The sequence below is a fragment of the Pseudomonas sp. CFBP 13727 genome, from assembly GCF_014841915.1.
GTDB lineage: Bacteria > Pseudomonadota > Gammaproteobacteria > Pseudomonadales > Pseudomonadaceae > Aquipseudomonas > Aquipseudomonas baltica.
Genome location: NZ_JACYUT010000005.1, coordinates 338,560 through 453,902 on the forward strand (window position 1 = coordinate 338,560; position 115,343 = coordinate 453,902).

Here is a 115,343-nt window from a genome sequence, read left to right on the forward strand (position 1 = left end):
GTTCGGCCAGTTGCTCGGGCCAGCATTCGCCGTCGAGTTTCTTCAGGTCGAGCTTGGCCTTGGGCAGGGTCCAGTCGTACTCGTTGCGCTGCGACAGCCCGGCCACGCTGCTGCCACGGGTCTTGAGGGTCTGGATGACTTCTTCGCCATCGCGACGCAGGCGCAGGGCAACCTTGGCCGCCGCCAGTTCGCGCGCAGGCGTGTCGAAGTACTGGTTGAACAGCTCTCGGCGCTCCCAGCCACTTTTGTTGCGCTTCTTCAGCAAAGGGTGCTCACGCAAGGCAGCGAGCGTTTCGCGGCTGACGCGCAGTTTGATTTCGGTTTCTTTGTGCATGAGGGGGCAATCCAAGCGCTGGCGGACAACAACGCGCTGATGACTAGATAAGGCCGTGCAGTGTACAGCAGTCGCGCCACGGCGGTTTATTCTTGGCGCCCGATGGCTCTATGATGGGGCTCGCCCCGGGAGGTTCGCCATGCCATTGCCGTCCATGCAGGAACAGTTCGCCGCCCTCATCGCGGCGCCTTCGGTGAGTTGCACCCAGCCCAGCCTGGACCAGTCCAACCGCCAGGTGATCGATCTGCTGGCCGGCTGGCTGTCCGACCTGGGTTTTGCCTGCGATATCCAGCAGGTCGAGCCCGGCAAGTTCAACCTGATCGCCACGTTCGGCAGCGGCCCCGGCGGCCTGGTGCTGGCCGGGCACAGCGACACGGTGCCCTACGACGAGGCGCTGTGGACAACCGATCCGCTCAAGCTCACCGAAGTCGACGGACGCTGGGTCGGGCTGGGCAGTTGCGACATGAAGGGCTTCTTCGCGCTGGCGATCGAGGCGGTGCGTGGCCTGATCGACCAGCCGTTCAAGCAGCCGCTGATCATCCTCGCCACCTGTGACGAGGAAAGTTCGATGTCCGGCGCCAAGGCGCTGGCCGCGGCCGGTCGCCCGTTGGGCCGTGCCGCGGTCATCGGCGAGCCGACCGGGCTCAGGCCGATCCGCCTGCACAAGGGGGTGATGATGGAGCGCATCGACATCCTCGGTCGCAGTGGCCATTCCTCGGACCCAAGCCTGGGCCACAGCGCCCTGGAAGCGATGCACGGGGCCATCGGCGAGTTGCTGAGCCTGCGCCGGCAGTGGCAGCGCGAGTACAACAACGCGCAGTTCAGTGTGCCCCAGCCGACCTTGAACCTGGGTTGCATCCACGGCGGCGACAACCCCAACCGTATCTGCGGGCAATGCTCGCTGGAGTTCGACCTGCGGCCGTTGCCGGGCATGGACCCGCAGGTCCTGCGTGCCGCGATTCTCGGCAAGCTGGCACCGTTGGCCGAGCTGCACCAGGTGAAGATCGACTACGCCCCGTTGTTCGCCGAGGTACCGCCCTTCGAGCAGCGTGCCGACGCCGAGCTGGTCCGGGTCGCCGAGCGCCTGACCGGGCACACTGCAGCTGCCGTGGGCTTCGGCACCGAGGCGCCCTACCTGCAGAGCATGGGGTGCGAAACCCTGGTGCTGGGTCCGGGCAATATTGCCTGCGCACACCAGCCCGGCGAATACCTTGAAATGTCACGTTTGCAGCCTACCGTGCGTCTATTGCGTGAACTGATCGGACATTACTGCCTCGAATCGGTGATTGCCTGAATCTGACCGCCCCCGAGGCCGCCATCCAAGCAAGGAGTGCACGCGTGTTGCCTAGCCTGTCACGACGATAACCCTCATACCGCTGTGCGCCGAGTGATGCTTTTCGTCCCACTTTTCTACAGGCTTTTGCTGTCATGCCCGACTACGTGAATTGGCTTCGCCACGCTTCTCCCTACATCAATGCTCACCGTGACTGCACCTTTGTGGTGATGCTTCCCGGCGAAGGCGTTGCCCACCCCAACTTCGGCAATATCGTCCACGACCTGGTGCTGCTGCACAGCATGGGCGTGCGCCTGGTGCTGGTCCACGGGTCGCGCCCGCAGATCGAGAGCCGCCTGGCCGCGCGCGGTCTGAGCCCGCATTACCATCGCAACCTGCGGGTCACCGATGCGGCCACGCTCGAATGCGTGATCGATGCGGTGGGTCACCTGCGGATCGCCATCGAGGCACGCCTGTCCATGGACATGGCGTCCTCACCGATGCAGGGCTCGCGGTTGCGCGTGGCGGGCGGCAACCTGGTCACGGCGCGGCCGATCGGCGTGGTCGAGGGTGTCGATTACCACCATACCGGCGAAGTGCGCCGGGTCGATCGCAAGGGCATCAATCGCCTGCTCGACGAACGCTCGATCGTGCTGCTGTCACCACTGGGCTATTCGCCCACCGGCGAGATCTTCAACATTGCCTGCGAAGACGTGGCCACGCGGGCAGCCATCGACCTGGAAGCCGACAAGTTGCTGCTGTTCGGCGCCGAGCCGGGCTTGCTCGACGAAACCGGTCATCTGGTGCGCGAGCTGCGTCCGCAGCAGGTACCGGCGCACTTGCTGCGTCTGGGCAACGACTACCAGGGCGAGTTGCTCGATGCCGCCGCTCAGGCGTGCAAGGGTGGCGTCAGCCGCGCGCATATCGTCAGCTACGCCGAAGACGGTGCACTGCTGACCGAGCTGTTCACTCGCAATGGCGGCGGCACCCTGGTGGCGCAAGAGCAGTTCGAACAGGTGCGCGAAGCCAACATCGAAGACGTCGGTGGGTTGCTGGACTTGATCAGCCCGCTGGAAGAGCAGGGCATTCTGGTGCGCCGCTCGCGGGAAGTATTGGAGCGTGAGATCACCCAGTTCAGCGTGGTCGAGCGCGAAGGCATGATCATCGCCTGCGCGGCGTTGTACCCGATCGCCGATTCGCAGACCGGCGAGCTGGCCTGCCTGGCGGTGAATCCGGAATACCGCCACGGCGGGCGTGGCGACGAGCTGCTCGAGCGCATCGAGGAACGGGCGCGCGCGCTCGGGCTCAACACCCTGTTCGTGCTGACCACCCGTACGGCGCACTGGTTTCGCGAGCGTGGCTTCGTGCCCAGCGGTGTCGAACGCCTGCCCTCGGCGCGCGCCTCGCTGTACAACTACCAGCGCAATTCGAAGATCTTCGAAAAAGCGCTGTAGCGGGGCATCCGCTGGATCGGCGGCGCCTTTTTCGCGGCCGATGACCGCTCCTACGTGAGGTCGAGGCCATCCGTAGGAGCGGTCCGTGGCCGCGAAGGGCGCGCCGCGGTTTGTCTGATGCTACGCGGCGCCCTTTTCGCGGCCGATGACCGCTCCTACGTGAGGTCGAGGCCATCCGTAGGAGCGGTTTGTGGCCGCGAAGGGCGCGCTGCGGTTTGTCTGATGCTACGCGGCGCCCCTTTCGCGGCCGATGACCGCTCCTACGTGAGGTCGAGGCCATCCGTAGGAGCGGTCCGTGGCCGCGAAGCAGGCGCCGCGGTCTTTCGAGGATCGACCGCTTGGTCAGTTGCTGATGGCGAGGATGCTTGCCTGATAGGAGCCGACGAACAGATCGAAATCGCCAACTTCTTCGGCTTCCAGCGTCGCCTGGGCTACCAGCGAATCGCGGGCTTGCTGTTCGAAGCGCGCCTGGTCCTGGGGGCTCAATGGCTGTTCGCGGAAGTAGTCGGCGTGAGCCTGGCTCTGGCTGAAGGAAAACTCGGCAAAACTCTGCTTCTGCTCGGCCATCTTTGCCAGTACCTGCGCCGACGGCGTCAGCGACGCATCGCCAACCTTGGCACGCTGCGCCGCCATCGCCTGCACATGCTCATCGGTACCAGTGCTGCGATCGAGCAGGGCGGCGACGGCGTCGATACGCTCCAGCAGATCATTGGCCCAGTCCTTGAGCTCGACCGCTTCCCCATTGCGCTGCAGCTGCAGGCCAGGGCGGCGACCCTCCTTGACCACATTGAGGAAATTGTCGGTGCACGCCGAGCACTCGGCACTGTCGATCTGCGGGCTGCTTTCCAGCGCGCAGAACAGCAGGAACGCATCGAGAAAACGCGACTCGGGCAGGTCAACGCCGGTGGGCAGGAACGGGTTGATGTCCAGGCAGCGCACTTCGATGTACTGCACGCCGCGCGCCATCAAGGCCTGGATCGGCCGTTCGCCGCTGTAGGTCACTCGTTTCGGACGAATGTTGGAGTAGTACTCGTTTTCGATCTGCAGAATGTTGGTGTTCAACTGCACCCATTCGCCATCCTTGTGCGTACCGACCTGGACGTAAGGTGCGTAGGGCGTGGCAACCGCCTTGCGCAGGCTGTCGGTGTAGCTGGCCAGATCGTTGTAGCACGGCGTCAAGCCCGCCTGGGCATTGCTCTGGTAGCCCAGGTCGCTCATGCGCAGGCTGGTGGCATAGGGCAGGTACAGGGTCTGCGCATCCAGTTGCTCGAGTTGATGGGCACGTCCGCGCAGGAAGCCTGCATCCAGCGCCGGCGAGGCGCCGAACAGGTACATCAGCAACCAGCTGTAGCGGCGAAAATTGCGGATCAGCGCGATATAGGCTGCCGACTGATAATCGCGATCGGTGCCGACGTAACCCTCGGCCTGCTTGAGCACCGGCCACAGCTGCTCGGGCAGGGAGAAATTATAGTGAATGCCGGCGATGCACTGCATGGTGCGGCCATAGCGCAGGGACAGCCCCTGGCGATAGACATACTTGAGGCGCCCGATGTTCGAGGTGCCGTAGTAGGCCAGCGGGATGTCTTCCTCGGCTGGCAGCGGGCACGGCATGGAAGGGCTCCACAGGTACTCGCTGCCCAGCTTGCTGTACACGAAGCGGTGGATCTGCTCGAGGCTGTGCAGGGTCTGTGCAGGATCCTGGAGCGCGGGCGTGATGAATTCCAGCAGCGATTCGGAATAGTCCGTAGTGACCTGTTCATTGGTCAGCGCCGCGCCCAACGCCTCGGGGTGTGGCGTCTGTGCCAGGCGACCCTCGTGGTTGACGCGCAGGCACTCGCGCTCTATGCCATGCAGGCACTGCGCGAGCAGGGAAAGGGTGGCAGGCTCGCCGAGCAAAGTCAGGCGGCGGTTGAGAAATTCGCTCAAGTTGGATTCCTTCACGCGTCAGTCGCCCCGATATGGGGGTGGAGCGGACGGTCTGCAAGGGTGAAGACAAAAAGGAACCGGCGTTGTCGCCTGGTTTCGATCGGGCAGGGTGCAGGCCGTGCGGCGTCCGGCACCGCCTGCGCCGTGCCGAAATTACCGCATAACGGCCCCTTCGGGCTAGAGAACCACGAAGGTACCTTGTGCTTTTGCCATCAGTTTTTCGCCCTGGAGCACTTCGGCCTCGACCACCATCGTGCGCCGACCGGCGTGCAATACCTGGGCCTTGCAGATCACCTCACCTTCTGACACCGCGCGAAGGTAATTGATCTTGCATTCGAGCGTGACACTTCGATTATCGAAACCGTGCGCGGTGGAACATGCCAGGCCCATGGCAATGTCGACCAGGCTGAAGATGGCGCCACCGTGCATCACCTGCCCACGATTGCGCAGGTGCGCGGCCAGTGGCAGTGCCACCTCGGCCACGCCGGCGTCCAGGCGCCGCACCTCGCAGCCAAGGTTGCGAAAGTAGGCGCTCTGGGTCAACTCGTCGTCGACCTGCATCAGCGCTTCTTCAGCTGTTTGGCATTGGCGAACAACGACGCCATGGCACCACTGGCCGGTGCGGCGGCAGGTTCCTTGACGCGCGCCGGAGCGGCCTGCTGGCGCCCGGCGGCACCAGGGCGGCTGCCACGTGCGCCGTCGATCTTCTCGCCAGGCGTGTCGCCCATGCGCATCGACAACCCTACGCGTTTGCGCGGAATGTCCACTTCCATCACCCTGACCTTGACCACGTCGCCAGCCTTCACCGCTTCACGCGGGTCCTTGATGAATTTTTCCGACAGTGCCGAGATGTGCACCAGGCCGTCCTGGTGGACGCCGATATCGACGAACGCGCCGAAGTTGGTCACGTTGGTGACCACGCCTTCGAGCACCATGCCCAGTTGCAGGTCCTTGAGGTCTTCGACACCGTCCTGGAATTCGGCGGTCTTGAACCCGGGACGAGGGTCGCGGCCCGGTTTGTCCAACTCCTGCAGGATGTCGGTGACGGTGGGCAGGCCAAAGGTTTCGTCAGTGAATTTTTTCGGATCGAGGCGCTTGAGGAAGCCGCTGTCACCGATCAGCGAGCGAATGTCGCGATCGGTGCCCGCGGCAATGCGCTGCACCAGCAGGTATGCTTCGGGGTGCACGGCCGAGGCGTCCAGCGGGTTGTCGCCGTTCATGACGCGCAGAAAGCCCGCCGCCTGTTCGAAGGTTTTTTCGCCCAGGCGCGAGACTTTCTTCAGCGCCGCACGGGTTCTGAATGCACCATGCTCGTCGCGGTGGGCGACGATGTTCTGCGCCAGTGTGGCGTTGAGCCCGGAGATGCGCGCCAGCAGCGCCACGGAAGCGGTGTTGACGTCCACGCCCACGGCGTTCACGCAGTCCTCGACCACGGCATCCAGGCCCCGCGCCAGCTTGAGCTGCGAGACATCGTGCTGGTACTGGCCCACGCCGATGGATTTCGGATCGATCTTGACCAGTTCGGCCAGCGGATCCTGCAGGCGGCGGGCGATGGAGACCGCACCGCGGATAGACACGTCGAGATCGGGAAACTCGCGAGCAGCCAGCTCCGAGGCCGAATACACCGACGCACCGGCTTCGGACACCATGACCTTGGTCATTTTCAGGCCTGGGTATTTCTTGATCAGCTCGGCCGCCAGTTTGTCGGTTTCGCGACTGGCCGTGCCATTGCCGATGGCAATCAGGTCCACGGCATGCTTGGCGCACAGCGCGGCGAGCGTGGCGAGGGTCTGGTCCCACTTGTTGTGCGGCACGTGCGGATACACCGTGGCGTGATCGAGCAGCTTGCCGGTGGCGTCCACCACCGCCACCTTGCAACCGGTGCGCAGGCCCGGGTCCAGGCCCAGGGTGGCGCGTGGGCCGGCCGGGGCGGCCAGCAGCAGGTCATGCAGGTTGTGTGCGAAGACGTTGATGGCCTCGCTTTCGGCGTTCTCGCGCAGCTCGCTCAGCAGGTCGGTTTCCAGATGCGTGTAGAGCTTGACCTTCCAGGTCCAGCGCACCACTTCGCCGAGCCACTTGTCGGCGGCCCGCTGCTGGTTTTTCACGCCGAAACGCTCGGCGATCATCATCTCGCACGGGTGCAGGGTACCCGGCAGTTCCTCGCCGACCTTCAGCGAAGAACCGAGGATGCCCTCGTTGCGTCCGCGGAAGATCGCCAGGGCGCGGTGCGAAGGCATGCTCTTGAGCGGTTCGTCATGCTCGAAGTAGTCGCGGAACTTGGCGCCTTCCTCTTCCTTGCCGGCCAGCACCCGGGCGCTGAGCACGGCTTCCTGCTTGAGGAAACCGCGCAGCTTGGCCAGCAGCGTGGCGTCTTCGGCGAAACGTTCCATCAGGATGTACTTGGCGCCTTCAAGCGCGGCCTTGGTATCGAGGACGCCCTTGTCGCTGTCGACGAACCGTGCCGCCTCCGCTTCCGGGGTCAGCGCAGGGTCGCCGAACAGGCGGTCGGCCAGCTCGCCGAGGCCGGCTTCCAGGGCGATCTGGCCCTTGGTGCGGCGCTTCTGCTTGTACGGCAGGTAAAGGTCTTCCAGGCGGGTCTTGGTGTCGGCCTGGTTGATCTCGCGGGCCAGCTCGGGGGTCAGCTTGCCCTGCTCCTCGATGCTGGCGAGGATGCTTGCCCGGCGCTCGTCGAGTTCGCGCAGATAGCGCAGGCGCTCTTCGAGGTGACGCAGCTGGGTGTCGTCCAGGCTGCCGGTCACTTCCTTGCGGTAACGAGCGATGAAAGGCACGGTCGAACCTTCATCCAGCAGTGCGACGGCCGCTTCGACCTGTTGAGGGCGGACGCCGAGTTCCTCGGCGATGCGGCTGTTTATGCTGATCATGATAACCACCTGAAAAATGTTGGGTACAAGGTGCAATCCCCGCCGAGCCCGGCTGACGAGCCGTGCAGTATACCCAGCGACATCGTCGCGGCGCGAACCCGACGCCCGGGCGATCGAGGATTGTGACTAGCGGGCCAGGAAAAATCTGCTAACAATGCACACGGCACGAGCGTTGGCAGCTACGCCATAATGCGCGCCGAGATCAGAGGAGCAACCCATGAGCAGTACCGCACAAGCAGCCGAAGGTGAAAAGATCCTCATCGTTGACGACGATCCGGGACTGAGCAGCCTGCTGGAGCGATTCTTCACCAGCAAAGGCTACCGTGCGCGCGCCGTGCCCAATGTCGAGCAAATGGATCGCCTGCTCGCCCGTGAAGTGTTCCATCTGGTTGTCCTGGACTTGATGCTGCCCGGTGAAGACGGCCTGTCTGCCTGCCGCCGCCTGCGTGCCAGCAACAACCAGGTCCCGATCATCATGTTGACCGCCAAGGGTGACGAACTCAGCCGGATCAAGGGTCTGGAACTGGGCGCGGACGACTACCTGGCCAAGCCCTTCAACCCGGATGAACTGATGGCGCGCGTCAAGGCCGTGCTGCGTCGCCAGTCGGCGCCGGTTCCCGGCGCTCCGGGCAGCGAGGACGAATCGGTTTCCTTCGGCGACTACGAGCTTTCCCTGGCCACCCGCGAACTCAAGCGCGGCGACGAAGTGCACATGCTGACCACCGGTGAGTTCGCCGTGCTCAAGGCCCTGGTGATGAACGCGCGCCAGCCACTGACCCGCGACAAGCTGATGAACCTGGCTCGCGGACGTGAATGGGATGCCCTGGAGCGTTCCATCGACGTGCAGATCTCGCGGCTGCGCCGCATGATCGAGCCCGACCCCTCCAAGCCTCGCTACATTCAAACGGTCTGGGGTGTGGGTTACGTGTTCGTACCCGATGGCAACGCTGCCCGATAGACTGCCGGGGTTTTTGTAGGAGCGATATCCTGAATCACTCGTTGATTCGGGATGTTCGTCATCCACAATGTCTGCGAGCCTGCTCGCTCCTGCAACGTATGTGATCGCCACGCAATGAAAACCCCTGTCTGGTTTCCCCAAAGTTTTTTCGCCCGAACCCTCTGGCTGGTGTTGGTCGTCGTCCTGTTCTCGAAGGCCTTGACCCTGGTCTACCTGTTGATGAACGAAGACGTGCTGGTCGACCGCCAGTACAGTCACGGCGTGGCGCTGACGCTGCGTGCCTACTGGGCGGCGGACGAGAACAACCGTGACCAGATCGCCGATGCGGCGGGCCTGATCCGGGTGGTCGGCGGCGGCGTGCCGGAAGGCGAGCAGCACTGGCCGTACAGTGAAATCTACCAACGCCAGATGCAGGCCGAGCTGGGCGAAGACACCGAAGTGCGCCTGCGCGTCCACGCCCCGCCCGCGCTGTGGGTGCGTGCGCCGAGCCTGGGCGCGGGCTGGTTGAAAGTGCCTCTGTACCCGCACCCGTTGCGTGGGCAGAAGATCTGGAGCGTGCTGGGCTGGTTCCTTGCGATCGGCTTGCTGTCGACCGCTTCGGCCTGGATATTCGTGCGTCAGCTCAACCAGCCGCTCAAGCGTCTGGTGTTCGCCGCCCGGCAATTGGGGCAGGGCCGCAGCGTGCGCCTGCCGGTGAGCGACACGCCCAGCGAAATGACCGAGGTGTACCGAGCGTTCAACCAGATGGCCGAGGACGTCGAACAGGCCGGCCGCGAGCGCGAGCTGATGCTGGCCGGGGTGTCCCACGATCTGCGCACGCCATTGACCCGCTTGCGGCTGTCACTGGAACTGATGACCTCGGACAACGAGTTCACCCCCGACATGGTCCGCGACATCGAGGACATGGACGCGATCCTCGATCAGTTCCTGGCCTTCATTCGCGACGGCCGTGACGAAAGCGTCGAGGTCGTCGATCTGGGCCACCTGGTGCAGGAAGTGGTCGCGCCCTATAACCAGGCAGAAGAACAGGTACTGCTTCGCCTGGAACCGATCCCGCCGTTCCCGCTGCGCCGGGTGTCGATGAAGCGCCTGCTGAACAACCTGATCGGCAACGCCCTCTACCATGCCGGCAGCGGCGTGGAAGTGGCGGTCCATGTTTCGGGCGACGACAACGCGCCCTATGTGGTGCTCAGTGTGGTGGACCGGGGGGCAGGCATTGATCCGGGTGAACTGGCCGGCATCTTCGACCCGTTCATTCGCGGGGACCGTGCCCGCAGTGGCAAGGGCACCGGGTTGGGCCTGGCGATCGTCAAGCGCATCGCTGCCATGCATGGCGGCAACGTGGAGTTGCGCAATCGGTCGACGGGTGGGCTGGAGGCGCGTGTCAGGCTGCCGCTGGGCCTGATGCTGCCCAGGGACGCCGTTTAGGGCTGCCGCCACGCAGGGGATGCCGTTCGCCAACGCTGGCCGAACGGCATGTTGCGGTGTTTAGCCCTTGCCCTTGGTGCGGGTCATGTTAGGGCCGCTGTTCTTTTCGATGTGTTCGATGATCATCCCGGCCACGTCTTTGCCGGTGGTCACCTCGATCCCTTCCAGGCCGGGTGATGAATTCACCTCCATCACCAGCGGGCCGTGGTTGGAGCGCAGGATATCCACGCCGGCGACGCTGAGCCCCATCACCTTGGCGGCGCGGATCGCGGTCATGCGCTCTTCGGGTGTGATCTTGATCAGGCTGGCACAGCCGCCGCGGTGCAGGTTGGAGCGAAACTCACCGGGCCTGGCCTGGCGCTTCATCGCCGCGATCACCTTGTCACCCACCACGAAACAGCGGATGTCGGCACCGCCGGCCTCCTTGATGTACTCCTGAACCATGATGTTCTGCTTGAGGCCCATGAACGCTTCGATCACCGATTCGGCGGCGTTGGTGGTTTCACACAGGACCACACCGATGCCCTGGGTACCCTCGAGCACCTTGATCACCAGGGGTGCGCCGTTGACCATGCTGATCAGGTCGGGAATGTCGTCCGGCGAGTGGGCGAAGCCGGTGACGGGCAGGCCGATACCGCGTCGCGACAGCAGCTGCAGCGAGCGCAGCTTGTCCCGCGAGCGGGCGATGGCCACCGATTCGTTCAGCGGAAAGACGTCCATCATTTCGAACTGGCGCAGCACCGCGCAGCCATAGAACGTCACCGACGCGCCGATGCGCGGAATGACCGCATCGAAGCCCTGCAGCGGTTTGCCGCGGTAGTGGATCTGCGGTTTGTGACTGGCGATGTTCATATACGCGCGCAGCGTGTCGATCACCACCATTTCATGGCCACGGGCAGTACCGGCTTCGACCAGACGACGAGTGGAATACAGACGCGGATTGCGCGACAGCACAGCGATCTTCATGCAACACCTGTGGCAGAGGTAGTAGAGGCCGGGAACACCGGCTTGTCTTGAACGTAGGTGACGCCCGGGTTCACGACCAGTTGGCCATGGACCAGCGCCTTGGAGCCGAGCAACAGGCGGTAACGCATGGACTTGCGGCAGGCCAGGGTGAATTCCACCGTCCAGACCCGGTCGCCCAGGGCCAGGGTGGTCTTGATCACGTAGCGCGTCTGCGCATGGCCATTGGAGCTCTTGATGGTTTTCATCGCCACCAGCGGCGCTTCGCAGCGCCGGTGGCGCAGCTGTACCACGGTGCCCAGATGAGCGGTGAAACGCACCCATTTTTCACCGGCACGGGTGAACGGCTCGATGTCCGTGGCGTGCAGGCTGGAGGTGCTGGCGCCGGTATCGATCTTGGCGCGCAGGCCGGCGACACCCAGATCGGGCAGCGCCACCCACTCGCGCAGACCGATAACGGTCAGATGGTCAAATGTCTTCAAATCGGCAAACCGCAAGAGGTAGGGATGGACCCGTATACGCAAGCTTCAGACCGGCGCGGACCGGATCAATTCAACCCAGCCCGACGCCGCTTGGCAAGCATGCGTGCACTGTAATCGCAAAGACCGCCGCTTGCATCCGACAGGCACGGTAGTACAGTTTGATGACGGCATTTCGCGAGGTGAGCCTGTGGCACAGAAGCACAAGCAGGAAGAAGAGGAAAAGGTCCGTCTGGACAAATGGCTGTGGGCGGCGCGCTTCTACAAGACGCGTGCGCTGGCCAAGGAAGCCATCGAGAGCGGCAAGGTGCATTACCGCGGCGAGCGCTGCAAGCCTGGCAAGGAGCCACACGTGGGCGACGAGTTGCAGATACGCACCGGTTTCGATGAGCGCAGCGTGATCATCGAGGCGCTGTCAATCGTGCGGCGTGGGGCGCCGGAAGCGCAGACGCTCTACCGCGAGACCGAACAGAGCCAGGCCAGACGCGAGGCCGCGGCGGCCATGCGCAAGGCAGGTGCCCTGGGTGTTACCACCGATGGCAAGCCTTCGAAGAAGCAGCGCCGGCAGTTGTTCAGTTTTCGCTCAGTGGATTGATGCAGCGCAGTGCCGGCCTCTTCGCGGGCAGAGCCGCTCCCACAAGGAAAAAACTGTGGGAGCGTGGCGGGTGGGAGCGGGCTCTGCCCGCGAAGAGGCCGGCACGGACGACACATCAGCCCGCGACGATACTCAACCGTCCCAGCACCGGTAGCTTCGCCAGCAGCCTGAACAGTGGCTCGGTGGCACGTACGAGCCACTGTGAAGTGTGGGCCGCGAAAGGTGTGTAATACCCCCACCCCAGCGCCCAGACGGCCATCAACACGCCACCAATGTAGTCGTCCTGCCCCCAGTGGGCGCCAGCCACCAGGCGCGGCAGCATGAACACCACGGCCAGGGCCCAGATGCACAGCCACCGCCCAAGCCTGCGGGTACAGACACTCATGAACAGCGCCCAGATCAACAGCACCGAAGCGTGATCGCCGGGAAAACTCTGGCTGGATCGGTCCTTGAGCTCCCAGTGACGTTCCAGGTTCGGGTACCAGTCGCTGAGCAGTACCGGGTCGGCCAATACCATGCTCGGGCTGTCATGGTCCCAGCCCATTGCGTGTATCCACTTGGAAAACAGCGCGCGCACCACCACTAAGAGCAACAGCACAGCCATGAAGCCGAAGAAAGCCTGGCGAACCTGACGGGCCTTGAACACCCAATTGCCGCGGATCAGCAGCGCCAGCATGATCACGCCGACCACGATATCGAAAGGGCGCAGACTGCCCAGGGTCCAGGCGTAACGCCAGGCGGCGTTGCTGGCCAAGGGCGCGTTGAGCAGCCGAAACAGCCATTCGTCGAATGCTGTACACAAATGATGGCCAATAGGCCATAACCAGAAGCACAACAGCATGATCGGGATTGTATTGCACAGCAGCAAGCCGCTAACGTTCCACCTGGCTTGGAACAGCGGGGCTTTGTTCATAAGATACCTCTACATCTACAGGGCAGTGAGCGATCAAGCGAACGCTCTGAAGCGGGCTTTATAAAAGCCGCTACACATTTTGTCACCATTCTCAGATACTGGAATTATGCACGATCTTCCTGAAGCCGATTTCACCCAACGCTTTATTTTCGATGACGCCGATGTACGCGGTGAGGCGGTAGCATTGGAGCGCAGCTATGCCGAGGTTCTGGCCAAGCACGACTATCCGTTGCCGGTGCAGTTGCTGCTGGGCGAGTTCATGGCTGCTGCGGCCCTGCTGGTAGGTACGCTCAAGTTCGACGGTTTGCTGATCCTGCAGGCCCGTTCCGAAGGCCCCGTGCCACTGTTGATGATCGAGTGCTCCAGCGAACGCGAGATCCGCGGCCTGGCGCGTTTCCACGCCGAGCAGATCAACGACACCGATGGCCTGCCCGAATTGATGCCTGCCGGAACCCTGGCGATGACCATCGACCCTACCGAAGGCCAGCGCTACCAAGGCATCGTGGAGTTGGAAGGTGCCGACCTGTCGGCAAGTTTCTCGAATTATTTCGCCCTCTCCGAACAGCTCGGCACGCGCTTCTGGCTCAAGGCCGACGGCACCCGTGCCCGTGGCTTGCTGCTGCAGCAATTGCCTGCCGCCGTGATCAAGGACGAGGACGAGCGCGCCGAGAGCTGGACGGCCGCCATCACCCTGGCGGACACCCTCAAGGCCGAAGAACTGTTGGGCCTGGATAACGAAACCGTGCTGTACCGCCTGTATCACGAGCAGGCACTGCGGCTTTTCGATACCCAGCCGATACGGTTTCGCTGCAGCTGTTCCAGGGAGCGTTCGGCACGAGCGCTCGTCAGCCTGGGGCACGACGATGCACGCGAGTTGCTCAAGGAGCATGGCGGTACGGTGGAAATCGACTGCCAGTTCTGCAACCAGCGCTACTTGTTTGACGCCACCGACGTCGATCAACTCTTCAGTGGTGCTGGTGTCGACGCTCCGTCAGATACCCGTCACTGAAGCGATTTAGTCTCGCTAAATGAAGAAAAACACGCCGGAATAACGCCGTTACCGACCGGAGGACGCTATTCTTTTCGAGCGTTTCTGGCATAATCCGGCCCACTTTTTAGCTGTAGTGGTTGTTGTAAACTTACTACAAAATGTTTGGAACACTCGGCCCAGAGCCGACGGGGAACCTCATGACGCAAGCCAAGAACGCCGTGTACGCCGATCTGACTGTAGACGATCTGGTTAAAGAAGCCCTGAACCGTGGTGAAGGCGAGCTTGCCGATACCGGTGCTCTGGTAGTGCGTACCGGTCATCGCACCGGTCGTTCGCCAGTCGACCGCTTCATTGTCGAAGAGCCCACCACCCAGGACGCCATCGCCTGGGGCCCGATCAACCGCAAATTCCCGGCCGACAAGTTCGATGCCTTGTGGAATCGTGTCGAAGCCTACCTGGGCGAGCGCGAGCGGTTCGTTTCCCATGTTCATGTAGGGTCCGATCCGGCGCACTACCTGCCGGTCAAGATGACCACCCAGACCGCCTGGCACAACCTGTTCGGCCGTTGCCTGTTCATCAACCCCGAGCAGTACAACGGCGGTGGCAAGGACGAATGGCAGGTGCTCAATGCGCCTGAGTTCGAGTGCGTCCCAGAGCGCGACGGCACCAATTCCGACGGTACCGTGATCATCAATTTCGCGGCTCGCAAGGTGCTGATCGCGGGCATGCGCTATGCCGGCGAAATGAAGAAGGCCATGTTCTCGGTGCAGAACTTCCTGCTGCCGGCTGCCGACGTACTGCCGATGCACTGTGCCGCCAACATGGGCGAAGACGGCGACGTCACTCTGTTCTTCGGCCTGTCGGGCACTGGCAAGACCACGCTTTCGGCCGACGAAAGCCGTTACCTGATCGGCGACGACGAACATGGCTGGGGCGTGGGCGTGGTGTTCAACATCGAAGGCGGTTGCTATGCCAAGTGCATCGACCTGTCCGAGAAGAACGAGCCGGTCATCTGGAAAGCCATTCAACACGGCGCCGTGCTGGAAAACGTCGTGCTCGATGCCGACAAGAAGGCCGACTACGCCGATGACAGCCTGACCCAGAACAGCCGTGCCGCGTACCCTCGCGAGCTGATCGAGAAGCGCGCGCCGAAGAACCTGGGCGGTGAGCCCAATGCCGTGATCTTCCTGACCTGCGACCTGACCGGCGTGCTGCCGCCTGTGTCCATCCTCAGCGAAGAGCAGGCTGCCTATCACTTCCTGTCGGGCTACACCGCACTGGTAGGTTCGACCGAAATGGGCTCGGGCAGCGGCATCAAGTCGACCTTCTCGACCTGCTTCGGCGCACCGTTCTTCCCGCGTCCGGCGGGCGAGTACGCCGAGCTGCTGATCAAGCGTATCCGTGGCTTCGGTTCCAAGGTCTACCTGGTCAATACCGGCTGGACCGGTGGTGGCTACGGCGTTGGCAAGCGCTTCAACATCCCCACCACCCGTGGCGTGATTGCAGCGATCCAGAGCGGCGCCCTGATCGGCACCGAGACCGAGCACCTGGACATCGTCAACCTGGACGTGCCAAAGGTTGTACCGGGCGTCGATACCAACCTGCTCAACCCGCGCAACACCTGGGCCGACCCAGCTGCCTACGACGAAGCGGCCAAAGGCCTGGCTTCGCTGTTCATCGAGAACTTCAAGAAGTTCGAAGTGAGCGATTCGATCAAGGCTGCCGGTCCGCAGTTGTAAGCGTCTGCTGAAATAAAAAACCGCCCCTTGAGGGCGGTTTTTTTATGGCTCTGGGACAGGCGGACGGTTAAGGCTTGCAGCTGGAAGCCTTGCCGCCTGCCGCGTTTGCAGAAAGCCTGGCTCAGCGATCGCGCCAGTGCTTGTTGTGGCCGACGTGGCGGCCGCGGTCGCGATGTTTCGATTTGCCGCGATTGTCGTGGCCGCGATAGCGACGATCGTCACGGTCGTCACGGTCGTCGCGGTCGGCCGAGGTGCCCATGTAGTTGCCCAATGCGCCGCCTGCGCCGCCACCCGTCGCCGCGCCCACCAGCCCGCCGGTGCTGCCGCCCACGGTGCGGCCCACCACGTTGCCACCTGCAGCGCCCAGCGCGCCACCAATGGCGGCCTGGCCGCGATTGCGCTTGTCTGCGCCCACTGCACTGCCGGCGGCACCACCCAGGCCTGCGCCAATGGTCGAGCCGGTGCTGCCGCCCAGTTGCTGGCCTACCACCGCGCCCAGAACCCCACCCAATGCGCCCCCTACACCGGCTTCGGTGTTGCTGCCTGCAGAAGCAGCGCCTGTCACCAGGCCAAGGGTCAACAAAAGTATCGAGGGAAATTTCATCGATCAGATCTCAGAGGGATGACGGCGCGACTTTGCAATGCGATGGGTCAGCCGACAAGCACGATGTGATGGAAAGCACGATGGGTACGCAGTTCCGAGATTCGGAAGTTTCATGGGGAAACTTTGAGCAGGGAGGGTGGTCGCACGTACTTCCGGAGTGGCGTCTTTTTGTCGAGATCGAGATCACGATCAAAAGCGACGCGGCTGGCGTCGCTGCTACAGGGCGTACGATCTACCCTGTAGCAGCGGCGCAAGCCGCGTTGGCGGCCCATGCGCCCCGACACGGGGCTGCGCTCGACATCAGGCGATGCGGGCGCTCGGGGCGGGCTGCTCCAGGCGGATGGCAACGAACTTCGAAGTAGGCGTGCTGCTGCCTTCGCCCACGCTTTCCAGCGGCACCAGCGGATTGACCTCTGGGTAGTACGCTGCGGCCTGACCGGCCGGAATGTCGAACGCCAGCAGTGTGAAGCCCTTCACGCGCCGTTCGCGGCCGTCCTCCCAGATCGACACCAGATCGGCTTTCTGCCCTGGACGGAAGCCCAGGCGAATGATGTCGGCTTCATTGGCGAACAGGACGTCACGCTGGCCACGCACGCCGCGATAGCGGTCGTCCAGGCCGTAGATGGTGGTGTTGTACTGGTCGTGGGAGCGCATCGACTGCATGATCAGGTCCGGTATCTGGCCGGTGGCGCGTACGCGTTCATCGATCAGGTCCAGCGGCAGGCGGTTGGGCTTGAAATTGGCCCGTCCGCTGGGGGTGTTCCAGCGGCGGGCACCGGCGCTGTTGCCCAGGTAGAAGCCGCCCGGATGCTTGAGCCGTTGGTTGAAGTCCTTGAAGCCGGGCAGGGTATCGGCGATCAGGTCACGAATGCGATCGTAATCGCCGATCAGCCAGTTCCAGTCCACCGGCTGCGTACCGAGCGTGGCGGCGGCAATGCCGGCAACGATGGCCGGTTCCGAGCGCATGTGCTTCGACAGCGGCTGCAGTTGGCCATTGGAGGCGTGCACCATGCTGAACGAATCTTCCACAGTGACCGCTTGTGGGCCCTCGCTCTGTTGATCGATGTCGGTGCGACCCAGGCAGGGCAGAATCAGTGCCTGCTTGCCGTGCATCAGGTGGCTGCGGTTGAGCTTGGTGCTGATCTGCACCGTGAGCGCGCAGTTGCGCAGCGCCTGCGCCGTGCGCGGGCTGTCCGGCGTGGCCTGGGCGAAGTTGCCGCCCAGGGCGATGAAGACCTTGGCCCTGCCTTCGGCCATCGCATGGATGGCTTCCACCACGTTATGGCCGTTGGTGCGCGGCACATTGAAGCCGAAGCGTTTTTCCAGGGCGTCGAGAAGGAACGCCGGTGGGCGCTCGTTGATGCCCATGGTGCGGTCGCCCTGCACGTTGCTGTGACCCCGCACCGGACACAGGCCGGCACCGGGACGACCGATGTTGCCGCGCAGCAGCATCAGGTTGGAGATTTCCTGAATGGTCGGTACCGAGTGGCGATGCTGGGTGATGCCCATGGCCCAGCACATGATCACGTTCTTGCCCTTGAGGTACATGCGCGCGGCAAGTTCGATGTCCTCCAGCGGCAGGCCGGATTGCTCGACGATGTGCGCCCATGGCGTGTCGTCGATCGCGGCCAGGTATTCCAGCACGGTGGCGGTGTGCTCGTTGAGGAAGTCGTGGTCGAACACCGACGGCGCATTGTTGGCCTGGGCCTCGCGTTCCCATTGCAGCAGGAACTTGGCCATGCCGCGCATCATCGCCATGTCGCCGCCCAGTGCCGGACGGAAGTAGGCGGTGTTGGTCGGACGGTCACCGTTGGTGAGCATCTCGATCGGATGCTGGGGGTGCTGGAAGCGCTCCAGGCCGCGCTCCTTGAGCGGGTTGATGCAGACCACCTGGGCGCCGCGCTGGACAGCTTCGCGCAGGGGTTCGAGCATGCGCGGATGGTTGGTGCCAGGGTTCTGCCCCCAGACGAAGATGGCGTCGGCGTGTTCGAAGTCGTCGAACGTCACTGTGCCCTTGCCCACCCCGATGCTCTGCGACAATGCAACGCCGCTGGCTTCGTGGCACATGTTCGAACAATCGGGGAAGTTGTTGGTGCCGAACGCCCGCACGAACAGCTGATACAGGTAGGCCGCTTCGTTGCTGGCCCGGCCCGAGGTGTAGAACTCGGCCTGGTCGGGGCTTTCGAGGTTGAGCAGATGCTTGGCGACCAGCGCGTACGCATCGTCCCAGGCAATCGGCACGTAGCGGTCGCTGGCAGGGTCGTAGACCATCGGCTCGGTGAGACGGCCCTGGTACTCGAGCCAGTAGTCACTCTGCTCGAGCAGGGAAGTGACGCTGTGCTTGGCGAAGAAGGCCGGGTCGACACGCCGCTTGGTCGCCTCCCAGTTCACCGCCTTGGCGCCGTTTTCGCAGAACTTCACCATGCCGCTTTCCGGCGAATCGCCCCAGGCACAACCGGGGCAGTCGAAGCCGCCATTCTGGTTGGTCTTGAGCAGGGTGCGGATGTTCTTCAGCGCGTTGTCGCTGCTCAGCCAGAACTGCGTCACGCTGATCAGTGCGCCCCAGCCACCCGCTGCACCTTTGTAGGGCTTGTAGCGGGGAACAGGGGTCTTGTCGGCTTGATTGTGAATGCTCACGCTTGATTCTCCAACGCAGGGCTATAGACCCGCGGCGCGCTGTGCTGCGGCAGGTGAATGAGGTTCAGGTTGTGCCGGCGTGCCCATTGCAGGGCCAGGCCGGTGGGCGACGACAGGCTGACCAGGGTCTGGATGCCGGCGCGCAGTACTTTCTGGATGAGTTCGAGGCTGCAACGGCTGGTGACGATGGCCAGGCCGCCGGTGCTGTCGATGTTCTGCCGCACCAGGGCGCCGATCACCTTGTCGAGCGCGTTGTGCCGGCCTATGTCTTCACGGCCCAGCAGCAGGGTGCCTTGGGCGTCCATGAACAGCGCCGCATGCACCGCGCCGCTGCGTTGCCCCAGGGGCTGGAAGGCGCCGATGCGCTGGCGCAGGCCCTCGAGCCACTGCACCGGCGGCAAGTCGGCGCCGGCCAGCACGGCCAGTTCAGGCAGTGCCTGCTCCACGGCTTCGACCCCGCACAGCCCGCAACCGCTGCTGCCGGCCAATTGCCGACGCTGGGTCTTGAGGTTCCAGAAGGCGCGGTTGGCGATCTGTACCTCGGCGTGGCGTGCCGACCCAGTGCCGCTGAGCTTGATGTCGTAGATTTCATTGGCATCGGCCACGATGCCGCTGCCGATGCTGAAGCCGGTGACGAAGTCTTCGAGATCGGTGGGCGTGACCAGCATCACCGCCTGGCTGATGCCGTTGTAGGCGATCGCCAGCGCCACTTCTTCGGCCAGCGGCGTACTGCCGGGCTCGTCCAGGCTCAAGCTGCAATAACTGTAGGTCTGGCTGGCGATGGGGTTGGCGAGGGGTGCAACCGAGGAAGAAACGGGCACCGCGCTGGCCGGGTGCTTGGCGTTCATGGGAATGGACCGGCAGTGAATTCAGCCTTTAGCCTAGGCGCAGGACGAGCCAGCGTCTAATTGCTATTGCCGATGCGACGATAGACCGCATTGATCATGGCGCGTCATACAGCTTAAAGCAGGCTTCGGCCAGTGCCGAGCGCGGCGCGGCGCGGCGCATGATCAACCCCAGCGGCGCCAGCGTGTGGGCGTCGGCGATGGGTTGCAGGCGCAAGTGCTCGGTCAGCCCTTCCAGCCCGCCGGCCAGGGGCATGATGGCGCAGCACAAGCCACCGTGTACGGCCTGGATCAACTGGTGAACCGCGTCGGTCTGCAGCAAGGGCTGCGGCGCCAGCCCGCGGGAGTGGAAATTGTGGTCGATGGACTGGCGAAAGTGCATACCGGTGGTGAGCATGCCCAGCGGCAACTCGATGAGCGCCTCCCAACTTAAGGCCTGCTCGCCGAAATCATAGTGGCGTTGATCGAACAACAGGCCCATGCGGGTTTCTCCCAGCGCCCTCGATTCGAAGCGCTCCTGATCGAGCCGCTCCAGAAACGATACCCCCAGGTCGATGCGGTTACTCGCCAGTTGCTCGAGGATCTGTTCGGAACTCAGCGAGCTGAGCTCGAAGCGCAGGTTCGGATGCGCACCGTGCAGGGTGTGCAGCAGTGGCACCGGGTCGAAGCTGGACAGCGGCACCACCCCCAGGCGCAAGGTGCCTACCAGATGCCCGCGACAGGCCGCGGCTTCCGCCTGCAGGCCGTCGTAGGCGGCCAGCACGGTGCGCGCCCAGGCCAGCACGCGCTCGCCTGGAGCAGTGAAGCCTTCGAAGCGCTGGCCGCGCTTCACCAGGGGCAACTCGAGCTCTTCTTCAAGGTTGCGCAGGCGCATCGACAGGGTCGGCTGGGTGATGTGGCAACGCGCTGCGGCCTGGCCGAAATGACGGGTTTCATCCAACGCGATAAGGAATTTGAGTTGCTTGATGTCCATGCTCGCTCCTGGGTAGGCGATGCGCAGTATAGCGGCACGCGCTGGTGGTGGGGCGGTGGGCAGCAGGGTGGGTCACAGACCTGCGATGAGCTCGCGGTAATCACCCACCGCCTCGAATTCTTCGGTGTCCTTGGCGCCCTTGCGGCTGTCCGGCTCGCACACCGCGAGCAGATGCTTGACCCCGTAGGCCTGGGCGCTGCGCAGCACCGGCAGGGTATCGTCGATGAACAGGCTGCGCGCCGGGTCGAAGCCGATGTCGGCCTGCAGGGCGTCCCAGAACTGCGCGTTTTCCTTGGGGTAGCCGTAGTCGTGGGAACTGATCAGCCGTTCGAAATACGGCGCCAGCTCGATGCGCTCCAGCTTCAGCGACAGCGAGTCGCGGTGGGCGTTGGTGATCATGATCACCCGCTTGCCGGCGCGCTGAATCGCTGCCAGAAACGTGTCGGCGTCGGGGCGCAGGGCGATCAGATCGGCCGTCTCCAGTTTCAGCTCGCGTACCGGGATGTTCAGTTCGCGGGTCCAGAAATCCAGGCAGTACCAGTTCAGCTTGCCGGCGTTGTCGGTGAACAGCGGTTGCAGCTCCAGCTGTGCCATGGCCAGGCTCACCCCGTGCAGTTGGGCATAGCGATGCGGCAGATGTTCGAGCCAGAAATGGTTGTCGTAATGCAGGTCGAGCAAGGTGCCATCCATGTCCAGCAGGACGGTATCGATGGTGCTCCAGGCGAGGCGTGGCATAGCGAAGATTCTCGGGCAGTGGTGGATCAAGGGTGGCCTGCCGCAGGCCAAGCCACGGTATAGTAACCCGTTCACGTCCAGGAGCTGCCCGATGCGCCAGAAACCCGAAGTCCTTGCCCGCGAAATCGTCGCCAGTAGTCGCCTGTTCCGTGTCGAAGAAGTGCAATTGCGCTTCTCCAATGGTGTCGAGCGTACCTACGAACGTCTGGTGGGGCGCGGCAATGGCTATGGCGCGGTGATGATCGTGGCGATGGCCGATGCCGAGCATGCGCTGCTGGTCGAAGAGTATTGCGGGGGCACCGACGCCTATGAGCTGTCGCTGCCCAAGGGTTTGATCGAGCCGGGCGAAGACGTGCTGGCTGCAGCCGATCGTGAGCTCAAGGAAGAAGCCGGATTCGGCGCCCGGCAGCTCGAGCACCTGACCGAGCTGTCGTTGTCGCCCGGCTACATGAGCCAGAAAATCCAGGTGGTTCTTGCGCAAGGGCTGTACGAGGAGCAGCTCGAGGGCGACGAGCCGGAGCCGATGCGGGTCGAGCGGGTGAACCTGCGCGAGCTGGCCAGCCTGGCCCAGCACCCGCAGTTCTCCGAAGGCCGCGCACTGGCTGCCCTGTACCTGGCGCGCGACCTGCTGATCCAGCGTGGAGTGTTCAGCCTGTGAGCGATCTCGAACGTCTGTTGCCAGAAGTAGTGGCGCTGGCTCATCGGGCTGGCGCGGCGATTCTGCCGTTCTGGCGGGCCGATGTGCAGGTCATGGCCAAGGCCGACGAGTCGCCGGTCACTGCGGCCGACCTTGCCGCGCATCATGTCATCGTCGATGGATTGAAAGCGTTGGCACCGGATATCCCGATCCTGTCCGAAGAAGATGCGGACATCGCGCTGGACGTGCGCGAGCAATGGACCCGCTGGTGGCTGGTCGATCCACTGGACGGCACCAAGGAGTTCATCAATGGCAGCGAGGAGTTCACCGTCAACATTGCCTTGATCGAGCGTGGTCAGGTGCTGTTCGGCGTGGTCACCGTGCCAACCACGGGCAGTGCCTACTATGGCGGTGTGGGGCTCGGTGCCTGGCACGCCGTGGGCGAGCAGCTGGCGCAACCGATCAGCGTGCGCCGAACCCCGGCACCAGGCAGCGCGTTCAGGGTGGTCGCCAGTCGCCGCCATTCCAGCCCCGGGCAGGAGCGCCTGCTCGCCGGGTTGGGCGCCGTGGTGGGCCCCCTGGATCTGGTCAGTGTCGGCAGCTCGCTGAAGTTCTGCCTGTTGGCCGAAGGCGCCGCCGATTGCTATCCGCGCCTGGCGCCAACCTCGCAATGGGACACCGCTGCCGCCCAGGGTGTGCTCGAAGGTGCTGGCGGCGAAGTGCTGCAGATCGACGGGCAGCCGTTCGTCTATCCTGCCCGCCAGTCGTTGCTCAACCCGTCGTTCCTGGCGCTGCCCAGGGATGTGCCATGGCGTCAGTCGCTGGTGACGCTGGCGCAGGCCGCGAGCGAGCACTAGGCAGTCGCTGCAGAGCCCTGGATTCACTCGTGTTCGTCGCCCCCGCCAAAGCTCAGGCCATGCTTGCGCAGCTTGTCGTGCAAGGTCTTGCGTGGAATGCCCAAGGCCTCGGCCAGGCTGCGGACGGAGGTGTGCGAGCGGCTCATCTCGGCCGCGATCAAGGCGCGTTCGAAATGCTCGACCTGTTCGCTGAGCCCGCCGGCGACCGTCCGCGCCATGTCCACGGGGCCGGACTCGCCGTTGTCCAGGGCCAGTTCGAGGCCCAGGGCGAAGCGCTCGGCAGCGTTCTGCAGTTCGCGCACATTGCCCGGCCAGCTGTGCCGCAACAACAACGCACGCTGGGCCGCCGACAGTTCGTTGGCCAGTACCCCGTGGCGCTCGGCGGCAGCGTCGGCGTAGTACTGGAACAACGCCAGCACGTCTTCGCCACGCTCGCGCAACGGCGGAATGCGTAGCGAGGCGACATTGAGGCGGTAATACAGGTCGGCGCGGAAGCGTCCCTGGTCGGCGGCCTGACGCAGGTCTTCCTTGGTGGCGGCAATCACCCGGATGTCCAGGCGGATCTGCTGGTTGCCACCCAGGCGCTCGACCACGCGCTCCTGCAGCAGGCGCAGCAGCTTGACCTGTACGTCCAGGCTCATGCTTTCGATTTCGTCGAGAAACAAGGTGCCGCCGTTGGCGAACTCGAACTTGCCGATGCGGCGTTTCTGCGCGCCGGTGAAGGCGCCGGGCTCATGGCCGAACAGCTCGCTTTCCACCACCGATTCGGCGAGGGCACCGGCGTTGATCGCCACGAAGGGACCGGCGCGGCGGCTGGACAGGTCGTGCAGGGCGCGCGCCACCACTTCCTTGCCGGCGCCGGTTTCGCCCAGGATCAGCACGTCGGCCCTGGTTCCGGCCAGGGCGCCGATCTGTTCGCGCAAACGCGCCATCGGCGCCGACTGGCCCACCAGGCGCGTGCTCAGCTGCTGGCGATCGCTCAGGGCCATGCGCAGGCTGCGGTTGTCCAGCACCAGCCGGCGCACGGCCAGGCCGCGACGCACGCTGTCGAGCAGCGCATCGCTGGCGAATGGTTTTTCGAGGAAATCGTAGGCACCGGCGCGCATGGCCTGCACGGCCAATGGGACGTCGCCGTGCCCGGTGATCAGCAGAACCGGCAGTTCGGTGTCCCGCGCATGCAGTTGTTCGAGCAACTGCAGGCCGTCGATGCCCGGCATGCGGATGTCGCTGACCACGACACCCGGCCAGTCGCGCTCGATGCGCGCGGACAGGCCCTGGGCGTCGGCCAGGGCCAGCACTTTCAGCCCGGCCAGGTCCAGGGTCTGGCTCAAGGCCTGGCGCAGGTGGGGATCGTCGTCGATCAGCACGACCTGGATCTTGCTGTCGATGGCGCTGTCGCTGGTCATGCCGATGGGTCCTCTGGAGCTTGCAGGCTGACCCCGGGCTCTCCGGCGCGCAAGCGCAGGATCAGCAGGGCACCGCCTTGGGGATGATTGGACAGCAGCAGTTCGCCGCCCAGCGCGCGCATCAGCGTATCGCAGATCGCCAGGCCCAGGCCAAGTCCCTGCGTGCGTGTCTTGGTGGTGAAAAAGGGTTCGCGGGCGCGGGCCATGGCCTCGCTGGTGAAGCCTGGGCCGTTGTCGCGGATGCGCAGTTCGACGCCGTCGGCCGTTTGTTCGGCGCTCAGCCACAGGCAGCGAGGGTTGGCCTTTTCGGTCAAGGCATCCAGGGCATTGGCCAGCAGGTTGCCCAGCACCTGGCGCAGTCGGGTTTCACCGGCCTGCACCCAGAGCGGCGCATCGGGCAGGTCGCGGATGAGTTCGACGGCCATGGCCCGGCGGCGTTTGGCGAGCAGGGCCAGGGCATCGTCGAGGGCTGGTTGCAGGGCGACACTTTCCAGGGCGTGACGGTCGCGTCGGGCGAAGGCGCGCAGGTGGGCGATGATCGAGGCCATGCGCCCGGTCAGTTCGCTGATCAGCTTGAGGTTGCCTCGTGCATCCTCGATGCGCTCGTGGTCGAGCAGCACTTCGGTGTTCTCGGCGTAGCTGCGAATGGCCGCCAGGGGCTGATTGAGCTCGTGGCTGATGCTGGCCGACATGGTGCCCAGCGCCGACAGCTTGCCCGCCTGCACCAGTTCGTCCTGGGCACGCACCAGTTCCTGCTGGGCCTGCTCGCGTTCGAGCACTTCCTGGCGCAGCTTGCTGTTGAGCCCTTCGAGCGCACTGGTGCGTTCCACCACCCGGGTTTCCAGTTCGTGCCGGGTACGCCCTTCGAACTCGATGCGCTCGAGGTAGTGGCGGCGGCGCTGCATCATCAGGCCGAGCAGCAGCATCAATGCCAGGAGCAAGGCTCCGCCCACGGCGACGACGGTGCGCACCGGTCGATCGAGCAAGGTTTTGGGGGCGAGGATGCTGACGTTCCAGCCGGTTTCGGCGATGGTGCGCGTTTGCGTGAGCCAGGCGTCGGGGTCCAGGTTCAGCGGCTGTGGATCGCGGGTGGGGTAGGGCAGGATCGAGACGATGGCCTGGCGCTCGCTGTCGCTGAGCGGGCGCGTGGCACGGAAGCGCCATTCAGGGCGCGAGGTCAGGATGACCACGCCGTTGTGGTCGGTGAGCAGCAGCTGTTCAGGCGTCTTGCCCCACAGGGTTTCGGTGTGGTCGAGGTCGACCTTCACCACCAGAACGCCAATGACCTTGTCCTGGTCATGCACGGCGGCGGCAAAGAAGTAGCCGCGCTTGGCCGAGGTCGTGCCGAGCCCGAAGAAGCGCCCCAGGCGCCCGGCCACGGCATCGCTGTAATAGGGGCGGAAGGCGAAATTGCGGCCGACGAAACTGTCGCGCTGTTCCCAGTTGGAGGCGGCCAGGGTATTGCCGTCGGCGTCCAGCAGGTACATGACTTCGGCGCCGGTCTGTTCGCGGATGTCCTTGAGCAGGTGGTTGGCGTCGAGGATCGCCTGGGCATCGCGGGGAGCGGCCAGCAAGGCGCGCAGCGCCGGCAGGTCACCGAGGATCTGCGGCAGGGTTTCGTAGCGGTGCAGGGTGCCCAGCAGGTTGGCGACGTAGAGGTCCAGCGTCTGCCGATTCTGGCTGACCAGCTCGCTTTTGTAATAGCGCTCGGCCAGATGCTCCAGTGGCCACAACAGTGGCGCCAGGCACAGGGCCAGGATTGCCAGGCTGCGCCAGCGGGGTCTGCGAGTGATGAAAGGTCTGGAGGTCATAGGACAACACGCCGGAATTGACCGGCGTATTATGCGCCACGTAAACGCCGCGAAGCACGGTCGACATGCATCGCGACGTTACCGCAGGCCGATCACGGGAACACGTCGGCCTCTTCCAGGCGCTTGCCGGCCAGGTCCTTGGCCGACAGCGACGGGGCTGCGTCCAGCTGCCAGTCGATTGCCAACTGCTCGTCATCCCAGGCAATGCTGCGCTCGGACGACGGGTCGTAGTAATCGGTGGTCTTGTAGAGGAACTCGGCGTACTCGCTCTGCACCACGAAACCGTGGGCGAAGCCCGGCGGAATCCACAACTGACGGCTGTTCTGCGCGGACAGCTCGACCGCCACCCACTTGCCGAAGTTCGGCGAGCTGCGGCGGATGTCCACTGCCACGTCGAGCACTTGCCCGGTGACCACGCGAACCAGCTTGCCCTGGGCATGCTGCACCTGATAGTGCAGCCCGCGCAGCACGCCGCGGGCGGAGCGTGAATGGTTGTCCTGGACGAACGGCAGCGTCACGCCGGTGGCCTCCTGGAAGGCCTTGGCATTGAAGCTTTCGTAGAAGAAGCCGCGCTCGTCACCGAAAACCTTCGGCTCGATGATCAACACATCGGGCAGGTCGGTAGCGATCACTTTCATCGGGTTTCTCCGGCCAGCGAGTACAGGTACTGACCATAGCCGGTCTTGCCGAAGTACTTGGCGCGTACCAGCAGCTGTTCGCGGTCGATCCAGTGGTTCTGGTAGGCGATCTCTTCCAGGCAAGCCACTTTCAGGCCCTGACGGTGTTCGATGGTCTGCACGTATTGCGAAGCATCGAGCAGGCTGTCGTGGGTACCGGTGTCGAGCCAGGCAAAGCCGCGGCCGAAGCGTTCCACGCGCAGGTCGCCGCGTTCCAGGTAGGCATTGTTGACGTCGGTGATTTCCAGCTCGCCACGGGGCGAAGGCTGGACATCCTTGGCAATGCGCACCACGTCGTTGTCGTAGAAATACAGGCCGGTGACCGCATAGCTGGACTTGGGCTCGGTCGGCTTCTCTTCGATGGACAGTGCACGCCCGTCCTGGTCGAACTCGACCACGCCGAAACGCTCCGGATCCTTGACCCAGTAACCGAACACGGTGGCGCCGGTCGGGTGCGCCGAGGCACGCTTGAGCTGGTCGCTGAAGTGCTGGCCGTGGAAGATGTTGTCGCCCAGGATCAGGCACACCGGGTCTTCGCCGATGAATTCCTCACCGATCAGGAACGCCTGGGCCAGGCCGTCCGGTGCTGGCTGTTCGGCGAACTGGATGTTGATCCCGAACTGACTGCCGTCGCCGAGCAACTGGCGGTATTGCGGCAGGTCCTGAGGGGTGGAGATCAGCAGGATCTCGCGGATGCCGGCCAGCATCAGTACCGAGATCGGGTAGTAGATCATCGGCTTGTCGTAGATGGGCAGCAGTTGCTTGGAAACACCCAGGGTAATGGGGTGCAGGCGGGTGCCGGAGCCCCCGGCCAGAACGATACCTTTCATCATGCGATCAAATCCTTAGGTTCGGTGAAGCCCAGGCGTTCACCTTGATAACTGCCGTCCTGTACGCGACGGCACCATTGAAGATTGTCCAGATACCACTGCACGGTCTTGCGCAGGCCGGTCTGGAAGGTTTCCTGCGGCACCCAGCCCAGTTCGCGCTCGATCTTGCTGGCGTCGATGGCATAGCGCACATCGTGGCCCGGGCGGTCCTTGACGAAGGTGATCAGGTCGGCATAGTGCGCCACGCCGTCCGGACGCTGTGGCGCCAGTTCGTCGAGCAGGCCGCAGATGCTGCGCACCACGTCGATGTTCTTCTGCTCGTTGTGGCCGCCGATGTTGTAGGTCTCGCCGACCACGCCTTCGGTGACGACCTTGAACAGGGCGCGGGCATGGTCTTCGACGTACAGCCAGTCACGCACTTGCATGCCATTGCCGTACACGGGCAGTGGCTTGCCGGCCAGGGCATTGAGAATCACCAGCGGAATGAGTTTTTCCGGGAAGTGATACGGGCCGTAGTTGTTCGAGCAGTTGGTGATCAGCACCGGCAGCCCGTAGGTACGCTGCCAGGCACGCACCAGGTGGTCGGAGGCTGCCTTGCTGGCCGAGTACGGCGAGCTTGGCGCGTACGGCGTGGTTTCGGTGAACAGGTCGTCCACGCCGTGCAGGTCGCCGTAGACCTCGTCGGTGGAGATATGGTGGAAGCGAAAGGCTTCGCGTTCGGCCGCCGGCAGGTGCTGCCAGTAGCCACGGGTGGCTTCGAGCAAGGCGTAGGTGCCGACCACGTTGGTCTGGATGAACTCGCCCGGCCCGTCGATGGAGCGATCGACGTGGGATTCGGCCGCCAAGTGCATGATCGCGTGGGGCTGGAAGCGCGCCAGCACGGCGCTTACCGCGGCCTGGTCGGCAATGTCGGCCTGGACGAATTCGTAACGGCTGTCGCTGGCGATTTCAGCCAGTGATTCGAGGTTGCCGGCGTAGGTCAGCTTGTCGAGGTTGAGTACTTCGTGCTCGGTGTTGGCGATCAGGTGACGCACCAGTGCCGAGCCAATGAAACCGGCGCCGCCGGTGATGAGAATGCGCATGTCGAAAGCCTTCTTCCTGAGCTGACAATGATTCGTTGCAGCCTAGCTTGTGTGGATGGGCGCGGCGGTGCAAGCCCGGTTTGTCAAACGAATGTGCAACGGTGTTCCACCCCAGGCCTGTTCATGAGTGACACAGGCCTGGGGCGGCGTAGTTCAACGGCAGTCTGCCTGCGCGATCGAATCGCGAGCGGCAGGGTTGCCGGCGGTGGAAATCCTGCGCGGCGAACCGCTACAGTACTTGCAAACCAGACCATCGAGGTTTCATTCATGCCGCTCGACATGCTCGTGCATCGCGCCAGTCGTCCCAACCCCGTGGTGAGTATCGAACAGGCGCAGGCATTGTTGTTCGAGCATTATGGCCTGCAAGGTCAGCTGCACAGCCTGGGCAGCCAGCAAGACCTCAATTTTCGCGTGGAAAGCGCCCAGCATCGCTGGGTGCTGAAGTTCTGTCACGATGACGCCCCCCAGGCGCTCGCGGCCCAGCATGCCGCGATGCACCATCTGGCTGGCCACGGCCTTGCAGTACCACAGGCACTGGCTGGCCTCGACGGTCGCGACACCCTTGGCGTACACCTGGGCCAGCAGCGCCTGCAGATGCGCGTGTTGAGCTATCTGGACGGTCAGCCGTTGACACGCCTCAAGCATCTGGGGCCGGCTGCGATCGCGCGCATCGGTCAGTTGTGCGGCGAGGTAGACCGCGCCTTGCTCGACTTTCAACACCCTGGCCTTGCGCGCACGCTGCAATGGGACCCGCGACATGCGCATAAGTTGCTTGATCATCTGTTGCCAGCGCTCGACGATCCCGGGCAGCGCGGCCGTGTGGTCGAAATGGCGTTCCAGGCGCAGCGTCGAGTGGGTGCGGTCAGTGCCAATCTGCCGCTGCAGGCGGTGCATCTGGACATCACCGATGACAACAGTGTCTGGCAGCGTGATGCCGACCTGCGCTGGCAGCTTGCGGGCCTGATCGACTTCGGTGATCTGGTGCACACCTGGCGGGTGGCGGACCTGGCGGCGACCTGTGCTGCGCTGCTGCATCATGGCCATGGCGATCCGTTCGCGGTGTTGCCGGCAGTGGCAGCCTATCATCGGGTCAATCCGCTCGATGCAGCGGAGTTGCGTGCGTTGTGGCCATTGGTGGTGCTGCGGGCCGCGGTGCTGGTGTCGAGCAGCGCCCGGCAGTTGAGCGTGGCACCGGACAACGACTACATCCGGGCCAATGTCGAACATGAGTGGGAAATCTTCGACATAGCTACCGCAGAACCATTCGAATTGATGGAAGCGGCAATTTTCAGCAGTGTGGGCCAGAGCATACCTGAATCAGGCGGAGATGGCATATTGCCTTTGTTCGCCCACGTGACGCATTCGACAGTTTGTCGAGTGGACTTGAGCGTACTCAGCGAGCATTTCGCGGACGGCAATTGGGAGCAAGCGAATATCGACGAACGGCTGCTGAGCGATGCCGCAGCGGGCAGCGGCTGGGCCTGTACGAGGTATGGTGAGTATCGCCTATCGCGTACCCGCATCGATACCTGCGCGGCGTCGGCGACCTGCGCGCTGCACGTGCAGGTTCAGGCGCCGCCGGGCACCAACCTGCAGGCGCCCTGGGCTGGCACGCTGAAGCGGTTGGCAGATGCCAGCGTGGTGCTCGAAGGTCCTTCCGTGAGCCTGCACCTGTGGGGGCTCGACTGCCCAAGCCCGGCGGGGACCGTGCTGGCTGCGGGCGCACCGTTGGGCAAGGTCGACGGTTCGCTGCTGGTGCAGTTGTGCCGCAGCCCTGATGTGAGCCCGCCACTGTTCTGCACGCCGGCGCGGGCGGCGGCCTGGCAGTCCCTGTGCCCGTCGCCGGCAAGGGTGCTCGGCATGGATTGCGACGCGCCGCTACCGCCCGACGCAGGTCTGCTGCTGCAGCGGCGCGACGCCAGTTTCGCTCGCTCGCAGAAGCATTATTACCAGGCGCCGCCGCAGATCGAGCGCGGCTGGCGCAACCATCTGATCGACATGCATGGCCAGTCGTACCTGGACATGCTCAACAACGTCGCGGTGCTCGGCCATGGACACCCGCGCATGGCCCAGGTGGCGGCGCGGCAATGGTCACTGCTCAATACCAACTCACGCTTTCACTATGCAGCGATCGCCGAGTTTTCCGAGCGCCTGCTGGCGCTCGCGCCGCCAGGTTTCGATCGGGTGTTTCTGGTCAACAGCGGCACCGAGGCCAACGATCTGGCGATCCGCCTGGCCTGGGCAGCCAGCGGCGGGCGCGACATGCTCAGCATGCTCGAGGCCTACCATGGCTGGTCGGTGGCCACCGATGCCATTTCCACCTCCATCGCCGACAACCCGCAGGCGTTGAGCACGCGACCGGACTGGGTCCATCCGGTCATGGCGGCCAACAGCTACCGTGGCACTTTCCGTGGTCCCGATTGCACCGCAGGCTACGTCCGCAGTGTCGACGACACCTTGCGTCAGCTGGATGCGCAGGGCCGCCAGCTGGCCGGTTTCATCTGCGAGCCGGTGTACGGCAACGCCGGCGGCATAGCCTTGCCCGAGGGCTATCTGCAGCAGGTCTATGACCGCGTTCGCGCGCGGGGCGGGCTGTGCATCGCCGACGAAGTGCAAGTTGGCTATGGGCGCCTGGGCGAGTATTTCTGGGGGTTCGAACAGCAAGGCGTGGTGCCGGACATCATCACCATGGCCAAGGGCATGGGCAATGGTCACCCGCTGGGCGCGGTGATTACCCGCCGCGAGGTAGCCGAGGCACTGGAGGCCGAGGGGTATTTCTTCTCATCGTCCGGTGGCAGCCCGGTCAGTTGTCGCATTGGCCTGGCGGTGCTCGATGTGATGGCCGAAGAGGGGCTGTGGGAGAACGCGAAGGTGGTTGGCGGGCATTTCAAGGCACGCTTGCAAGGGTTGCTCGACCAGCATCCGCTGGTGGGCGCCGTGCACGGGTCCGGGTTCTATCTGGGCCTGGAACTGGTGCGCGATCGCCACAGCCTGGCGCCGGCGACGCAGGAGACGGCGCTGCTGTGCGAGCGGCTGCGCGAGCTGGGCATCTTCATGCAGCCTACCGGTGACCACCTGAACATCCTCAAGATCAAGCCGCCGATGGTGACTACCCGACAGAGCGTGGATTTCTTCGTCGATTGCGTGGCGCAGGTGCTGGACGAAATCCAGGGCTGAAAGACAGGCCCGGGCGCGTTTCACGATCCGCTCGACAACCTGTAGAGTGCGCCCATACCTTTTTCATGGACCACCGGAGCCCTGACCCATGACCACGCTCGACAGTACCCCTCGCGCCGACGGTTTCTACATGCCGGCCGAATGGGCGCCCCATACCCAGACCTGGATGCTGTGGCCCGAGCGCCCGGACAACTGGCGCCTGGGCGGCAAGCCGGTGCAGGCGGCGCATGTCGCCCTGGCCAAGGCCATCGCGCGTTTCGAGCCGGTCACGGTCGGGGTGTCTGCAGGGCAGTACGACAACGCGCGCGCGCGCCTGGACGTGCCGAACATTCGCGTGGTCGAAATGAGCAGCGACGATGCCTGGATGCGTGATACCGGGCCGACCTTCGTGATCGACGAAAGCGGCCAGGTGCGCGGTGTAGACTGGGCGTTCAATGCGTGGGGCGGCTTTGACGGTGGCCTCTATGCGCCCTGGAACCGCGACGAGCAGGTGGCAAGCAAGGTGCTGGGCATGGAGCGCTGCCAGGGTTACCACACGCAAGGTTTCGTGCTCGAAGGCGGCTCGATTCACGTGGACGGCGAAGGCACGCTGATCACCACCGAGGAATGCCTGCTCAACCGCAATCGCAACCCGCACCTGAACCGCGAGCAGATCGAGCGAATCCTGTCCGATCATCTGGCAGTGGACAAGGTCATCTGGCTGCCCGACGGCCTGTTCAACGACGAGACCGACGGACACGTCGACAACTTCTGCTGCTACGTGCGTCCCGGTGAAGTGCTGCTGGCCTGGACCGACGACGCCAGTGACCCGAACTATGCCCGTTGCCAGGCTGCCCTGCAGGTGCTGGAAAGCAGTGTCGATGCCAAGGGCCGGGCGCTGGTGGTGCACAAGATGCCGATCCCGGGGCCCCTGTATGCCACCCAGCAGGAGTGCGATGGCGTCGATCTGGTTGCCGGCAGCCAGGAGCGTCACCCGTCCGTGCGCCTGGCCGGATCCTACGTTAACTTTCTGATCGTCAACGGCGGCATCATCGCGCCCAGCTTCGACGACCCCCTCGACAGCCAGGCGCAGGCCCTGTTGCAGCAGCTGTTTCCGGAGCACGAAGTGGTGATGGTGCCGGGCCGTGAATTGCTGCTCGGTGGCGGCAACATCCATTGCCTGACCCAGCAGCAGCCGGCGCCCGTGCGCGGCTGAGGCGGGCTGACCAGCCTTTGAAGCCCGACCTGATGTCGGGCTTTTTTGTGGGCGTTATGCCGCAAAGCGACCTGCTTATAGCGATAAAGTTTCACGAAATTTTGACTTTCGCGTCCTCCCATCGCTAGGATCCGACCCCGCGCACTGGCCCGCATAGACCCTGCCCCGCCCCTCCGAATGCCTGTTGCAGAGCGTTGCGCTGGTAATGCGGACGGCGGGAAACGAGCGGGTGGCCGTGTCGCGTCCTCACTGGTGATTAGGGAAAACAAGATGTTGAACAAGAAACTGGCTGTCCTCGCGCTGGGCGTGATGGCGGCGACCCAGGCCATGGCCAGCGAACAGGCCGATAGCAAGGGCTTCGTCGAAGACAGCCACCTCGACGTACTGCTGCGCAATGCCTACATCAGTCGTGACTACAAGCATGGCGGGCAGGACAAGGCCGAGTGGGGCCAGGGTGTGATCGCCAAGTTCAATTCCGGTTTCACCCAGGGCACGGTCGGCGTCGGCGTCGATGCATTCGGCCTGTATGCGCTGCGCCTGGACGGCGGCACCGGTCGCGCCGGTGCCGGCGGCATCGACTTTTTCAAGCGTGGCGGTACTTCGGACGATCCGAGCAGTGCGCCCCACGATCTGGCCCGCGCCGGCGCAGCGGTGAAAGTGCGCATCTCCAATACCGTGATCAAGTACGGCGACCAGATGCCGGCGCTGCCGGTGCTCAATTTCGACGATTCGCGCCTGTTGCCGGAAAGCTTCACCGGCACCCTGATCACCTCCAAGGAAATCGATGGCCTGGTGCTCAACGCCGGCCGCTTCACCCAGGAAGCGCGCAAGAGCGCCGAAGCCCGCGACAGCGGTGGCCTGAAGAAAATCGACGTGTACGGCGGCAGCTATCAGTTCAGCGACAGCCTGACCGGTGCCTTGTATGCCTCGGATGTCGAAGACCGGCTGAAGAAGCAGTACGTCAACCTCAACTACGTGCTGGCCCTGCCGAGCGAACAGTCGCTGACGTTTGATTTCAACGGCTACCGCTCGCACCTGGACAAGGACTACGCCAGCACGCTGGGCACTGGCCAGGACAACAAGATCTGGAGCCTGGCCGCGACCTGGGCCTTCGGTCCGCACTCGCTGACCCTGGCACACCAGCGCAGCACGGCCGATACCGGCTACAACTACGGTTTCTATCAGAACGCCGGTGGCGTGGGCGACGGTGGCTCGACCATTTTCCTGGCCAACTCGTACTGGTCGGACTTCAACGCCGAAGACGAAGTCTCCTGGCAGTTGGGCTACGGCATCGACTTCCGCACGTTCGGCGTGCCCGGCCTGACCTACAAGGTGGCCTACGTGCGTGGCGACAACATCCGCACCCCGACGGGCGATGGCCAGGAACGCGAGATCTTCAATCAGGTCCAGTACGTGGTGCAGAACGGCCCGGCCAAGGACCTGACCCTGCGTCTGCGCGGCTCGTGGTTGCGCACCTCGGACAACGTCCGTGCTTCGGGCTATAACGACGACGGCAACGAAATACGCGCTTTCGTCGAGTACCCGATCAACATCTTCTGATGGCGACCTGGTTGTGATGTTGTAAATGAAAAACCCCGCGAGAGCGGGGTTTTTCGTATGCGAACGATGCCGATCAATGCTCGCGCACGGCCTGCGTATCCGGCTCGCGGGTGACGGCCTTGACCAGTTTGCCGATGCTCAGGCCCTGCAGCAGGATCGAGGACAGCACGACGATGTAGGTGATGCTCAGCAGCAGGTCGCGTTCCGGGCCGATCGGCAGGGCCAGGGCCAGGGCGACCGAGACGCCGCCGCGCAGGCCACCCCAGGTAAGCACGCGAATGGTGCCACGCGGGACGCTGCGAAAGCGTCGCAGCAGCAGAATCGCCGGGGCCACCGTGAGCAACCGCGAGAGCAGGATCGCCACGGCCAGCAGGGAGGCTGCGAACAGGTGCAGCCAGGAGAACGGCAGCAGCAACAGCTCCAGGCCAATCAAGGCGAACAGCAGCGCATTGAGGATGTCGTCGAGCAACTCCCAGAAGCCGTCCATATAGCGCCGGGTCATATCGTTCATTGCCAGGTTGCGCCCCAGGTTGCCGATGATCAGCCCGGCCACCACCATTGCGATCGGCGCCGACACATGCAGCTCGTAGGCCATGGCCGAGCCACCGATCACCAGCGCCAGGGTCAGCATGACCTCGACCTGGTACTGCTCGATGCTCTTGATCATGCGGTAGACGATGTAGCCGATCAGGCCGCCGAACAGTGCGCCCCCCACGGCTTCATGCAGGAACAGCATGGCCGTTGCGCCCGCCGTCGGTGTTTCGCCCAGTTGAGCGATACCCAGCAGCACGGTGAACACCACCACCGCCGTGCCGTCGTTGAACAGCGATTCGCCGACGATGGTGGTCTTGAGCGGTTTGGAAGCATTGGCCGTGCGCAACACGCCCAGCACCGCGATCGGGTCGGTAGGTGAAATCAGGGCGCCGAACAGCAAGCAGTACAGGAAGCTGACGTGCCAGCCGAACAGGCCGAAGATCCAGAAGGCCAGGGCGCCGATGACGAAGGTGGCGATCAGCACACCGAAAGTGGCCAGCAGACCGATCGGCCAGCGGTAGTTGCGCAGGTCGGCGAGGTTCACGTGCAGGGCGCCGGCGAACAGCAGGAAGGACAGCATCCAGTTCATCAGCAGATCGCCGAAGTCGATCTGGTTCATCAATGCTTCGACGCGTTCTTCCAGGCCCGGGTAGCCGATGAAACTCAAGCCTTGCAGGATCAGCGAGAACAGCAGAGCGGTCACCATCACACCGATGGTAGGGGGCAGGCCGATGAAGCGGAAATTCACATAGGTCAGCAGTGTGGTGAGGCAGATGAATGTGGCAACTAGCTCGAGCATCCGGGCTCCTTTGGTCAAATGATGAAGATTTCTCGATAGATGAGGTCTATCAAACGCTGCAGTGTTGTTGGATGTTGCCGTGCGCCCGAACGGCACACCCGTTCATCCCGCCGCGTTGAGTGCCGCGGTTGGCCTGCGCTGCCAATAGATGAACACCACGGCGAGTATCAGGGTGCCGATGCCGGTTATGGCGCCGGTCCATGGCAAATCCACCAATGGTGCACCACTGGCGACAACCAGGCCGCCGACCCAGGCGCCGGCGGCGTTGCCCAGGTTGAAGGCGCTCTGGTTGAGGGTCGAGCCCAGGTTCGGCGCCTCGTGTGCCTGGTCGATGATCAGCAGTTGCAGGATCGGGCACAGCGCGAAGGCGAACACGCCCCACGCCAGCAATGTCAGCGCGGCCGGGATCAATGAGCCGCTGGTCTGGGTGAACAGGGCCAGGATCAACACCACCGCAATGGCCATGCCCACCAGCGAGGGCAGCAGGCGCGAGTCGGCCAGACGGCCACCGAGCATGCTGCCGATGGTCAGGCCGACGCCGAACAGCAGCAGCATCACGGTGATGCCGTGGGCGCTGACGCCGGTAACGTCCTGCAGGATCGGTGCAATGTAGGTGAACACACTGAACAGGCTGCAGGAGGCCATCGCGCTCATGGCCAGGGGCAGCAACACGTTGGGCTTGCGCAGCACGCGGAACTCGCGGGCCAGGTTGCCGCGTTCCATGGGAATGGCCTTGGGCAGCCAGACGATCTGCGCCAGCAAGGCAATGATGCCGATCACCGAGACGGCCCAGAACGTGGAGCGCCAGCCGGCGAACTGGCCCAACGCCGTGCCCAGCGGTACCCCCAGCACGTTGGCCAGGGTCAGTCCGGTGAACATCAGGGCGATGGCCTGGGCGCGCTTGTTCGGCGCCACCAGGCCTGCGGCCACTACCGAGCCGATTCCGAAGAACGCTCCATGGCACAGGGCCGTGATGATTCGGGCGCCCATCAGCGTGGCGTAATTGGGCGCCAGCGCGCACAGCACGTTGCCGAGGATGAACATCAAGGTCATGCCCAGCAAGGTAGCCTTGCGCGGCAGGTTGGCGGTGAGCACCGCCAGCACCGGCGCGCCGAAGACCACGCCCAGGGCGTAGCCGGTGATCAGCAAGCCCGCATCCGGGATGCTGACGGACAGGTCCTGCGCCACATCGGTGAGCAGGCCCATGATGACGAATTCGGTGGTGCCGATGCCGAATGCGGCGACGGCCAATGCAAACAATGCAAGTGGCATGCGGATGTTCTCGAGTAGGAGGGTGAGTTGCCCGACAAAGGCATGCGCCAGCCTCCGCATGAACTGCAGAGAACACGATTTATTGGAATAGGAGCGCAAAAGGATGCAGCGATACAGCGGCGCGTATTATAGGGAGTGCCGCAAAGGCGGCCAAATTGATAATTGCAATGGAACTCTGCGCGGGCGAACCTTTCGCGGCGTGTGTCCTCTTAATATCTATCGAGCGTGCATGGGCACATCGGTGTGGAAGACTCGAACAAGGAACTCTGTATGACCGTCGCCTTCTGGTGTGTCTTGATCGCTTTGGTATTGCCCTACGCATGCGCCTATATCGCCAAGTTCACGGGCGGCCACTTCGGCTTGCGCCACAACCATGATCCGCGTGCCTACCTCGACTCGTTGGAGGGCTTGCCCAAGCGGGCCCACGCCGCGCAGTTGAACAGTTTCGAAATTCTTCCCGGCTTCATCGCCGCAGTGGTCATTTCCGATATCGTCGGCAATGCGCAACAGGTGACGCTCGACGTGCTGGCAGTGGTGTTCATCACTACACGTCTGCTGTACATCATCTGTTACCTGGCCGACTGGGCTGCCTTGCGGTCGTTGGTATGGTTCACCGGGTTCGCGATCATTGTCAGTTACTTCTTCGTCTCGATGTAGCGGTACTTTGCGTACAGGCGGCGGATCATCGAGATGACTCGCCGCGCAATGCCCATTACTTGTCCAGCTCATCCATTGCTTCTTGCAGTTCCTTGCGCGACTCGGCGAGTTTGTCCTTGCGCTTGTTGATCTTCTCCGAATCGCCTTTCTTCATGGCTTTGTCCAGGTCGCTTTGACGCTTGCTGACTTCGCGCTTGGCATCGAGCACTTTGCCTTCACGTTCCTTGCGCAGCGAATTGTCGGTGCAGTTGGTCTGGATCTCGCGCAGTGCGGTGTTCAGGCCATCGACCTGATTCTGGTTGCCGTTGGCCTTGGCGACGGCGATCTGTGCCTGCACGTTCTGCTGCTTGGCGGCGCAACCGGTGGCCACTGCCGCCACGGCGGGGGCAGGAGGGGCAGCCATCGCCGGGGCGACAAGCACACCGGTGACCAGCAAAGCGCACAGGGAGGAAAGCTTGTTCATGGTGACTCCGTGAATATGATTCTGAATAGTTGACGATGAATTGAAGTAAATGTCTGTAGGACGCGTCCTATTCGTGGCACCACGTATCGAGTTGCTGCAGTGGCCCACGACATGATCCTTCCATTGAAGGACCTTTTGCCGGCCAGGTCAAAGCCGTCTCGCCTCGAAGCAGGCCTGCGCCCTTTGCGACGACACAAAAAAGCCCCGGCCAGTCACCCGGCCGGGGCTTTTCGTATACTGCTGTCAGGCGCCTGGCTTACTTGAGGCCGGCGGCGTCGCGCAGGGCCGCGGCACGGTCGGTGCGCTCCCAGGTGAACGCGGTGAAGGTGTCGTCGCCTACGGTCATTTCCACCGGCGCCCGGCCGAAGTGGCCGTAGGCCGCGGTGGCCTGGTACATCGGGTGCAGCAGGTCGAGCATGGTGGTGATGGCATACGGACGCAGGTCGAAGTGCGCACGCACCAGCTTGACGATCTGGTCGTCGCTGATCTTGCCGGTGCCGAAGGTGTTGATCGAGATCGACGTGGGCTGGGCCACGCCGATGGCGTAGGACACCTGGATCTCGCAGCGCTCGGCCAGGCCGGCGGCGACGATGTTCTTGGCCACGTAGCGACCGGCGTAGGCCGCAGAGCGGTCGACCTTGGACGGATCCTTGCCGGAGAACGCACCGCCACCGTGGCGGGCCATGCCGCCGTAGCTGTCGACGATGATCTTGCGTCCGGTCAGGCCACAGTCACCCACCGGGCCACCGATGATGAAGTTGCCGGTCGGGTTGATGTGAAACTGGGTGTCCTTGTGCAGCAGTTCGGCCGGCAACACGTGCTTGACGATCAACTCCATCACGCCTTCGCGCAGGTCCTTGTAGGACACGTCCGGGTTGTGCTGGGTCGACAGCACCACTGCATCGATGCCCACGACCTTGCCGCCTTCGTACTGGCAGGTGACCTGCGACTTGGCATCGGGGCGCAGCCACGGCAGCAGGCCGGACTTGCGCGCTTCGGCCTGGCGCTCGACCAGGCGATGCGAGAAGCAGATCGGCGCGGGCATCAACACGTCGGTTTCGTTGCTGGCATAGCCGAACATCAGGCCCTGGTCGCCTGCGCCCTGATCTTCCGGCCTGCTGCGGTCCACGCCCTGGGCGATGTCCACCGACTGCTTGCCGATGATGTTCATGACCGCACAGGTGGCGCCGTCGAAGCCGACATCGGAGCTGTTGTAGCCGATGTCGACGATGACCTTGCGCACGATGTCTTCCAGGTCGACCCAGGCCGACGTGCTGACTTCGCCGGCGATGATCGCCACGCCGGTCTTGACCAGGGTTTCGCAAGCCACGCGGGCGAACTTGTCCTGGGTGATGATGGCGTCCAGCACCGCGTCGGAAATCTGGTCGGCGATCTTGTCCGGGTGTCCTTCAGAGACGGACTCGGAGGTGAAAAGGGAGTATTCGCTCATCTCGACGGTTTCCTAAATTGACCGATGGTGAGTGTCGCCAGCTGGCCGCGAGAAATGTCGGACCTGAATCTGGAAACCATTACGTAAGCCCACGTAGAGGCTCTCTCCGGGTACAAGCCCCGCAGCGGTGGCCCAACGGGCCAGATCTTCCTGTTCAAAACCCAACCAGAGATCACCGCAGGCCTCCTTGGCCCAACTCTGGTTGTGGCTGCACAATTCTGTGACCAAAAGACTGCCACCCGGTTGCACGCGCTGGGCCAGATGACCGAGGGCCTGCTGCGGGTCGCTGAAGTGGTGCAGGACCATGTTCAGCACCACGCAGTCGGCGCGCAGGCTGGTGGGTGCCAAGGCATCGACCAGCTCCAGGCGCACGTTGCCCAACCGCTCGCGCAGGCAGACCTGACGCGCCAGTTCGAGCATGGCCGGGCTGTTGTCCTGCGCCGTGACCTGAGCAAAGCGCCGCGCCAGCTCGGGCAAGAAGCCGCCGTCGCCAGGGCCCACTTCCAAGGCGCTGGCCTGGCTGGTAAAGCTGAGTTTGTCGAGCAGGACCAGCAGGCTTTCGCGGTACTGCGGCAAGCCGGCGATGAGGTCCTGCTGGGCGCGGAATTTTTCTTCCATGCGCGAGAAGAAATCTTCGCTGGCCGCCGCGCGCTGGCGCTGCACCACGGCCATGCGCACCTGGGCCTCGGCCGGCAGGCTCAACGCGTCGACCTCTTCGAGCAAGGCGCTGTGCAGGCGCCCGCCCAGCGCGCGAGCGTTGGGCAGGGCGCGGCGGTAGAAAATCGCGTTGCCCTCGCGGCGGGTAGCCACCAGGTCGGCCTGGGCGAGCACTTTGAGGTGATGGCTCATGCCCGACTGACCCACTGCGAAGATCTGCGCCAGCTCCAGCACGCCGAACGAATCGCTGGCCAGCGCGCGCAGCACGTTGAGGCGCAGTGGATCGCCGCCGGCCTTGCACAGGGCCGCCAGATCGTCACTTGCCTGATGGTCGAAAGCAGGGGCGCGCAGGTTCATAGGTTCGGCAGTCTAGTGAGCGATGCGCAGCCTCGCAAGACCAATATCAAAAAGTTTTGATATTGGTTCGCAGCTGGTGCGGCCGTGCATTTGCCCGCTGGGGCAAATGTCCGATTGCCCAACCCCCTGCCGGTGGGGGAAAATGTCGTTCTTTGTTGTATCCCTGCCTACACAGACCCCAGGAGACATGCGATGCCCAGCCGTCGTGAGCGCGCCAATGCCATTCGTGCACTGAGCATGGATGCCGTGCAAAAAGCCAACAGCGGCCACCCAGGTGCCCCCATGGGCATGGCGGATATCGCCGAAGTGCTGTGGCGTGACTTCCTCAAGCACAACCCGGCCAACCCGGCGTTCGCCAACCGCGACCGTTTCGTCATGTCCAACGGCCACGGCTCGATGCTGGTCTATTCGCTGCTGCACCTCACCGGCTACGACCTGGGCATCGAGGACCTGAAGAATTTCCGCCAGCTGCACAGCCGCACCCCGGGCCACCCCGAGTACGGCTACACCCCAGGCGTGGAAACCACCACCGGCCCACTGGGCCAGGGCCTGGCCAACGCCGTCGGTTTCGCCATTGCAGAAAAAGTGCTGGCGGCGCAGTTCAACCGCGACAGCCACAAGATCGTCGATCACAACACCTATGTGTTCCTCGGCGACGGCTGCATGATGGAAGGCATCTCCCACGAAGTGAGCGCGCTGGCCGGCACCCTGGGCCTGGGCAAGCTGATCGCTTTCTACGATGACAACGGCATCTCCATCGACGGCGAAGTCGAGGGCTGGTTCACCGACGACACGCCGAAACGCTTCGAAGCCTACGGCTGGCAAGTGATCCGCAACGTCGACGGCCACGATGCGGACGAAATCAAGACCGCCATCGAGACCGCGCGCAAGAGCGAGCAGCCCACCCTGATCTGCTGCAAGACCACCATCGGCTTTGGCTCGCCGAACAAGCAGGGCAAGGAAGACTGCCACGGCGCGCCACTGGGTGCCGAAGAGATCGCTTTGACCCGCGCCGCGCTGAAGTGGAACCACGGCCCGTTCGAAATCCCGGCCGACATCTACAAGGAGTGGGACGCCAAGGAAGCCGGCGTTGCCGTGGAAGCCGAGTGGAACCAGCGCTTCGCTGCCTATTCCGCCGCCTACCCCGAACTGGCCAATGAATTCGTGCGGCGCATGAGCGGTGAGCTGCCAGCCGATTTCTCCGAAAAGGCCAGCGCCTACATCGCCGAAGTGGCCGCCAAGGGCGAGACCATCGCCAGCCGCAAGGCCAGCCAGAACGCCTTGAACGCCTTTGGCCCATTGCTGCCGGAAATTCTTGGTGGCTCGGCCGACCTGGCCGGTTCCAACCTGACCCTGTGGAAAGGCTGCAAGGGTGTCGAAGCAGATGACGCCGCCGGCAACTACATCTATTATGGCGTACGCGAATTCGGCATGAGCGCGATCATGAACGGCATCGCCCTGCATGGCGGCTTCGTGCCGTACGGCGCGACCTTCCTGATCTTCATGGAATACGCACGCAACGCGGTACGCATGTCGGCGCTGATGAAGAAGCGCGTGATCTACGTATTCACCCACGACTCCATCGGTCTGGGTGAAGATGGCCCGACCCACCAGCCGATCGAACAGCTGGCCAGCCTGCGCTGCACCCCGAACCTCGATACCTGGCGTCCTGCCGATGCGGTCGAGTCGGCGGTAGCATGGAAATTCGCCCTGGAGCGCAACGATGGTCCATCGGCGCTGATCTTCTCGCGTCAGAACCTCGATCACCAGACTCGCGACCAGGCCCAACTGGCCGATATCACCCGTGGCGGCTATGTGCTCAAGGATTGTGCTGGCGAGCCTGAGTTGATCCTGATTGCCACCGGTTCCGAGGTCGGTCTGGCGGTGAAGGCCTTCGACAAACTGACCGAGCAGGGCCGCAACGTGCGCGTCGTGTCGATGCCGTGCACCAGCGTGTTCGACGCGCAGGACGCAGGCTACAAGCAGTCGGTGTTGCCGCTGCAGGTCAGCGCGCGCATCGCCATCGAGGCGGCGCATGCCGACTACTGGTACAAGTACGTGGGCCTGGAAGGCCGCGTGATCGGCATGACCAGCTTTGGCGAGTCGGCACCGGCGCCGGCCTTGTTCGAAGAGTTCGGTTTCACCCTGGAGAATATCCTGGCCACCGCCGAAGAATTGCTCGAAGACTGATCCACACCCGCGTAGGAGCGGTCATGGGCCGCGAAGGGCGTGCTGCGGTGTGTCAGGTGTACCGCGGCGAGGCTTTCGCGGCCACGGACCGCTCCTACGGGGATTGCGGACCTCCTGTAGGAGCGGTCATCGGCCGCGAAGGGCGTGCTGCGGTGTGTCAGGTGTACCGCGGCGAGGCTTTCGCGGCCACGGACCGCTCCTACGGGTGGTCCTCGGATGCTCATAATAATTCCAGGCGTACTTGCTCATGTCTTCTCCACGCCCCTACAGAGTCGCTCTCAACGGTTACGGCCGCATCGGTCGCTGCGTGCTGCGTGCGTTGTGCGAGCGCGGTGCGCAGGCCGAGTTCGAGGTGGTGGCGATCAACGACCTGGCCGACATGGCCAGCATCGAGTACCTCACGCGCTTCGATTCGACCCACGGCCGCTTTCCCGGTGAAGTCACGGTGGATGCCGACCACCTGTTGATCAACGGGCAACGCATACGCGTCACCCGCAGTGCCACGCCCGAAGCGATCGACTGGGCCGCGCTCGACATCGACCTGGTGCTCGAATGCTCCGGGGCCTACAACACCCGCGGCGACGGCCAGCGTTTCCTGGCCGCCGGCGCACCGGCCGTGCTGTTTTCCCAGCCCATGGCCAGCGAAGCCGACGTCGATGCCACCATCGTGTTCGGTATCAATCAGGATTGCCTCAGCGGACGCGAACGGCTGGTTTCCAACGCGTCCTGCACCACCAATTGCGGCGTGCCACTGTTGCGCCTGCTGGATCAGGCCATCGGCCTGGAATACGTGTCCATCACCACCATTCACTCGGCCATGAACGACCAGCCGGTGATCGACGCCTACCACCACGAAGACCTGCGTCGAACGCGCTCGGCATTCCAGTCGGTCATTCCGGTTTCCACCGGCCTGGCCCGTGGCATCGAACGGCTGCTGCCGGAACTTGCCGGTCGAATCCAGGCCAAAGCAGTGCGCGTGCCGACCGTCAACGTGTCATGCCTGGACATTACCCTGCAGATGGCGCGCGACACCTGTGCCGTGGAGGTCAACCGGATTCTCTACGAAGCAGCGTGCAGTGGTCCGTTGCAGGGGCTGCTGGCCTACACTGAGTTGCCGCACGCCAGTTGTGATTTCAACCACGACCCTCATTCGGCCATCGTCGATGCCAGCCAGACCCGCGTTTCCGGCCCGCGCCTGGTGAACCTGCTGGCCTGGTTCGACAACGAATGGGGTTTTGCCAATCGAATGCTCGACGTTGCGGGGCAATACCTGCGCGTCATGAACAATTCCAAACGAGCTTGAAAGGACTGAACGCAATGACCGTGTTGAAGATGACCGACCTCGACCTGCAAGGTAAGCGCGTACTGATTCGCGAAGACCTCAACGTACCCGTCAAGGATGGCAAGGTAACCAGCGACGCGCGCATCCTCGCCTCGTTGCCCACCATCAAGCTGGCCCTGGAGAAGGGCGCGGCGGTGATGGTCTGCTCGCACCTGGGCCGGCCCACCGAAGGCGAATTCTCTGCCGAGAACAGCCTCAAGCCGGTGGCCGAGTACCTGAGCAAGGCCTTGGGCCGCGACGTGCCGCTGGTCGCCGACTACCTGGACGGCGTCCAGGTCGAGGCGGGTGATGTGGTGCTGTTCGAGAACGTGCGCTTCAACAAGGGCGAGAAAAAGAACGCCGACGAGCTGGCTCAACGCTACGCGGCGCTGTGCGACGTGTTCGTGATGGACGCATTCGGCACTGCGCACCGCGCCGAAGGCTCCACCCACGGCGTGGCCAACTTCGCCAAGGTGGCCGCTGCGGGCCCGCTGCTGTCCGCGGAGCTTGAAGCGCTGGGCAAGGCACTGGGCGCCCCCGCCAAGCCGATGGCCGCCATCGTTGCCGGCTCCAAGGTCTCGACCAAGCTGGACGTGCTCAATAGCCTCAGCGGCATCTGCGACCAGCTGATCGTGGGCGGTGGCATTGCCAACACCTTCCTGGCCGCAGCCGGGCACAAGGTTGGCAAGTCGCTGTACGAGCCTGACCTGCTCGACACGGCGCGCGCCATCGCGGCCAAAGTCAGCGTGCCGTTGCCGGTCGACGTGGTGGTGGCCAAGGAGTTCGCCGAAAGCGCCGAAGCCACGGTCAAGCTCATTGCCGACGTAGCCGATGACGACATGATCCTCGACATCGGTCCACAGACCGCCGAGCACTTCGCCGAGCTGCTCAAGTCGTCCAAGACCATTCTGTGGAACGGCCCGGTAGGGGTGTTCGAGTTCGATCAGTTCAGCAACGGCACCCAGGTATTGGCCAAGGCGATCGCGCAGAGCCCGGCCTTTTCCATTGCCGGTGGCGGCGATACCCTGGCGGCCATCGACAAGTACGGCGTCGCTGGCGACATCTCCTACATCTCGACTGGCGGCGGTGCGTTCCTCGAGTTCGTCGAGGGCAAGGTGCTGCCGGCCGTGGAAATGCTGGAACAGCGGGCCAAGGCCTGACGTCCTTTGAGGCTCGAGGAGAAGCGGATGCTCAAGGCACCCATCCTGGCGTTGCTGATCGGCCTGCTGGCCGGCTGTTCCGGTGCGCCGGCAACATCGGTCGACGACGGTCCGGCGCCGATCCCGGGCGGCTGTTCGCAGTCGCAGTGGCAGGCCGAAAGCATCCCGGTGGTCGGCAAGCGCATGGGGCCTGAGGCTCTGGAGCGCTACGAGCCGGAACAACAGGCGCAGGCACCGGGTTGTCCGTGAGGGCAACCAATGGCGCTTGCCAGGGGTCTTCTGTGGTGAGTTTCACGATTATCACTGCCTTTGGCACCAAGATTATCTGTGCCTGCGGCACAAGGAGTTCACCATGAAGATCGGTTCCGCGACATTCGGTTTGGCCACCCTGCTGGCAGCGGCGCTGTCCAGCGGTTGCATGAGTTCAGGCGCCGGCAGCGCCTGTGAAGTGTTCAGCCCGGTGTCTGTGGTGACGCCCACGACTCAGGACGATCAGCGGGTGCAGACCAACGCCACTGGTGCGCCGGCCGGTGCCCGGAACACGGCACAGGATTGCGGCGCGTGAGCCAGTGCTCAGAGGTATATGAATGAAAGGCGGTTTGGCAATAATGGCAATGGCGCTGCTTTCTGGCTGCGCCTACCTGGATAAGCCGATGCCGGTGTCCCCCGACTGGACACGTTGGCAGTGCGACAGCCAGGTCGAGGTGCAATGGCGGTACAGTGTCGCCGACAAGAGCGCGATGCAGGTGCGCCTGGCCGGCAGCGACAAGCAGTACGCCTTGACGCCCCAGGCCGGGGCCGAGGGCGAGCTGTTCAGCGATGGTGTGCTGGCGTTTCACAAGAAAGGTGACGAAGGCCTGGTGTACTGGGTCGCCACCGACGATTTGATTGGCCGGGGCTGCAAGGCTCCGTGACGGCTGGGCCCATTGCGCCAGCCCGATGATAGGCATTACTTCAAGAGCGGCCGCCGATGCGGTGAGCTGCAACGATCAACGACCCTGAACCGGGAGACACAACTACAATGGCACTTATCAGCATGCGTCAGATGCTGGATCACGCCGCCGAATTCGGCTACGGCGTACCAGCTTTCAACGTCAACAACCTCGAGCAGATGCGCGCCATCATGGAAGCGGCCGACAAGACCGATTCCCCGGTCATCGTCCAGGCTTCGGCCGGCGCCCGCAAATACGCCGGTGCCCCGTTCCTGCGTCACTTGATCCTGGCGGCGATCGAAGAGTTCCCGCATATCCCGGTGTGCATGCACCAGGACCACGGCACCAGCCCCGACATCTGCCAGCGTTCGATCCAGCTGGGCTTCAGCTCGGTGATGATGGACGGCTCGCTGGGCGTCGACGGCAAGACCCCCACCGACTACGACTACAACGTGCGCGTGACTTCGCAGACCGTGTCCTTCGCCCACGCCTGCGGTGTGTCGGTAGAGGGCGAGCTGGGCTGCCTGGGTTCGCTGGAAACCGGTCAGGCCGGTGAAGAAGACGGCGTGGGCGCCGAAGGCATCCTGGATCACAGCCAGATGCTCACCGACCCGGAAGAGGCGGCCGATTTCGTCGCCAAGACCCAGGTCGACGCCCTGGCCATCGCCATCGGCACCAGCCACGGCGCCTACAAGTTCACCAAGCCGCCTACCGGCGACATCCTGGCGATCGACCGCATCAAGGCGATCCATGCGCGCATTCCCAACACTCACCTGGTGATGCACGGCTCCTCGTCGGTGCCGCAGGAATGGCTGGCGATCATCAACGAGTACGGCGGCGCCATCAAGGAAACCTACGGCGTGCCGGTCGAGGAAATCGTCGAAGGTATCAAGTACGGCGTGCGCAAGGTCAACATCGACACTGACCTGCGCCTGGCCTCCACCGGTGCGATCCGCCGTTTCATGGCGCAGAACCCGGCCGAGTTCGACCCGCGCAAATATTTCGCCGAAACCGTGAAAGCCATGCGTGACGTCTGCATCGCCCGCTACGAAGCATTCGGCACCGCCGGCAACGCCTCGAAGATCAAGCCGATCTCCCTGGAAGGCATGTTCCAGCGCTATGCCAGCGGCGAGTTGAACGCCAAGGTCAACTAAGCCTTACCGCTGTCGAAAAACCCGCCTGTTGGCGGGTTTTTTCGTTCTGGCGCGGTGTTCTGGGCAGGGTACTGCCTTTTGAGCAGGGCGCGCCGTCCATCGGCGAGTGCTCATTCGTGACGCAAACCGTGGGAAATTGTCCTACAGCTTTGTGCCGAGCCCGTCTAAAGTAACGCAAGAAGTTTCCGGGCGAATCCGGATTCAGCACGTCTGAACGAGTATTAGCATGGAATGCGCCCCTGATCCGTCCGTTGACGGTGGTTCCACGTTGTTGGTGGTCGACGATTATCCGGAAAACCTGCTGAGCATGAGAGCCCTGCTCGAGCGCCAGGACTGGCAGGTGGTGACCGCAGCTTCCGGTGTCGAAGCGCTGGGCAAACTGCTCGAGCATGAGGTCGATCTGGTGCTGCTCGACGTGCAGATGCCGGGTATGGACGGTTTCGAAGTGGCTCGTCTGATGCGCGGCAGCCAGCGCACGCGCTTGACCCCGATCATCTTCCTGACTGCCAACGAGCAGTCGCAGGCTTCCGTGCTCAAGGGCTACGCCACAGGGGCGGTGGACTATCTGTTCAAACCGTTCGACCCGCAGATCCTGCGGCCCAAGGTCCAGGCGTTGCTCGAACAGCAGCGCAACCGGCGTGACCTGCAGCGTTTGAGCCGTGACCTGGAAGCGGCCCGCGCCTTCAATGCCTCGGTGCTGGAAAATGCCGGTGAGGGCATTCTGGTGGTCAACGAGCACGGTCTGATCACCTTCGCCAATCCGGCCATCTCGCGCCTGCTGGGCGCCACGGTCGAGCAACTGCAGCGCGGCGTGCTGGCGGATTACCTGCACAAGCCGCAGATTCCCGAATGGTCCGAGTCCGACTTCTACCGCGCCTACAGCACGCGCAATACCTACCGGGTGCATGATGCGCTGCTGCGCACGGCCAACGGCCAGCAGTTGCCGGTGGCTCTGTCGTGCGCGCCGTTGCCCGGCGAGCAGCGCGCCATGGTGGTGACGATCCTCGACATGTCGGTGGTGCGCAGCCTGCACCAGCAGTTGGAATACCAGGCGGTGACCGACCCGCTGACCGGGCTGCTCAACCGCCGCGGTTTCTATCAGGCCGTGGAGAGCGCGCTGGTGCGCAACGAGCGTGCGGAAAAGGCTCAGGCGCTGCTGTATCTGGATCTGGACGGCTTCAAGCGTATCAACGACAGCCATGGTCACGACGCTGGGGACAGGGCCCTGCGCTGGGTGGCCGAACAGCTCAAAGCGGTGCTGCGGCCCTTCGACGTGGTGGCGCGCATGGGTGGCGACGAATTCACTGCGCTGCTGGACAACCTCGACTACCCCGAGCAGGCCGCCAAGGTGGCCGAAAAGCTCATGGAACGCATCGCCATCGAGCAGACCGTGGATGGAGTGGACATCAGCCTGGGCGTCAGCATCGGCATTGCCACCTACCCCGAATGTGGCACCAATCTGGACAGCCTGCTGCGCGCTGCCGATATCGCCATGTATGCCGCCAAGCAGGCCGGTCGCCAGCAATACCGCTATTACGATCAGGATTTGAACGGTCGCGCGCGCTCGCGCCTGCTGCTGGAAACCAGTGTCGGTGAAGCCATCGAGAACCGTGATTTCAGTTTGGTCTACCAGCCCCAGGTGTCCCTGCTCGATGGGCGTCTGCGCGGTTTCGAGGCGCTGTTGCGCTGGTGCCATCCCAGCGTCGGCGACGTACAGCCCGGGCTGTTCATTCCCTTGCTCGAACAGGCGCGACTGATCAGTCGCCTGGCGAGCTGGATCTACACCGAAGGCGCCGCCCAGCGCCGCGCCTGGTCCAGCCGTTTTCCCGCCGAACTGGTGCTCAGCATCAGCCTGAGCAATGCCCAGTTCGCCATGCCCAACCTGGTGGCCGAACTGCAACGCGCGATTGCCTTGCATGGGTTGCGCCCGCGTCAGCTCGAGGTGGAGGTAGTGGAGTGCTCGCTGATGCACAACCTGCCCCAGGCAACAGCGCAGTTGCAGCAGCTGCGCAACCTCGGTGTGCGTATCGCCCTGGATGATTTCGGTACCGGCCCGTGCTCGCTGAAATTGCTGCGCGACCTGCCCATCGACACGCTCAAGCTTGACCGTCACCTGATCGCTCGACTGCCCGACTCCAAGCCCGATGGCGTGTTCGCGCGCAGCGTGATCCAGGCCTGCAACGCGTTCGACATCACGGTAATCGCCGAGGGCGTGGAGACCGCCGAGCAATGTCAGTGGCTGCGCGCCGCCGGTTGCGAGTGGATCCAGGGCTTCGTGATCGCCCGGCCATTGACGGCGCAGGCCGCCAGCGACTTTCCTCTGGTCAGCGCGGGCGTGCAGCCGGCAGCGGTGTGACGCCAGCGCCGCGCAGGCGTTACACTGGACACCTTTCTCAAGTCGAAACAGGCACCATGACCGCGCTGAAGTACCTGCAAGCCTACCCACCCGCACTGCAGGAGCAGGTCCGGCAACTGATCGCGCGCGGACAGCTGGCGGACTACCTGAGCCAGCGCTATCCGGATCGCCACGCCGTGCAGAGCGACAAGGCGCTGTACAACTATGCCATGGCCCTGAAGCAGGAGTACCTGCGCAACGCGCCGGCCATCGACAAGGTGCTGTTCGACAACCGCCTGGACCTGACGCATCGCGCACTGGGCCTGCACACCGCGGTTTCGCGGGTTCAGGGCGGCAAGCTCAAGGCCAAGAAGGAAATCCGCATCGCTTCGCTGTTCAAGGACGCGGCGCCGCAGTTTCTGCAGATGATCGTGGTGCATGAGCTGGCGCATTTCCGCGAGAGCGACCACAACAAGGCGTTCTACCAGCTGTGCGAACACATGCTGCCCGGTTATCAACAGTTGGAATTCGACCTGCGTGTCTACCTGACCTACCGTGATCTGCCCCCGCCGCCGTGAAGGATATCCCCATGCAAGTCAGCAAGACCCGCAGCAGTTTCTATCGCCGGCTCTACGTGGCCTGGCTGATCGACAGTGGCCAGGCGGCCACCGTGCCGGCCCTCATCGAGGCCACCGGGATGCCCCGGCGCACGGCCCAGGACACCATTGCGGCGCTGGCCGACCTGGACATCGCCTGCGAATTCGAGCAGCAGGATGGCGAGCGCAACCACATCGGTCGCTACGTGATCAGGCAGTGGGGCGCGATCGACCGTGAATGGATCGGCCAGAACCTGGGGCAGATCCGTCAGGTACTCGGTTACCCCTGAGCCTCGACGCGCCGGTACATGGCGATGTGCGCAATGTTGTCCTCCAGGTATTCCTGGCCGTGGGCAATGAAGCCGTAGCGGCCGTAATAGCCTTGCAGATGAGCCTGGGCCGATAGCTTTATCGGCATTTGCGGCCAGCGCCGCGCGGCGTGCTCCAGAGCGTTGGCCAGCAGCGCGTGGCCCAGGCCGGTACCGCGCGCAGATGGGGCAGTGATCACTCGGCCGATCACCACGTCACCGCCCTGTGTGGAAGGGTCGAGCAGGCGCAGGTAGGCCACCAGGCGGCCCTCGCTCCAAGCCAGCAGGTGACAGGTGTCGGCGTGCAGGTCCTGCCCATCGACGTCCTGATAGGGGCATTGCTGCTCGACCACGAAGACTTCGCTGCGCAGGCGCAGGATTTCGTACAGCTGGTGCACATCCAGCTCGCTGTGGTGCATGCACATCCATTCGATGGCCATGGTTACCTCGTTCAAGATTTCGGTTGCCCGCTAGCTGGCGGCAGCTGCGGTCGGGCCTTTGATCAAGTGCGCGGCCAGGGTGCGCAGTGGCCCCAGCTGCCGACAGATCAGCGCCAGTTGGGTCTGCATCAGACGCTGGCCTTCGTCGACCTCCTCGGGCATCTGTTCCAGTTCGTCGGCCAGCGCTTCCTCGCTGTCGCTCTGCACCTGCACTGGCACACGCGTGGCGAGGCCCGTGGCGATTTCGTCGATGCTGCGCGCCAGGCTTTCGCCGGCCCCGCCGATCAATTGTTCGCGCGCCTCGGCCGGCAACTCGGTGCCACGGTGGGCACCCAGCCCGGACAGGTAGCTGAGCAGGGTGTGCGACAGCACCAGGAAGCGGAAGCCGACGTCGGCTTCCTTGCGGAAGTGGCCGGGCTCCATGAGCATGTTGGCCAAGGTGGTGGAAAGCGCAGCGTCGGCATTGTGGGCGTTGCGTCGTGCCAGGCGATAGGCGAGGTCGTCGCTCTTGCCGTTGGCGTATTGCTGCATGATCTGGCGCAGGTAGATGCTGTTGCAGGTCAGCGTGTTGGCCAGCACCTTGTTCAGCTTGCGGCCTTGCCAGTCGGGCAGGAACAGGAACACCGCCAGGCCGGCGATCAGGCTGCCGAGCAGGGTGTCGAACAGCCGTGGCAGGAACAGCCCGTAGCCGTCGCCGGTCTGGTTGAAGCAGAACAGCACCATCAAGGTGATGGCGGCCGTGGCCAGGGTGTAGCGCGTGGTGCGGTTGACGAAGAACACCAGGCCGGCGCCGATGGCGAACAGCGACTGCACGATGGGGCTGGGGAACAGGTCGAACAGCGCCCAGCCCACGGTCAGGCCGATGGCGGTGCCGATGATCCGCTGGCCCAGCTTGCGGCGGGTGGCGCCGTAGCTGGGCTGGCACACGAACAAGGTCGTCAGCATGATCCAGTAGCCCTGGCTGGGGTGGATCAGGTGCACCATGGCGTAGCAGATCACCAGTGCCAGGGGCAGGCGCAGGGCATGGCGAAACAGCAGCGAGGTGGGCGTGAGGTTCTGCCGGATGCGGCCCCAGAAGTCCTTCAGGGTGTGCGGCGAGCGGTCCAGCAAGCTGCTGTCGCGGGCATCGGCAAGGCGGTCGGGATTGCCGGCGTCGCTGAGCAGGCGGTCGAGGGTGCCGAGGTTGGCCGCCAGCGCGCGCAGCGACCGCAACAGGCCGCGCCAGGCCGGGTTGCTCTGGATCCGCAGGTGTTCGAGCGAAGCGTGCAGGTCGCTCAAGGCCTCGGCGAAGCTGTCGTCGTAGATGAACGGCTGGCGCAACTGGATCGACTCGCCCAGCCGCTGGCAGGCCACGCCCTGCTGGCGCAGCAGGCGCTGACAGCGAAACAGCACGTCACTGTGGAAGAAGGCGTCGGCCAATGCGTTGTAGGGGTAGTGCGAGGAGCTGGCGCGCTCGTGGATGTCCTGGGCCAGGAAGTACAGCTTCAGGTAGCGGCTGACCTTGGAGCCGGGACGGCCGTTGCCGACTCGGTGCAGGATGATTTCCTTGGCCGCGTTGAGCGCGGCCACGACCCGACCGTTCTGCTTGGCGAGCTCCAGGCGGCGGGCTTCCACGTCCAGCTGGCGGATCGGTTCGAACAGGCTCGACTTGAGCTTGAGGTACTGCCCCAGCTCGCTGAACAGCCGCGCCAGGGCCTGTTGCACCGGCTGGTTGGAAAACAGTACCTGCCACAGCACCGACAGCAGGCCATACCAGGCGGCGCCGGCCACCAGCAGCACCGGCTCGCGCCACAGGTTGCTGACTTCGCCGCCACGCTGGTCGACGCCGATCATGGTGTAGACCGAGAGGATCAGGGTGGCGTAGGCGATGGCACCGTAGCGCTCGCCGAGCGCGCCGAGCATGGTCAGGGCGAAGCTGGCCACGGCCAGGGCCGTGACGAAGATGTAGGGGTAGGGGAACAGCAGTTCAACGGCAAAAGCGGCGACGGTGAAGCACGACAGGGTGGCTGCCAGGGCGCGGATGCGGCCTTGCCAGTTGTCGTCGGTTTCAGCCAGGGCGCAGGCGATGATGCCCAGGAACAGTGGCACCAGCAGACGCATCTCGTTTTCATACCAGCACAGCGCCATGCTGCCGGACAGCGCGATGAACACCCGTACGCTGTAGCTGAACTTGTCCAGCGCCCACAAGCGGCGCATTGATTGGCGGAACGACCTGGATGCCATGAAGAAGGAGTCGACCTGTAGGCGAGAGAACTGATGAACGGCGTCAATCTACCATTGTCGGCGCACGCCCGATACTGCGCGGCGGCCCCTGACGCGGCTTGCGCCGCTGCTACAGGGGCGGTGGCGGATCGAGAGAGTGTGGGGACTCTGTAGCAGCGGCGCGAGCCGCGTCCGGCAGCGCCGCAGATCCCCGGCGTGCTACACGTACTGCGCGGCGGCGTATCCGGAGGCCCACGCCCACTGGAAATTGAAGCCGCCCAGATGCCCGCTGACATCGAGCACTTCGCCGATGAAATACAACCCAGGGCTCTTCAGCGATTCCAGGGTCTTGGACGACACCTCGCGGGTATCGACGCCGCCCAAGGTCACCTCGGCGGTGCGATAGCCTTCGGTGCCGGCCGGCACCAACTGCCAGGCGCCCAGCGTATTTGCAACCGTTTGCAGCTCGGCCGGGGTGTACTGCTTCATCGGCTTGGACACGAACCAGTGTTCGGCCAGCAGGTTGGCCATTTTCTTGGTGAAGACTTCACCCAGCAGGGTCTTGAGCTCCGAATTGGGCCGCTCGGCCTGCTGTTGCTGCAGCCACGCCAACGCATCGTGATCGGGCAGCAGGTTGATCTCGACGGTGTCGCCGGGCTGCCAGAACGAGGAAATCTGCAGGATCGCCGGCCCGCTCAGGCCGCGATGGGTGAACAGCAGGTTCTCGCGAAACGCCTGGTCGTTGCAGCTGGCCACACAATCCACCGAGGTGCCGGACAACTCGGTGCAGATGTCCTTGAGCTGGTCGGTGATGGTGAACGGCACCAGCCCTGCGCGGGTGGGCAGCACACTGTGACCGAACTGGCGGGCGATCTGGTAGCCGAAGCCGGTCGCGCCCAGGGTCGGAATCGACAGCCCGCCAGTGGCCACCACCAACGACTGGCACGCCAGCAGGCCCAGTGAAGTCTGCAAACGATAGCCGTCGGCGGTTTTCTCGATGGACTGCACCGAGGTGTCCATGCGCAACTCGACGCCGGCGCTTTCGCACTCGGCCAGCAGCAGGCCGAGGATGTCACTGGACTTGTTGTCGCAGAACAGCTGGCCGAGTTTCTTCTCGTGGTAGAGCACGCCGTGCTTGGCCACCATGGCGATGAAATCCCACTGGGTATAGCGCGCCAGGGCAGACTTGCAGAAGTGCGGGTTCTGCGAGAGGAAGTTGGCCGGTTCGGTGTACATGTTGGTGAAGTTGCAGCGACCGCCGCCGGACATGAGGATCTTCTTGCCCGGCTTGTTGGCGTGGTCGATCAGCAGTACCTCGCGGCCTCGCTGTGCAGCGCTCAAGGCGCACATGAGGCCGGCGGCACCGGCGCCGATGATGATGACGGGGGTAGAGCGCACTGCGTGGTCCTCTTGCATCGTGGGGTGTCAGTACCGGCCTCTTCGCGGCCACTGGCCGCTCCTACAGGGGAACACGGTGTTCCTGCAGACCGCGAAGAGGCCTGGCCTGCGGTCAGAGAATCCGTACGCGCAGCGAACGGCCCTTGATCTTGCCGCTGTTCAGACGCTGCAGCGCCTGCTTGGCGATTCCGCGCTCCACGGCCACGAACGCCTGGAAATCGAAAATGGCGATCTTGCCGACCTGGGTGCCGGGAATGCCCGCATCGCCAGTCAGCGCGCCGAGGATATCGCCCGGCCGTACCTTGTCCTTGCGCCCGGCGCCGATGCACAGGGTGCTCATTGGCGGCAGCAGCGGCTCGCCGCCCTTGGAAGTCAGGCTGTCGAGTTCGGCCCAGGCCAGCGGCGACTTCTGCAGTTGCTCGATGGCCTGGGCGCGGTGCGCCTCGGCGGGGGCGACGAAGCTGATCGCCAGGCCTTTCTCGCCAGCGCGACCGGTACGGCCCACGCGGTGGATGTGGATTTCAGAGTCACGCGCCAGCTCGACGTTGATCACCATGTCCAGGGCATCGATGTCCAGGCCACGGGCGGCCACGTCGGTGGCCACCAGCACCGACGTACTGCGGTTGGCGAACATTGCCAGAACCTGGTCGCGGTCGCGCTGTTCCAGGTCGCCATGCAGCGCCACGGCGCTGATCCCCTTGCTGGTCAGGTGATCGACCACTTCCTGGCATTGCTGCTTGGTGTAGCAGAAGGCAACGCAGGACTGTGGGCGGAAGTGGCCCAGGGCGCGCACCACGGCGGCCATGCGGTCATCCGGCGAGATTTCGTAGAAGCGCTGCTCGATCTGGCTGTCGGCATGCAGTGCCTCGGCCTTGACCTGCTGTGGATCGCGCATGAACTTGGACGACAGCTGCTTGATGCCGACCGGGTAGGTGGCCGAGAACAGCAAGGTCTGCCGGCGTTCCGGGGTCTGCTCGATGATGTCGGCGATAGAGTCGTAGAAGCCCATGTCGAGCATGCGGTCGGCTTCGTCGAGCACCAGCGTGTTGAGCCCGTCGAGCACCAGCGAACCTTTGCGCAGGTGTTGCTGGATGCGTCCCGGCGTGCCGACGATGATGTGCGCGCCGTGTTCCAGCGAGGCGATCTGCGGGCCGAACGACACGCCGCCGCACAGGGTCAGCACCTTGATGTTGTCTTCGGCGCGGGCCAGGCGACGGATTTCCTTGGCCACCTGGTCGGCCAGCTCGCGCGTGGGGCACATGATCAGCGCCTGGCAGCCGAAATAGCGCGGGTTGATCGGGTTCAGCAGGCCGATGCCGAACGCGGCCGTCTTGCCGCTGCCGGTCTTGGCCTGGGCGATCAGGTCCATGCCCTTGAGAATCACCGGCAGGCTCTGCGCCTGGATCGGCGTCATCTGGGCATACCCGAGGGATTCCAGGTTGGCCAGCATGGCGGCGGACAGGGGCAGCGTGTTGAAAGCAGTGGCAATGGTGGTCACGGGACGGGCCTGCAAAACAAAATGTCGCGCAGTGTATCAGCCCCGTGGCCTTTCGCCCTAAGCCTGCTTAGTGCTCCACCGGAGGTTCCTGACGAGGTGCGCGCCGTCCATCGCTGTCGGACAGTTGCACGAAGATCCCGGCAGCCAGCATCGCCATCAACCCGATGGTCAGGAACGTGGCCTGGAACGCACCCAGCACCGTGTCCACACCCTCGTTGCCCAGAGACGCGGTGAATCCGCCCAGCAGAGCACCGGCGCAGGCCACGCCCAGGCCGAGGGAGAGCTGCGCCACCACCGAGAGCAGACCGTTGCCACTGCTGGCGCTTTCGTCGTCCAGATCGATCAGGGTCACGGTGTTCATCGCCGCGAACTGCAGCGAGTTGACTGCGCCGAGCAAGCCCAGTTGGGTCAACAGCAGCCAGTAGGGGGTGGTTTCAGAGACCAGGCCGAGGCTGGCCAGCAACACGCCCAGCAGCAAGGTGTTGCCGGTGAGCACGATGCGATAGCCGAAGCGTTCGATGATCGGCCGGGAAAACGACTTGGACACCATGGCGGCTGCCGCCAGTGGAATCATGCTCATGCCGGCTTCCGAAGGCGAATGCCCCAGGGCGACTTGCAGCAGCAACGGCACCATGAACGGCAGGGCGCCACTGCCCAGGCGGGCGAACAGATTGCCGAGAATGCCGATGGCGAAAGTGCGCGTGCGAAACAGGTTCGGCGAGAACAGCGGGTTGTCGATCTGCCCCGCCCGCAGCCAGTAGGCGGCCAGGCAGGCCATGCCGACGAACAGCAGCAGCATCACCCGCAGGTGCGGCAAGTGCAGCTCGCCCAGGCCCTCCATGGCGATGGTGATGAGTACCATCGCCGCCCCGAACAGCACGAAGCCGATGCCATCGAAGCGCGTGCGTTCGGCGCCGCGCAGGTCGGGCACGAAGTGCCACACCGCCCAGCAGCCCAGTGCGCCCACCGGCAGGTTGATGAGGAAGATCCAGTGCCAGCTCAGCCATTCGACCATCCAGCCACCCAGGGTCGGCCCCAGCAGCGGGCCGAGCAAGGCAGGCACGGTGATGAAGCTGAGGATGCGCACCAGCTCCGAGCGCGGGTAGGCGCGCAGCACCACCAGCCGGCCCACCGGCAGCATCAGGGCACCGCCCAGGCCTTGAATGACCCGAGCCGCGACCAGCATCGCCAGGCTCTGGGACAGTGCACACAGCAGCGAGCCGATGCTGAACAGCATGATGGCGGTGAAGAACACCTTGCGCGTGCCGAAGCGGTCGGAAATCCAGCCTGAGGCGGGGATCAGCAGCGCGACCGTCAGCATGTAGGCGATGATTACCGATTGCATGCGCAACGGGTTTTCCGCCAGGTCGCTGGCCATGGCCGGCAGCGCGGTGTTGAGGATGGTGCCGTCCAGGGCCTGCATGAAGAAGGCAATGGCGATGACCCAGGGCAGCCAGCGAGCGGTAGCGGGATCCAGTGTTGGGCGCGTGGACATGGGGCCTCTTGTTGTTTGAGGTGAATGACGAATGTTCATGGCAAACCCCGTAGCAGCGGTCACCGCGGTATGCCTGACGCTCTGCGGTGCCCTTTTCGCGGCCACGGGCCGCTCCTACAGTGACCGCAGTGCCGCGACCTGTCGTAGGAGCGGTCACCGGCCGCGAAGGGTTGCCGCGGTGTACCTGACGCTCTGCGGTGCCCTTTTCGCGGCCACGGGCCGCTCCTACAGTGACCGCAGTGCCGCAACCTACTATAGGAGCGGTCATCGGCCGCGAAGGGGTCGCCGCGGTGTGTCAGGCCGATGGCGGTGTACCTTTCGCGGCCACGGGCCGCTCCTACAGCGTCAACAGCAACCGCTTCACCAACGCGCCGGGCAGCAAACTGGAGCTGGTCTGGCGCTCACCGTAGGTGCTGGTCGAGAGGATCAGCTCGCGCTCGGCCGTCAGCGCTTCCAGCTGGTCCCCCAGGACACTGTAGACGCTGTCGTCGAAACGCATGGTCTGGACCGGTGCAACGATCTGACCGTCCTCCACCCAGAAAGTGGCGAACCGAGTCAGCCCGGTCATGCGCGCCGCTGGCATGTCGGAGTAGTTCAGGTACCACAGGTTACTGATGTACAGCCCGGTGCCGAGGCGTTGCAGCACCTGGGCCAAAGGCAGGTCACCGGCGGCCATCTGCAGCGCACCGGGCATTTCCGAGTTGTCCGCGCCGTTGCCTTGCAGGCCGTATTCGGCCGCGCTGCGCGAGTCCACCAGGCGTTCGACGGCCAAGCCGTGGCTGACCAGCGAGAGGTCCTTGCGCGGATAGCCTTCCTGGGAAAACGCCGGGGTCAACGAACCGCTGATGCGCTCCTCGAAGCTCACCTGCGCACTCAAGCGTGCCTCGCCGGCGTACAGCCGTTGCAGGGGGCTGTTCTTGCTGGCGATGGCTTGTGCAGAGAAACCGCCCCAGCCGAGCATGCCGATGATTTCATCCAGGGCCGCCGGCGCCAGGTAGGCGCGATACGCGCCCGGCAACAGCACCTTGGGCGGTCGGCTCAGGTGCTCCAGCTGCTCGCGGGCCTGGGCCAGGCGATCGGCGAAGGCGCGTGCCTGCCACTGCTGGCCGGCATAGTTCGCCTTGACTGCCTCGCCGTTGGCATGGAAGAGGCTGAAATCGAAATTGAAACTGTTGGCCTGATGCCAACCGCAGGCCCCGTCGCTGTTGGCGAAACCGCGGCAGATCGTGCCCGCGGCATAGATGCCGACCAGGTCCAGGCCGCTGGCCGCCGTGCCTATCTGTTCGACCACCTGACCTGCATCGGGCAAGGGCGTGTCGTCGACATGACGGGTCTGCCACGGCGAGGTGTCGAGTTGCAGGTAGGGGTCCGGTTGCAGCAGCGGCAGCGTCTGGCTCAGCTGGTGCAGGGCCTGGGTCAGACGCTGCCGGTCCACCTCCAGGTCCTCGGCCAAGGTCAGTTGTAGCTCGGCCTGACGACCGTCTTCGATCAGCTTCAGCGACACGGTGGCCTGGGCAACCTGCCCCGCCTGGCGTACCCGGGCGTGGTTGAAACGGATGAAATCCGAGGCCTCGGCGTTGTAGCTCAGGGTGAAGCGCTGGGTCGGGGCCACAGTCTGGCGCAGCCACTGCACCAGTGCCTGGAAATGCTCGGCGTGATGGCTCATGCGTCACCTCCGAAAACGTCGATCTGGCTGAACACGCAACTGGGCGAAGCGTGCCCCACACGGATGACCTGATTGGGCTCGCCCTTGCCGCAGTTGGGCGTGCCCAGCACCTGCAGCGTGCTGGCGTCGCCCACGGCGCTGAGTTTTTTCCAGAAGCTGGCGGAAATACCGCGATAGTTGGGGTTCTTGACCACGCCCTTGAGTTCGCCGTTCTCGATCAACCGACCCCATTCGCAGCCGAACTGGAATTTGTTGCGCGCATCGTCGATCGACCAGGAACGGTTGGTGGACATCAGGATGCCGTGCTCGATGCCGGCGATCAATTGCGCCTGGCTGTGCTCGCCCGGTTCGATGTTGAGGTTGGCCATGCGGTCGATCGGCGCCCGGTTCCAGCTGCTGGCGCGGCTGTTGGCCACGCCCGCCATGCCGCTGCGGTATTGCGACAGCGCGCCGCCCAGTGGCCGGACCAGTACGCCATCGCGAATCAGCCACTGCTTGCTCGCTGCAGTGCCGTCGTCGTCATGGGCATAACTGGCCAGCTCGTGGGGAATGTCCGGGTCGAAGGTCACATTGAGCAGCGGCGAGCCATACTGCAGGTGACCGAAGTCTTCGACCTTGACGAAGCTGGTGCCCGCGTAGTTGCGCTCATCACCCAGGATGCGGTCCAGCTCCAAGGGGTGGCCGATGGATTCGTGAATCTGCAGCATCATCTGGTCGGGCGTCAGCAGCAGGTCGCGCGGGCCCTGTGGGGCGTTGGGCGCCAGCAGCAACTGCAGGGCCTGGTCGGCGACCTGGCGAGCCGCGCCAACGATGCCGCAGCGCTCTATCACGTCGACACCGCCTTGCTGGCCGAAATTGTCGCGGCCCAGGCTGCGGGTCTGGCTGTCGTTGCCATCGAAAGCGGTGACGCTCAAGCCAGGAAAGACGAAGCGCTGCGCCTGGCGGATCTGCGCGCCGGCACTGTTCAGGTAGATCTGTTCGACATCGGTGACGCCCAGGCCGGCATACCAGCTGACCAGGCGGGAGTCGTCGGGCACGCTGGCCGACTCTTCGTTGAGCAATTGGTAGCACTGGGCCAGAGTCGGGAAGGCTGCCTGCACGTCGGGGGAGAGGTAGTCGCTGCGGGCACTGCTGACCGGTTGTTGCTGCAAGTCGAGCAGGGCATGCGCGGCGATCGCGCCTGCCTGCTGTTCGGCACGCGCCAGGGCCTGCTGCAACCCTTGCAGGGAAAGGTCGCCGGTGGCGGCATAGGCTTCCACGCCATGCACTCGAACGGTGACCATCACGCCTTCGTCGAGGCTCAGGCTCGGCGGTTCGGCAATGTTCTTGCGCACGGCCAGGTGCTGGCTGGATTGGCGTACATGGCGCAGGGAGAAGAATTCGGCGCGGGTGCGCAGGGCAGCGAAGCGTTGTTGCAGGGTGGCGGTGAAATCGAACATGGACGGGCCTCTGGGGGGCGTCGGTGCTCGGCCTGTTCGCGGCCGCTGACCGTTCCTACAGGGGATTACAGTGTCCTGTAGGCACGGGCAGCGGCCGTGAAAAAGTCTGCAAACCGAACCGGAATCTGGCAGGCCCACAGCTTAGGCCTGCCACCGGCACGGAGCAAATCTGGATCAGCCGCGGGTGGTCGCGCCCACTTCGCGCATCGGCTTGCCGCGTACTGGCGCATCGCCGGCGACATAGTAGGCCGCGGTCGAACGCGCTTCGGGCTTGCGGCCACGAATGCGGTCGGCGATCTTCTCGGCGATCATGATGGTCGGCGCGTTCAGGTTGCCGGTGGTGATGATCGGCATGATCGAGGCATCGACCACACGCAGGCCTTGCAGGCCATGCACGCGACCCTGACCATCGACCACGGCCATGTCGTCGGTGCCCATCTTGCACGAGCACGACGGGTGATAAGCCGTTTCGGCATGCTCGCGGATGAACTGGTCCAGCTGCTCGTCCGTCTGCACCTCGATGCCTGGGCTGATCTCGCGCCCACGGTACTGGTCCAGCGCCGGCTGCTGCATGATCTCGCGGGTCAGGCGAATGCCGTCGCGGAACTCCTGCCAGTCCTGCTCGCTGGCCATGTAGTTGAACAGGATGCTCGGGTAGTCGCGCGGGTTCTTCGACTTGACGTTGACGCGGCCGCGACTCGGCGAGCGCATCGAGCCCACGTGAGCCTGGAAGCCGTGTTCCTGAACGCCCTTGGTGCCGTTGTAATTGATCGCCACCGGGAGGAAGTGGTACTGGATGTTCGGCCATTCGAACTCAGGGCGCGAGCGGATGAAACCACCGGCCTCGAACTGGTTGCTGGCGCCGATGCCGGTGCCCAGAAACATCCATTCGGCGCCGATCTGCGGCTGGTTCCACCACTTCAGCGACGGGTACAGCGAGACCGGCTGGGTGCAGCTGTATTGCAGGTACATTTCCAGGTGGTCCTGCAGGTTCTGACCCACGCCTGGCAAGTCATGCACGACGTCGATGCCCAGGGGCTGGAGCACCTCGGCCGGGCCGACGCCGGAGCGCTGCAGAATCTGTGGCGAGGCGATGGCGCCGCCGCACAGCAGCACTTCCTTGCGAGCACGGGCCTGAATACGCTCGTCGCTGTCACCGACCAGATAGCTGACGCCAACCGCGCGCTTGCCGTCGAAGACGATCTTGTCGGTCAGGGCGTGAGTGACGATGGTCAGGGTGTCGCGTTGCTTGGCCTGGTCCAGATAGCCGCGCGCGGTGCTGGCGCGTCGGCCCTTGGGCGTCACCGTACGGTCCATGGGACCGAAGCCTTCCTGCTGGTAGCCATTGAGGTCGTCGGTGCGCGGGAAACCTGCCTGCACGCCGGCTTCGACCATGGCGGCGAACAGTGGATTGTTGCCGGCCTTGGGCGTGGTGACGCTGACCGGGCCTTCGCCGCCATGGTAGTCGTTGGGGCCGATGTCACGGGTTTCGGCCTTGCGGAAATACGGCAGGCAATCCAGATAGCTCCAGTCTTCCAGGCCCGGCAGCTTGGCCCAGCCGTCGTAGTCCATGGCGTTGCCGCGGATGTAGCACATGCCATTGATCAGCGAAGAGCCGCCCAGGCCCTTGCCGCGGCCACATTCCATGCGACGGTTGTCCATGTGCGGCTCGGGCTCGGTCTCGTAGGCCCAGTTGTAGCGGCGGCCCTGCAGCGGAAAGGCGAGGGCGGCGGGCATCTGGGTACGGAAGTCCAGGCGGTAGTCCGGCCCGCCGGCTTCGAGCAGCAGAACCGTCACGCCCGGGTCTTCGGTCAGGCGCGTGGCCAGGGTGTTACCGGCCGAACCGGCGCCGATGATGATGTAGTCGAATTCCTGGGACATGGAGGTTCCCTCTTTGAAAAAATGGGTCGGTGGGGCTGATGACCCTGTAGGAGCGGTCATCGGCCGCGAACGGCGCGCTGCGGTCCCGGGTCAGAACACCGAAACGTAATCGCCCAGTTCTACCTGTACCGATTTGATCCGGGTGTACTGCGCCAACGAACTGATGCCGTTTTCGCGGCCCACACCGGATTGCTTGTAGCCACCCACCGGCATCTTCGCGTCGGACTCGCCCCAGGCGTTGATCCAGCAAATGCCTGCTTCGAGCTGATGGATCACACGGTGCGCACGGTTCAGATCGCGGGTGACCACACCGGCAGCCAGGCCCATCTCGGTGGCGTTGGCGCGGCGGATCACTTCCTCTTCGCTGTCGTAGCCGAGGATGCTCATCACCGGGCCGAAGATTTCTTCACGCACGATGGTCATCTCGTCGCTGCAGTCGGTGAACACGGTCGGGGCGACGAACGCACCCTTGTCCAGTTCACCTTCGCTCAGCCGCTCGCCGCCGCACAGCAGGCGCGCGCCTTCGGCCTTGCCCTTGGCGATGTGGCCCAGCACGTTTTCCATGTGGGCAAAGCTCACCAGCGGACCGAAATTGGTGTTCTCGTCCTCGGGGTTGCCAATGCGGATACGCTGGACACGTTCCAGGATCTTCGCTTCCAGCTGGGCCTTCAGCGCGTTGGGCACGAACACTCGGGTGCCGTTGGTGCACACCTGGCCGGAGCTGTAGAAGTTGGCCATCATGGCGATGTCGGCGGCCTTGTCGAGGTCGGCATCGTCGAAGATGATCAGCGGCGACTTGCCGCCCAGTTCCATGGTCACTTCCTTGAGCGAAGAGCTCGAGGCGCTGGCCATGACCTTCTTGCCGGTGCTGACGCCGCCGGTGAACGAGATCTTCTCGATACGCGGATGCTCGGTGAGCCACGCACCGACTTCGCTGCCGCTGCCGGTCAGCACGTTGAACACGCCATCGGGCAGACCGGCTTCGGTGTAGATCTCGGCCAGCTTGAGCGTGGTCAGCGAGGTGACTTCGCTGGGCTTGAAGATCATCGCGTTACCGGCGGCCAGCGCCGGTGCGGACTTCCACAAGGCGATCTGGATCGGATAGTTCCAGGCGCCGATGCCGGCGGTCACACCCAGCGGCTCGCGGCGGGTGTAGACGAAGGAAGTGTCGCGCAGCGGGATCTGTTCGCCTTCGATGGCGGGGACCAGGCCGGCGTAGTACTCCAGCACGTCGGCACCGGTCACGATGTCGACGTAGCGGGTTTCCGAATAGGACTTGCCGGTGTCCAGGGTTTCCAGCAGGGCCAGTTCGTCGTTGCGTTCGCGCAGCAGGTCGACGGCTTTGCGCAGCACTCGCGAGCGCTCCATGGCGGTCATCGCGGCCCAGACTTTCTGGCCTTTCTCGGCGCTGGCGACGGCTTTCTCGACGTCCTGGGCAGTGGCGCGCTGAACCTGCGCCAGCACCTCACCGGTGGCCGGGTTGACGGCATCGAAGGTGCCGCTGCCGCTGGCGTCCACGTAGCCGCCATCGATGTAGAGTTTTTGCGTTGGGAAACGGGCCATAAGATCCTCGCGGTGCAGTTAAGGTGGCAGCAGGCGAGGCGCGAAGCTTCAGCGCTGCTGTTTTGCCAGTTGCATGTCCATGTATTCGCAGGCGATACGGTGAGCCTGGGCGGTGTCGAAGGCATCGCCCGACAGCGCGCCGCGCAACCACAGACCGTCGATCAGGGCGGCCAGGCCGCGTGCGGCGTTGCGTGCCTGTTCCACCGGCAATTCACGGCGAAACTGGCAGCACAGGTTGGAATACAGGCGGTGATCGTTGATCCGCTGCAACCTGTGCAGAGACGGCTGATGCATGCTGGTGGCCCAGAAGGCCAGCCAGGTCTTCATGGCCGGAGCGTTGACCTGGCTGGCGTCGAAGTTGCCTTCGATGATCACCTGCAGGTGCGCCCTGGCGCTGTCGTCGTTCAAGGCTTGTCGCCGTGTGGCGACGTTGTCGATCAGAACGTTCATCAAGTGGCGCATGGTCGCCGCGATCAGGCCGTTCTTGTCCTGAAAGTAGTGACTGATGATGCCGTTCGACACACCGGCCAGACGGGCAATCAAAGCGATGCTGGCGTCACTCATGCCGACCTGATCGACCGCCTGGAGCGTGGCTTCGATCAACTGTTGGCGGCGGATGGGTTGCATACCGACCTTGGGCATTGGGCAAATCTCCTTGGGCCTGCAGTACGGGCAGTGAGTGACAGCCGACTGAAGCCAGTCTAGTTTATTTTTATTGAACGATCAATCAATAAAAAAGGACGGGTGAATGTGCGCGTGGTTTTAGAGGATTGGGAAGGGGAAGGCAATGGGCTTCGAGAGGGGGGTGTCAGGTAGGTTGCGGTGATGCATTCGCGGCCGCTGACCGCTCCTACAGGGAATCGCACAGTCGTGTAGGAGCGGTCCGTGGCCGCGAAAAGGGCGGCGCGGTGGATCAGGGGGAATGCGGCGAGGCCTTCGCGGCCGCTGACCGCTCCTACAGGGAATCGAACAGTCGTGTAGGAGCGGTCCGTGGCCGCGAAAAGGACGGCGCGGTGGATCAGGGGGAATGCGGCGAGGCCTTCGCGGCCGCTGACCGCTCCTACAGGGGATGGCGCCCACAGGGTGTGGCCAGCAGAGGGAAGGCTCAGCCCAGGTTCTTGCCCAGCAGGGCATGGTACAGCTCGGTATCCCCGAGAATGCCTACCACCTGCTTGTCGCTGTCCTGCAGCACCAGTTTGTGCCCGGTCTGGTAGCGGATCTGCAGGGCGTCACGCATGCCGATGTCGGCATGGACCAACGTCGGGCGCCGCCCCAGGCCTTCCATGGCTTGCCCCGGTGCCCAGCCTTGCAGGTCGAGCACGGCATCGCCCTGACGTGCGCTGGTCAGCGAGTTGCCGGCGCCCAGGTTCAGCCATGAATCCACGCCTGGGTCCAGGCACACCGAACCATTGACGCGCGTGCACTTGTCCAGCGTGCGCATCAGGCTGCGCCCGCACAGCACATTGAGTGGATTGGTGTGAGCCACGAAGGTCCGCACGTAGTCGTCGGCCGGGTTGAGCACGATGTCCTCGGGCACGCTGTACTGAATGATCCGCCCGTCTTTCATGATGGCGATACGGCTGCCCAGTTTGAGCGCCTCGTCCAGGTCATGGCTGACGAACACGATGGTCTTGTTCAACTTGCGTTGCAGCTCCAGCAGCTCGTCCTGCAGGCCTTGGCGGATCAACGGATCGAGCGCCGAAAAGGGTTCGTCCATCAGCAGGATGTCGGCATCCATGGCCAGCGCCCGAGCCAGGCCCACACGCTGCTGCATGCCACCGGACAGCTCATCGGGTTTCTTGTTGCGCCACTGGGTCAGCCCCACCAGCTCCAGCTTCTCGTCGACCAGCTTGCGCCGTTCCTTTTCCGGACGGCCCTGCATCTCCAGGCCAAAGCTGATGTTCTCGCGCACCGTCAGCCAGGGCATCAGGGCGAACTTCTGGAACACCATGGCGATGCGCTGGGTGCGCATCATCTTCAGTTCCGCAGGTGTGCAGGAGGCGATGTCGATCTGGCGATCTTCATGCTCGACGAACAGCTTGCCGCGGCTCACGGTGTTCAACCCGTTGATGCAGCGCAGCAGGCTCGACTTGCCCGAACCGGACAGCCCCATCAACACGCAGATCTCGCCCTTGTTGACGTCCAGGCTGGCTTTTTCCACGCCCACGATCTGCCCGGTCTTTTTCAGAATCTCGTTACGGGTCAGGCCCTGGTCGAGCAGCTTCAGCGCTTCGCGTGGATCCTTGGCGAAGATCACATCGACGTTGTCGAATCGAATAATGCTCATGCATCACCCCCTATCTTCACGTCAGGTTGTTTGCAGATTCGGTCCAGCATGATCGCCAGCAACACGATAGCCAGACCGGCTTCGAAGCCCAGGGCGATGTCGGCGGTGTTCAGCGCGTTGACCACCGGCTTGCCCAGGCCATCGGCGCCCACCAGAGCGGCGATCACCACCATCGACAGCGACAGCATGATGCACTGGGTGATACCGGCGGCGATGCTCGGCATGGCATGCGGCAGTTCGATGCGCGACAGCAGTTGGCGTCGCGAGCAGCCGAAGGCCTTGCCGGCGTCCATCAGCTCTTGCGGCACGTCGCGGATGCCCAGGTAGGTGAGGCGAATCGGCGCGGCGATGGCGAACACCACCGTGGAAATCAGGCCTGGCACGACGCCCAGCCCGAACAGGGTGAGCGTGGGAATCAGGTAGACGAAGGTCGGTACCGTCTGCATCAGGTCGAGGACCGGGCGCATCATGGTGTAGAACATGGGTTTGTGCGCGGCCACGATGCCCAGCGGTACGCCGATGATCACGCAGACCAGAGTGGCGAACAGCACCTGCGCCAGGGTCTCCATGGTTTCCTGCCAGTACCCCAGGTTGAGGATCAGCAGGAACGACAGCGCCACGAACAGCGTGAGTCCCCATTTGCGCTGGATGAAGTGCGCCAGCGCGGCGATCAGTGCGGTGAGTACGTAGGGGTTGAACCAGGTGAGGCCGGCGGTGAAACCATGAATGATCGCTTCGAGCGTGGATGCGATGGCATCGAACGTCGAGGCCCCGTGTTGAGTGAGCCAATCGACGAACGCCGCGATGTACTCGCCCAGGGGGATCTTGTGGTCTGTCAGCATGGTAGTGAGTGTCCGCATGCGAGGGAACAAAGTGCCGGCCGGTGAGGCCGGCAACCGCCGGCCCGCTTGCCTGCGTTATTGCGCGAGCTTGGCCTTGACGGCTTCAAGACCCGGCTTGCCATCAATGGTGGTGACGCCAGCCAGCCAGGTGTCGAGCACCTGCGGGTTGTTTTTCAGCCAGGCCCGTGCGGCCGCGTCGGGTTTCTGCTTGTCGTCCAGGACATTGCCCATCAGCGTGCTCTCCATGGCCAGGCTGAACTGCAGGTTTTTCAGCAACTGGCCAACGTTGCTGCATTCTTGGGTGTAGCCCTTGCGGGTGTTGGTGTAGATGGTGGCCTGGCCGAAGTTGGGGCCGAAGAAGTCATCGCCGCTGGTCAGGTACTGCACCTTGAAGCGGGTGTTCATCGGGTGCGGTTCCCAGCCCAGGAACACCACGTCGGTGTTGCGCCGCTGAGCACGGTCGACCTGCGACAGCATGCCGGCCTCGCTGGATTCGACCACCTTGAAGCCGGCGTCCTTGAGGCCGAACGCGTTCTTGTCGATCATGCTCTGGATCAGGCGATTGCCGTCGTTGCCCGGCTCGATGCCGTAGATCTTGCCGTCCAGCTCCTTCTTGAACTTGACGATGTCGGCGAAATCCTTGAGGCCCTTGTCGTACAGTCCTTGAGGCACGGCCAGGGTGTACTTGGCGTTTTCCAGGTTGGCCCGTACCGTTTCCACGGTGCCGGCGTCGCGGTAGGGCTTGATGTCGTTTTCCATGGTCGGCATCCAGTTGCCGAGGAAGACGTCCATGTTCTTGCCATCGGCCAGGGACTTGTAGGTCACCGGTACGGAAATCATGGTGGTCTTGGTCTTGTAGCCCAGTGACTGCAGCACCGCGCTGGTAACCGCGGTGGTGACGGTGATGTCGGTCCAGCCGACATCGGAGAAATTCACAGTGGCGCATCGCGCCGGTTCCGCTGCTTGAGCCAGTGCAGGCAGGCCCAGCAGAGTAGCCAGCAGAATCGATGATGGACCTTTCATGGTGTGCTCCCGGTTTTTCTCGGCGTGGGCCTGACGGCGCGCCACGCTTGTCTGGATGCTCGATCGCCGCGCATGCGGCGGGTGCGCCGACACGGTGCCAGCGATGAGCCGTGAGTGATCATGTACCAGCGCAAATCAACCGCCTACAGGGTGCGTCGTATCCAGTGCGGACAGAGTCGTATCCAGTGTCGGTGACGTCGCTTACAGCTCATGAGGCTTGCAGCAGCGACCTTACCCGCGACATCGACGCACATCCACCTCTATGAGGTTGCCACACGAGCGTGCAGGCGTGAGCGCCACGCCTCTTTTTCGCGCGCTGTTCCCGAGATCCTTCGATCCACGCGCGCAGGGCCTGGCGACGGTGGGCAACGTGCTTGCGGTGACACTTGGCGGCGCAATGCCCCAACGGCTGCTACCGAAGTGCTCAGACCCCACGGCGGCTATGCTTTTGGCAAGAATCCAACGCCGCCGACGAAGACCCTGCGCACGGCTCTGCATAGCCCTGCGCGACGTCGTTTTCAGGCGCCGTGGAGTTCCCGACCAATTGTCGGCATGGCGTTTGCGTAGCAAAGTAAAGCCCCTGTCAAACAGAGGGTAATAACAAGAGCCTGCCTGAGGCCACCATCCGCTTCGCGTAAGGAGATACCGCAATGACGTCCTTCACCCCCGGCGCTCAACCGCAGACTCGCAGCCCTCAGTCCATCGGCTTCCTGCTGCTCGACAACTTCACGCTCATCTCCCTGGCCTCGGCGGTCGAACCGCTGCGCATGGCCAACCAGTTGTCCGGGCGCGAGCTGTATCGGTGGACCACCCTCAGCGCCGACGGTGGCCAGGTATGGGCCAGTGACGGACTGCAGATCACCCCGGATGCGGCCATGCACAAGGCTGCGCCGCTGGACGCGGTCATCGTCTGTGGCGGTGTCGGTATCCAGCGTGCCGTGGGCCGTGACCACGTCAGCTGGTTGCAGAGCCAGGCGCGGCAGTCCAAGCGCCTGGGTGCGGTCTGTACCGGTAGCTGGGCACTGGCCTGCGCCGGTCTGCTGGATGGCTTCGAATGCAGCGTGCACTGGGAATGCCTGGCCTCGATGCAGGAGGCCTTTCCTCGGGTGGCCATGAGCACGCGGCTGTTCACCCTCGACCGCAATCGCTTTACCAGTTCGGGCGGTACCGCGCCGCTGGACATGATGCTGCACCTGATCAGCCGCGATCATGGCCGCGAGCTGTCGGCGGCGATCTCCGAGATGTTCGTCTACGAGCGCATTCGCAACGAGCAGGATCATCAGCGCGTGCCGCTCAAGCACATGCTGGGCACCAACCAGCCGAAGTTGCAGGAAATCGTCGCGCTGATGGAAGCCAACCTGGAAGAGCCGATCGATCTGGACGAACTGGCGGTGTATGTAGCGGTGTCACGGCGCCAGCTGGAGAGGTTGTTCCAGAAATACCTGCACTGTTCGCCGTCGCGCTATTACCTCAAGTTGCGTCTGATTCGGGCGCGGCAGCTGCTCAAGCAGACGCCCATGTCGATCATCGAAGTGGCGTCGGTGTGCGGCTTCGTTTCCACGCCGCATTTCTCCAAGTGCTACCGCGAGTATTTCGGAATTCCGCCGCGCGACGAGCGGGTTGGTTCCAATACCACCCAGCAGGTGGCGATGTTGCCGATTCCGCAGGCCATGGTGCTGGCAGGTCCGTTGTCGGCATTGAGCCAGGCGCGCAACGAATCGACCTTTGCCAGTGTAAGGATCTGATACCCCAGCGCACCCTTCGCGGCCACTGACCGCTCCTACGGTAGTTCAGGCATCGCGACCTTCCGTAGGAGCGGTCAGCGGCCGCGAAAGGGCCGCCGCTGAAATTCAGGCCCGTTTCGAATGCTGGGCCAACGCTGGCAGCAAGGTCCGGTCGATCGCCTGGCGCACCGCTGGCAGGATGGTCGCGCTGCCCATCAGCATCTGTTCCACCATCTTGCGCAGGGCCTGGGCCCGTCCGCTGTCCAGGCCGCGCACTGCGCATTCACAGGCCTGCTCGGCCGTGGCGCCGGCTGGCATGTCGAAACCCAGCGCGCGTAGCTGGCCCAGCAGGTCATCCTGATCAATCAAGTCTGCATGCATCATGATGCTGATCCTTCTTCAAATGGCGTGACGGTGTGCCGATTCTGGTAGCCCTGCACGCGCTCGGCAAGCGTCGACGGTCGCCATGGCCGGATTGCACACAGGCAGGTCGTTTTTCGCATGCCTGCGTTCGGCCCTTGTAGCACCGGGGTATGGCACCGTGCGACGCAACCCTGAATACCCTTGCCGTTCACTTCCAATGGACGGCAATGGACATGCTCGACTTTCTCTCCTTCAAGGGCGTCGGCCCTTCTCCCGCGCTGGGGCCCATCGGGCTGGCGCCACGGCTGAACTTCATTACCGGTGACAACGGCCTGGGCAAGAGCTTCGTGCTCGATGCCGCCTGGTGGGTGCTGACCCGTACCTGGGCTGCGGGCAAACCCATCAAGGCGCGCGACAAGACGGCATTGCCGGTGATCGACTATCGGTTCACGGGTGCGGACCGCAGCGCCGGGCAGTGGGCCTGGCAGCAAGGCCGCTGGGCGGCGCTGGGCGACAGCACGCCGAGCCGTTCGCTGGTGGTGTATGCCCACGCCAACGGCACCTTCAGCGTCTGGGATCCGCTGCGCAATGCAGGCGAGCTGGCAGCCTATCACTTCGATGAAACCCAGTTGTGGCAGGGCGCTTCGATGGCTGGCCAGGGTCGCTTGTGCAACGGTTTGATCAGCGACTGGGTGCGTTGGCAGCGCAATCATGGCTGCAAGGCGTTCGCCGCCTTGAAGCAAGTACTGCATGCCCTGTCGCCCTCGCGCGAGGAGCTGTTGCTGCCCGGTCGCCCGTGTCACATCGGCCTGCTGGATGAAACCCAGTACCCGACCTTGCAGCGGCCCCAGGGGCAGGTGCCCCTGCCCGAAACCTCCAGTGCCATCCGCCGCGTGGTGGCCCTGGCCTACATGCTGGTCTGGACCTGGGAAGGGCACCGCCGCGCCTGCCGCCTGGCCGGTGTGCGGCCGAGCGATGAACTGGTGTTCCTGGTGGATGAGGTCGAATGCCATCTGCACGCTCAGTGGCAGCGCCGTATCGTCCCGGCGCTGATGGCCGTGGTCGGGGCGCTGACCCGTCAACGCCTGGCGGTGCAGATGATCGTGGCCACGCACTCGCCGCTGGTGCTGGCCTCCATGGAGACGCAGTTCGTCGAAGCGCGCGATGCACTCTTCACCTTGGGTGTGCAGGCCGGTGAAGTACAGCTGCACCGACACGTCTGGGCGCCCCAGGGCGATGCCGTGAACTGGCTGGTGTCCGAGAGCTTTGGCCTGCGCCAGGCGCGCTCGGTGGAAGCGGAAGCGGCGATCGATGCTGCCCAGGTCTGGATGCGCGGCGAGCGATCGGGGTTGCCCGAGGGGCTGGCCAGTGAAGCGGCGATCGAGTCGCAGCTGCTGCGCACCCTGCCCCCAGGGGACCATTTCTGGCCCGCCTGGGTGGTGACCAAGGCTGGAGCAGGGGCATGATCGAGCTCGTCAATCCGCTGCCCGAACCTCACGGCTTCGACGAGCGCTGCCGCCAACGCGGCAATGCCTGGTTGCAGGACAATCCCGACGCTGCCAGGCCACGCGACTACTGGTCGCCGTTTCGCCCGGAACTGGGCGAGGGCTTCGCCAACCGCTGCGCGTTCGGCGCCATGTACATTCCCAGCGGCACCGTGGAACATTTCATCAGCTGTGACCAGGACCGTGGCATGGCCTATGAGTGGAGCAACTACCGTTATGTCGACGCCTGGATGAACAGCGCCAAGGGCAGCAAGAAAGCCGAGGATTTTCTCGATCCGTTCGAGGTGCGCGAGGGCTGGTTCGAGGTGTTGCTGCCGTCGCTGCAACTGGTGTTGACCGACCAGGTGCCCGAAGCGGTGCGGGCGCGGGCCGAGTACACCCTCAAGCACCTGCCGCTGCGCGATGACGAGCGGGTGATGCGCGTGCGGCGGCAATGGTTGCGCTTGTTCGAAGAGGGCAAAGTCGGGCTGGAAGGGCTGCGCGAGATGGCGCCGCTGATTGCGGCGGCGGTGGAGCGCCAGGCAGAGCGCAGTGCGGCTTTCGCGGCCGATGACCGCTCCTACGAGGCGCCAGAAACCCCGTAGGAGCGGTCTGTGGCCGCGAAGGGGCGCGATGCGATGTATCAGGCAGAGCGCAGTGCGGCTTTCGCGGCCGATGACCGCTCCTACGAGGCACCTCAAACCCCGTAGGAGCGGTCTGTGGCCGCGAAGGGCGCGATGCGATGTATCAGGCAGACCGCAGTGCGGCTTTCGCGGCCGATGACCGCTCCTACGAGGCACCAGAAACCCCGTAGGAGCGGTCCGTGGCCGCGAAGGGCGCGGCGTGGTATTCAGCCAGGCAACGCAATTCGTCGCCCTGCGTACTCCGCCTCGGGCTGTTGTCGCTGCGCCTCGAAAGCCTCGGCCAGCACGGCCAATGAAGGCACCCCGAACAGCGCCGACTTCGGCCCCTTCAGATCCACATGCAAGAGCATCTGCTCGCTGGCGGCCAGCACCTCGTCCGTGCCTTGCAGGTGCAGCGTGTGGTACACCTGCACCCGTTTGTGGTCATGGGCCAGCACCCGCGTACGCACCTGAACCTGCGCCCCTTGTTTCACTTCATGCAGATAGTTGAGGTGACATTCCAGCGTGAACAGCGAGCGTCCGTCACGTTGCGGATCCACTCCGATCCGCAGCATGAACGCATCGGTGGCGTAGCTGAAGATCAGCAGATAGAACGCATCGCGCAGATGCCCGTTGTAGTCCACCCACTCCGCGAGCACCGGCGTCTGGTAGGTGATCATTCGGCGAAGCTCATGCCGTGCCGGGCCTTGGTCACCCGTACTGCGTCCAGCACCGCCAGCAGGCAATCATCGCGATAGCGCTCCAGGGCGCCGATGCTGTGTTCGCCCAGCTGCGCCGAGGTACCCGCAACCACCTCGTCGATCAGCGAGTCGGTCAGCTCCGGCGCCGGCAGGTAGGTCCAGGGCAACTTCAGCGCCGGGCCGAACTGGTTCATGAAGTGCCGCATGCCGGCGTCGCCGCCCGCCAGGGTGTAGGTCAGAAACGTGCCCATGAACGACCAGCGCAAACCGGCGCCAAAGCGAATGGCGTCGTCGATCTCGCCCGTGGTGGCCACGCCGTCGTTGACCAGGTGCAAGGCTTCGCGCCACAACGCCTCAAGCAGGCGATCGGCGATGAAACCGGGCACCTCCTTGCGCACGTGCAACGGGCGCATGCCCAGGCTCTCGTACACGGCGATGGCCGCCTGGATCGCCTCGGGAGCGGTGTGCCGGCCGCCGACCACTTCCACCAGCGGCAGCAGGTAGACCGGATTGAACGGATGGCCGACCACGCAGCGTTCCGGGTGTGTGGCGCCTTCATAGAATTCGCTGGGCAGCAGCCCTGACGTGCTGGAACCAATCAAGGCGTCGGGCTTGGCGGCGGCGCTGATTCGGGCGTGCAGGTCCAGTTTCAGTTCCAGCCGTTCTGGCGCGCTTTCCTGGATGAAGTCGGCGTCGCGCACACAGTCCTCGACGGTGGTGACAAAGCGCAGCCGCGACTGCGCTGCACCCGCCGCCAGGCCTTGCTTGACCAGGGCCGGCCAGGCGTTGGCGACGCGTTGGCGCAAGGCGGCTTCGGCGCCGGGCGCAGGGTCCCAGGCCACCACGTCCAGGCCATGGGCCAGGGCGCGGGCGACCCAGCCGCTGCCGATGACACCGCTGCCCAGGGCGGCGAAGGTTTTTATGTGGGTGATGAAAGTCATGGGTCATTCCTGGAGAGGTGTGTGGGGGATGCGGGCCTCTTCGCGGGCAGAGCCCGCTCCCACATGGGATCTTTGTGGGAGCGGGGCGGGCGGCGAGGCTGCTACCCGCGAAGAGGCCTGGAGAGCACCAAAAAGATCACCGCCGAACGAGGTTCATCTTTTTCCGCCCTTCGGCCGGTGTCAGCACCCGGGCGCCCAGGCGGGTAAGGATCTCGCCGGCGCGTTCAACCAATTGACCATTGGTGGCCAGCACGCCTTTCTCCAGCCAGATGTTGTCTTCCAGCCCGACCCGCACGTTGCCGCCCAGCAGCACCGCCTGCGCGGCCATGGGCATCTGCATGCGACCGATGCCGAAGCCGGCCCACACCGCGTCTGCCGGCAAGTTGTCGACCATGGCCTTCATGGTGGTGGTATCGGCCGGCGCACCCCATGGAATGCCCAGGCACAACTGGAACAGCGGATCGTGCAGCAAGCCTTCCTTGATCATCTGCTTGGCGAACCATAGGTGGCCGGTGTCGAAGATTTCCAGCTCGGCCTTCACGCCCAGCTCGGTGATGCGTTTGGCACCGGCACGCAATTGCGCGGGAGTGGACACGTAGATGCTGTTGCCGTCGCCGAAATTGAGGGTGCCGCAATCCAGGGTGCAGATCTCCGGCAGCAACGCTTCGACGTGAGCCAGGCGTGCCAGCGGGCCGATCAGGTCGGTGCCGGGGCCGAACGCCATCGGCGTTTCCCCAGGGCCGATCTCGAGGTCGCCACCCATGCCGGCGGTGAGGTTGACGATGATGTCGATGTCGGCCTCGCGAATGCGCTCCATGACTTCCCGGTACAGCGCCACGTCGCGGCTGAAGCGGCCGGTCTGTGGGTCGCGGACATGGCAGTGCACGACCGTGGCGCCCGCCTTGGCTGCCTCTACGGCGGCGGCGGCGATCTGTTTCGGCGTGACCGGAACATGCGGGCTTTTCGCGGTGGTGTCGCCAGCACCGGTCAAAGCGCAGGTGATGATGACGTCGTGGTTCATTGCAGGGTTCCTTGAGGTGTGTGTCTGATGTAACGCGGTTGTCGCCGGACGCGGCTTGCGCCGCTGCTACAGGGGATCGCGGTGTGTCCGGCAGAGCGCGGTTGTTCCCGGACGTACAAGGGAAACGCGCTGTTCTGTAGCAGCGGCGCGAGCCGCGTCGGCGGTAACTGCGATGTGGCTGATGCAGCGCGGTCTTGTTCATCTACCGTGGTGAACCATTCGCGGGTAGAACCCGCTCCCACAGAATCCGCTGCCACAGAACCCGCTCCCACAGAACCTGCTGCCACAGGCGGGGCTGCTACAGGGGTGCGTTCAAGCGGCGGGTTTGCCGTCGAAGGTGGTGACGCCTTGCAGCCAGCGCTGGCGGTCCTGAGGGTGGTCCTTGAGCCATTGCCGTGCCGAGTCGAAGGCGTCCTTGTGCTCCAGCAGCGGCTGCATCATTCGGCTCTCGTCGGCGGCCGTGAAGGTCAGGTTGCCCAGCAGCTTGTCCACGTTCGGGCACCGGCTGGCGTAGTCCGGCGCGGTCACTGTCCACACCGTGGCCATGCCTTCGTTCGGGCCCAGGGCATCTTCACTGCCGCTCAGGTAGGTCATGTCCTGATTGACGTTCATCGGGTGCGGCGCCCACCCGAAGAACACGATGGCCTCGTTGCGCTTCACCGCGCGCGTCACCGCCGAGAGCATGCCGGCTTCACTGGACTCGACCAGTTGAAAGTCGCCCAGGCCGAAGCGGTTCTTGGCGATCATGTCCTTGATCTGCGTGTTGGCGCCCGACCCCGGTTCGATACCGTAGATCTTGCCGCCCAGTTCCTTCTTGAATTTGGTAATGTCGGCGAAGCTTTTCAGGCCTTTGTCGGCCAGGTAGGTCGGCACGGCCAACGTGGCGCGGGCGTCCTTCAAGCTGGGCTCGGCCAGCACGCGGACCTGCTTCTGTTCCACGAAGGGAGTGATGGTCTGGGTCATCAACGGGTTCCAGTAACCCAGAAACATGTCCAGGCGCTGGTCGCGGATACCGGCGAAGATGATCTGCTGGGACGCGCTGGTCTGTTTGACGCTGTAGCCCAGGTCGTCGAGCAGCACCTGGGTCATGGCGCTGGTGGCGATCACGTCGGTCCAGTTGACTACGCCCAGGCGCACGTTCTTGCAACTGGCCGGTTCCGCGGCGCTGGCCGTGCCGGTCAACAGCGCGGTACCGGTAAGCATCAGCAGGCAGCAGCTGATCAATCTGTTCATGATGGCTCCCTCAGGCGGCAGTTCGAATTGTTATGGGGGCGGCGTCTGCGCGCCGTTTGCATAAGGTACGCAGGCCGTTGGCGGAAAAAACGCACTGCGGCGACCGGCTCTTGCACAGTGGCGACGTGGTGGGTATTAGTGGTGGTTCACAGAGGCCCTCTTCGTGGGCAGAGGGCTCGCCGCCCGCCCCGCTTCCACAGGATCGCGCTGTGGGATCGCTGACCGCAGAATTCACAGAGCACACCATGGCCCAAGACTTCAATTTCCTGTTGCTGCCCGGATTTTCCGCAATCGGCTTCATCTCGGCGATCGAGCCTCTGCGCGTGGCCAATCGCTTTCGCGGCGAGCTGTACCGGTGGCAGGTGCTGAGCCTGGACGGCGGCGCGGTACTGGCCAGCAACGGCATGTCGGTGAATGCCGATGGGGGACTCGGGCCGCTGGCCAAGGGCGTGACGTTGTTGGTGGTGGCGGGCTTCGAGCCGCTGGCAGCCTTTGATGCAACGCTGCGCGATTGGCTGCGGCGTCTGGATCGCGAGGGCGTGACCCTGGGTGGTATCGACACCGGCAGTTTCGTCCTGGCCGAGGCGGGCCTGCTCGAGCGCCACCGCGTGGCACTGCACTGGGAGGCCTTGGATGCTTTTCGCGAATCCTACCCCGCGCTCAGCGCCAGCCAGGAGCTGTTCGAGGCCGACAGCCTGCGCATCACCTGCGCCGGCGGTACTGCCTGCATCGATCTGATGCTCGATCTGATCGGCCAGGCCCATGGCAGCCCGCTGGCCATCCAGGTGTCCGAGCAGTTCGTGGTGGGGCGCATTCGCCCGCGCAAGGACCACCAGCGCATGGAAATCGCCTCACGCTACGGCCTCAGCAACAAAAAGCTGGTGCAGGTGATCGGCGAGATGGAACAGCACACCGAACCGCCGCTGAGCACCTTGCAGCTGGCCGAACTGGCCAAGGTCACTCGCCGCCAGCTGGAGCGCTTGTTCCGTCTGCATCTGAACGACACTCCGAGCAACTTCTACCTGCGCCTGCGCCTGGAAAAAGCCCGGCAGCTGCTGCGCCAGACCCAGATGAGCGTGCTGGAGGTGAGCATTGCCTGCGGTTTCGACTCGCCGTCGTATTTTACCCGCAGCTATCGGGCGCGCTTTGCCTGCTGCCCGCGTGAAGATCGGCGCGGGCGCGAGTCGGGGTAGGTCGTTCACCATGCAGCGGCCGTGCCGACGCCTTCGCGGCCACTGGCCGCTCCTACGGAAGGACTGTGATCCCTCTGCCTTCGCGGCCACTGGCCGCTCCTACGGAAGACTGTTATCCCTCTGCCTTCGCGGCCACTGGCCGCTCCTACGGAAGGACTGTGATCCCTCTGCCGCCTGAGCCACTGGCCGCTCCTGCGGAAGGACTGTGATCCCTCTACCGCCTGGGCCACTGGCCGCTCCTACGGATGGAATGTGTGCGTGTCGTAGGAGCGGTCTGTGGCCGCGAAGGCGCCGGTAGGGCCAATGCATATGTACCGTTCTGGCACGGCAGGCGGCCGCTAACCTGCGCGCTCATTCAGCGATAGAGGAATCATAGAGATGAGCAAGCAAGTCATGGGTGCGCCAATTCTGGCAGTGGCTCTTCTGGCAGTGGCCGGGCCGGCAGCGGCGGCGTGGTACGACTGCCGGGTCATCGACAACCAGGCCGACGACGCCTGGAACAACACCCTGGTTGATCTGCCCGTGGAGGCCGACAGCCTGGCGGATGCCGAGCACAAGACGCGTGCGTTCGTGGCGCAGGACCCCAGCAATCCGACCGACATCGGCCTGGACTGCCGGGTAAACGAGGAGGAATGAAAGACGACTGTTGACCGTTTCAGCGCGCCTTGAGCAATACCGCGCAGGCAGCCTTGTAGGCTTCGTGCTGGTATTTGTTCAAGCTGCCTGGCAGCTCAACCAGCTTCTTGGCCTGGGCGCTGATGGTCTGCGGCGACACCAGCACTGCCTCGCAGCCTTCGAGCAGCTGCAGCACGCCTTCGATCTTGAAGGTGGTCGGCCCGCCGGCGAACTCGCCTTTCTTGCCGCGCTTCTTGATGGCAAGCATCTTCAACCCGTTGTCGCCGACGAAAGCGGCCACCTGTTCGCGAAACTGCCGCACGTTCGCCGCGATGTCATCGTCTTCCAGCGCGATCTTCTTGAGGGAAGTGGGAAGATGCGCCAAGTCGGCACCGTCGAATTCCACCACTGCAAAGATCGCTTCGCTGCCCTTGATCTCGACCCCGACTATTTTCACGCTCACTCCAGGCCCACCGATTGCAGAAATTCGGAACGCTCGTCGCTTTTCTGCGCGCGACAATCGTTCTGGGCAATGTCATAGGCCTTGGTGCCTTTGCCGGCATTGACCGTGTACACGTCGCAATCGGCATCGCGCGACTTGGCCCACAGGTCCTGGGCGGTCTTGAGCCTGTCGGTGAACGCCTTGAGTTCGGGCGAGCCTTTGGGGAACTGGGAGTTGATGCGGTCGAGCAGGTCGGTGTACGACTCGCTCATCTCGGTTTCCGATGTCTTGCGGTTGTAGGCCGAGCAATCGTAGCTCTGCTGATCGGTTTCGACGTTATCGCACGGGGTGGGGCCGTCGGACTCTTCTGCCTGGGCGGCGAAGGACAGCAGGGCAAGCATCAGCAGCGTGAATCTCATGAGGATCTACCTAACCCGTTGAGCAGGACAATTGCCGCTGATTCTGTCTCAGGGGCGCTGGAAAGCATAGGGGCGCAGCGATGCCAGGCGGTTTATTTCATGCAGTGGCACGACCAAGCAGGTCTCCCCTGCAAGGTGGGTGGTCATCTTTTGCATCGTGCGTTGACGCTTTCGGCAATTCCCCTGTCGTTTTTGCATCCGGTCGCCCTGTCGCGCAGGCATATGCTGGCTCCATGAAGCGCCGACATACGATTCGGCGCCTGACTTGCCTGATGGGGACTGCCCGATGAGCCCAGCCGAACTGCACGCCGACAGCATCGTCATCGACGGGCTGATCATTGCCAAATGGAACCGCGAACTGTTCGAGGACATGCGCAAGGGCGGTCTGACCATGGCCAACTGCACGGTGTCGGTGTGGGAAGGTTTCCAGGCCACCATCGACAGCATCTGCAAGAGCCAGAAGCTGATGCGCGAGAACAGCGACCTGGTGATGCCCGTGCGCAGCACCGCCGACATCCGCAAGGCCAAGGAAACCGGCAAGACCGGCATCCTCTTCGGCTTCCAGAATGCCCACGCCTACGAAGACCAGATCGGCTACGTGGAAGTGTTCAAGCAGCTGGGCGTGGGCATCGTGCAGATGTGCTACAACACCCAGAACCTGGTCGGTACCGGCTGCTACGAGCGCGACGGCGGCCTGTCCGGATTCGGCCGCGAGATCGTTGCCGAGATGAACCGTGTGGGCGTGATGTGCGACCTGTCCCACGTCGGCTCCAAGACCAGCGAAGAAGTCATCCTCGAGTCGAAAAAGCCGGTGTGCTATTCCCATTGCCTGCCGTCGGGCCTCAAGGAGCACCCGCGCAACAAGTCCGATGAAGAGCTGAAATTCATCGCCGACCATGGTGGCTTCGTCGGCGTGACCATGTTCGCGCCTTTCCTGGCCAAGGGTATCGATTCGACCATCGACGACTACGCCGAAGCCATCGAATACACCATGAACATCGTCGGTGAAGACGCCATCGGCATCGGCACCGACTTCACCCAGGGCCACGGCCAGGACTTCTTCGAATACCTGACCCACGACAAGGGCTACGCCCGCCGCCTGACCAGCTTCGGCAAGATCATCAATCCGCTGGGCATCCGCACCGTGGGCGAGTTCCCCAACCTGACCGAAACCCTGCTCAAGCGCGGCCACAGCGAACGCGTGGTGCGCAAGATCATGGGCGAGAACTGGGTCAATGTCCTCAAGGACGTCTGGGGCGAGTGAATACCTCTGGAGCCTACTGCGCTCGCCGATAGCTGCGTCAGGTCCTCGCGAAAAGCTCGCCGTACCTCGGTACTGTCTCGCCTTTCGCTCCGGTCCTTCCTTGCTCTCGACGTGCTCGCTACGGCTCCAAAGGCATTCACACAACTGTCTATCTACGAGCAAAGCGATTCTGCGTTGCTTGCTCGAATCATGTTTATCGGAGATCACTCACCATGGCCAAGATCGCCCCGCAACTGCCCATCGAAGTCGACAGCGAAACCGGTGTCTGGACCTCCGACGCCCTGCCGATGCTGTACGTGCCGCGTCACTTCTTCGTCAACAACCACATGGGCATCGAAGAGGTGCTGGGCGCCGATGCCTACGCCGAGATTCTCTACAAGGCGGGCTACAAGTCCGCCTGGCACTGGTGCGAGAAAGAAGCCGAGTGCCATGGCCTGGAAGGCGTCGCGGTGTTCGAGCACTACATGAAGCGCCTGTCGCAGCGCGGCTGGGGCCTGTTCAAGATCCAGGACATCGACCTGGACCAGGGCACCTGTAGCGTCAAGCTGGAGCATTCCGCCTTCGTCTACGTGTACGGCAAGGTCGGACGCAAGGTCGACTACATGTTCACCGGCTGGTTCGCCGGCGCCATGGACCAGATTCTCGCCGCTCGCGGCAGCAGCATTCGTACCGTCGCCGAGCAAGTGTACGGCGGCTCCGAAGAAGGCCACGAAGATGGCCTCTTCACCGTGAAACCGTTGTAAGTCGAGGAATCAACCGTCATGGCTTTCGAAGCGATGTTCCAGCCGATCCAGATCGGCAAGCTGACGATCCGCAACCGCGTGCTCAGTACCGCGCACGCCGAGGTCTACGCCACCGACGGCGGCATGACCACCGATCGTTACGTGAAATACTACGAAGAGAAAGCCAAGGGTGGAATAGGCCTGGCCATCTGCGGCGGTTCCTCCAGCGTGGCCATCGACAGCCCCCAGGGCTGGTGGAAATCGGTCAACCTGGCCACCGACAAGATCATTCCGCATTTCCAGAACCTGGCCGACGCCATGCACAAGCATGGGGCCAAGATCATGATCCAGATCACCCACATGGGCCGTCGCTCGCGGTGGGACGGCGAGCACTGGCCGACCCTGATGTCGCCCTCGGGCATCCGCGAGCCGGTGCACCGCGCGACCTGCAAGACCATCGAGCCCGAAGAGATCTGGCGCGTGATCGGCAACTACGCCAGCGCTGCGGCCCGCGCCAAGGCCGGCGGCCTGGACGGCGTCGAGCTGTCGGCGGTGCACCAGCACATGATCGACCAGTTCTGGAGCCCGCGGGTCAACAAGCGCACCGACGAGTGGGGCGGCAGCTTCGAGAACCGCATGCGCTTCGGCATGGAGGTGATCAAGGCCGTGCGCAAGGAAGTCGGCGACGACTTCTGCGTAGGGCTGCGCATCTGCGGCGACGAATTCCATCCCGATGGCCTCAGCCACGAGGACATGAAGGAAATCGCCAAGTACTACTGCGACACCGGCATGCTCGATTTCCTCGGCGTGGTGGGCTCGGGTTGCGACACCCACAACACCCTGGCCAACGTCATTCCCAACATGAGCTACCCGCCCGAGCCGTTCCTGCACCTGGCGGCAGGGATCAAGGAGGTGGTGAACATCCCGGTGCTGCACGCGCAGAACATCAAGGATCCGAACCAGGCGACGCGTATTCTGGAAGGCGGCTACGTCGACATGGTCGGCATGACCCGGGCGCACATCGCCGACCCGCACCTGATCGCCAAGATCAAGATGGGCCAGATCGACCAGATCAAGCAATGCGTGGGCGCCAACTACTGCATCGATCGGCAGTACCAGGGGCTGGACGTGCTGTGCATTCAGAACGCGGCCACGTCGCGTGAATACATGGGCGTGCCGCACATCATCGAAAAGTCCACCGGCGTGAAGCGCAAGGTGGTGGTGGTCGGCGCAGGGCCTGCCGGCATGGAGGCCGCGCGCGTGGCGGCCGAGCGTGGCCACGACGTGACGTTGTTCGAGAAGAAGGACTTCATCGGTGGGCAGATCACCACTGCGTCCAAGGCGCCGCAGCGTGACCAGATCGCTGGCATTACCCGCTGGTTCCAGCTGGAACTGGCGCGCCTGAAGGTCGACCTGCGCCTGGGCACGGCTGCCGATGCCGATACCATCATGGACCTGCGCCCGGACATCGTCGTGCTGGCGGTGGGTGGCCACCCGTTTCTGGAACAGAACGAGCACTGGGGCGCCGAAGAGGGCCTGGTGGTCAGCAGCTGGGACGTGCTCGACGGCAAGGTCGCACCGGGCAAGAGCGTGCTGGTGTACGACACCATCTGCGAGTTCACCGGCATGTCGGTGGCCGACTTCCTCGCCGACAAGGGCAGCCAGGTGGAGATCGTCACCGACGACATCAAGCCGGGCGTGGCCATCGGCGGTACGTCGTTCCCCACCTACTACCGCAGCATGTATCCGAAGGAAGTGATCATGACCGGCGACATGATGCTGGACAAGGTCTACCGCGAAGGCGACAAGCTGGTGGCCGTGCTGGAGAACGAGTACACCGGCGCCAAGGAAGAACGCGTGGTCGACCAGGTGGTGGTGGAGAACGGCGTGCGTCCCGACGAACAGCTCTACTACGCGCTCAAGCAGGGGTCGCGCAACAAGGGCCAGATGGACATCGACGCCTTGTTCGCGATCCAGCCGCAGCCGTCGTTGAGTACTTCGGGCGACGACTATCTGCTGTTTCGTATCGGCGACTGCGTGGCCCAGCGCAACACACACGCGGCGATCTACGACGCGCTGCGCCTGTGCAAGGATTTTTGACCCTGCTCCCGTAGGAGCGGTCATCGGCCGCGAAGGGATCACTGCGGTGTACCTGATACAGCGCAGTGACCGTTTCGCGGCCGATGACCGCTCCTACGAGGGTCCACAGAGGCTGCACCATGCTCAATACACTGCTTCCCATCCTGCTGTTCGCCGCCCTCGCCTTGGCTGTTCTGGGCGCCGTGCGGCGAATCAATATGTGGCGCCGCGGTCGGCCATCCCAGGTCGACCTGCTGGGCGGCCTGCTGGCCATGCCCAAGCGCTACATGGTCGACCTGCACCATGTGGTCGCGCGCGACAAGTACATCGCCAACACCCACGTCGCCACGGCCGGTGGCGCGGTGCTGGCGGCGGTGCTGGCGGTGCTGGTCCATGGCTTCGGCCTGCACAATCGCATTCTTGGCTATGCGCTGCTGTTCGCCACCGCGCTGATGTTCGTCGGTGCCTGCTTCGTCTACGCCCGCCGCCGCAACCCGCCCGTGCGCCTGTCCAAGGGCCCGTGGATGCGCCTGCCGAAAAGCCTGCTGATGTTCTCGGCCACCTTCTTCATCGCCACCTTGCCGGTGGCCGGTATCTTGCCGATGAATTTCGGCGGTTGGGTACTGGCTGCGGTGCTGGGCATCGGCGTGCTGTGGGGCGTGTCGGAACTGTTTCTCGGGCTGACCTGGGGCGGGCCGATGAAGCACGCTTTCGCTGGCGCCTTGCACCTGGCCTGGCACCGCCGCGCCGAACGCTTTGGCGGTGGTCGCTCCACCGGCCTGAAACCGTTGGACCTGAACGACCCCACTGCGCCGCTGGGCGTGGAAAAACCCAAGGACTTCACCTGGAACCAGCTGCTGGGCTTCGATGCCTGCGTGCAGTGCGGCAAATGTGAAGCCGCGTGCCCGGCGTTCGCCGCCGGTCAACCGTTGAACCCGAAGAAGCTCATTCAGGACATGGTCGTAGGCCTGGCCGGTGGTACCGATGCGAACTTCGCCGGCAACCCCTATCCCGGCAAGGCGATTGGCGAACACGCGGGTAACCCGCACCAGCCCATCGTCAATGGCCTGGTCGATGCCGACACCCTGTGGTCGTGCACCACCTGCCGCGCCTGCGTGGAAGAGTGTCCGATGATGATCGAGCACGTCGACGCCATCGTCGACATGCGCCGCCACCTGACCCTGGAAAAAGGTGCCACGCCCAACAAGGGCGCCGAAGTGCTGGACAACCTGATCGCCACCGACAACCCCGGCGGTTTCAATCCCGGTGGCCGGATGAACTGGGCCGCCGACCTGAACCTGCCATTGTTGAGCGAGCGCAAAACCATCGACGTGCTGTTCTGGGTTGGGGACGGCGCCTTCGACATGCGCAACCAACGCACCTTGCGCGCCTTCGTCAAAGTGCTGAAAGCGGCCAAGGTCGATTTCGCCGTGCTCGGCCTGGAAGAGCGTGACAGCGGAGACGTGGCGCGGCGACTGGGCGACGAGGCCACCTTCCAGCTGCTGGCCAAGCGCAATATCGGCACCCTCGCCAAGTACGGTTTCAAGCGCATCGTCACCTGCGACCCCCACAGCTTCCATGTGTTGAAGAACGAGTACGGTGCGCTGGGCGGCAACTATCAGGTGCTGCACCACAGCACCTTCATGGCCGAACTGGTCACCGCCGGCCAGCTCCATCTGGGGCAGCACAAGGGCGGCAGCGTGACCTACCACGACCCGTGTTACCTGGGTCGCTACAACGGCGAGTACCAGGCCCCGCGCGATGTGCTCAAGGCGCTGGGTATCGAGGTCAAGGAAATGCAGCGCTCGGGTTTCCGTTCCCGCTGTTGCGGTGGCGGTGGCGGCGCGCCGATCACCGACATACCCGGCAAGCAGCGCATTCCCGACATGCGCATGGAAGACATCCGCGAAACCCAGGCCGAAGTCGTGGCCGTGGGCTGCCCGCAGTGCACCGCCATGCTAGAAGGCGTGGTGGAACCGCGGCCGTTGGTCAAGGACATCGCCGAACTGGTCGCCGAGGCGCTGGTCGAGGACAGTGTTGCCCCCGCCAGGCCCGCACCGGCCAAACGTGAAGTTGTCGAGGAGGTGCATTGATGAGTGACCTCATCCGTCGTGATCCGCGGGCCGAATGGATCGCCCGCAACCGCCTGCATCCCTTGCACAGTGCCCTGCAGCCTCAGGCGAGTGCGTGGATGGGGCCCAATGGCGTCATGCGCAAGAACCCCCACGGCATCGGTTTCATCGGTGCCAACGGGATCAAGCGCATCGACCGCAGTGGCGCCCAGCAGGGCGGCGCGAGCAAGCGTTCGGCAGCCGTGGAAGTGAAGCTGCCCTTGCACCAGGTGGCGGTGCCCCAATTTTACATCGCTGTGGTACCGGACATGGTCGGCGGCCGCCTGAGCAGCCACGACCGCGACGTGCTGGGCCTGGCCCATCGCCTGGCAGCAGGGGGTGGCGCGGTATTGGCTATCGTCTTCGGCGAATACAAGGAAAACGCTTTCGATAGCGCAGGCGTCGACCGGCTGTTGATTCTGCAGGGCGGCGAATTCGAAGGTTATGCGCCGGAACAGCGAATCCACGGCCTGCGCGCGGTGGATAATCAGTTCAGCCCACGCCATTGGCTGCTGCCCGACAGCCGTACCGGCGGTGGCGAGCTGGGTCGGCGTTTTGCCGCTTGCCAGGGTGAACGTCCCGCCACACGTGTGTGGCAGGTCAAGGACGGCCAGTGCATCAGCCGTGCCGGTGCCGGCCAGCAGGACATTGCCCGACCGCTGCCACGCTTGATCCTGGCGGCCGCCGAGTGCGCCGAACCGGTTGACGAGACTCGTCACGAAGCGCTGCCGGTGGCGTTGTCCACAGCCACGGCGCGCAGCCTGCCGCGCATCGAAGACCTCGGGGCGGTAGCAGTCGACCCGGCGGCCGTGCCCATGGCCGAATCGGAATTCATATTCTCGGGGGGCAATGGGGTCAAGGACTGGGAACTGTTCCACCGGACGGCCCAGGCCTTGGGTGCGACCGAAGGTGCCTCGCGGGTGGCGGTGGACGATGGTTTCATGCTGCGCGACCGTCAGGTCGGCGCCAGTGGTACCTGGGTGACCGCGCGGGTCTACGTGGCGGTGGGCATTTCCGGTGCCATCCAGCACTTGCAGGGCATTGGTGGTTGCGACAAGGTCATCGCCATCAACCTCGACGCCAACTGTGACATGGTCAAGCGTGCCGACCTGTCGGTGATCGGCGACGGGCAGGCGATCATGCACGCCTTGATCGACGCCATCCAGGCCTATCGCAACCAAGCCAAGCGCGATGCCGCCTGATGGGCGCCACGATGAAAGAGACACAGCCATGAACACCAAGGTCATCACCCTCGTTTCCATCGGCGCCCACCCGACGTCCGGCCGTCCCCGGCGCGCAGACCAGGATTCACGCGCCGTGGAGCTGGGCCTGCAACTGGCCGGAGATGACCTGCAGGTACTGCACGCCGGCGATGTCGCCGAGCCCGCGTTGCGCGCGTACCTGGGCATGGGCCTGCAGCAGTTGCACGTGCTTGAACAGCCACAAGGCGCCGATGCCCTGCCGGCCCTGTGCGACTACCTGCAAGCGGCCGGTGCGCACGTGGTGCTCACCGGTACCCAGGCCGAAACCGGCGAAGGCTCGGGCATGTTGCCCTTTCTGCTGGCGGAAAAACTCGGCTGGCCGTTGATCGTTGGCCTGGCCGAGGTTGAGTCCATCGACAACGGCGTGGCCCAGGTGCTGCAGGCCTTGCCCCGAGGCCAACGGCGGCGCCTCAAGGTGCGGCTGCCGTTGCTGGCCACCGTCGACAACGCCGCGCCCAAGCCTCGGCAGAGCGCCTACGGCCCGGCGCAGCGCGGACGGCTGCCGGTGGATGAGGTGGAGGTGATCAACGACGAACTGTTCGACAGCGCCGAGCTGCAACCGGCCAAGCCCCGGCCCAAACGCCTGAAGGTGATCAAGGCCAAGAGCGGCGCGGATCGCATGAAGGCCGCCACGGCCAAGGCCAGTGGCGGAGGAGGGCAGGTGCTCAAGGGCCTGAGCGCCGAAGAGGGCGCTCAGGCGGTGCTCAAGGCGTTGATCGAGGAGGGGGTGGTGCGGCTTTGATGCGCGCGTCGCTACAAGCCAAGCACGTCGACTTGATGCCGCTGGCGGAATGCGCTGGTGGCACCGGCAGCCGCTTGCAGATGGTCAACAGCCGTACTGAATTGCGCGACCAGGCCACCCAACGTCATGCTTTTTCCAGTGAACGTGCTATTGGTCAGCCCAGTGAGTTTATCGTCAGCCTCGGTCGCGTTGTACATCTTTGCTATCTGTAGCGTCCGCCGATAGAGCTCGGCGAACGCACCGTCCGCGCTGGTTTCCAAAAGTTCGAGCTTCGCCGGGTCTTTGTCTTGTTGGGTTTTATACAGTTCATAGCCAGCCTTGATTGCATCGACGCCGATCTTGACGGCGACGCCCGCTGGCCCTGCGGCTTTGGAACCTGCGGTTTTGGCGACTTCAGTGCCGAGGTTCAGGGCATTCTTGGGATTGTCGGGTACGTAAGTGCGAGATTTATAGTAGAACTTACCCACCAGACCGTTCTTGCGAATCTTCGCGTCATGAATGATCGATGAAGCACTCAGAGTTCCAGTACGCAGATGCAGAGTGGCGGTATTGCCGGCTTTTTCCATTGCCTTTTCCGAGGCGACACTGGCCAGCTTACCGAGCACCATGCCTATGCCAGCACCGGCCAGAGCCCCCGCCGGGCCCAATGCCATCGCCCCGACGGCTGTGCCAATGGCTGTTCCTGTGGCTGTAGAGCTCAAGTTGGAAACAACGATAGTCGCCCCTCGAAGTCCGACCGACTTCGCCAGCTCAGTAGTGCTTTCCATATTTTTCAGTGCCTGGATCACACCCTTGCTATTGGTTTCAGAGATTTCGTAGGCCGAAAGCAGTACCTGCGCGCGGCTCTGCCTGGTGCGATTGAACCAGGTCTTGCAATGGCCTTTCCAGTTCTCATATTTACGGCGTCGCTCGCTCTCGGAACCGATTCCCCAATACGGCTGCCCCGCCAGGTATTCGTCTGTAGGGCCCGCTTCAATCATGCTTTCAAGGGTGTCATGCTTTGTTTTAGCGCGCCCATCACCGTCCACCATGGTGATAGGATTGTTGCCTACCATCGCATAAAGGTTCAGACCGTCGATATCGCCCGCCGGATCCGGATTGATCCATCGGATCTGCCAGGGTGCGTAGTAGCGCAAGCCGTAATAGTAAAGACCGGTGGCGTCACGTTCCTTGCCGGAGTAGCGGATGGTTTTGTACTTGGCTTGCAGTGCACTGCGACCGGCCCAGCAGGCGGTGCCCCCGAACGGATAGTATTCTTCCCGGCTCAATAACTGGCCGTCGCTGCCCAACTCCAACGTGGCTGAGCGCAAATGGTTGCTCAGGGTGAAACGCAGTTGATCATTAGGCAAACCCCCGGGTTTGCCATGTGCCCAATGCAGCAGACGGACGCCGTTCTTACCCGCTTGCGCAACGATGACATGCAAGCGCTCACCGCTGCGGCTGTCCGTCCGAATTTCCAGCCCCGGTAGGTAGCGGACCTCACATCGACGTGCGCCGCTGCGCTGTTGGGCATGGGATATCTTGCGCAAACGACTTCCCGCAGCGTCGTAGATGTAGCGCTCATAGTCGTCTTCTTCATCGTCGCGCTGCACCGGTGCCACGCGCTGCAGCTGGTTGTATTCATCCCATGTCATTACCTGCCCGGGCAGCAGTTCGCGGGAGTTTCCATTGGCATCGAAGCCATCGGTCAACTGGCCTTCATCGGGGAGTTGCCCATTGCGCTCGGGCAGCGATCTGTTGCTGGCACTTGCCACCGCCATTCTGAGTGTTCGGTTCCGTTGCCCATTGACGTGGCGAAGCTCTGTCAGGTTGCCCGCCCGGTCATACTCCATGTTCTGCCGGTAGTTGAGCAGCAAGGAAGGATCCTGAGGCATTGCCAGCAACGGCGGCAGTGATGGGCCTTCGCCGCCCGCATTTGCAGCTTCGCGACCGGTAGCTTCGATCAGTTGGCAAAACGAGTCATAGCGATATTCGTTGACCGCTTCGATGCGACGATTGGCGTGGTATTTGGTGGGTTGAGATTGATCGCTGACCTTGATGATGTTGCCGGCTGGATCATACAGGTAGTGCAAATCCTGAAGCACGACCGCGTCGGCGCTTACGGACGTTGCCCTGAGTAGCTGTTGGTCGATGGGGTCGAACTCGGCGCGGCTTGTCACGCCATTGCCTATCGTTTGCGAAACGATCCGCCCGCCTGCATCATGACTCAACGCCGACAGCAGTTCACAGTTCAGCCCTTCGGCGGTCACCAGCCGGCTGGTAGCCTCCAGACCACTGATGTCATGGCCAAAATGTTGCACATTACCCAAGGCGTCTCTGTGGGTGACAAGCATGCCGGTGGCATCGTGGGTATAGGAGGTGCGATAACCCGGCCCAGGCTCTAGCAAGGCATCGCGTTCCGCCAGGGACACGGGCCAGTCGGGTAGCACCTCTGCGTCCAGAAAACGCTGCGTATAGCTGATCGCTTCGCCGTTGATGTCAAACCCATGGGCGATTCTGCTGCCCGCGTCATCGTCATGCCGATAGCTCGTGCCGCACAGATTGCGAGCAGCGTGCTCGCTGTCGACCGCTGCGTAATCGACGCGTTGCGTGACGCGTTGCCGGCCCTCGGCATCGCGTTTGGCAACCGATATCAACCTGGCGTGTCGGTCATAATTCAGCGTGGTGTGGATGCCTTTGCTGTCCCAGCTTTCCCGGTTGGAGCCTTGGGCGTCGAGCAACATCGCTTTCCAGCCAGAATCCGCATTGCGCTGCAACAACGGTGTACCCGAGAAGCTGAACACCGTTGCTTGATTCGGCGTCTCGCTCACACCGCTCTGGAAATGCTCGAACTGACGCGGATCCCACTGGCTGACAGGACGGCCTGCGTGGTCATGCCATTGGGCGCTGACCCGGGGCTCGGCAGGGACGTCGGCTTCGCGTCGGTAATAACCGATGGTACGTACGGCCAGGCCACGGGGGTCGGACACCACCAGCGCCGGGGTGCGGGCATGGATGGCGAGTTGATCGGAGATGCTTCGAAGGGGCGACATGCTGTCCTGCCTTGCTCGGATAGATTTCCCTCTTTATCTCTGATCGCCCGGCAGCCAGCCATGAACACCCACGGTATCAACGCTGCGCACAACTGTAGCGGCGATGCAGGCCGCGTTCAGCTTGCCGTGCCGGGTGCGTCATCGCGTTCGCAGGGGTGCGTAGAGGTGTATCAAAAGCGCTGTGAAAGAGGGTTCGAGCACACGGTTGCCGTGGCCGCTCAGGTGGTCGGCATCGGCGAAGAGTGGTGTTTCGTTCGAGTCGTAGGCCGAGCAGGTGTTGCCCGGGCAAAGGATCGGCAACGGATCCCAGACGTTCAGCGCCGGGTATTCGCGGGTCAGTATCGTCAGCAGATGCATCTGCGGCGCACGTAGCTGCACTATCCGGTCGTGTTCCACGCTCAGTCCGGGCGTGCAGATCGGATTCATTCGGTTGAATGGATCCGAGCAGCGGTTCGCCGGGGCCTTGAAGACCGGCGACGGTGCGTCGATCAGTACGGTCAAGCCCGCCGCCTGCAGCGGTTCGAGCACGGCGTCGGCGGCCTGGCGCGCCGCTTGGGCGTGTTGCACAGTGCGCTCGCCGCGTGCTTGTTCGAAGATTGCGTCCTCGCCCTGCTGCCAATCGCGGCCCGCCAGCTCCGGCATGCGCAGGGACGCCAGGAACACCACATCGCCTGGCTTGGCGCGTGCCTGAATATCGGCCAACGCGCTGCTCTGCCAAGTCGCGCAGGCGGGCGGATCGGCATCCAGCAGGCTGACCACCGCGCAGCCGCCGCGTTCGTATTCCACCACGTCGATGCCCAATCGCAGCGAGACGATGTTGAGCATCGTGCGGTAGGCGGCGGTGTGTGAGTCGCCCAGCACGAAAAGCTGGCGCCCGTGCAGGGCCGGCTGGTCGATCTTTTCGATCGGCTCCCGAGGGTAGTGTCTGTAGGCATGCCAGGTGTAGCTATCGGCCACGGTACTCAGCGATAAACGCTCGGTGGAGTGGATTGTCCACGCCGCAATCCCGGCGCACAGCCCCATGGTACTCAGCCCACCGCACACCGACAGGCCCGCACGGCGATGCCACCACGTGCCGCCACGGCGCACTGGCATTTCGACCCAGTGGTAGGACGCCGCTGCCAGGCCGAACACCAGCAACGGGTAGGCCAGCTGGATCCACAATGCTTCCAGGCCAATGGTCCAGCGCAGGAATACCGCTACGGGCCAGTGCCACAGGTACAGCGAATATGACAGGCGCCCCACGTACGTCAGGGCTGGCCATTGCAAGACCGTCAGCAACGGGCCTGCGGGTCGATCGCTGCCGAGCACCACGGCGGCGATCAGCAACACCGTGCCCAGCACCGGGACTAGCGCCCATGGGTACGGGAAGCGTGCAGCCGGCGTCAGGATGAAGCCTGCCGCCAGCAACGCCAGCCCGGCCACCAGCATCGCCTGTCGATGCCACGGTTGCAGGCGAGTCAGGCGGCCTTGGCCAATGGCCTGGAACAGCAATGCACCAGCGGCCAGTTCCCAGAAACGGCTGGGCAGCAGATAGAACGCCGACAAGGGTGCGGCGTGGGTCTGCTCCGCGCACCAGGCCAGCGAGGCAAGGGTCAAGGCAGGCAGCAGGCAGCGCGCGATCACGCTGTTTTCGCGGTAGCGCAGCCAGAGCAGGATGACCGTGGGCAATAGCAGATAGAACTGTTCTTCCACGCCCAGCGACCAGGTGTGCAGATACGGGTTGAACTCGGCTTTCGGTGAGAAATAGGTGTCGGTCTGCCAGGCCAGAACCAGGTTGCTCAGCCCCACGAATGCGGCCAGGCCGGTGTCTTCGTTCTGGCTGCTGAGCCATACCGGGGGAACGATCAGCGCCGACATCAGGACACTGGCGGTGAGCACAAGCAATAACGCCGGAAGAATGCGCAGCAGGCGTCGTTGGTAGAACTCCAGCAGGAAGGTGCGCAGCGGCAGGCCGCTCGTTTGCGCCAGGGAGCGGCTGATCACGTAGCCGGAAATGACGAAGAACATGTCTACGCCGGTGAAGCCTCCTGGCAGAAAGCGCAGGAAATCGACATGGAAAACGATGACTGCAAGTACCGCGATCGCGCGCAGGCCATCGATGCCCGCAACGTATGGCAAGCCGGGAGTGGAGGACATGGTGCCGCCCTTTTATTGTTGGGCAGCGACCATAGAATGCCTGGGCAGGAAAACGCCAGATTGCATCTTTTCAGGATGTATCCCGAGCTCGCCTATTACTCGTGCACTGCCACGCCCTTGAGATACGCCGCAGGCTCCGCCCCCAGGTTGCTCAGCAGCCGCTCGCTGTACCAGTCGATGAAGTTCACCACGCCGAACTCGTAGGTCTTGGAGTACGGCCCCGGCTGGTAGGCGGTGGAGTTGATGCCGCGCTGGTTTTCCTCGGCCAGGCGGCGATCCTGGTCGTTGGTCGCGTCCCACACCTGGCGCATCCGCGCGACGTCGTAGTCCACGCCTTCCACGGCGTCCTTGTGCACTAGCCACTTGGTGGTGACCACCGTTTCCTGCGCGCTGATCGGCCACACCGTGAACACGATGATGTGGTCACCCATGCAGTGGTTCCAGGAATGCGGCAGGTGCAGGATGCGCATCGAACCCAGGTCCGGATTCTTGATGCGCCCCATCAGTTTCTTACAGCCGACCTGGCCGTCCAGCGTCATCGACAGCGTGCCCTTGAGCAGCGGCATGCGCACGATGCGGTTGCGCAGGCCGTGGCTGGCGTGGGCGTAGGGGATCTTCTCGGCATCCCAGGCGGCAGCCGAGGCGGCCACATGGTCCTTGAAGGCCTGGTCGGCGCGCGGGTCGGTGACGTCGTCCCATTCCAGCAGGGTCTTGAGCAATTCGGGGTGGGCGCCGCCGCAGTGGTAGCACTCGCGGTTGTTCTCCAGCACCAGTTTCCAGTTGGCCTTTTCCAGCAGATCGGTCTGCACCGCGACCTTGGTGTTTTCCATGTCGTACGGTTCCATGTAATGGTTCAGCGTACTGAGGAAATTGTCGATCGCAGGCGGGTTCTCCGCCAGGCTGATGAAAATGTAGCCGCCTGAGGTTTTCACATGCACGGGCTTGAGGCCGTACTGCTTCATGTCGAAGTCGGCGCCCATCTCGGTGCCGGCGAACAGCAGGCGGCCATCCAGCTCGTAGGTCCATTGGTGGTAATGGCAGACCAGCTTGGCCACCTTGCCTTTTTCCTTGGTGCACAGTCGCGAACCGCGATGGCGGCAGACGTTGTGAAAGGCATGCACCACCCCTTCGGCCCCGCGCACCACGAGGATCGGATTGCTGCCGATCTGCAGGGTGAGGTAGTTGCCCTTGGCCGGGATCTCGCATGTCATGCCGGCGATCAGCCATTCCTTGTTGAAGATCTCCTGCATGTCGATCTGGAACAGGCGTTCGTCGTTGTAGAACGGCTGCGGCAGCGAGAAGGTACGCTCGCGTTCCTGCAGCATCTGGGCGGTTGCCTTGCGTGCGGGTTCCAGCGGATCGCCCAGACTCAGGGTAGTGGTGGCATCCATCGTGTTCATCCTCATGGCCAGGCAGTGTGGCCGCGAAAAAAGTGGCTGTTACGGTTGTCGACGCAAGGCGGCTGAAACGACGTTCAGATGCGGTGGAGTGTGCGACTCGCCGCGCCACGAACCTTATCCATGGGCGACATGGCCAAATCCATTCCCGACGCTGCAGGCTAGGCGGCATGGGGCTGGTCGCCATGAGCATGTGGATGTCGCGGATGGGAATGTGGCGGTGGCGGTGCACCCGCAGAATCGCTGCACGCACAGTCGGCAGTCGACCTTGGAGACCAGCATGTCCAACCCCTTCCTGATGCCCGTCAATACCCAGACCTGGGCCAATGGGCGCCACATCGTTCGTTGCGTCAAGGTGATCCAGGAAACCTGGGACGTGCGCACCTTCTGCTTCATGGCCGACCAGCCCATTCTGTTCTTTTTCAAGCCAGGCCAGTTCGTGACCCTGGAGCTGGAAATCGAAGGCCAGCCGGTGATGCGCTCGTACACCATCTCCAGCGCGCCGTCGGTGCCGTACAGCTTTTCCATCACCATCAAGCGGGTGCCGGGCGGGCGGGTTTCGAACTGGTTGCACGATACCCTGCACGAGGGCCAGGAGCTGGCGGTGCACGGCCCGGTCGGGCTGTTCAATGCCATCGACTTTCCGGCACCGAAGATTCTTTATCTCAGCGGCGGGGTCGGTATCACGCCGGTGATGTCGATGGCGCGCTGGTTCTACGACACCAACGCCAACGTCGACATGGTTTTCGTGCACAGTGCGCGTTCGCCCAAGGACATCATCTACCACCGCGAACTGGAGCACATGGCCTCGCGGGTCGACAACTTCAGCCTGCACATCATCTGCGAGAAGCATGGGCTGGGTGAGCCGTGGTCGGGCTACCGTGGCTACCTGAACCACAAGCTGCTGGAATTGATCGCGCCCGACTTCATGGAGCGCGAGGTGTATTGCTGCGGGCCGACCCCGTACATGACTGCGGTCAAGCGCCTGCTGGAAGCCGCCGGCTTCGACATGACCCGTTACCACGAGGAATCGTTCGGCGCCACGCCGCCCGAGGCGCGCGCCGACGCCGTGGAACAGGCCGAGCAGGCCGCCGATGCGCCGGAAGTGGACGTCTCGGAACTGCACCTGGTGGAGTTCACCGCCAGCGGCAAGAGCATTCGCGTGGCGCCGGGCGAAACCGTGCACGCAGCGGCTTCCAAGCTGGGAATGATGATTCCCAAGGCCTGCGGCATGGGCATCTGTGGCACCTGCAAGGTGCTCAAGCTGGGAGGCGAGGTGGAGATGGAGCACAACGGCGGTATCACCGAGGATGACGAAGCCGAGGGCTACATCCTGTCCTGCTGCAGCGTGCCGAAGGGAGATGTGCGCATCGAGTTCTGATGTGCGATTGCGGTGTCAGTCGTGGTTTCGGACGACCGCATCGAAGCCGGACGCGGCTTGCGCCGCTGCTACAGGGGGTCGCGGTGTTTCTGAACGCCTGCGTCGAAGCCGGACGCGGCTTGCGCCGCTGCTACAGGGGGTCGCGGTGTTTCTGAACGACTGCGTCGAGGCGGGACGCGGCTTGCGCCGCTGCTACGAGGTATTGCGGTGCATCTGAACGACTGCGTCGAAGCCGGACGCGGCTTGCGCCGCTGCTACGAGGTATTGCGGTGCATTTGAACGACTGCGTCGAGGCGGGACGACGAGGCATTGCGGTATTTCTGTAGCAGCGGCGCGAGCCGCGTCGGCGGTGCGCGCGGTGTCTATGAGTGAACGCGTCCAGGCGCTCGGTGCTTACACCTTGAAGCGCGCCACCAGCCCGTTCAGATCCACTGCAAGGCGCGCCAGTTCGCCGCTGGCTGCCGTGGTCTGCGCCGAACCTGCAGCGGTCTGCACCGACAGGTCGCGAATGTTCACCAGGTTACGGTCCACTTCGCGTGCCACCTGGGCCTGCTCTTCGGCGGCGCTGGCGATCACCAGGTTGCGTTCGTTGATCTGCACGATCGCGCCATTGATCGTCTCCAGCGCCATGCCGGCGCCTTTGGCTATGTTGAGGGTCGACTCGGCGCGCTCGGTGCTGTTGCGCATCGAGTCCACGGCCTGCTCGGTGCCGCCCTGGATGCTGCCGATCATGCGTTCGATCTCGCTGGTCGACTGCTGGGTACGGTGCGCCAGCGCGCGGACCTCGTCGGCCACCACGGCAAACCCGCGGCCTGCCTCGCCGGCACGTGCTGCCTCGATGGCAGCGTTGAGCGCCAGCAGGTTGGTCTGGTCGGCCAGGCCACGAATCACGTCCAGCACCTTGCCGATGTCGCGCGACTCGGTTGCCAGGTTGCCAATCAGCTCGGCGGTGCTCTGCACGTCGCCGCTCATGCGTTCGATGGCGCTGACGGTTTCCATGACCAGGTCACGGCCATCGCTGGCCGACGTGGTCGCGTCCTTGGACGCCTCGGAGGTGCTCACGGCGTTGCGTGCCACTTCTTCGACCGCACTGGTCATCTCGTTGACCGCAGTGGCGGCCTGTTCGATCTCGTTGTTCTGCTGAGTCAGGCCGCGAGCACCTTCGTCGGTGACGCTGTTGAGTTCCTCGGCAGCCGATGCCAATTGGGTCGCCGAACCGGAAATGCGCTGCAGGGTATCGCGCAGCTTGCCCTGCATCTTCTGCATGGCCAGCAGCAACCGCGCGGCTTCGTCGCGCCCCTCGGCATGGATCGGCCGGGTCAGGTTGCCTTCGGCAATTGCCTCGGCCGCCACCAGTGCCTGGTCGATCGGCCTGACGATGCTGCGGGTCAACAGCCAGGCAAACAGGAACGTCAGCAGGGTCGCCACGATCAGCATGCCCACCACCCAAGTGAACGCCGAGCGGTATTCATCCTCGGCTTGTTGATTGATCTCGCGGGTTTGCACATTGTTGATCTTGACCAGTTTCTCGAGCACGGCATTGACCTGCTCGGAATTGCTCAGCATGTCGCTGTTGAGCATGGTCCGCAGCTCTTCCACCTGGCCGTTGGCCGAGAAGCTCTTCATGCGAGCTTCGAGCTGGCGATACTGGCCCAGCAAACGCTTGTAGTCATCGTAGGCCGCCTGCTCTTCGTCATTGGAGATCATTTTCTCGTAACGGGCCTGGGCCTGGTTGATCTGCTCGTTGCGCTGGTCGAACAGCTGCACGGTTTTCTGCTGGATGTCGGCTTCGCGATTGAGCAACAAGCGGTACGACAGCACACGCAGGCGCAGCGTCAGCTGGGTCAGCTCGTCCAGGCTGGTGATGCTGGGTACGGTGTTGTTCTCGATGTTCTGGCCGGCGGCGCGGATGTGGCTCATCTGGACCAGGGAAAACACCCCGAGCACGATCATCAGCACGCCGATGAGGGAGAAACCGAGCAGCGCGCGCGGGGCGATGTTCATGTTGCGTAAAGACATGTGAGGTTACCGAAAGGTAGGGCGCGTCCGTGCGACACAAGAAAGGGCTGCACGGCTTATCGGTCGAATGTAAAAAGTCTGAAGGGGACAAATTGCCGCAGGTGATGCGCGTCATCGCGAGCGCTCAAGCGATGCAGACCGATGAACGGGACGAACCGAACAGCGATTTGGGGGTCCATCGGGGTCCTATCAAAGCTGGCCCGGGCGAGGTTTTTTCTTTATCGTTCGCGCCCCTGACAAAGTGTTGGAAATAGCAAATGTTGGAAGCATCCCTGAATCAATTGGAAAGCCTGGTAAACGACCTGGTCAAGCACAACCGGGAACTGGCCGAACGCAATGCCCAGCTGGCCGGCGAGCTGGCCCAGGCCAAGGATGACAACGACACGCTGCAGCTCAGTCTGCTGGAACAGGAAGAGCAGCAGGGCGCGACCACCGCACGTATTCAAGCACTGGTCGAGCGTGCTACCGCGGCGGCGGTATGAACCTTGACGACGGGGTTGAGGTCTTCTCGATCCTGGGCAACGAATATTCAGTGAAAGCACCGCCCGGCGAACAGCAGGCGCTGCGTCAGGCGTTCGGCATGCTCGAGCGCACGCTGGCGCAGACCAAGCGCAGCCATCCGACATTGATCGGCGACCGTCTGCTGGTGCTGGCCGCGCTCAATCTATGCCAGCGCCAGGTCGAGCTGAGCCAGGGCCACGCCCATGCCATGGACCAGTGCAAGAGCAGGATCGACGCCCTGGTGAGTCGCTGCAGCGATACGCAGGACTGATTCAGCCAGGCGGCCGGTGGTGCTGCTGCGCAGACCACCGCCCAGCCCTCGCCGGTGGCTTGTTGTTCTTTGCTCTGCGAAAATCCTCATACTTTTCTGCCGGATGTTGACATGACTCCCCTCAAGAACGACCGCTTCCTGCGTGCCCTGCTCAAGCAGCCCGTTGACGTCACCCCGGTGTGGATGATGCGCCAGGCCGGACGCTACCTGCCCGAGTACCGCGCCAGCCGCGCCAAGGCCGGTGACTTCATGAGCCTGTGCAAGAACCCGTCGTTCGCCTGCGAAGTCACCATGCAGCCGTTGGAACGCTACCCGCTGGATGCGGCCATCCTGTTCTCCGACATCCTCACCATCCCCGATGCCATGGGCCAGGGCCTGTACTTCGAAACCGGCGAAGGCCCGCGCTTCAAGAAGGTCGTCAGTACCCTGGCCGACATCGAAGCGCTGCCGATCCCCGATGCGCATCAGGATCTGGGCTACGTCATGGACGCGGTCAGCACCATCCGCCGCGAACTCAACGGCCGGGTGCCGCTGATCGGCTTTTCCGGGAGCCCCTGGACGCTGGCCACCTACATGGTCGAAGGCGGTTCGTCGAAGGATTTTCGCAAGACCAAAGCCATGCTCTACGACCAGCCCCAGGCCATGCACCTGCTGCTGGACAAGCTGGCGCAGTCGGTCACCAGCTACCTTAATGGCCAGATCATGGCCGGGGCCCAGGCGGTGCAGATCTTCGATACCTGGGGCGGCAACCTGTCGGCCGCGGCGTATCAGGAATTCTCCCTGGCCTACATGCGCAAGATCGTCAGCGGCCTGATCCGCGAACACGAAGGGCGCAAGGTGCCGGTGATCCTGTTCACCAAGAACGGCGGCCTGTGGCTGGAAAGCATCGCCGACGCCGGCGCCGACGCGCTGGGCCTGGACTGGACCTGCGACATCGGCGAAGCCCGTCGCCGCGTTGGCCACAAGGTCGCCCTGCAGGGCAACATGGACCCGACCGTGCTGTACGCCAAGCCCGAAGCGATTCGCACCGAAGTGGCGCGGATCCTCGCCAGCTACGGGCAGGGCACAGGCCATGTGTTCAACCTCGGCCACGGCATCACTCCGGAAGTCGATCCCGAGCATGCCGGCGCGTTCATCAACGCCGTGCATGAGTTTTCAGGGCAATATCACGGCTGACATCCTGCCGTGTTGAATCTTGACGCGGCTTGCACCGCTGCTACAGAAACACCCGCCCCTGTAGCAGCGGCGCAAGCCGCGTCGGCGGTGCATGCGGTTCATTTGGACGCCCCCACCGGCTGCAACTTCGCCAGCCTCGCCGCCACCACCAACGCCACCGTCAACAACCCCGCAATGAACCCGCCCACACCCGTCCAGCCACCGTAGTGCCAGGCCATCCCTCCCGCCGTCCCGGCCACGCTTGACCCCGCGTAATAACTGAACAGGTACAACGAAGACGCCTGCCCCTTGGCCGTCAACGCACGCCGTCCGATCCAGCTGCTGGCCACCGAGTGCGCACCGAAAAAGCCAAAGGTGAACATCAGCATCCCCAGCAGGATCACGGGTACCGGATTGAACAGGGTCACCAGCAGGCCTGCGAACATCAGCACGATGCTCATCCAGAACACCCTGCGTCGGCCATGCTTGTCGGCCAGCGAGCCCACCTGCGCCGAGCTGTAGATGCCGGCCAGGTACACCACCGACAGCAGCCCCACCAGCGCCTGGCTCATGTGGTAGGGCTCGGCCAACAGGCGGTAGCCAATGTAGTTGAACAGCGTCACGAAGCTGCCCATCAGCAGGAACGCTTCGAGAAACAGCCACGGCAGGCCGGCATCCTTGAAGTGCATGGTGAAGCCTTCCAGCAAGCCACGTGGGTTCATCTTGCGGGGGCGGAAGTTACGCGATTCCGGGAGGATCCTGACGAAAACCGCCGCTGCGACCAGGGCCAGGCCGCCGACCACCAACAGTGCAGTGTGCCAACTGACGAAGTCGATCAGCACGCCGGTGATCAGGCGTCCGCTCATGCCGCCGATGGCGTTGCCGCCAATGTACAAACCCATTGCCAGACCGATGTGTTGCGGATGAATTTCCTCGCTCAGGTAGGTCATGGCTACCGCAGCCAGGCCGCTCAGGCTCAATCCGGTCAAGGCGCGCAGCAACAGCACGCCGTCCCAGGTGGGCATCAAGGCACTGCCGAGGGTGCACAGCGCTGCGCTGAACAAGGCTGCCACCATCACCGGCTTGCGTCCGACACTGTCGGAAATCGGCCCGGTGATCAGCAATCCGATGGCCAGCATCCCGGTAGCCACCGACAGCACCAGGCTGCTCTGGGCGGCGTTGATGCCGAACTCGTGGGACAGGATCGGCATCATGGGTTGCACGCAATACAGCAGGGCAAAGGTGGCGAAGCCGCCGCTGAACAGGGCGAGTACCGTGCGCAGGAACTGCGGGGTGCCTTTTTCGATGTACTGCTCGTTGAACTGAGCGGCGTTTTGATGAGGGGTATCAACAGCTTGCGCAGCAGGCGCGACAGCAGTTTTCACGGTGACCTCGGGAGGGGGGCGGCAGGAGTTGAAAAACTATATAGCCGGCTAATGATTTCTGCCAACACTAGCACCCAGACTGCAGGAAATTGTAGGAAAAATCCGAGAATGAACGTCCCGGCGCGCTAGCAACTGTAATATTCTGGCCGCTACACTCGAGGCTTTGCCTGTCATGGAGGGATATAGATGCGGCGCGTGGTGTTCAATCAGAAGGGCGGCGTAGGCAAATCCAGCATTGCCTGCAACCTGGCGGCCGTCAGTGCCAACGAGGGCTTTCGCACGTTATTGATCGACCTCGATGCCCAGGCCAACTCTACCCAGTACCTCACCGGGCTGACGGGTAACGATATTCCGATGGGCATCGCGGACTTCTTCAAGCAGATCCTGTCGTCGGGTCCGGCCAGCAAGAAAGGCAAGGTGGATATCCATCAAACGCCCTATGACAACCTGCATGTAGTCACGGCTTCGGCGGAGTTGGCTGATCTGCAGCCCAAGCTGGAAGCCAAGCACAAGATCAACAAGCTGCGCAAACTGCTCGACGAGCTCAGTGAAGATTATGATCGGATCTATATCGACACCCCGCCGGCGCTGAATTTCTATGCGGTGTCGGCGCTGATCGCTGCGGATCGGGTGTTGATTCCCTTCGATTGCGACAGCTTTTCCCGGCATGCGCTCTATGGTCTGCTGAGTGAAATCGCTGAGTTGAAAGAGGACCACAACGAGGGTCTTGAAGTCGAAGGTATCGTCGTCAACCAGTTCCAGCCTCGGGCCAGCCTGCCTCAGCAGATGCTCGACGAACTGATCGCCGAGGGCCTGCCCGTGCTGCCGGTGTATTTGAACAGCTCGGTCAAGATGCGCGAGTCCCATGAGCTGAATATCCCATTGATCTACCTGGACCCGCGACACAAGCTGACCCAGCAGTTCGTCGAGCTGCATGACCTGCTCGAACAAGCCTGACCTCCCACCCCTGTGATCGACCGTGGGAGCGTTCTGCGGCCGCGAATCAGGCACCGCGATCTGCCTGATCCACCGAGGCGTTCGCCGACGCGGCTTGCGCCGCTGCTACGGGCACCGCGATCCGCCTGACCTACCGCGCCGTTCGCTGACGCGGCTTGCGCCGCTGCTACACGCACCGCGATCAACCCAATGGCGGGCCTTGCTCAATCCCCTGTAGCAGCGGCGCAAGCCGCGTCCGGCCTCGATGCGGTGCATCAGGTTGCTACAGGTTGGCGATACCCTGGGCACCGAGCCAGGCCAGCAACTGTGGCAACGGCATCGCGCCGCTCTGCCGCGCCACTTCTCGACCATTCTTGAACAGGATCAAACTCGGTATCGAGCGGATGCCAAGCTGCGTGGACAGCTGCGGGTTGGCCTGGCTGTCCAGCTTGGCCAGTCGGCATTGGCCCTGCAGTTGCTTTGCCGCCTGCTCGAACACCGGTGCGAAGGATTTGCATGGCCCGCACCAGTCGGCCCAGACGTCCACCAGCAGCGGCAGATCGCCCTTGATCTGGCTGGCATAGTCGCCTTGAGTCAGCTCGAAGGGTGTATCGAGCAACACCGCCGCCTTGCACCGCCCGCATTTGGGCTGGTCGGTCAGGCGCAAAGCAGGAATGCGATTGAGCCCGTTGCACTGCGGGCAGGGGATTACCAGTGAGTCGCTCATGTCCGGCTCCGATTTGAAAGATGGCCCCTGCGTATCTGGAGGCAGAAAGATCGGTTATCAACCCAAGCGCCACAGCCTACTCCGAAGGAGCGGTCATCGGCCGCGAAGGGCAGGATGCGGTCTGCCTGATGCACTGCGGTGCAGCGTTCGCGGCCAGTGTTGCTCACGACGAACAACTGATCTCCAGATGCTTGCCCCACTCTGGTGGCCGTTCGGCGTAACTTTCCATGCCCGGCTGCGCTTCGAATGGATTGCAAAGCACCTGGTGCAGGCGGCGCACCTCCGAATAGTCACCGTCTTCGGCCGCATCGATGGCTTTTTGCGCCAGGTAATTGCGCAGGATGTACAACGGGTTGACCTGGTTCATGCGTTCCGTGCGGCCTTCCACCACATCGCGCTCCATGCGCGCCTGGTAATCGCTTGCCCAGGCATCGAAGCCCTGGATATCGACGAAATCATCGCGCAGCACGGCCAGCGAGCCATCCTCACCCAGGCGGCGGAAAAACAGGTTGTAGTCCACACCGCTGTTCTGCATCAGCCCCAGCAGACGTTCTAGCAACGCCTTGTCGCCCTCTTCGGCCAGGGTGAAACCCAGTCGCCGCCGCATGATGTCCAGCCAGGCCGGCTCGTACAGCGGCAGGAACAACCCCAGTGCTTCCTGCAGCGCCTCCACGCTGATCAGCGGCGTCAACGATTGAGCCAGGGCACTGAGGTTCCAGTGCGCCACGGGCACCTGGTTGCTGAAGCTGTAGCGGCCTTGATGGTCGGAGTGGTTGCAGATGAAATTCGCATCGAAATCGTCGAGGAAGGCGTACGGCCCGAAGTCGAAGGTAATGCCCAGGATCGACATGTTGTCGGTGTTCATCACCCCATGACAGAACCCGTAGGCCTGCCACTGGGCGATCAGTTCGGCGTTGCGCTCGACGACTTCGCGGAACATGTCGAGGTAGGGTTCGGGCTGAGTTGCACAGCCGGGGAAGTGGGCTGCCAGCACATGGTCGACCAGCTGTTTCTGCAGTTCGGGTTGACGGGTGTAGTAGAAGTACTCGAAGTGCCCGAAACGCACATGGCTGGGGGAAAGGCGCAGGAGCATGGCAGCGCGTTCCTGTTTCTCGCGCCACACCGGAGTGTCCGATGCAATCACGCACAGTGCGCGACTGCTGGGAATGCCCAAGGCATGCAAGGCTTCGGAAGCGAGGAACTCGCGGATCGAGGAACGCAGCACCGCCCGGCCATCGCCCATGCGCGAGTAAGGCGTCTGCCCGGCACCCTTGAGGTGCAGGTCCCAGTGCTCGCCGGCCTCGTTGTACACCTCGCCCAGCAGCACCCCGCGGCCATCGCCCAGCTGTGGCGTGTAACCGCCGAACTGATGGCCCGAGTAGATCATCGCCCGTGGTTCGGTCTCGCTCCACAGTTTGTGCCCGCTGAACAGCTCGGCGAACAGTGGCGTCCGGGCGCATGCCGGGTCCAGGTCCAGCAGGCTCATCGCCGCATCGCTGGCCACTACCAGCCGTGGGTTGTCGATCGGCTCGGGCAGCACGTGGGTGGAGAAAACGTCGCCCAGGCGGGCGAAGCGGTTGTCGAAGATCAGTTCGTCGAGGCCTTTCATGTGCGTTCTCCGTTGGCGCGGTGCGCTCAATCAAGTTTCGAGGGCGGTGGCTTGGGTGCTTCCACGGCCTGGGGGGCGCTCGGTGGCTCGGCCGGCGCAGGCGTCGCCGCCGGCTGCAGGGTGCCGGCACTTTCTCCAGGCTCGGCGGGCACCAGCTTGTACTCGCGGCCGGTGGTGTTCTTCAGGTAGATCTCCATTTGCCGGAACGAAATGTTGATGTTCTGGCGCTTGAATTCCTTGTTGATGAAGCGGTTGATCTCGTCCAGGACCGGGTTGCGGTCACCCAGGTCACGCACGTGCATGCGCAACTCGTGGTCCAGGGTGCTTTCGCCGAAGTTGAGGAAATACACCAGTGGCTCCGGGTCCTTGAGCACCCGCGGGTTGTCCCGCGCAGCCTTGAGTAGCAGCGTGCGCACCAGGTCCAGGTCCGAGCCGTAGTCCACGCCCAGCTTCAACGTCACCCGGGTGATGGTGTCGGTCAGCGACCAGTTGATCAGTTGCCCGGTGATGAAGGTCTTGTTGGGGACGATGATGTCCTTGCGATCGAAGTCGGTGATGGTGGTGGCGCGAATGCGGATCTTGCTCACCGTTCCCGACAGGTTGCCGATGGTGATGGTGTCGCCGATGCGCACCGGGCGCTCGAACAGAATCATGATGCCGGAAATGAAATTGGCGAAGATCTCCTGCATGCCGAAACCCAGCCCTACCGAGAGCGCCGCGACCAGCCACTGCAGCTTGTCCCAGCTCACCCCCAGGGTCGACAGCGTGGACACGAAACCCACCCCGGCGATCACGTACGACAACAGCGTCGTGGTGGCGTAGGCGCTGCCCTGGGCCAGGTTGAGCTTGGACAGCACCAGCACCTCCAGCAGCCCCGGCAGGTTGCCGGCCAGCACGAAGGTGATACCGATGATCACCGCCGCACCGATGAAGTCGCTGAGGCTGATCGGCACCATGCTCATGGCCGCGCCGGTGCCGCTGGTGTACTCGTACAGGGTGATGTTGTCCAGATAGGCGAATACGCTGATCAAATCGCTCCAGACCCAGTACAGCGCGCCGATGAAGCCGGCCAGCAAGGCCAGACGCACCAGGCGCAGGGACTGCTGGTTGACCTGCTCGATGTCCAGGGTCGGCTCTTCGGCGACTGCTTCGCCTTCGCCGCTGTCCTTCGCCGTCTGCCGCTTGGCCAGTGCCCGTTGGTAGGCCAGGCGCCGGGCGGCGACGCTCAGGCCACGCACGAATGCGGCTTCGATGACCAGCCAGATCATCAGCAGATACAGGGTGTCGATCAGCCGGTCGGTGAGCTTGAGCGCCGTGTAGTAGTAGCCAAAACACACAGCCACGAACAGCGCGATCGGCAGCGCGGTGAACAACAGGCCGATGGTACGGCGGAACAGTGAAGCGCTCTTGTGGGTCGGGCTGCTGACCAACAAGCGTCCCAGCAGCCAGGCCATCAATGCGTAGCAGGTCAGCACCACGGCAATGCCGAGCACGTCATCCGCCAGCGCCGAGGGTTGCAGTTCGGCCACCGCCACCACCGACACCAGCGCCAGCACGACGAAGCCCAGCCGGCGCACCCAGCCCTGGAGGAAGGCCACCTGCGCACGCTCCCAGCGAAAATGCAGCTCGGCCACGCCGCCGGGGGCAAGGATGCGATAGGCGGTGTAGAACACCAGCCAGGCCTGGGCGATCTGCAACATGGCCGCGCCAAGACCGGCATTCTGCCCGCGAGCATCGATCAGCAAGGCGTAGCCGCACAGGGCCAGGCCCAGGGCCATGGGCATGGCCAGCAGAATGTTGATCAGAATCGCCGCCGGTGTGTGCCATTGCCGGTCGCGCTTGAAGTGACCGATGTCCTGATGCACCGCATTGAGCTTCTGGTAGAGAAACTTGCGCTTCCACTGCAGCAGGCCGATCACCAACAGCAGGGGCAGGAACAGCAACGGCCGCTGCACCAGGCCATCGGTCAATTCGCTTACGCTCGATGCCCAGGGCAGGGTGGTGACCTGGTTTTCCAGGCGTCGCGGCACGGCTTTGAACCACTCGTCATCCAGCGGCTTGTTACTGGGGATCCAGAACATCTGCTCGTCCAGCGTGGCACGCAGGCCTTGCGCGGTGCTGAGCAGTTGCTTCTGATTGAGCTGCAGGGTGATCGACTCGTTGAGCAGTGCGCTCAGCTCCCGGTTCAGGCGTTCGAGCAGGTCGCTGCGGGTGACCGCCAACTCCAGCAGGCTTTTGCGCAATTGCGGCGCGTTCTGGTCCTGTGGCTGATTGACCATCAGGTTGTCCACGTACGCCGCCGGGTTGCCGATGGCTTCGCGCTGCTGGTTGACTTCGAACTGATACAGGCGGATGTCGGCGATCTCGTCGGCCAGGTCGCGATCGACCTTCAAGTGCGGCAACGCCTGCTTCTGTTTGTAGAGAATCTTGGACAACAACAGGCTGCCCTTGAGCACGCTGATCTGCTCGTCCAGGGCCTGGTCGCTCTGCGTCACGCTGTCCAGCTGCTGGCGGGTCTTGAGGTTCTGCTGGGTCAGCTCGTTGAGCCGGTCGGTGCTGCGCAGCAGGTAGTCGGACAGCTTGACGTTGGTTGCACTCTCCGTGGCCAGCACGCTGCTGCCGCCGGCTTTCTGTGCTTCCAGCGACTGCTTGGTGACGGTTTCCTGGGACTGCGCCAGGCGCTTCTGGTTGATCAGCGTCTGCAGGTCCTGGATTTCCTGCTCCAAACGGGTGGTCTTCTCCAGCACCAGGTCGTGACGGGCATTGCCCAGGTCCTGCAGGGTACTGTTGCCGGCCAGCTCCTGGCGGCGCAGATTGATCAAGGCATTGATCGACGCCTGTTCGGCCGCCAACTGGTTGCGCGTGTCGGGGGTCAGCGCCTTGCCGTCGTTCTTGCCCAACTTGAGAATGCCGCTGATCTGCTGGATACGGTTCTGGCTGGCGCTGATTTCGGTCTGCGCGCGTTCCGGGCGGGTCTGCGCGGTGATGATCAGGCTGTTGGCATCGGACAAGGCCTTTTGCAATTCGCCCTGCTCGGTGGTGCGCTCGCTGAAGATCTGCTCCAGCTGCGGCACGCTCAAGGTGGCATAGCGCTGGCTCACAGGGATGATCGGCATGCCCTTGAGACGGCTCAGCTCGCGCTGCGCCTCCAGGGTCTGCTTCGGCGCATCGGCCAGTTGCTGCTTGAGCTCGGCCAGCTTGCGTTCATTGTCGGCCTGGTTGCCAAGCAGCCCCAGGGTCTGCTCGAACACCTGCTGCAGCGCCTTCTGGTCGGCTTCTGGCAGCTTGCGCTCGGCGATCTTGTCGAGGTTCTGTTGCACCGTTTCACGGTTGAGGGGGTCGGCAGCCTGAACGCCGGCGACAGCCATGCACAGCCCCAGTAGGGCTGCGGAAAGAAAATTGCGCATAGGTTAGACGTCGTACAGCTCGAAGAGAGATGGGCAGTTTAGAGGAAGAGTCCAGGCCCTGGACCACTTCCTTCGCGGAATTTGACGCCCACTTTCATGATCCGGTTCCCGTGCATGACCGCATTGCCTGACGCAGGCCAGGCTATGTCACGTGAACAGTCCGGTTCATGCGCCTTCGGTCCGTCGCACAGTCTCGGGCGGGGCCGGACTGCGGCCCCGACCAAATCGCTGGAGCCAGAGCCCTTCGAGCCAGTCTAGGCATCTTTAAGCAGAGACGTGTCGCCGGGCGGCTCGGTGCCACATTCCGGCTCTTTCTCAGGGCCGGAGCTCGCACTCACTCCAGCCCGAGGCTCCCTGAGCGTCAGCAGATCTGCAGGCGGCGCAGGCAGACGCATCTGGGCAATTTGCTGATCGGCTGCCGTTGAAAGAGGCATCCCCCAGGCGCGCACGAAGGCTCGCAGATCAGCCCAAGCGGCCATGCTCCCAAACAGTGCTAAATTATCGAACGATTGGGCTCGCGAGGGCGTTGTGCTCCAAGGGCCCTGCTCACGGGCAATCCGGTTCAACCGTGGCCAAAAAGCGTCGCCGAACCCGAGGCGTAGTTGCTCCAGGGCCGCCAGACGCTCGAACGCAGACAGCTGGGTTATGTCCAGATCAGCCGCGGCCTGCTTTTCCAGCGCATTGTCCCAGGTGTCCTTGCCGTTCGCGCCGGGGTGAGTCAGATTCGACCGCACACCGAATACCCGCTGGGTCGCCATGGCGGAGAGGTTGTTGGTCACTTCGCTGAAATCGTTGGGCAGGTAGGCGCGCATCTGGTTCTGATGACCTATTTCGTGAGGCACTGCCCACTCTGCCTTGAGGCGCTCGGGTTCAAGCAGCCCTCGTGCATACGCCATGTTGTACGCCGTGTATCCGTTGGAGGCATGGGCCGATCCAGCGCCACCGTGGTTACCCAGTACAAGGTGATATTTCAGCGGAGCCGGTGCATGGAGTTCTTCTGCCTTGTCCAGACCCAGTAACGTCTCTTGCACGTCAATGATGCGCTCGTAAGTTGCCATCAGCAGCGGTATGTCACTGTTCTTGTAAGCTTGCGCCGACGCCCGATCGACGGTCAGAACGACCCGGGCACTGTACAACTCCACGTACGGGGTTGGCCGCGCATCGAGCATAGCGTGATAGACCGCTGTTGAGGTATTGCCGTGCTCGAAGTAGGGAAGTTCCTGTGCACCCAGAATGATGACATTGGCGGCGTTTATTTCATTGGCCAGTTGGAAGTAGATGACCCCTCCACCAGGATCGGTAATGGTATTGGTGCCAAGTTGAAGGGGATAAGTTCGTTGCTGGGAGTATTGCGTGTCCGTGTCGGCGTAAGGGGCGCCAATGAACAGGTTCATCGCGATGGGCGGGGTGTCCGTGTGTACCACGATCACTTTGAAAGCGCTATTCTTGGGGGCGTAGAAACCTGTTGGTTGCCGGTTCATCAGGGGAAAGCGCGTACCCAGTCGATACACGGCCGCGAAACGGTCCACGGTGGCCTCGAACGTCGCCCAGCGGTGCCTGCGGATGCCTATGGAGCCATCGCCCTGGGTGACCAGCCGGAAGCGCTGGTTCAAGTTGCCGGCCACCAGGATCTCCATGGTCGGTGTCTGATGATTGAAGGTCAGCACGTACCCTGTCAGTACTGACTGGATCGATACGGTGTCATCCGAGTAGCGCCTGATTCGGAAACGTTGTGTGCGAACGTCTTCTTCCGGCTGCGCCCACAATCGAACGCCGTCGGAACTCAAGTGGTAACGTGTATAGCGGTTTTGCACGAATTGATCTTCACCAGCGTTCCCGGTCAACAGGAAACTTTGTGACTGGGAGCCGTTGTACAGTCGCGCATTTACCGCTGCGTCTTGAAAAGAAAGTACGGTATCCGGGAGCATGGGCTTGGCCTGATGGAAGTTGAGACATAATCAGGCTAGCAGGGTCAATGTAATGGTCGCGCCAGCGGAAACAGCAGAAACCAAAGGGGGAGGGGCGTCGCAATGTTGCACACTGTTCGCAACTTGCTGAGTAGAAAAGGTATTCCGCTTCAGTAGTTAAAGTCTGTACAAAGTTGGGGGGCTGAATGTTTTTTTACAGGATGAACGGTCGTATTGGTGTTGTTGAGTACGCAGACCGTTCATTCATCAGCAGGCTTGAATTCATTCGCCAGGAATTCAAAGGAAGAGCCCAGGCCCTGGACGACTTCCTTCGGGGAATCTGACGCCCACTTTCATGATCCGGTTTCCGTCCATGACCGCGACCGTCCAGACGGTGCCGTTCCATTCTACGTGGTCGCCAACGATCGGCGCGCCGCCAACCCGCTGAATGATGAAGCGGCTGAGCGGCATCTGCGGGTCGAGCCCATCGAGCTTGAGGCCGTAGAGCGCCGACACTGCGCCCAATTGCGCGTCGCCTTCGAGGACGAAGTCGCCGAAGAAACGCAGGTCCAGCCCGCGCTGCGGTGCCTGGCTGAACAGTTTGCCCAAGGCCGGCAGGTTGTGCTCGTGACCGATCACGCACAGCAGGTCGTCCACTTCCAGCACCGTACTGCCGGATGGGTGGAGCAATTGCTGGCCGCGGAACAGTGCGGCAATACGTGTGCCTTCGGGCATTTTCAGCTCGCGCAGGGCTGCTCCGATGCACCACTTTTCCGCACCCAGGCGATACACGAACAGCTCCCACTCGCTGGTGATGTGCACCTCGAGGGCCGAACGCGAGATCGGCGCGGGATCAGGCGGCACGGTGACCTTGAGCAGCTTGGCTACCCACGGCAGGCTGGTGCCCTGTACCAGCAGCGATACCAGCACGATGAAGAACGCCAGGTTGAAGAATAGCTGCGCATCCGGCAGCCCGGCCATCAGCGGGAACACCGCGAGGATGATCGGTACCGCGCCGCGCAGGCCGACCCACGAAATGAAGGCTTTTTCGCGGCCATGGAACGCTTTGAACGGCAACAGGCCGACCATCACCGACAGCGGCCGCGCGACCAGGATCATCCACAGGGCCAGGGCGAGCGCGGGCAGGGCGATGGGCAGCAGGTCGTGGGGCGTGACCAGCAGCCCCAGCACCAGGAACATGCCGATCTGCGCCAGCCAGGCCATGCCATCGAGCATATGCAAAATGCCATGGCGGCTGCGGATCGGCTTGTTGCCCATCACCAGGCCGCACAGGTAGACAGCCAGGAAGCCGCTGCCGTGCAGCGCGTTGGTCAGGGCAAACACCAGCAGGCCACCGGCTACCACCAGGATCGGGTACAGGCCGGCGGCCAGGTTGATGCGGTTGACCAGTTGCAGCATGACCCAGCCGCCGCCCAGACCAATCACGCCGCCAATGCCGAACTCGCGCAGCAGGTGCCCCAGCAGGCCCCAATGCAGTCCGGTCTGGCCGCTGGCGATCATGTCGATCAGGGTCACGGTGAGGAACACCGCCATGGGGTCGTTGCTGCCCGATTCGATCTCGAGCGTGGCGGTCACCCGTTCGTTCAGGCCCTTGCCGCCCAGCAGCGAGAACACCGCCGCCGCATCGGTGGAACCGACGATGGCGCCGATCAACAGCCCCTGGATCATGCTCAGGTCGAACAGCCAGGCGGCGACAGCGCCAGTCAGCGCGGTGGTGATCAGCACCCCCACCGTGGCCAGCGACAGGGCGGGCCACAACGCCACGCGAAAGCTCGATACCCGCGTGCGCAGGCCACCATCGAGCAGGATTACCGCCAGCGCCAGGTTACCGACCAGATAGGCCGTGGGGTAGTTGTTGAAGATGATGCCGCCGCCGTCCACCCCGGCGGCCATGCCTACGGCCAGGATGATCACCAGAATGGGAATGCCCAGGCGGGAGGAAAGCGAGCTGACCAGAATGCTCGCACCTACCAGCAACGCGCCGATCAAGAACAGGCTGTTGATGAAGGTGGCATCCAAGGGCGGTACTCCGGTTTCTGAAAACGAGGTGAAAAGGCAGTCGCTCATGCAGGCTGCGTGCCAAGGGATAATAACCTGTGTAAATGCATAACTGTCAAAGCCTTGCGTGGAATCATCACACGTCGGCGGTGTTGCAGACGGGCACCAGCAGCCATGCTGTGGTGTTACGGGCAGGAAAAGTCCTACAGGACTTACGGATGCGCCTTGCATATGTGGAGGAGGGTGTTTGTAAGAATCAGCACCCTTTCTCCTTTCCAAGGGGAGTGCGTAGGTTTTTGTTTCGGCGTAGGAAGTATCGCGTGGATGTTTGGGAAGCCTCTTTCGGACCGGCCTGTTTGCGCTGTAGGAGGATTCATCGGCAAGAGAAGGAAGCCTCCTGCTAGTTGGGCCAATCATGCAAGCAGTGCCGGGCTTCGTATCCACCAACCGAGCGTCGTCTGGTGGTAGCGCTTATGTAGCGCGCTGTTGTGAGCCGTGCTGTCCAGAGTGGTCGCCCAATGTGCAAGAGCGAACCCATGGACACCTCACTCGATGAACAACTGAACAGCCTGCTCAATACCCATATCGGGCAAGACCACCTGCGCACCCCTTTGCTCAATCGCCTGCAGAGCCTGGTCGATGCCGTTGCCCAGACAACGCTCGCGCAGCAGAGCCTGGCGGCAGGGGCACCGCTGCTCCAGTCTCTCGATCACCAAGCCCGGGCGCAGCTGCAAACGGACACCGACCTTTATTGGAGTGACCTGGCCCCTGGCACCGTGTTATCGCGGTTACAGCACGCAGAGGCGCTGCGCGCCGAAGACCTGATGCATCGCGCCCAGTTGCTGGCAGCGTTGGGCGAAGTGACCGAGGCCGGGCGCAGGCTGTTGCTGGACGCTCTGCAGCCAGGCGAGGACGCCGTACTGCTGGTGTGCAGCACGGTAACGCTGCTGGCCAGCGACGGCACACACGCCATGCTGCCCGGCGCCGAGTTGATCGAGCGCCGGGGTGGAGGACGCTGTTTGCTGGTGTGCCCTGGGCTGGAACAGCAGTTGTTCGAGTTCGGCTGCGCCACCGAGGCTGGACGTGGTCTGATCGAGTATCTGTTTTCCGCCCAGGGCCACGTGCTGCGGCAGCGCCTGGCCTTGCAGTTCTCGGCAAACGGCCTATCGGGCCTTTCCACAAGCCTGGGCGCCAGGGTGCGTTTCGTTCCACACACAGCGCGCGTACTCGAACATGGTTTGCGGACCAGTATCGCCAGCCAAGTGGTGGCCCAGGCCGAAGCTGGATCACCGCCTGAATACAGTGAGTCAGGGCAGCGATCGGCACACTTCTGGCTTCCTCTGCCCAAGGCCATCAGTGCCGTGGTGGCTGCTGCCATCAGGGCGGATGGCGAGCGCCAGCGGGCGCTGCTGACCTTTGGCGGCATCACGCCGGATATCGCCACGGCGTTGCTCAAGCAGAAGCTGGATGCCTGCGAAGGAGGTGTCCAAGGGTATGCAGGTGATGCCCTGGACAGCCCTGAACACAAGCATTACCGCCAGCTCCACGGTGCCTGGCAAGCGGCGCAAGGCAAGACTCGACAGCTGCTCGAGGCACTGACCACAGAGGCGTCCTGGCCTACCCGTGCATTCTGGGCCCACGACAGGGGGCAGGGCCTGTCGCGCCAGCATTCGCTGGCGCTGGAACTGAGCAACGCCCTGCGCCATGACGCCGGGCTGCAAGTCTGCGAGGGCACGCTTGCGGAGGCCGACCTTGAGCGGATACTGGAGGTCGTGAATCAGCCTGACGCTCACCTGCGGGGCGCGGAGGGTACGGTGGTCGCCGAATTGGCGGTGGGCGAGGCGACCTATGCCTGCACGCTGCCTGGAGCCTACATCATCGCTGCGGCCAGCGTGTGGGTGAACACCGAACAGGTCGTGCCTGCGCTGCTGTTCCAGACAGGAGAGAGCGGTGGCGTGCGTCGCTTCGCTTCGCTCGAGCAACTGTTGCAGTGCGTCACGGCCAGTCTGCGTGACCCCACCTTCACCGCGCTCTGGGCGCGCTTCCCTGCTGATACGCAGAAACGCCTGGCACCGCTGCTGGCGCTGGAAAAACTGCCACTGGTGACCACGCCGGTCGAAGGAGACTGGATCGACAGGCACCTTCGCGCGACGATCGATCGGTACGATCAGGCAGCAGCGCGGATGCCCGATGACCAAGGCCGGCAGCGTCTGCGAGAGGAGCTGGCGAGCGCATTGCGGCAACCGGCGCACGGCATACGAGAAACAGCCATCGGCCATATCGCTGAGCAGCGCCGTCTGCAGGCCGTGTTGCAGGCGTTGCCTCGCTGGCTGGCGACAGCGGGGCAGACCCAGCGAAACCACTATGCCGGCCTGCTCGATGACTACAACCGGCTGGCGGCGGGCCAGGAGGCGTATCTGCAAGGTCGGCCGACCACGATCCGGGCCTTCGCGGCCGATCTGCTCGAAACACGGCTCAGGGCCGACCTGAAGCAGAGCATCGACCCCGAGCGACTGCTGCTGAGGCTGCCCGACAGTGTCGAGGTCAAGGCGGTGCCCAATGTGCCCTCGCAGATTCAGGTGCCCAGCGCTGCGCATTCCACGATCAGTATCGTCGAATTGGCCTTGCTCAATATCGACCGGCAGATGACCTTGCGCCTGAGGTATGCGCAATGGGTGCATCGAGACACCGGTGCCGAGGTGAGCATGGCCGGCCTGGACATCCCCTACTTGCGCAGGTTGGTGCTTGAACTCGATGTGGCCCGGCGTTATCGGGAAAGCGTCCAGGCGCTGTTCACCATCGCTGCGGGTGCGTCGGCCAGGCCCGCGCTGCACGGGCAGATCATGGCGCTGCCCTACAGCGCGGCATTCAGGCTGCAGGCGTTTGGTGCCTGGTGTCAGGGTTGGCTGACCGAGCAGGCCTGGCAGATGCTGGAAAGGGCGGCGCAGTGCAGGTCCGCCGCCGCGCAAGCGGCGCTGGGGGTGTCACTCGGCGCGGTCACCCTGAGCCTTGGGCCCGGCCAGGCGGACTTGTCCAGCGGCCTGCTGCTGATCCAGGCACCCGCCCAAGGCCTTCACTGCCTGTACCTGCCCGATGTGCCGCACGGCGCTCACTTCATCCAGGCAACCAGTGTTCAAGGCCTGCGCGACAGCCTGTTGTTGCGCCTGCGCAGCGCATCGGTGCGCCGGTGGTTGGCGGGACAAGCGGGCGTCGGCCAACCCACGGCCGCGCGCGAAAGCTACATCGAGCAGGCTTATCAACGCAGCTATGGCCGCTTCATCAAGTTTTCCCCGTTGGCCGATCCTGTCTGGCCGTTGGCGACCAAACTGCTGCGCGATCACCGATCGAAGCTGCTCGATGATGCCAGCCTCATCTCTCGCAGCCGCGAGGATGTGCGTGCGGCTTTCGCGCGGCAACTGCGCGAGGGTGGTCAACAGTTATTGATGTCCGGGCTTGCCTACCTGCCGGGTATCGGTACGCTGATGCAGCTCAGCGACGGCTGGCATGACGCCAGGCAGGCGGTGCAGGCCTTTGCGGGCAGTGACCCCGCGCTGGGCTTGCGCCGCCTGGCATCGGCCGAACTCAACTTCGGTTTCGCCCTGCTGTCATTTCTGCCGGGGATGGCGGCTGCCAAAGTCG

92 protein-coding genes and 1 pseudogene (2 of these 93 only partly in view) are annotated in these 115,343 nt (G+C 63.6%); 40 read left to right on the plus strand and 53 right to left on the minus strand.

The genetic code is table 11. The features are described 5' to 3' along the window. Positions 1-334 carry the 5' portion of a CYTH domain-containing protein gene (locus tag IFT76_RS17200; RefSeq protein WP_185794726.1) on the minus strand. The gene continues 1,034 nt to the left of window position 1, outside the view, so the window shows 334 of its 1,368 coding nt (coding positions 1-334); the start codon lies at positions 332-334; its stop codon lies beyond the left edge, outside the window. Between the two features lie 139 nt (positions 335-473). Between IFT76_RS17200 and argE the strand changes: the two genes are divergently transcribed. Together argE and argA are read left to right on the plus strand one after the other, a co-directional pair. Continuing rightward, entirely contained in the window at positions 474-1,628 is a 1,155-nt protein-coding gene (gene argE, locus IFT76_RS17205; RefSeq protein WP_192059446.1) for an acetylornithine deacetylase, read from the plus strand. 134 nt (positions 1,629-1,762) lie between these two features. Next, positions 1,763-3,061 carry an amino-acid N-acetyltransferase gene (gene argA, locus IFT76_RS17210; RefSeq protein ID WP_122479849.1) on the plus strand — a complete coding sequence of 433 codons (1,299 nt, stop codon included), beginning with the start codon at positions 1,763-1,765 and terminating at the stop codon, positions 3,059-3,061. A gap of 342 nt (positions 3,062-3,403) precedes the next feature. Here the strand turns inward: argA and gshA are convergent, their stop codons facing one another. The 3 genes from gshA to IFT76_RS17225 form a co-directional block, all read right to left on the minus strand. Beyond that, the gene (gshA, locus tag IFT76_RS17215) at positions 3,404-4,987 is read right to left on the minus strand and encodes a glutamate--cysteine ligase (protein WP_122479848.1); all 1,584 of its coding nucleotides are present in this window, start codon (positions 4,985-4,987) and stop codon (positions 3,404-3,406) included. Between the two features lie 177 nt (positions 4,988-5,164). Beyond that, entirely contained in the window at positions 5,165-5,548 is a 384-nt protein-coding gene (locus IFT76_RS17220) for a PaaI family thioesterase (RefSeq protein ID WP_122479847.1), read from the minus strand. Continuing rightward, the gene (locus IFT76_RS17225) at positions 5,548-7,869 is read right to left on the minus strand and encodes a Tex family protein (RefSeq protein WP_192059448.1); all 2,322 of its coding nucleotides are present in this window, start codon (positions 7,867-7,869) and stop codon (positions 5,548-5,550) included. The genes IFT76_RS17220 and IFT76_RS17225 overlap by 1 nt, the downstream gene beginning before the upstream one ends. Before the next feature lie 217 nt (positions 7,870-8,086). Here IFT76_RS17225 and ompR point away from each other — a divergent pair, with 217 nt between their 5' ends. After that, positions 8,087-8,827 (plus strand): osmolarity response regulator transcription factor OmpR, encoded by a 741-nt coding sequence (gene ompR / locus IFT76_RS17230; RefSeq protein ID WP_122479845.1) that lies wholly within the window; start codon positions 8,087-8,089, stop codon positions 8,825-8,827. Between the two features lie 114 nt (positions 8,828-8,941). Next, positions 8,942-10,255 carry an ATP-binding protein gene (locus IFT76_RS17235; protein ID WP_122480125.1) on the plus strand — a complete coding sequence of 438 codons (1,314 nt, stop codon included), beginning with the start codon at positions 8,942-8,944 and terminating at the stop codon, positions 10,253-10,255. Between the two features lie 60 nt (positions 10,256-10,315). On the opposite strand, the gene rimK is transcribed toward IFT76_RS17235, so the two are convergent. Both rimK and rimB read right to left on the minus strand, forming a co-directional pair. Beyond that, positions 10,316-11,221 (minus strand): 30S ribosomal protein S6--L-glutamate ligase, encoded by a 906-nt coding sequence (rimK, locus tag IFT76_RS17240; RefSeq protein WP_122479844.1) that lies wholly within the window; start codon positions 11,219-11,221, stop codon positions 10,316-10,318. Beyond that, positions 11,218-11,700 (minus strand): retropepsin-like aspartic endopeptidase RimB, encoded by a 483-nt coding sequence (gene rimB / locus IFT76_RS17245; RefSeq protein WP_043192313.1) that lies wholly within the window; start codon positions 11,698-11,700, stop codon positions 11,218-11,220. The genes rimK and rimB overlap by 4 nt, the downstream gene beginning before the upstream one ends. A 187-nt stretch (positions 11,701-11,887) precedes the next feature. Between rimB and IFT76_RS17250 the strand changes: the two genes are divergently transcribed. Then, on the plus strand, positions 11,888-12,292 hold the full coding sequence (locus IFT76_RS17250) for an RNA-binding S4 domain-containing protein (protein WP_122479843.1): 405 nt from the start codon (positions 11,888-11,890) through the stop codon (positions 12,290-12,292). A 115-nt stretch (positions 12,293-12,407) separates the two neighbouring features. Here IFT76_RS17250 and IFT76_RS17255 read toward each other — a convergent pair whose 3' ends face one another. Continuing rightward, positions 12,408-13,205: a phosphatase PAP2 family protein gene (locus tag IFT76_RS17255; RefSeq protein WP_192059450.1), complete on the minus strand. Its 798-nt coding sequence runs from the start codon at positions 13,203-13,205 to the stop codon at positions 12,408-12,410. A gap of 106 nt (positions 13,206-13,311) precedes the next feature. Between IFT76_RS17255 and hslO the strand changes: the two genes are divergently transcribed. Both hslO and IFT76_RS17265 read left to right on the plus strand, forming a co-directional pair. Continuing rightward, positions 13,312-14,214 carry an Hsp33 family molecular chaperone HslO gene (hslO, locus tag IFT76_RS17260; RefSeq protein WP_192059453.1) on the plus strand — a complete coding sequence of 301 codons (903 nt, stop codon included), beginning with the start codon at positions 13,312-13,314 and terminating at the stop codon, positions 14,212-14,214. 179 nt (positions 14,215-14,393) lie between these two features. After that, positions 14,394-15,935, plus strand: a complete 1,542-nt coding sequence (locus tag IFT76_RS17265) for a phosphoenolpyruvate carboxykinase (protein WP_185794732.1) — start codon at positions 14,394-14,396, stop codon at positions 15,933-15,935. Positions 15,936-16,056: 121 nt separating this feature from the next. Here IFT76_RS17265 and IFT76_RS17270 read toward each other — a convergent pair whose 3' ends face one another. The 5 genes from IFT76_RS17270 to yrfG all read right to left on the minus strand — a co-directional run bounded on the left by IFT76_RS17270 (position 16,057) and on the right by yrfG (position 21,729). Beyond that, complete coding sequence (locus IFT76_RS17270; protein ID WP_192059455.1) at positions 16,057-16,539, minus strand: glycine zipper 2TM domain-containing protein; 483 nt, start codon at positions 16,537-16,539, stop codon at positions 16,057-16,059. Between the two features lie 300 nt (positions 16,540-16,839). After that, a complete protein-coding gene (locus tag IFT76_RS17275; protein WP_192059457.1) occupies positions 16,840-19,176 on the minus strand; it encodes an FdhF/YdeP family oxidoreductase in 2,337 nt (778 codons plus the stop codon). Further along, positions 19,173-20,024 carry a formate dehydrogenase accessory sulfurtransferase FdhD gene (fdhD, locus tag IFT76_RS17280; protein WP_122479837.1) on the minus strand — a complete coding sequence of 284 codons (852 nt, stop codon included), beginning with the start codon at positions 20,022-20,024 and terminating at the stop codon, positions 19,173-19,175. The genes IFT76_RS17275 and fdhD overlap by 4 nt, the downstream gene beginning before the upstream one ends. A gap of 94 nt (positions 20,025-20,118) precedes the next feature. After that, positions 20,119-20,994, minus strand: a complete 876-nt coding sequence (locus IFT76_RS17285; protein ID WP_192059459.1) for a LysR family transcriptional regulator — start codon at positions 20,992-20,994, stop codon at positions 20,119-20,121. Between the two features lie 72 nt (positions 20,995-21,066). After that, positions 21,067-21,729: a GMP/IMP nucleotidase gene (gene yrfG, locus IFT76_RS17290; RefSeq protein ID WP_192059461.1), complete on the minus strand. Its 663-nt coding sequence runs from the start codon at positions 21,727-21,729 to the stop codon at positions 21,067-21,069. A 91-nt stretch (positions 21,730-21,820) separates the two neighbouring features. Here yrfG and nudE point away from each other — a divergent pair, with 91 nt between their 5' ends. Together nudE and cysQ are read left to right on the plus strand one after the other, a co-directional pair. After that, on the plus strand, positions 21,821-22,387 hold the full coding sequence (gene nudE / locus IFT76_RS17295; RefSeq protein ID WP_122479834.1) for an ADP compounds hydrolase NudE: 567 nt from the start codon (positions 21,821-21,823) through the stop codon (positions 22,385-22,387). After that, positions 22,384-23,223 (plus strand): 3'(2'),5'-bisphosphate nucleotidase CysQ, encoded by an 840-nt coding sequence (gene cysQ, locus IFT76_RS17300; protein WP_192059462.1) that lies wholly within the window; start codon positions 22,384-22,386, stop codon positions 23,221-23,223. The genes nudE and cysQ overlap by 4 nt, the downstream gene beginning before the upstream one ends. Before the next feature lie 23 nt (positions 23,224-23,246). Here the strand turns inward: cysQ and IFT76_RS17305 are convergent, their stop codons facing one another. From IFT76_RS17305 to rfbB, 5 genes are all read right to left on the minus strand, one after another. After that, entirely contained in the window at positions 23,247-24,629 is a 1,383-nt protein-coding gene (locus tag IFT76_RS17305; RefSeq protein ID WP_192059465.1) for a sigma-54-dependent transcriptional regulator, read from the minus strand. After that, entirely contained in the window at positions 24,626-26,440 is a 1,815-nt protein-coding gene (locus tag IFT76_RS17310; protein WP_122479831.1) for a sensor histidine kinase, read from the minus strand. The genes IFT76_RS17305 and IFT76_RS17310 overlap by 4 nt, the downstream gene beginning before the upstream one ends. 92 nt (positions 26,441-26,532) lie before the next feature. Next, positions 26,533-27,078 carry a dTDP-4-dehydrorhamnose 3,5-epimerase gene (gene rfbC, locus IFT76_RS17315; RefSeq protein WP_122479830.1) on the minus strand — a complete coding sequence of 182 codons (546 nt, stop codon included), beginning with the start codon at positions 27,076-27,078 and terminating at the stop codon, positions 26,533-26,535. Continuing rightward, a complete protein-coding gene (rfbA, locus tag IFT76_RS17320) occupies positions 27,075-27,950 on the minus strand; it encodes a glucose-1-phosphate thymidylyltransferase RfbA (protein WP_122479829.1) in 876 nt (291 codons plus the stop codon). The genes rfbC and rfbA overlap by 4 nt, the downstream gene beginning before the upstream one ends. Then, on the minus strand, positions 27,947-29,029 hold the full coding sequence (rfbB, locus tag IFT76_RS17325; RefSeq protein ID WP_122479828.1) for a dTDP-glucose 4,6-dehydratase: 1,083 nt from the start codon (positions 29,027-29,029) through the stop codon (positions 27,947-27,949). Before rfbB ends, rfbA begins: the two co-directional genes overlap by 4 nt. A gap of 267 nt (positions 29,030-29,296) precedes the next feature. Here rfbB and IFT76_RS17330 point away from each other — a divergent pair, with 267 nt between their 5' ends. The 3 genes from IFT76_RS17330 to IFT76_RS17340 all read left to right on the plus strand — a co-directional run bounded on the left by IFT76_RS17330 (position 29,297) and on the right by IFT76_RS17340 (position 34,961). Next, positions 29,297-32,206, plus strand: a complete 2,910-nt coding sequence (locus IFT76_RS17330; protein WP_192059467.1) for an aminotransferase — start codon at positions 29,297-29,299, stop codon at positions 32,204-32,206. Between the two features lie 88 nt (positions 32,207-32,294). After that, entirely contained in the window at positions 32,295-33,401 is a 1,107-nt protein-coding gene (gene aguA, locus IFT76_RS17335) for an agmatine deiminase (RefSeq protein ID WP_192059469.1), read from the plus strand. 270 nt (positions 33,402-33,671) lie between these two features. Then, the gene (locus IFT76_RS17340) at positions 33,672-34,961 is read left to right on the plus strand and encodes an OprD family porin (protein ID WP_192059471.1); all 1,290 of its coding nucleotides are present in this window, start codon (positions 33,672-33,674) and stop codon (positions 34,959-34,961) included. 73 nt (positions 34,962-35,034) lie between these two features. Here IFT76_RS17340 and IFT76_RS17345 read toward each other — a convergent pair whose 3' ends face one another. After that, a complete protein-coding gene (locus tag IFT76_RS17345; protein WP_122479824.1) occupies positions 35,035-36,294 on the minus strand; it encodes a cation:proton antiporter in 1,260 nt (419 codons plus the stop codon). A gap of 102 nt (positions 36,295-36,396) precedes the next feature. Beyond that, positions 36,397-37,566 (minus strand): MFS transporter, encoded by a 1,170-nt coding sequence (locus tag IFT76_RS17350; protein ID WP_185794741.1) that lies wholly within the window; start codon positions 37,564-37,566, stop codon positions 36,397-36,399. A gap of 270 nt (positions 37,567-37,836) precedes the next feature. Between IFT76_RS17350 and IFT76_RS17355 the strand changes: the two genes are divergently transcribed. Further along, a complete protein-coding gene (locus tag IFT76_RS17355; RefSeq protein ID WP_192059473.1) occupies positions 37,837-38,223 on the plus strand; it encodes an MAPEG family protein in 387 nt (128 codons plus the stop codon). 55 nt (positions 38,224-38,278) lie between these two features. Here the strand turns inward: IFT76_RS17355 and IFT76_RS17360 are convergent, their stop codons facing one another. The 3 genes from IFT76_RS17360 to IFT76_RS17370 form a co-directional block, all read right to left on the minus strand. Then, positions 38,279-38,686 carry a DUF1090 domain-containing protein gene (locus IFT76_RS17360; RefSeq protein ID WP_185794743.1) on the minus strand — a complete coding sequence of 136 codons (408 nt, stop codon included), beginning with the start codon at positions 38,684-38,686 and terminating at the stop codon, positions 38,279-38,281. Between the two features lie 256 nt (positions 38,687-38,942). After that, positions 38,943-40,136, minus strand: coding sequence for a methionine adenosyltransferase (metK, locus tag IFT76_RS17365; RefSeq protein WP_122479820.1), 1,194 nt, complete (start codon positions 40,134-40,136; stop codon positions 38,943-38,945). 12 nt (positions 40,137-40,148) lie between these two features. After that, positions 40,149-41,150, minus strand: coding sequence for an ArsR/SmtB family transcription factor (locus IFT76_RS17370; protein WP_192059475.1), 1,002 nt, complete (start codon positions 41,148-41,150; stop codon positions 40,149-40,151). Positions 41,151-41,342: 192 nt separating this feature from the next. Between IFT76_RS17370 and tkt the strand changes: the two genes are divergently transcribed. The 10 genes from tkt (at position 41,343) to IFT76_RS17420 (ending at position 51,128) form a co-directional block, all read left to right on the plus strand. Continuing rightward, the gene (tkt, locus tag IFT76_RS17375) at positions 41,343-43,340 is read left to right on the plus strand and encodes a transketolase (protein WP_122479818.1); all 1,998 of its coding nucleotides are present in this window, start codon (positions 41,343-41,345) and stop codon (positions 43,338-43,340) included. Between the two features lie 247 nt (positions 43,341-43,587). Further along, positions 43,588-44,643 carry an erythrose-4-phosphate dehydrogenase gene (epd, locus tag IFT76_RS17380; RefSeq protein WP_192059477.1) on the plus strand — a complete coding sequence of 352 codons (1,056 nt, stop codon included), beginning with the start codon at positions 43,588-43,590 and terminating at the stop codon, positions 44,641-44,643. A gap of 14 nt (positions 44,644-44,657) precedes the next feature. Next, on the plus strand, positions 44,658-45,821 hold the full coding sequence (locus IFT76_RS17385) for a phosphoglycerate kinase (RefSeq protein ID WP_192059479.1): 1,164 nt from the start codon (positions 44,658-44,660) through the stop codon (positions 45,819-45,821). Positions 45,822-45,848: 27 nt separating this feature from the next. Next, a complete protein-coding gene (locus IFT76_RS17390) occupies positions 45,849-46,070 on the plus strand; it encodes a hypothetical protein (RefSeq protein ID WP_192059481.1) in 222 nt (73 codons plus the stop codon). 103 nt (positions 46,071-46,173) lie between these two features. Then, entirely contained in the window at positions 46,174-46,386 is a 213-nt protein-coding gene (locus IFT76_RS17395; protein ID WP_122479814.1) for a hypothetical protein, read from the plus strand. 22 nt (positions 46,387-46,408) lie between these two features. Next, positions 46,409-46,735 carry an MliC family protein gene (locus IFT76_RS17400; RefSeq protein ID WP_122479813.1) on the plus strand — a complete coding sequence of 109 codons (327 nt, stop codon included), beginning with the start codon at positions 46,409-46,411 and terminating at the stop codon, positions 46,733-46,735. Positions 46,736-46,842: 107 nt separating this feature from the next. Further along, entirely contained in the window at positions 46,843-47,907 is a 1,065-nt protein-coding gene (gene fba, locus IFT76_RS17405; protein ID WP_043192347.1) for a class II fructose-bisphosphate aldolase, read from the plus strand. 226 nt (positions 47,908-48,133) lie between these two features. After that, the gene (locus tag IFT76_RS17410) at positions 48,134-50,263 is read left to right on the plus strand and encodes a putative bifunctional diguanylate cyclase/phosphodiesterase (RefSeq protein ID WP_122479812.1); all 2,130 of its coding nucleotides are present in this window, start codon (positions 48,134-48,136) and stop codon (positions 50,261-50,263) included. 56 nt (positions 50,264-50,319) lie between these two features. After that, positions 50,320-50,820: a M48 metallopeptidase family protein gene (locus tag IFT76_RS17415; RefSeq protein WP_185794749.1), complete on the plus strand. Its 501-nt coding sequence runs from the start codon at positions 50,320-50,322 to the stop codon at positions 50,818-50,820. A gap of 11 nt (positions 50,821-50,831) precedes the next feature. Further along, complete coding sequence (locus IFT76_RS17420; protein ID WP_049861413.1) at positions 50,832-51,128, plus strand: winged helix-turn-helix domain-containing protein; 297 nt, start codon at positions 50,832-50,834, stop codon at positions 51,126-51,128. Here the strand turns inward: IFT76_RS17420 and IFT76_RS17425 are convergent. The 13 genes from IFT76_RS17425 to IFT76_RS17485 form a co-directional block, all read right to left on the minus strand. Then, positions 51,119-51,586 carry a GNAT family N-acetyltransferase gene (locus tag IFT76_RS17425; protein ID WP_192059483.1) on the minus strand — a complete coding sequence of 156 codons (468 nt, stop codon included), beginning with the start codon at positions 51,584-51,586 and terminating at the stop codon, positions 51,119-51,121. The genes IFT76_RS17420 and IFT76_RS17425 overlap by 10 nt on opposite strands. Positions 51,587-51,616: 30 nt before the next feature. Then, the gene (yccS, locus tag IFT76_RS17430; RefSeq protein WP_122479809.1) at positions 51,617-53,809 is read right to left on the minus strand and encodes a YccS family putative transporter; all 2,193 of its coding nucleotides are present in this window, start codon (positions 53,807-53,809) and stop codon (positions 51,617-51,619) included. A gap of 198 nt (positions 53,810-54,007) precedes the next feature. Beyond that, entirely contained in the window at positions 54,008-55,186 is a 1,179-nt protein-coding gene (locus tag IFT76_RS17435) for an aminoacetone oxidase family FAD-binding enzyme (protein ID WP_192059486.1), read from the minus strand. A gap of 112 nt (positions 55,187-55,298) precedes the next feature. Continuing rightward, positions 55,299-56,636 carry an ATP-dependent RNA helicase DbpA gene (gene dbpA, locus IFT76_RS17440; protein ID WP_240998843.1) on the minus strand — a complete coding sequence of 446 codons (1,338 nt, stop codon included), beginning with the start codon at positions 56,634-56,636 and terminating at the stop codon, positions 55,299-55,301. A gap of 115 nt (positions 56,637-56,751) precedes the next feature. After that, entirely contained in the window at positions 56,752-58,179 is a 1,428-nt protein-coding gene (gene mdtD / locus IFT76_RS17445; protein ID WP_244647966.1) for a multidrug transporter subunit MdtD, read from the minus strand. Between the two features lie 337 nt (positions 58,180-58,516). Then, positions 58,517-59,845 (minus strand): TldD/PmbA family protein, encoded by a 1,329-nt coding sequence (locus tag IFT76_RS17450; RefSeq protein ID WP_192059490.1) that lies wholly within the window; start codon positions 59,843-59,845, stop codon positions 58,517-58,519. After that, positions 59,842-61,284: a TldD/PmbA family protein gene (locus tag IFT76_RS17455; protein ID WP_192059492.1), complete on the minus strand. Its 1,443-nt coding sequence runs from the start codon at positions 61,282-61,284 to the stop codon at positions 59,842-59,844. The genes IFT76_RS17450 and IFT76_RS17455 overlap by 4 nt, the downstream gene beginning before the upstream one ends. A 174-nt stretch (positions 61,285-61,458) precedes the next feature. Then, positions 61,459-63,165, minus strand: coding sequence for a choline dehydrogenase (betA, locus tag IFT76_RS17460; RefSeq protein WP_185794755.1), 1,707 nt, complete (start codon positions 63,163-63,165; stop codon positions 61,459-61,461). A gap of 90 nt (positions 63,166-63,255) precedes the next feature. After that, positions 63,256-64,728: a betaine-aldehyde dehydrogenase gene (betB, locus tag IFT76_RS17465; RefSeq protein WP_192059494.1), complete on the minus strand. Its 1,473-nt coding sequence runs from the start codon at positions 64,726-64,728 to the stop codon at positions 63,256-63,258. Between the two features lie 48 nt (positions 64,729-64,776). Beyond that, positions 64,777-65,370 carry a transcriptional regulator BetI gene (betI, locus tag IFT76_RS17470; RefSeq protein ID WP_122479801.1) on the minus strand — a complete coding sequence of 198 codons (594 nt, stop codon included), beginning with the start codon at positions 65,368-65,370 and terminating at the stop codon, positions 64,777-64,779. Between the two features lie 463 nt (positions 65,371-65,833). Next, on the minus strand, positions 65,834-67,015 hold the full coding sequence (gene choV / locus IFT76_RS17475) for a choline ABC transporter ATP-binding protein (RefSeq protein ID WP_192059496.1): 1,182 nt from the start codon (positions 67,013-67,015) through the stop codon (positions 65,834-65,836). After that, positions 67,012-67,857, minus strand: a complete 846-nt coding sequence (gene choW, locus IFT76_RS17480) for a choline ABC transporter permease subunit (protein ID WP_043192362.1) — start codon at positions 67,855-67,857, stop codon at positions 67,012-67,014. Before choW ends, choV begins: the two co-directional genes overlap by 4 nt. 75 nt (positions 67,858-67,932) lie before the next feature. After that, positions 67,933-68,880 (minus strand): choline ABC transporter substrate-binding protein, encoded by a 948-nt coding sequence (locus IFT76_RS17485; protein ID WP_192059498.1) that lies wholly within the window; start codon positions 68,878-68,880, stop codon positions 67,933-67,935. 650 nt (positions 68,881-69,530) lie between these two features. Between IFT76_RS17485 and gbdR the strand changes: the two genes are divergently transcribed. Next, positions 69,531-70,625: a choline metabolism transcriptional regulator GbdR gene (gbdR, locus tag IFT76_RS17490; RefSeq protein WP_122479798.1), complete on the plus strand. Its 1,095-nt coding sequence runs from the start codon at positions 69,531-69,533 to the stop codon at positions 70,623-70,625. Between the two features lie 105 nt (positions 70,626-70,730). Here the strand turns inward: gbdR and IFT76_RS17495 are convergent, their stop codons facing one another. After that, positions 70,731-70,988, minus strand: a complete 258-nt coding sequence (locus tag IFT76_RS17495) for a hypothetical protein (protein ID WP_185794758.1) — start codon at positions 70,986-70,988, stop codon at positions 70,731-70,733. A 212-nt stretch (positions 70,989-71,200) separates the two neighbouring features. Between IFT76_RS17495 and IFT76_RS17500 the strand changes: the two genes are divergently transcribed. Together IFT76_RS17500 and IFT76_RS17505 are read left to right on the plus strand one after the other, a co-directional pair. After that, entirely contained in the window at positions 71,201-72,433 is a 1,233-nt protein-coding gene (locus tag IFT76_RS17500; protein WP_192059499.1) for an AAA family ATPase, read from the plus strand. Further along, positions 72,430-73,056, plus strand: a complete 627-nt coding sequence (locus tag IFT76_RS17505) for a hypothetical protein (protein WP_192059501.1) — start codon at positions 72,430-72,432, stop codon at positions 73,054-73,056. The genes IFT76_RS17500 and IFT76_RS17505 overlap by 4 nt, the downstream gene beginning before the upstream one ends. Positions 73,057-73,301: 245 nt before the next feature. On the opposite strand, the gene IFT76_RS17510 is transcribed toward IFT76_RS17505, so the two are convergent. From IFT76_RS17510 to choX, 4 genes are all read right to left on the minus strand, one after another. After that, positions 73,302-73,754: a thioesterase family protein gene (locus IFT76_RS17510; protein WP_122479795.1), complete on the minus strand. Its 453-nt coding sequence runs from the start codon at positions 73,752-73,754 to the stop codon at positions 73,302-73,304. Next, positions 73,751-74,716: an L-carnitine dehydrogenase gene (locus IFT76_RS17515; protein ID WP_185794762.1), complete on the minus strand. Its 966-nt coding sequence runs from the start codon at positions 74,714-74,716 to the stop codon at positions 73,751-73,753. Before IFT76_RS17515 ends, IFT76_RS17510 begins: the two co-directional genes overlap by 4 nt. A gap of 136 nt (positions 74,717-74,852) precedes the next feature. Continuing rightward, the gene (locus IFT76_RS17520; protein WP_192059503.1) at positions 74,853-75,737 is read right to left on the minus strand and encodes a 3-keto-5-aminohexanoate cleavage protein; all 885 of its coding nucleotides are present in this window, start codon (positions 75,735-75,737) and stop codon (positions 74,853-74,855) included. A 312-nt stretch (positions 75,738-76,049) separates the two neighbouring features. Then, the gene (choX, locus tag IFT76_RS17525) at positions 76,050-76,970 is read right to left on the minus strand and encodes a choline ABC transporter substrate-binding protein (RefSeq protein WP_192059505.1); all 921 of its coding nucleotides are present in this window, start codon (positions 76,968-76,970) and stop codon (positions 76,050-76,052) included. Between the two features lie 245 nt (positions 76,971-77,215). On the opposite strand from choX, the gene IFT76_RS17530 reads away from it, so the two are divergent. Then, complete coding sequence (locus IFT76_RS17530) at positions 77,216-78,163, plus strand: GlxA family transcriptional regulator (protein ID WP_192059507.1); 948 nt, start codon at positions 77,216-77,218, stop codon at positions 78,161-78,163. A gap of 378 nt (positions 78,164-78,541) precedes the next feature. Further along, entirely contained in the window at positions 78,542-78,799 is a 258-nt protein-coding gene (locus tag IFT76_RS17535) for a hypothetical protein (protein WP_192059508.1), read from the plus strand. 19 nt (positions 78,800-78,818) lie between these two features. Here the strand turns inward: IFT76_RS17535 and IFT76_RS17540 are convergent, their stop codons facing one another. Beyond that, positions 78,819-79,235, minus strand: a complete 417-nt coding sequence (locus IFT76_RS17540) for a DUF3010 family protein (RefSeq protein WP_122479789.1) — start codon at positions 79,233-79,235, stop codon at positions 78,819-78,821. 2 nt (positions 79,236-79,237) lie between these two features. After that, entirely contained in the window at positions 79,238-79,639 is a 402-nt protein-coding gene (locus tag IFT76_RS17545) for a lysozyme inhibitor LprI family protein (RefSeq protein ID WP_122479788.1), read from the minus strand. 286 nt (positions 79,640-79,925) lie between these two features. On the opposite strand from IFT76_RS17545, the gene IFT76_RS17550 reads away from it, so the two are divergent. The 6 genes from IFT76_RS17550 (at position 79,926) to etfB (ending at position 87,819) form a co-directional block, all read left to right on the plus strand. Beyond that, positions 79,926-80,903 carry a dipeptidase gene (locus IFT76_RS17550; RefSeq protein ID WP_122479787.1) on the plus strand — a complete coding sequence of 326 codons (978 nt, stop codon included), beginning with the start codon at positions 79,926-79,928 and terminating at the stop codon, positions 80,901-80,903. 212 nt (positions 80,904-81,115) lie between these two features. After that, positions 81,116-81,646: a DUF5943 domain-containing protein gene (locus tag IFT76_RS17555; RefSeq protein ID WP_122715887.1), complete on the plus strand. Its 531-nt coding sequence runs from the start codon at positions 81,116-81,118 to the stop codon at positions 81,644-81,646. Between the two features lie 18 nt (positions 81,647-81,664). Continuing rightward, positions 81,665-83,725 carry a dimethylglycine demethylation protein DgcA gene (gene dgcA / locus IFT76_RS17560; RefSeq protein WP_192059510.1) on the plus strand — a complete coding sequence of 687 codons (2,061 nt, stop codon included), beginning with the start codon at positions 81,665-81,667 and terminating at the stop codon, positions 83,723-83,725. A gap of 119 nt (positions 83,726-83,844) precedes the next feature. Beyond that, positions 83,845-85,797 (plus strand): dimethylglycine demethylation protein DgcB, encoded by a 1,953-nt coding sequence (gene dgcB, locus IFT76_RS17565; RefSeq protein ID WP_192059512.1) that lies wholly within the window; start codon positions 83,845-83,847, stop codon positions 85,795-85,797. Next, the gene (etfA, locus tag IFT76_RS17570) at positions 85,797-87,017 is read left to right on the plus strand and encodes an electron transfer flavoprotein subunit alpha (protein ID WP_185794770.1); all 1,221 of its coding nucleotides are present in this window, start codon (positions 85,797-85,799) and stop codon (positions 87,015-87,017) included. Before dgcB ends, etfA begins: the two co-directional genes overlap by 1 nt. A gap of 28 nt (positions 87,018-87,045) precedes the next feature. Next, entirely contained in the window at positions 87,046-87,819 is a 774-nt protein-coding gene (gene etfB / locus IFT76_RS17575; protein WP_192054985.1) for an electron transfer flavoprotein subunit beta, read from the plus strand. An 11-nt stretch (positions 87,820-87,830) separates the two neighbouring features. Here the strand turns inward: etfB and IFT76_RS17580 are convergent, their stop codons facing one another. The 3 genes from IFT76_RS17580 to gbcA all read right to left on the minus strand — a co-directional run bounded on the left by IFT76_RS17580 (position 87,831) and on the right by gbcA (position 94,381). Continuing rightward, complete coding sequence (locus IFT76_RS17580; protein WP_192059514.1) at positions 87,831-90,851, minus strand: RHS repeat domain-containing protein; 3,021 nt, start codon at positions 90,849-90,851, stop codon at positions 87,831-87,833. 138 nt (positions 90,852-90,989) lie between these two features. Continuing rightward, positions 90,990-92,990: an acyltransferase family protein gene (locus IFT76_RS17585; protein ID WP_192059516.1), complete on the minus strand. Its 2,001-nt coding sequence runs from the start codon at positions 92,988-92,990 to the stop codon at positions 90,990-90,992. A 95-nt stretch (positions 92,991-93,085) separates the two neighbouring features. Further along, a complete protein-coding gene (gene gbcA / locus IFT76_RS17590) occupies positions 93,086-94,381 on the minus strand; it encodes a glycine-betaine demethylase subunit GbcA (protein ID WP_122480123.1) in 1,296 nt (431 codons plus the stop codon). A gap of 286 nt (positions 94,382-94,667) precedes the next feature. Here gbcA and gbcB point away from each other — a divergent pair, with 286 nt between their 5' ends. Beyond that, a complete protein-coding gene (gene gbcB / locus IFT76_RS17595; protein ID WP_122480122.1) occupies positions 94,668-95,768 on the plus strand; it encodes a glycine-betaine demethylase subunit GbcB in 1,101 nt (366 codons plus the stop codon). A gap of 393 nt (positions 95,769-96,161) precedes the next feature. On the opposite strand, the gene IFT76_RS21080 is transcribed toward gbcB, so the two are convergent. Continuing rightward, a complete protein-coding gene (locus IFT76_RS21080; protein ID WP_425312018.1) occupies positions 96,162-97,034 on the minus strand; it encodes a methyl-accepting chemotaxis protein in 873 nt (290 codons plus the stop codon). Further along, a pseudogene (locus IFT76_RS21085) lies at positions 97,017-97,787 on the minus strand (MCP four helix bundle domain-containing protein); the annotation flags it as partial. The gene IFT76_RS21080 and the pseudogene IFT76_RS21085, both read right to left, overlap by 18 nt. A gap of 257 nt (positions 97,788-98,044) precedes the next feature. Here IFT76_RS21085 and IFT76_RS17605 point away from each other — a divergent pair. The 3 genes from IFT76_RS17605 (at position 98,045) to hemE (ending at position 99,735) form a co-directional block, all read left to right on the plus strand. After that, positions 98,045-98,269 (plus strand): hypothetical protein, encoded by a 225-nt coding sequence (locus IFT76_RS17605; protein ID WP_185794775.1) that lies wholly within the window; start codon positions 98,045-98,047, stop codon positions 98,267-98,269. Next, positions 98,266-98,559 (plus strand): cell division protein ZapA, encoded by a 294-nt coding sequence (locus IFT76_RS17610; protein WP_122479777.1) that lies wholly within the window; start codon positions 98,266-98,268, stop codon positions 98,557-98,559. The genes IFT76_RS17605 and IFT76_RS17610 overlap by 4 nt, the downstream gene beginning before the upstream one ends. Before the next feature lie 111 nt (positions 98,560-98,670). Beyond that, a complete protein-coding gene (hemE, locus tag IFT76_RS17615) occupies positions 98,671-99,735 on the plus strand; it encodes a uroporphyrinogen decarboxylase (RefSeq protein WP_185794776.1) in 1,065 nt (354 codons plus the stop codon). Between the two features lie 98 nt (positions 99,736-99,833). On the opposite strand, the gene IFT76_RS17620 is transcribed toward hemE, so the two are convergent. After that, complete coding sequence (locus tag IFT76_RS17620; protein WP_192059517.1) at positions 99,834-101,099, minus strand: MFS transporter; 1,266 nt, start codon at positions 101,097-101,099, stop codon at positions 99,834-99,836. A 186-nt stretch (positions 101,100-101,285) separates the two neighbouring features. Here IFT76_RS17620 and IFT76_RS17625 point away from each other — a divergent pair, with 186 nt between their 5' ends. Beyond that, positions 101,286-102,056: a ParA family protein gene (locus IFT76_RS17625; protein ID WP_122479774.1), complete on the plus strand. Its 771-nt coding sequence runs from the start codon at positions 101,286-101,288 to the stop codon at positions 102,054-102,056. Between the two features lie 262 nt (positions 102,057-102,318). On the opposite strand, the gene trxC is transcribed toward IFT76_RS17625, so the two are convergent. The 5 genes from trxC to IFT76_RS17650 form a co-directional block, all read right to left on the minus strand. Next, positions 102,319-102,762, minus strand: coding sequence for a thioredoxin TrxC (gene trxC, locus IFT76_RS17630; protein ID WP_122479773.1), 444 nt, complete (start codon positions 102,760-102,762; stop codon positions 102,319-102,321). 163 nt (positions 102,763-102,925) lie between these two features. Beyond that, the gene (selO, locus tag IFT76_RS17635) at positions 102,926-104,371 is read right to left on the minus strand and encodes a protein adenylyltransferase SelO (protein ID WP_192059519.1); all 1,446 of its coding nucleotides are present in this window, start codon (positions 104,369-104,371) and stop codon (positions 102,926-102,928) included. Positions 104,372-104,397: 26 nt separating this feature from the next. Beyond that, the gene (mscK, locus tag IFT76_RS17640; protein ID WP_122479771.1) at positions 104,398-107,778 is read right to left on the minus strand and encodes a mechanosensitive channel MscK; all 3,381 of its coding nucleotides are present in this window, start codon (positions 107,776-107,778) and stop codon (positions 104,398-104,400) included. A 254-nt stretch (positions 107,779-108,032) separates the two neighbouring features. Continuing rightward, entirely contained in the window at positions 108,033-109,706 is a 1,674-nt protein-coding gene (locus IFT76_RS17645; protein ID WP_192059521.1) for a M60 family metallopeptidase, read from the minus strand. Between the two features lie 276 nt (positions 109,707-109,982). Next, entirely contained in the window at positions 109,983-111,725 is a 1,743-nt protein-coding gene (locus tag IFT76_RS17650; RefSeq protein WP_122479769.1) for a potassium/proton antiporter, read from the minus strand. Between the two features lie 515 nt (positions 111,726-112,240). Between IFT76_RS17650 and IFT76_RS17655 the strand changes: the two genes are divergently transcribed. Continuing rightward, positions 112,241-115,343: the 5' portion of a membrane-targeted effector domain-containing toxin gene (locus IFT76_RS17655; RefSeq protein WP_192059523.1), read on the plus strand. 1,622 nt of this gene lie beyond the right edge of the window; the window shows 3,103 of its 4,725 coding nt (coding positions 1-3,103); its start codon is at positions 112,241-112,243; its stop codon lies beyond the right edge, outside the window.

Bases quoted from the DNA above. Each gene is read 5' to 3' on its own strand.
- argE (WP_192059446.1), top strand. From the start codon at position 474: ATGCCATTGCCGTCCATGCAGGAACAGTTCGCCGCCCTCATCGCGGCG.
- argA (WP_122479849.1), top strand. From the start codon at position 1,763: ATGCCCGACTACGTGAATTGGCTTCGCCACGCTTCTCCCTACATCAAT.
- IFT76_RS17220 (WP_122479847.1), bottom strand. From the start codon at position 5,548: ATGCAGGTCGACGACGAGTTGACCCAGAGCGCCTACTTTCGCAACCTT.
- IFT76_RS17225 (WP_192059448.1), bottom strand. From the start codon at position 7,869: ATGATCAGCATAAACAGCCGCATCGCCGAGGAACTCGGCGTCCGCCCT.
- ompR (WP_122479845.1), top strand. From the start codon at position 8,087: ATGAGCAGTACCGCACAAGCAGCCGAAGGTGAAAAGATCCTCATCGTT.
- IFT76_RS17235 (WP_122480125.1), top strand. From the start codon at position 8,942: ATGAAAACCCCTGTCTGGTTTCCCCAAAGTTTTTTCGCCCGAACCCTC.
- rimK (WP_122479844.1), bottom strand. From the start codon at position 11,221: ATGAAGATCGCTGTGCTGTCGCGCAATCCGCGTCTGTATTCCACTCGT.
- IFT76_RS17255 (WP_192059450.1), bottom strand. From the start codon at position 13,205: ATGAACAAAGCCCCGCTGTTCCAAGCCAGGTGGAACGTTAGCGGCTTG.
- hslO (WP_192059453.1), top strand. From the start codon at position 13,312: ATGCACGATCTTCCTGAAGCCGATTTCACCCAACGCTTTATTTTCGAT.
- IFT76_RS17265 (WP_185794732.1), top strand. From the start codon at position 14,394: ATGACGCAAGCCAAGAACGCCGTGTACGCCGATCTGACTGTAGACGAT.
- IFT76_RS17270 (WP_192059455.1), bottom strand. From the start codon at position 16,539: ATGAAATTTCCCTCGATACTTTTGTTGACCCTTGGCCTGGTGACAGGC.
- fdhD (WP_122479837.1), bottom strand. From the start codon at position 20,024: ATGAACGCCAAGCACCCGGCCAGCGCGGTGCCCGTTTCTTCCTCGGTT.
- IFT76_RS17285 (WP_192059459.1), bottom strand. From the start codon at position 20,994: ATGGACATCAAGCAACTCAAATTCCTTATCGCGTTGGATGAAACCCGT.
- yrfG (WP_192059461.1), bottom strand. From the start codon at position 21,729: ATGCCACGCCTCGCCTGGAGCACCATCGATACCGTCCTGCTGGACATG.
- nudE (WP_122479834.1), top strand. From the start codon at position 21,821: ATGCGCCAGAAACCCGAAGTCCTTGCCCGCGAAATCGTCGCCAGTAGT.
- IFT76_RS17305 (WP_192059465.1), bottom strand. From the start codon at position 24,629: ATGACCAGCGACAGCGCCATCGACAGCAAGATCCAGGTCGTGCTGATC.
- IFT76_RS17310 (WP_122479831.1), bottom strand. From the start codon at position 26,440: ATGACCTCCAGACCTTTCATCACTCGCAGACCCCGCTGGCGCAGCCTG.
- rfbC (WP_122479830.1), bottom strand. From the start codon at position 27,078: ATGAAAGTGATCGCTACCGACCTGCCCGATGTGTTGATCATCGAGCCG.
- rfbA (WP_122479829.1), bottom strand. From the start codon at position 27,950: ATGATGAAAGGTATCGTTCTGGCCGGGGGCTCCGGCACCCGCCTGCAC.
- rfbB (WP_122479828.1), bottom strand. From the start codon at position 29,029: ATGCGCATTCTCATCACCGGCGGCGCCGGTTTCATTGGCTCGGCACTG.
- IFT76_RS17330 (WP_192059467.1), top strand. From the start codon at position 29,297: ATGCCGCTCGACATGCTCGTGCATCGCGCCAGTCGTCCCAACCCCGTG.
- aguA (WP_192059469.1), top strand. From the start codon at position 32,295: ATGACCACGCTCGACAGTACCCCTCGCGCCGACGGTTTCTACATGCCG.
- IFT76_RS17340 (WP_192059471.1), top strand. From the start codon at position 33,672: ATGTTGAACAAGAAACTGGCTGTCCTCGCGCTGGGCGTGATGGCGGCG.
- IFT76_RS17345 (WP_122479824.1), bottom strand. From the start codon at position 36,294: ATGCTCGAGCTAGTTGCCACATTCATCTGCCTCACCACACTGCTGACC.
- IFT76_RS17350 (WP_185794741.1), bottom strand. From the start codon at position 37,566: ATGCCACTTGCATTGTTTGCATTGGCCGTCGCCGCATTCGGCATCGGC.
- IFT76_RS17355 (WP_192059473.1), top strand. From the start codon at position 37,837: ATGACCGTCGCCTTCTGGTGTGTCTTGATCGCTTTGGTATTGCCCTAC.
- IFT76_RS17360 (WP_185794743.1), bottom strand. From the start codon at position 38,686: ATGAACAAGCTTTCCTCCCTGTGCGCTTTGCTGGTCACCGGTGTGCTT.
- metK (WP_122479820.1), bottom strand. From the start codon at position 40,136: ATGAGCGAATACTCCCTTTTCACCTCCGAGTCCGTCTCTGAAGGACAC.
- IFT76_RS17370 (WP_192059475.1), bottom strand. From the start codon at position 41,150: ATGAACCTGCGCGCCCCTGCTTTCGACCATCAGGCAAGTGACGATCTG.
- tkt (WP_122479818.1), top strand. From the start codon at position 41,343: ATGCCCAGCCGTCGTGAGCGCGCCAATGCCATTCGTGCACTGAGCATG.
- epd (WP_192059477.1), top strand. From the start codon at position 43,588: ATGTCTTCTCCACGCCCCTACAGAGTCGCTCTCAACGGTTACGGCCGC.
- IFT76_RS17385 (WP_192059479.1), top strand. From the start codon at position 44,658: ATGACCGTGTTGAAGATGACCGACCTCGACCTGCAAGGTAAGCGCGTA.
- IFT76_RS17390 (WP_192059481.1), top strand. From the start codon at position 45,849: ATGCTCAAGGCACCCATCCTGGCGTTGCTGATCGGCCTGCTGGCCGGC.
- IFT76_RS17395 (WP_122479814.1), top strand. From the start codon at position 46,174: ATGAAGATCGGTTCCGCGACATTCGGTTTGGCCACCCTGCTGGCAGCG.
- IFT76_RS17400 (WP_122479813.1), top strand. From the start codon at position 46,409: ATGAAAGGCGGTTTGGCAATAATGGCAATGGCGCTGCTTTCTGGCTGC.
- fba (WP_043192347.1), top strand. From the start codon at position 46,843: ATGGCACTTATCAGCATGCGTCAGATGCTGGATCACGCCGCCGAATTC.
- IFT76_RS17410 (WP_122479812.1), top strand. From the start codon at position 48,134: ATGGAATGCGCCCCTGATCCGTCCGTTGACGGTGGTTCCACGTTGTTG.
- IFT76_RS17415 (WP_185794749.1), top strand. From the start codon at position 50,320: ATGACCGCGCTGAAGTACCTGCAAGCCTACCCACCCGCACTGCAGGAG.
- IFT76_RS17420 (WP_049861413.1), top strand. From the start codon at position 50,832: ATGCAAGTCAGCAAGACCCGCAGCAGTTTCTATCGCCGGCTCTACGTG.
- IFT76_RS17425 (WP_192059483.1), bottom strand. From the start codon at position 51,586: ATGGCCATCGAATGGATGTGCATGCACCACAGCGAGCTGGATGTGCAC.
- yccS (WP_122479809.1), bottom strand. From the start codon at position 53,809: ATGGCATCCAGGTCGTTCCGCCAATCAATGCGCCGCTTGTGGGCGCTG.
- dbpA (WP_240998843.1), bottom strand. From the start codon at position 56,636: ATGCTGGCCAACCTGGAATCCCTCGGGTATGCCCAGATGACGCCGATC.
- mdtD (WP_244647966.1), bottom strand. From the start codon at position 58,179: ATGTCCACGCGCCCAACACTGGATCCCGCTACCGCTCGCTGGCTGCCC.
- IFT76_RS17450 (WP_192059490.1), bottom strand. From the start codon at position 59,845: ATGAGCCATCACGCCGAGCATTTCCAGGCACTGGTGCAGTGGCTGCGC.
- IFT76_RS17455 (WP_192059492.1), bottom strand. From the start codon at position 61,284: ATGTTCGATTTCACCGCCACCCTGCAACAACGCTTCGCTGCCCTGCGC.
- betA (WP_185794755.1), bottom strand. From the start codon at position 63,165: ATGTCCCAGGAATTCGACTACATCATCATCGGCGCCGGTTCGGCCGGT.
- betB (WP_192059494.1), bottom strand. From the start codon at position 64,728: ATGGCCCGTTTCCCAACGCAAAAACTCTACATCGATGGCGGCTACGTG.
- betI (WP_122479801.1), bottom strand. From the start codon at position 65,370: ATGCCCAAGGTCGGTATGCAACCCATCCGCCGCCAACAGTTGATCGAA.
- choV (WP_192059496.1), bottom strand. From the start codon at position 67,015: ATGAGCATTATTCGATTCGACAACGTCGATGTGATCTTCGCCAAGGAT.
- choW (WP_043192362.1), bottom strand. From the start codon at position 67,857: ATGCTGACAGACCACAAGATCCCCCTGGGCGAGTACATCGCGGCGTTC.
- IFT76_RS17485 (WP_192059498.1), bottom strand. From the start codon at position 68,880: ATGAAAGGTCCATCATCGATTCTGCTGGCTACTCTGCTGGGCCTGCCT.
- gbdR (WP_122479798.1), top strand. From the start codon at position 69,531: ATGACGTCCTTCACCCCCGGCGCTCAACCGCAGACTCGCAGCCCTCAG.
- IFT76_RS17495 (WP_185794758.1), bottom strand. From the start codon at position 70,988: ATGATGCATGCAGACTTGATTGATCAGGATGACCTGCTGGGCCAGCTA.
- IFT76_RS17500 (WP_192059499.1), top strand. From the start codon at position 71,201: ATGCTCGACTTTCTCTCCTTCAAGGGCGTCGGCCCTTCTCCCGCGCTG.
- IFT76_RS17505 (WP_192059501.1), top strand. From the start codon at position 72,430: ATGATCGAGCTCGTCAATCCGCTGCCCGAACCTCACGGCTTCGACGAG.
- IFT76_RS17510 (WP_122479795.1), bottom strand. From the start codon at position 73,754: ATGATCACCTACCAGACGCCGGTGCTCGCGGAGTGGGTGGACTACAAC.
- IFT76_RS17515 (WP_185794762.1), bottom strand. From the start codon at position 74,716: ATGACTTTCATCACCCACATAAAAACCTTCGCCGCCCTGGGCAGCGGT.
- IFT76_RS17520 (WP_192059503.1), bottom strand. From the start codon at position 75,737: ATGAACCACGACGTCATCATCACCTGCGCTTTGACCGGTGCTGGCGAC.
- choX (WP_192059505.1), bottom strand. From the start codon at position 76,970: ATGAACAGATTGATCAGCTGCTGCCTGCTGATGCTTACCGGTACCGCG.
- IFT76_RS17530 (WP_192059507.1), top strand. From the start codon at position 77,216: ATGGCCCAAGACTTCAATTTCCTGTTGCTGCCCGGATTTTCCGCAATC.
- IFT76_RS17535 (WP_192059508.1), top strand. From the start codon at position 78,542: ATGAGCAAGCAAGTCATGGGTGCGCCAATTCTGGCAGTGGCTCTTCTG.
- IFT76_RS17545 (WP_122479788.1), bottom strand. From the start codon at position 79,639: ATGAGATTCACGCTGCTGATGCTTGCCCTGCTGTCCTTCGCCGCCCAG.
- IFT76_RS17550 (WP_122479787.1), top strand. From the start codon at position 79,926: ATGAGCCCAGCCGAACTGCACGCCGACAGCATCGTCATCGACGGGCTG.
- IFT76_RS17555 (WP_122715887.1), top strand. From the start codon at position 81,116: ATGGCCAAGATCGCCCCGCAACTGCCCATCGAAGTCGACAGCGAAACC.
- dgcA (WP_192059510.1), top strand. From the start codon at position 81,665: ATGGCTTTCGAAGCGATGTTCCAGCCGATCCAGATCGGCAAGCTGACG.
- dgcB (WP_192059512.1), top strand. From the start codon at position 83,845: ATGCTCAATACACTGCTTCCCATCCTGCTGTTCGCCGCCCTCGCCTTG.
- etfA (WP_185794770.1), top strand. From the start codon at position 85,797: ATGAGTGACCTCATCCGTCGTGATCCGCGGGCCGAATGGATCGCCCGC.
- etfB (WP_192054985.1), top strand. From the start codon at position 87,046: ATGAACACCAAGGTCATCACCCTCGTTTCCATCGGCGCCCACCCGACG.
- IFT76_RS17580 (WP_192059514.1), bottom strand. From the start codon at position 90,851: ATGTCGCCCCTTCGAAGCATCTCCGATCAACTCGCCATCCATGCCCGC.
- IFT76_RS17585 (WP_192059516.1), bottom strand. From the start codon at position 92,990: ATGTCCTCCACTCCCGGCTTGCCATACGTTGCGGGCATCGATGGCCTG.
- gbcA (WP_122480123.1), bottom strand. From the start codon at position 94,381: ATGGATGCCACCACTACCCTGAGTCTGGGCGATCCGCTGGAACCCGCA.
- gbcB (WP_122480122.1), top strand. From the start codon at position 94,668: ATGTCCAACCCCTTCCTGATGCCCGTCAATACCCAGACCTGGGCCAAT.
- IFT76_RS21080 (WP_425312018.1), bottom strand. From the start codon at position 97,034: ATGCAGAAGATGCAGGGCAAGCTGCGCGATACCCTGCAGCGCATTTCC.
- IFT76_RS17605 (WP_185794775.1), top strand. From the start codon at position 98,045: ATGTTGGAAGCATCCCTGAATCAATTGGAAAGCCTGGTAAACGACCTG.
- IFT76_RS17610 (WP_122479777.1), top strand. From the start codon at position 98,266: ATGAACCTTGACGACGGGGTTGAGGTCTTCTCGATCCTGGGCAACGAA.
- hemE (WP_185794776.1), top strand. From the start codon at position 98,671: ATGACTCCCCTCAAGAACGACCGCTTCCTGCGTGCCCTGCTCAAGCAG.
- IFT76_RS17625 (WP_122479774.1), top strand. From the start codon at position 101,286: ATGCGGCGCGTGGTGTTCAATCAGAAGGGCGGCGTAGGCAAATCCAGC.
- trxC (WP_122479773.1), bottom strand. From the start codon at position 102,762: ATGAGCGACTCACTGGTAATCCCCTGCCCGCAGTGCAACGGGCTCAAT.
- selO (WP_192059519.1), bottom strand. From the start codon at position 104,371: ATGAAAGGCCTCGACGAACTGATCTTCGACAACCGCTTCGCCCGCCTG.
- mscK (WP_122479771.1), bottom strand. From the start codon at position 107,778: ATGCGCAATTTTCTTTCCGCAGCCCTACTGGGGCTGTGCATGGCTGTC.
- IFT76_RS17645 (WP_192059521.1), bottom strand. From the start codon at position 109,706: ATGCTCCCGGATACCGTACTTTCTTTTCAAGACGCAGCGGTAAATGCG.